The sequence below is a fragment of the Bacteroidota bacterium genome (genome assembly GCA_016721765.1).
Lineage (GTDB): Bacteria > Bacteroidota > Bacteroidia > UBA4408 > UBA4408 > UBA4408.
Genome location: JADKHO010000002.1, coordinates 922,742 through 1,038,084, shown reverse-complemented (window position 1 = coordinate 1,038,084; position 115,343 = coordinate 922,742). Strand labels below are relative to the sequence as shown.

The 115,343-nt window shown below is 36.6% G+C and carries 84 protein-coding genes and 2 tRNA genes (2 of these 86 running past the window's edge); 28 read left to right on the top strand and 58 right to left on the bottom strand.

Annotation, left to right across the window (positions count from 1 at the left end; all coding sequences use genetic code 11):
* Positions 1 to 279: the 3' portion of a hypothetical protein gene (locus IPP32_12570; GenBank protein MBL0048917.1), read on the top strand. Its footprint begins 1,878 nt before the window's first position; only the last 279 of its 2,157 coding nucleotides appear in the window; its start codon lies beyond the left edge, outside the window; the stop codon is at positions 277 to 279.
* Between the two features lie 5 nt (positions 280 to 284).
* Here the strand turns inward: IPP32_12570 and IPP32_12565 are convergent, their stop codons facing one another.
* Genes IPP32_12565 through IPP32_12555 form a run of 3 tightly spaced genes read right to left on the bottom strand, consistent with a single transcriptional unit; the run spans position 285 to position 9,096 of the window.
* Entirely contained in the window at positions 285 to 1,808 is a 1,524-nt protein-coding gene (locus IPP32_12565) for a T9SS type A sorting domain-containing protein (protein ID MBL0048916.1), read from the bottom strand.
* Positions 1,809 to 1,867: 59 nt separating this feature from the next.
* Positions 1,868 to 7,996, bottom strand: a complete 6,129-nt coding sequence (locus IPP32_12560) for a PKD domain-containing protein (protein ID MBL0048915.1) — start codon at positions 7,994 to 7,996, stop codon at positions 1,868 to 1,870.
* A 38-nt stretch (positions 7,997 to 8,034) separates the two neighbouring features.
* Entirely contained in the window at positions 8,035 to 9,096 is a 1,062-nt protein-coding gene (locus tag IPP32_12555; protein ID MBL0048914.1) for a hypothetical protein, read from the bottom strand.
* A 961-nt stretch (positions 9,097 to 10,057) separates the two neighbouring features.
* Between IPP32_12555 and IPP32_12550 the strand changes: the two genes are divergently transcribed.
* The 6 genes from IPP32_12550 to IPP32_12525 all read left to right on the top strand — a co-directional run bounded on the left by IPP32_12550 (position 10,058) and on the right by IPP32_12525 (position 17,630).
* Positions 10,058 to 11,494: a hypothetical protein gene (locus IPP32_12550; GenBank protein ID MBL0048913.1), complete on the top strand. Its 1,437-nt coding sequence runs from the start codon at positions 10,058 to 10,060 to the stop codon at positions 11,492 to 11,494.
* Between the two features lie 138 nt (positions 11,495 to 11,632).
* The gene (dut, locus tag IPP32_12545; protein MBL0048912.1) at positions 11,633 to 12,067 is read left to right on the top strand and encodes a dUTP diphosphatase; all 435 of its coding nucleotides are present in this window, start codon (positions 11,633 to 11,635) and stop codon (positions 12,065 to 12,067) included.
* Between the two features lie 445 nt (positions 12,068 to 12,512).
* Entirely contained in the window at positions 12,513 to 13,517 is a 1,005-nt protein-coding gene (locus IPP32_12540) for a nucleotidyltransferase (GenBank protein MBL0048911.1), read from the top strand.
* Between the two features lie 53 nt (positions 13,518 to 13,570).
* Positions 13,571 to 15,325: a tetratricopeptide repeat protein gene (locus tag IPP32_12535; GenBank protein MBL0048910.1), complete on the top strand. Its 1,755-nt coding sequence runs from the start codon at positions 13,571 to 13,573 to the stop codon at positions 15,323 to 15,325.
* Positions 15,326 to 15,331: 6 nt separating this feature from the next.
* Positions 15,332 to 16,198 carry a DUF4292 domain-containing protein gene (locus IPP32_12530; GenBank protein MBL0048909.1) on the top strand — a complete coding sequence of 289 codons (867 nt, stop codon included), beginning with the start codon at positions 15,332 to 15,334 and terminating at the stop codon, positions 16,196 to 16,198.
* Positions 16,182 to 17,630, top strand: coding sequence for a peptidoglycan DD-metalloendopeptidase family protein (locus IPP32_12525; GenBank protein MBL0048908.1), 1,449 nt, complete (start codon positions 16,182 to 16,184; stop codon positions 17,628 to 17,630). Before IPP32_12530 ends, IPP32_12525 begins: the two co-directional genes overlap by 17 nt.
* Positions 17,631 to 17,875: 245 nt before the next feature.
* On the opposite strand, the gene IPP32_12520 is transcribed toward IPP32_12525, so the two are convergent.
* The 10 genes from IPP32_12520 to IPP32_12475 form a co-directional block, all read right to left on the bottom strand.
* Positions 17,876 to 19,015: an acyltransferase gene (locus tag IPP32_12520; GenBank protein MBL0048907.1), complete on the bottom strand. Its 1,140-nt coding sequence runs from the start codon at positions 19,013 to 19,015 to the stop codon at positions 17,876 to 17,878.
* A 103-nt stretch (positions 19,016 to 19,118) separates the two neighbouring features.
* Positions 19,119 to 19,877, bottom strand: a complete 759-nt coding sequence (gene paaC, locus IPP32_12515; protein MBL0048906.1) for a phenylacetate-CoA oxygenase subunit PaaC — start codon at positions 19,875 to 19,877, stop codon at positions 19,119 to 19,121.
* Between the two features lie 175 nt (positions 19,878 to 20,052).
* On the bottom strand, positions 20,053 to 20,343 hold the full coding sequence (gene paaB, locus IPP32_12510; GenBank protein ID MBL0048905.1) for a 1,2-phenylacetyl-CoA epoxidase subunit B: 291 nt from the start codon (positions 20,341 to 20,343) through the stop codon (positions 20,053 to 20,055).
* Between the two features lie 258 nt (positions 20,344 to 20,601).
* Positions 20,602 to 21,540, bottom strand: coding sequence for a 1,2-phenylacetyl-CoA epoxidase subunit A (paaA, locus tag IPP32_12505; GenBank protein ID MBL0048904.1), 939 nt, complete (start codon positions 21,538 to 21,540; stop codon positions 20,602 to 20,604).
* Positions 21,541 to 21,962: 422 nt separating this feature from the next.
* Positions 21,963 to 25,067 carry a SpoIIE family protein phosphatase gene (locus IPP32_12500; GenBank protein ID MBL0048903.1) on the bottom strand — a complete coding sequence of 1,035 codons (3,105 nt, stop codon included), beginning with the start codon at positions 25,065 to 25,067 and terminating at the stop codon, positions 21,963 to 21,965.
* 1,119 nt (positions 25,068 to 26,186) lie between these two features.
* Entirely contained in the window at positions 26,187 to 28,163 is a 1,977-nt protein-coding gene (locus tag IPP32_12495) for an SBBP repeat-containing protein (protein ID MBL0048902.1), read from the bottom strand.
* A gap of 62 nt (positions 28,164 to 28,225) precedes the next feature.
* Entirely contained in the window at positions 28,226 to 32,719 is a 4,494-nt protein-coding gene (locus tag IPP32_12490) for a T9SS type A sorting domain-containing protein (GenBank protein MBL0048901.1), read from the bottom strand.
* Between the two features lie 42 nt (positions 32,720 to 32,761).
* A complete protein-coding gene (locus IPP32_12485) occupies positions 32,762 to 36,352 on the bottom strand; it encodes a T9SS type A sorting domain-containing protein (GenBank protein ID MBL0048900.1) in 3,591 nt (1,196 codons plus the stop codon).
* A gap of 61 nt (positions 36,353 to 36,413) precedes the next feature.
* A complete protein-coding gene (locus tag IPP32_12480; protein MBL0048899.1) occupies positions 36,414 to 39,056 on the bottom strand; it encodes a T9SS type A sorting domain-containing protein in 2,643 nt (880 codons plus the stop codon).
* A gap of 164 nt (positions 39,057 to 39,220) precedes the next feature.
* Positions 39,221 to 41,881 (bottom strand): T9SS type A sorting domain-containing protein, encoded by a 2,661-nt coding sequence (locus IPP32_12475; protein MBL0048898.1) that lies wholly within the window; start codon positions 41,879 to 41,881, stop codon positions 39,221 to 39,223.
* A gap of 238 nt (positions 41,882 to 42,119) precedes the next feature.
* On the opposite strand from IPP32_12475, the gene dnaB reads away from it, so the two are divergent.
* Together dnaB and IPP32_12465 are read left to right on the top strand one after the other, a co-directional pair.
* Positions 42,120 to 43,658: a replicative DNA helicase gene (dnaB, locus tag IPP32_12470; GenBank protein MBL0048897.1), complete on the top strand. Its 1,539-nt coding sequence runs from the start codon at positions 42,120 to 42,122 to the stop codon at positions 43,656 to 43,658.
* A 44-nt stretch (positions 43,659 to 43,702) separates the two neighbouring features.
* Entirely contained in the window at positions 43,703 to 44,968 is a 1,266-nt protein-coding gene (locus IPP32_12465; GenBank protein MBL0048896.1) for an asparagine synthetase B, read from the top strand.
* A gap of 17 nt (positions 44,969 to 44,985) precedes the next feature.
* On the opposite strand, the gene IPP32_12460 is transcribed toward IPP32_12465, so the two are convergent.
* From IPP32_12460 to carB, 5 genes are all read right to left on the bottom strand, one after another.
* Positions 44,986 to 46,281, bottom strand: coding sequence for a glycosyltransferase (locus tag IPP32_12460; protein ID MBL0048895.1), 1,296 nt, complete (start codon positions 46,279 to 46,281; stop codon positions 44,986 to 44,988).
* 86 nt (positions 46,282 to 46,367) lie between these two features.
* Entirely contained in the window at positions 46,368 to 48,809 is a 2,442-nt protein-coding gene (locus tag IPP32_12455) for a hypothetical protein (protein ID MBL0048894.1), read from the bottom strand.
* 42 nt (positions 48,810 to 48,851) lie between these two features.
* Positions 48,852 to 49,079, bottom strand: coding sequence for a DUF4834 family protein (locus IPP32_12450; GenBank protein MBL0048893.1), 228 nt, complete (start codon positions 49,077 to 49,079; stop codon positions 48,852 to 48,854).
* A gap of 30 nt (positions 49,080 to 49,109) precedes the next feature.
* Positions 49,110 to 49,661, bottom strand: a complete 552-nt coding sequence (locus IPP32_12445; GenBank protein ID MBL0048892.1) for a GNAT family N-acetyltransferase — start codon at positions 49,659 to 49,661, stop codon at positions 49,110 to 49,112.
* 18 nt (positions 49,662 to 49,679) lie between these two features.
* Positions 49,680 to 52,520: a carbamoyl-phosphate synthase large subunit gene (gene carB, locus IPP32_12440; GenBank protein MBL0048891.1), complete on the bottom strand. Its 2,841-nt coding sequence runs from the start codon at positions 52,518 to 52,520 to the stop codon at positions 49,680 to 49,682.
* Positions 52,521 to 52,671: 151 nt separating this feature from the next.
* Here carB and IPP32_12435 point away from each other — a divergent pair, with 151 nt between their 5' ends.
* Entirely contained in the window at positions 52,672 to 53,091 is a 420-nt protein-coding gene (locus tag IPP32_12435) for a clan AA aspartic protease (GenBank protein ID MBL0048890.1), read from the top strand.
* Between the two features lie 9 nt (positions 53,092 to 53,100).
* Here IPP32_12435 and IPP32_12430 read toward each other — a convergent pair whose 3' ends face one another.
* The 10 genes from IPP32_12430 to IPP32_12385 all read right to left on the bottom strand — a co-directional run bounded on the left by IPP32_12430 (position 53,101) and on the right by IPP32_12385 (position 64,763).
* Positions 53,101 to 55,788 carry a T9SS type A sorting domain-containing protein gene (locus tag IPP32_12430; GenBank protein MBL0048889.1) on the bottom strand — a complete coding sequence of 896 codons (2,688 nt, stop codon included), beginning with the start codon at positions 55,786 to 55,788 and terminating at the stop codon, positions 53,101 to 53,103.
* 118 nt (positions 55,789 to 55,906) lie between these two features.
* The gene (rpmH, locus tag IPP32_12425; protein MBL0048888.1) at positions 55,907 to 56,065 is read right to left on the bottom strand and encodes a 50S ribosomal protein L34; all 159 of its coding nucleotides are present in this window, start codon (positions 56,063 to 56,065) and stop codon (positions 55,907 to 55,909) included.
* 99 nt (positions 56,066 to 56,164) lie between these two features.
* The gene (locus tag IPP32_12420; GenBank protein MBL0048887.1) at positions 56,165 to 56,584 is read right to left on the bottom strand and encodes a PIN domain-containing protein; all 420 of its coding nucleotides are present in this window, start codon (positions 56,582 to 56,584) and stop codon (positions 56,165 to 56,167) included.
* Positions 56,581 to 56,838 (bottom strand): hypothetical protein, encoded by a 258-nt coding sequence (locus IPP32_12415; GenBank protein MBL0048886.1) that lies wholly within the window; start codon positions 56,836 to 56,838, stop codon positions 56,581 to 56,583. The genes IPP32_12420 and IPP32_12415 overlap by 4 nt, the downstream gene beginning before the upstream one ends.
* 132 nt (positions 56,839 to 56,970) lie before the next feature.
* Positions 56,971 to 58,611 carry an amidohydrolase gene (locus IPP32_12410; protein ID MBL0048885.1) on the bottom strand — a complete coding sequence of 547 codons (1,641 nt, stop codon included), beginning with the start codon at positions 58,609 to 58,611 and terminating at the stop codon, positions 56,971 to 56,973.
* 68 nt (positions 58,612 to 58,679) lie between these two features.
* A tRNA-Pro gene (locus IPP32_12405) sits at positions 58,680 to 58,753 on the bottom strand.
* Between the two features lie 110 nt (positions 58,754 to 58,863).
* On the bottom strand, positions 58,864 to 61,230 hold the full coding sequence (locus IPP32_12400) for a TonB-dependent receptor (GenBank protein ID MBL0048884.1): 2,367 nt from the start codon (positions 61,228 to 61,230) through the stop codon (positions 58,864 to 58,866).
* Between the two features lie 89 nt (positions 61,231 to 61,319).
* On the bottom strand, positions 61,320 to 63,158 hold the full coding sequence (locus tag IPP32_12395) for a hypothetical protein (GenBank protein MBL0048883.1): 1,839 nt from the start codon (positions 63,156 to 63,158) through the stop codon (positions 61,320 to 61,322).
* Between the two features lie 10 nt (positions 63,159 to 63,168).
* Entirely contained in the window at positions 63,169 to 64,167 is a 999-nt protein-coding gene (locus IPP32_12390; GenBank protein ID MBL0048882.1) for a FecR domain-containing protein, read from the bottom strand.
* A 17-nt stretch (positions 64,168 to 64,184) separates the two neighbouring features.
* On the bottom strand, positions 64,185 to 64,763 hold the full coding sequence (locus tag IPP32_12385) for an RNA polymerase sigma-70 factor (GenBank protein ID MBL0048881.1): 579 nt from the start codon (positions 64,761 to 64,763) through the stop codon (positions 64,185 to 64,187).
* A 658-nt stretch (positions 64,764 to 65,421) separates the two neighbouring features.
* On the opposite strand from IPP32_12385, the gene trxA reads away from it, so the two are divergent.
* The 3 genes from trxA to IPP32_12370 all read left to right on the top strand — a co-directional run bounded on the left by trxA (position 65,422) and on the right by IPP32_12370 (position 67,393).
* The gene (gene trxA / locus IPP32_12380) at positions 65,422 to 65,742 is read left to right on the top strand and encodes a thioredoxin (protein ID MBL0048880.1); all 321 of its coding nucleotides are present in this window, start codon (positions 65,422 to 65,424) and stop codon (positions 65,740 to 65,742) included.
* Between the two features lie 574 nt (positions 65,743 to 66,316).
* Positions 66,317 to 67,246 carry a DUF58 domain-containing protein gene (locus IPP32_12375; protein MBL0048879.1) on the top strand — a complete coding sequence of 310 codons (930 nt, stop codon included), beginning with the start codon at positions 66,317 to 66,319 and terminating at the stop codon, positions 67,244 to 67,246.
* A 73-nt stretch (positions 67,247 to 67,319) separates the two neighbouring features.
* A tRNA-Asp gene (locus IPP32_12370) sits at positions 67,320 to 67,393 on the top strand.
* Between the two features lie 186 nt (positions 67,394 to 67,579).
* Here the strand turns inward: IPP32_12370 and IPP32_12365 are convergent.
* The 19 genes from IPP32_12365 to IPP32_12275 all read right to left on the bottom strand — a co-directional run bounded on the left by IPP32_12365 (position 67,580) and on the right by IPP32_12275 (position 86,864).
* Positions 67,580 to 67,960 carry a hypothetical protein gene (locus IPP32_12365; GenBank protein MBL0048878.1) on the bottom strand — a complete coding sequence of 127 codons (381 nt, stop codon included), beginning with the start codon at positions 67,958 to 67,960 and terminating at the stop codon, positions 67,580 to 67,582.
* Positions 67,961 to 68,037: 77 nt separating this feature from the next.
* The gene (locus tag IPP32_12360) at positions 68,038 to 68,745 is read right to left on the bottom strand and encodes a hypothetical protein (GenBank protein ID MBL0048877.1); all 708 of its coding nucleotides are present in this window, start codon (positions 68,743 to 68,745) and stop codon (positions 68,038 to 68,040) included.
* Positions 68,746 to 68,935: 190 nt separating this feature from the next.
* A complete protein-coding gene (locus IPP32_12355; protein ID MBL0048876.1) occupies positions 68,936 to 69,112 on the bottom strand; it encodes a hypothetical protein in 177 nt (58 codons plus the stop codon).
* Complete coding sequence (locus tag IPP32_12350; protein MBL0048875.1) at positions 69,102 to 70,517, bottom strand: hypothetical protein; 1,416 nt, start codon at positions 70,515 to 70,517, stop codon at positions 69,102 to 69,104. Before IPP32_12350 ends, IPP32_12355 begins: the two co-directional genes overlap by 11 nt.
* A gap of 252 nt (positions 70,518 to 70,769) precedes the next feature.
* A complete protein-coding gene (locus IPP32_12345) occupies positions 70,770 to 70,922 on the bottom strand; it encodes a hypothetical protein (protein MBL0048874.1) in 153 nt (50 codons plus the stop codon).
* 16 nt (positions 70,923 to 70,938) lie between these two features.
* Positions 70,939 to 71,727 carry a hypothetical protein gene (locus tag IPP32_12340; protein MBL0048873.1) on the bottom strand — a complete coding sequence of 263 codons (789 nt, stop codon included), beginning with the start codon at positions 71,725 to 71,727 and terminating at the stop codon, positions 70,939 to 70,941.
* A 23-nt stretch (positions 71,728 to 71,750) separates the two neighbouring features.
* Positions 71,751 to 72,221 carry a hypothetical protein gene (locus IPP32_12335; protein ID MBL0048872.1) on the bottom strand — a complete coding sequence of 157 codons (471 nt, stop codon included), beginning with the start codon at positions 72,219 to 72,221 and terminating at the stop codon, positions 71,751 to 71,753.
* Entirely contained in the window at positions 72,218 to 73,192 is a 975-nt protein-coding gene (locus IPP32_12330; GenBank protein MBL0048871.1) for a hypothetical protein, read from the bottom strand. The genes IPP32_12335 and IPP32_12330 overlap by 4 nt, the downstream gene beginning before the upstream one ends.
* A gap of 164 nt (positions 73,193 to 73,356) precedes the next feature.
* The gene (locus IPP32_12325) at positions 73,357 to 74,613 is read right to left on the bottom strand and encodes a hypothetical protein (GenBank protein MBL0048870.1); all 1,257 of its coding nucleotides are present in this window, start codon (positions 74,611 to 74,613) and stop codon (positions 73,357 to 73,359) included.
* 364 nt (positions 74,614 to 74,977) lie between these two features.
* Positions 74,978 to 78,190 carry a type I restriction endonuclease subunit R gene (locus IPP32_12320; protein ID MBL0048869.1) on the bottom strand — a complete coding sequence of 1,071 codons (3,213 nt, stop codon included), beginning with the start codon at positions 78,188 to 78,190 and terminating at the stop codon, positions 74,978 to 74,980.
* On the bottom strand, positions 78,191 to 79,903 hold the full coding sequence (locus tag IPP32_12315) for a DUF262 domain-containing protein (GenBank protein ID MBL0048868.1): 1,713 nt from the start codon (positions 79,901 to 79,903) through the stop codon (positions 78,191 to 78,193).
* 10 nt (positions 79,904 to 79,913) lie between these two features.
* Positions 79,914 to 80,609, bottom strand: a complete 696-nt coding sequence (locus IPP32_12310) for a TIR domain-containing protein (GenBank protein MBL0048867.1) — start codon at positions 80,607 to 80,609, stop codon at positions 79,914 to 79,916.
* A 3-nt stretch (positions 80,610 to 80,612) separates the two neighbouring features.
* Positions 80,613 to 81,209, bottom strand: coding sequence for a hypothetical protein (locus IPP32_12305; protein MBL0048866.1), 597 nt, complete (start codon positions 81,207 to 81,209; stop codon positions 80,613 to 80,615).
* The gene (locus tag IPP32_12300; protein MBL0048865.1) at positions 81,191 to 82,372 is read right to left on the bottom strand and encodes a toll/interleukin-1 receptor domain-containing protein; all 1,182 of its coding nucleotides are present in this window, start codon (positions 82,370 to 82,372) and stop codon (positions 81,191 to 81,193) included. Before IPP32_12300 ends, IPP32_12305 begins: the two co-directional genes overlap by 19 nt.
* Positions 82,373 to 82,379: 7 nt before the next feature.
* Positions 82,380 to 83,546, bottom strand: coding sequence for a restriction endonuclease subunit S (locus IPP32_12295; protein MBL0048864.1), 1,167 nt, complete (start codon positions 83,544 to 83,546; stop codon positions 82,380 to 82,382).
* The gene (locus tag IPP32_12290; protein MBL0048863.1) at positions 83,530 to 85,092 is read right to left on the bottom strand and encodes an N-6 DNA methylase; all 1,563 of its coding nucleotides are present in this window, start codon (positions 85,090 to 85,092) and stop codon (positions 83,530 to 83,532) included. The genes IPP32_12295 and IPP32_12290 overlap by 17 nt, the downstream gene beginning before the upstream one ends.
* A gap of 262 nt (positions 85,093 to 85,354) precedes the next feature.
* On the bottom strand, positions 85,355 to 85,732 hold the full coding sequence (locus tag IPP32_12285; protein MBL0048862.1) for a TIR domain-containing protein: 378 nt from the start codon (positions 85,730 to 85,732) through the stop codon (positions 85,355 to 85,357).
* 17 nt (positions 85,733 to 85,749) lie between these two features.
* Positions 85,750 to 86,373: a TIR domain-containing protein gene (locus tag IPP32_12280; protein MBL0048861.1), complete on the bottom strand. Its 624-nt coding sequence runs from the start codon at positions 86,371 to 86,373 to the stop codon at positions 85,750 to 85,752.
* On the bottom strand, positions 86,373 to 86,864 hold the full coding sequence (locus tag IPP32_12275) for a TIR domain-containing protein (protein MBL0048860.1): 492 nt from the start codon (positions 86,862 to 86,864) through the stop codon (positions 86,373 to 86,375). The genes IPP32_12280 and IPP32_12275 overlap by 1 nt, the downstream gene beginning before the upstream one ends.
* A gap of 1,804 nt (positions 86,865 to 88,668) precedes the next feature.
* Between IPP32_12275 and IPP32_12270 the strand changes: the two genes are divergently transcribed.
* From IPP32_12270 to IPP32_12245, 6 genes are read left to right on the top strand one after another with little or no spacing between them, the layout of a single operon-like run.
* Positions 88,669 to 88,815: a hypothetical protein gene (locus IPP32_12270; protein MBL0048859.1), complete on the top strand. Its 147-nt coding sequence runs from the start codon at positions 88,669 to 88,671 to the stop codon at positions 88,813 to 88,815.
* An 11-nt stretch (positions 88,816 to 88,826) separates the two neighbouring features.
* A complete protein-coding gene (locus IPP32_12265; protein ID MBL0048858.1) occupies positions 88,827 to 91,904 on the top strand; it encodes a hypothetical protein in 3,078 nt (1,025 codons plus the stop codon).
* Between the two features lies 1 nt (position 91,905).
* Positions 91,906 to 92,433, top strand: coding sequence for a hypothetical protein (locus IPP32_12260; protein MBL0048857.1), 528 nt, complete (start codon positions 91,906 to 91,908; stop codon positions 92,431 to 92,433).
* Between the two features lie 5 nt (positions 92,434 to 92,438).
* Positions 92,439 to 94,424, top strand: coding sequence for a T9SS type A sorting domain-containing protein (locus tag IPP32_12255; protein ID MBL0048856.1), 1,986 nt, complete (start codon positions 92,439 to 92,441; stop codon positions 94,422 to 94,424).
* 1 nt (position 94,425) lies between these two features.
* Positions 94,426 to 94,992 carry a hypothetical protein gene (locus IPP32_12250; protein ID MBL0048855.1) on the top strand — a complete coding sequence of 189 codons (567 nt, stop codon included), beginning with the start codon at positions 94,426 to 94,428 and terminating at the stop codon, positions 94,990 to 94,992.
* Positions 94,993 to 94,996: 4 nt separating this feature from the next.
* Positions 94,997 to 95,524: a hypothetical protein gene (locus IPP32_12245; protein MBL0048854.1), complete on the top strand. Its 528-nt coding sequence runs from the start codon at positions 94,997 to 94,999 to the stop codon at positions 95,522 to 95,524.
* Positions 95,525 to 95,668: 144 nt separating this feature from the next.
* Here the strand turns inward: IPP32_12245 and IPP32_12240 are convergent, their stop codons facing one another.
* Positions 95,669 to 96,292 carry a hypothetical protein gene (locus IPP32_12240; protein MBL0048853.1) on the bottom strand — a complete coding sequence of 208 codons (624 nt, stop codon included), beginning with the start codon at positions 96,290 to 96,292 and terminating at the stop codon, positions 95,669 to 95,671.
* A gap of 44 nt (positions 96,293 to 96,336) precedes the next feature.
* Positions 96,337 to 97,710: an integrase catalytic domain-containing protein gene (locus IPP32_12235; protein ID MBL0048852.1), complete on the bottom strand. Its 1,374-nt coding sequence runs from the start codon at positions 97,708 to 97,710 to the stop codon at positions 96,337 to 96,339.
* Positions 97,711 to 98,099: 389 nt separating this feature from the next.
* On the opposite strand from IPP32_12235, the gene IPP32_12230 reads away from it, so the two are divergent.
* The 5 genes from IPP32_12230 (at position 98,100) to IPP32_12210 (ending at position 102,264) form a co-directional block, all read left to right on the top strand.
* Positions 98,100 to 98,327, top strand: a complete 228-nt coding sequence (locus IPP32_12230) for a DUF2442 domain-containing protein (GenBank protein ID MBL0048851.1) — start codon at positions 98,100 to 98,102, stop codon at positions 98,325 to 98,327.
* A 96-nt stretch (positions 98,328 to 98,423) separates the two neighbouring features.
* A complete protein-coding gene (locus tag IPP32_12225) occupies positions 98,424 to 99,281 on the top strand; it encodes an SBBP repeat-containing protein (GenBank protein MBL0048850.1) in 858 nt (285 codons plus the stop codon).
* 39 nt (positions 99,282 to 99,320) lie between these two features.
* A complete protein-coding gene (locus IPP32_12220; GenBank protein ID MBL0048849.1) occupies positions 99,321 to 100,076 on the top strand; it encodes a T9SS type A sorting domain-containing protein in 756 nt (251 codons plus the stop codon).
* A gap of 222 nt (positions 100,077 to 100,298) precedes the next feature.
* On the top strand, positions 100,299 to 101,906 hold the full coding sequence (locus IPP32_12215) for an FAD-dependent oxidoreductase (GenBank protein MBL0048848.1): 1,608 nt from the start codon (positions 100,299 to 100,301) through the stop codon (positions 101,904 to 101,906).
* Positions 101,907 to 101,943: 37 nt separating this feature from the next.
* Positions 101,944 to 102,264 (top strand): hypothetical protein, encoded by a 321-nt coding sequence (locus IPP32_12210; GenBank protein MBL0048847.1) that lies wholly within the window; start codon positions 101,944 to 101,946, stop codon positions 102,262 to 102,264.
* A gap of 79 nt (positions 102,265 to 102,343) precedes the next feature.
* On the opposite strand, the gene IPP32_12205 is transcribed toward IPP32_12210, so the two are convergent.
* Positions 102,344 to 103,375: an LLM class flavin-dependent oxidoreductase gene (locus IPP32_12205; protein ID MBL0048846.1), complete on the bottom strand. Its 1,032-nt coding sequence runs from the start codon at positions 103,373 to 103,375 to the stop codon at positions 102,344 to 102,346.
* A 10-nt stretch (positions 103,376 to 103,385) separates the two neighbouring features.
* Positions 103,386 to 103,808 carry a helix-turn-helix transcriptional regulator gene (locus IPP32_12200; protein MBL0048845.1) on the bottom strand — a complete coding sequence of 141 codons (423 nt, stop codon included), beginning with the start codon at positions 103,806 to 103,808 and terminating at the stop codon, positions 103,386 to 103,388.
* 249 nt (positions 103,809 to 104,057) lie between these two features.
* Between IPP32_12200 and IPP32_12195 the strand changes: the two genes are divergently transcribed.
* Positions 104,058 to 104,552, top strand: a complete 495-nt coding sequence (locus tag IPP32_12195; GenBank protein ID MBL0048844.1) for a DinB family protein — start codon at positions 104,058 to 104,060, stop codon at positions 104,550 to 104,552.
* Positions 104,553 to 104,587: 35 nt separating this feature from the next.
* Here IPP32_12195 and IPP32_12190 read toward each other — a convergent pair whose 3' ends face one another.
* From IPP32_12190 to IPP32_12180, 3 genes are all read right to left on the bottom strand, one after another.
* Entirely contained in the window at positions 104,588 to 105,631 is a 1,044-nt protein-coding gene (locus IPP32_12190; GenBank protein ID MBL0048843.1) for a DUF2911 domain-containing protein, read from the bottom strand.
* A 141-nt stretch (positions 105,632 to 105,772) separates the two neighbouring features.
* Positions 105,773 to 107,542 (bottom strand): VCBS repeat-containing protein, encoded by a 1,770-nt coding sequence (locus tag IPP32_12185; GenBank protein MBL0048842.1) that lies wholly within the window; start codon positions 107,540 to 107,542, stop codon positions 105,773 to 105,775.
* Positions 107,543 to 107,553: 11 nt separating this feature from the next.
* Positions 107,554 to 108,939 carry a T9SS type A sorting domain-containing protein gene (locus IPP32_12180; GenBank protein ID MBL0048841.1) on the bottom strand — a complete coding sequence of 462 codons (1,386 nt, stop codon included), beginning with the start codon at positions 108,937 to 108,939 and terminating at the stop codon, positions 107,554 to 107,556.
* 199 nt (positions 108,940 to 109,138) lie between these two features.
* Here IPP32_12180 and IPP32_12175 point away from each other — a divergent pair, with 199 nt between their 5' ends.
* Genes IPP32_12175 through IPP32_12165 form a run of 3 tightly spaced genes read left to right on the top strand, consistent with a single transcriptional unit; the run spans position 109,139 to position 111,210 of the window.
* Positions 109,139 to 110,176: a histidine kinase gene (locus IPP32_12175; protein MBL0048840.1), complete on the top strand. Its 1,038-nt coding sequence runs from the start codon at positions 109,139 to 109,141 to the stop codon at positions 110,174 to 110,176.
* On the top strand, positions 110,154 to 110,852 hold the full coding sequence (locus IPP32_12170; GenBank protein ID MBL0048839.1) for a response regulator transcription factor: 699 nt from the start codon (positions 110,154 to 110,156) through the stop codon (positions 110,850 to 110,852). Before IPP32_12175 ends, IPP32_12170 begins: the two co-directional genes overlap by 23 nt.
* 19 nt (positions 110,853 to 110,871) lie before the next feature.
* On the top strand, positions 110,872 to 111,210 hold the full coding sequence (locus IPP32_12165; protein ID MBL0048838.1) for an MmcQ/YjbR family DNA-binding protein: 339 nt from the start codon (positions 110,872 to 110,874) through the stop codon (positions 111,208 to 111,210).
* Between the two features lie 270 nt (positions 111,211 to 111,480).
* Here IPP32_12165 and IPP32_12160 read toward each other — a convergent pair whose 3' ends face one another.
* The 4 genes from IPP32_12160 to IPP32_12145 all read right to left on the bottom strand — a co-directional run.
* Positions 111,481 to 112,557, bottom strand: coding sequence for an LptF/LptG family permease (locus tag IPP32_12160; protein MBL0048837.1), 1,077 nt, complete (start codon positions 112,555 to 112,557; stop codon positions 111,481 to 111,483).
* Between the two features lie 6 nt (positions 112,558 to 112,563).
* Positions 112,564 to 113,694, bottom strand: a complete 1,131-nt coding sequence (gene tgt, locus IPP32_12155) for a tRNA guanosine(34) transglycosylase Tgt (protein ID MBL0048836.1) — start codon at positions 113,692 to 113,694, stop codon at positions 112,564 to 112,566.
* 115 nt (positions 113,695 to 113,809) lie between these two features.
* Positions 113,810 to 115,138: a DEAD/DEAH box helicase gene (locus tag IPP32_12150; GenBank protein ID MBL0048835.1), complete on the bottom strand. Its 1,329-nt coding sequence runs from the start codon at positions 115,136 to 115,138 to the stop codon at positions 113,810 to 113,812.
* A 131-nt stretch (positions 115,139 to 115,269) separates the two neighbouring features.
* Positions 115,270 to 115,343: the final stretch of a DEAD/DEAH box helicase gene (locus tag IPP32_12145; GenBank protein ID MBL0048834.1), read on the bottom strand. It continues 1,081 nt past the right edge of the window; only the last 74 of its 1,155 coding nucleotides appear in the window; its start codon lies off the right edge, out of view; it ends in the stop codon at positions 115,270 to 115,272.

Genomic DNA, 115,343 nt, shown 5'->3' with positions numbered 1-115,343 from the left:
TTAAAAATGGAACCAATTGTTCCAATTACCTTGCGCCCGGAGGAAAAAAGGAAGGTGGATATTAATTCAATTGTTACAGTCAAAAACCCAGAAGGTAATTTAATAAAGGTTAAATTCAGTCGCACGCAGTCCAATCAAAATATAAAGCCTGATAATAACGGTCTAATTACTGTTTACGAAAAATCTCCAATAGCCTTAGCAATCATGAATCGAACCGAAGGAGAAGCTTGTCAATTAGGAATGTTAGAGCTTTATTATGAAATTATGAAAGTAGAATAAAATATTTAGTTTTTCTCGACCTTATAAACTTTAAAAAAGGAATCTCCTTCAATTGTTAAGAAATAAATGCCTGAAGGATAATTTGTCAAATCAATTTTGGTATTCAAATAAGAAGTCTGAGAATATACTTTCTGTTGATAAATATATTCGCCAAGGATAGATTTTAAAATAACTAAATATTTTGAGTTTAGATTAATTTGCATATCGATATTTATTTTATCAATTGTAGGATTTGGAAAAACCTCAATCTTTGGTAATTCAGATAGATTAGTTTTTCCGTTGCCAGTAATATTAATGGAAATACAATTTGAAGTGTCAATAACGCAACCTGCCTGATTTACTATTACTGAAAAATTACCATTATTGGTAATGTAAAATTTATTTGATGATTGAATTGGGTATACTACATTGCTATCACAATTCATGAATTGAAAAAGGGTTAAAGAATCATAGATATTATTTACTTTTAAGAATGGCAAGCCGCTAATGGAATCGGTATACGGAGATAATGAAATGGGAAGATTATTGGTTAAAAGTTCAGATTGAAAATGAATTTCAGCACCAGCAACTCTCTGAAAATACTCGATTACAAGATTGGTTTTTCCATTTAGACAAATACCATTCGGGAAATTTGAATTTGTGTTCATTTCCACGTATGTATGTTCTGTGAACATGTCAATTAACCATGTATTGCCGCCATCGATACTTAACCGAGCTCCATCATCAGCACCTAATGTAAAGCGATATAATCCAATCGGGAAATTTTCAACTCTATAAAGCCGAACGCTACAAATTGAAGAATAACCTTCCAAGCATTGAAAACTAGTTCCATCAATCATTGGGCCCACAGGACCAGGAATCAATCCATTTCCATTAGGCCCGAAAAATTTAAAATCAAAGCTCAAGGAATTTTTTTGAAAATAACCCTTGTAATTGGTCGATGAAAAAAAATCCTGTTGGGCAACTAATGCGGTTGTAATTAAAGGAGCTGAAGTAGTTGGTGTCCATAAATATGTGTGTCCTAGCCATTGATTATTTCCATGAGTCGTGTCGGAAATTGAATTTAAGGAAACATATTTTGGTGAAATTGTTATACCGTTGCACCCCACCGGAAGACTTAATGAATTGCTTGTAGTAAATGGAGCAGTCGATGCTCTAAATTTAATAGTATAGTTTTTTCCAAAAATTTGCGAAATAGGAAATTGGATTTCGAAGTAAATATCTGTAACATCTGTTGAAAATGTAAAAGGTCCATTTATCCATGGACCATTTGCACCAATTAAACTATATCGAGTGCTATTTATATATGTAACACCACTAGTGAATGAACCATTTCCATTTGATAATAGAGCTTGTACAACAGTTCCTGCAGCAAGCCCTTGAATATGAAATATTTTAAATACCTGAAAGTCTCCTGCACAAACATGCAGGCATCCAAAAGGAACGGGTTCACCAATATCAATGAATGCTGCTTTCGATTTTGAGTGAATTGAGATAAAAAGTACAACTAGAATGATGGCATTTCTCATTTTGCATATTTTTTTTAAATGTCGATTAATTCTGAATAATTAAATAAATAAAATTTAACTCAATTTTTCTCAACCTTATAAACTCTTAAAAAGGAATCACTTTCAATTGTGAGGAAATAAATCCCAGCTGAGTAATTAGCCATTTCAATTTGACTTTGGAGATTACCTTTGTCAGCAGCTTGTTCTTCTTTGAATAGTTCTTGACCAACCAGATTTTTTAACGAAAGTTTGATACTTGTATTTTCAATATTTGAAACTAAAATGTTAAGCTTGTTAGTGACAGGATTTGGAAATAGCTGAATAACTATATTATCATTTGTCTTGGGTATCATTCCAGTAATCAAATAGCAGCCGGATGTATCCGAGCAACCTCCCTTAGTTATGATAACAGAATAATTACCAGCTGCGGTTGAGCTGAAACTTTGATTAGTTGAACCAGCAATTGGCATAAATGAAGAGTTACAATCAAGCCATTGATAAATTGCTCCTGCTTGCAAAGACGATAGGGTTGAGCCAATTTGATTTATTGTCAAATTTAATGTGTCAATTGTTAAGTTAAGATTTATAGTACTATCGCAACCATTGGAATTTATAAGACTTTGCATAAAATTCCCTGAAGTGTAATAGATAATTCCATTTAAGGTATATCGTTCGCAAGATGTGATATTTATTTGACTTGAAGAGGGAGAATTAACAGTTAAATTAATTGTTAACGTGCTATCGCACCCAGCAGCATTTGTAAGAGTCTGTGTGTAAATTCCGCTTGCATTGTAGGAATTACCATTTAATAAATAACTATTACAAACAGTGGGACTGATTGAATTTGAATTTGCTAAAATGGTCAAGTTGATATTTATTGTACTATCACAGCCAGATGTATTAGTAAGGTTTTGACTAAAATTTCCGGCCATTGTATAAATAATTCCATTTAATTTAAAAGTATCACAAACAATTGGAGAAATAGAGCTTATGCTTGGTTCATTTATGGTAAGGTTTAGTGTTATAGTGCTATCGCAACCAAGCGCATTCGTTAGGTTTTGAAAATATGTTCCGGATGTAAAATAATTTTGCCCATTTAATGAAAAACTTGAACAGGCAATTTGGTTTAAAAAAGAAAAGCTTGGCTGTTGCAATGTTACATGAACAGTGTTTGAAGTAGCATTTCCAATGCAGCCCCCCGGATTAGTAACGATTACTGAATAATCTCCTGATTGATTAACATTGATACTTTGACCTGTCAAACCATTACTCCACAAGTAGCCGCTTCCAGAGCTTGCAGTTAAGGTGCTTTGACTTCCTTGACAAAATGAAACGCTGCCATTAGGAGAAATGGTAGCAACTGGGAAGCTATTAACATTTATAGTTATAATGTTTGAATTAGCTGTTGTTGAATTAGCGCAAATTGCATTCGAAGTAAGCACAATATTCACTTGGTCATTATTAGCAAGATTAGATAAAGTTAGATTACTTGAATTTGAACCAATTGGGCTATTATTTAAATACCATTGAAAAATAGGTGCATTTCCAGAATCGGTCGCAATAGCAGTAAAATTAACAGATGCGCCTTGGCAAATATTTGTATTGCTCGCTATTACTGAAACCGCAGGCGTAACACTTGGAGTTAATGTTACATTGGTATTTGCGCTTGTTGCACTGCAAATTCCCGCGTTTGTAATTGTAACATGATAGTTTCCGGATTGGGTTATATTAATTGTTTGTGTCGTTGCACCATTGCTCCACAAATAAGTATCGCCAGTGTTCGCAGATAATACTAATGGACTTCCTTCACAAGTTGATAAACTTCCATTAGGGCTAATTGAAGCAATAGGAATTGCGTGAACCGTCAATGGAATACTGTTAGAAGTGGCGGCTGGGGTTGAAGAACAAAATGCACTTGATGTAACTACCACTTTTACATAATCATTATTTGAAGGGTTGGCTAGATTATATGTTGAAGTATTTGTGGACACAGGTGCATTGTTCAAATACCATTGATAAATCGGATTATTACCTGCATTAAAGGAGCTAGCTGTAAATTGTACACTTGTGCCAGCACAAATATTTGTATTACTAGCAATAAGGCCAACTGATGGGGTTTGATTAAGTGAAAAAACAAGGCTTAAAGCGGTCGAAACTCCAGTGCAGCCTTGAACATTTGTAACTGAAACGGTATAGTTACCATTGGTTGTCGCATTGTAAGTTGGGTTTGTTTCATTAGCTATTGTTATACCGTTTTTATTCCAAACATAGCTATAACCAATTCCATTGTAATTTGAAGATAATGTATTTGATTGTCCAGCACAAGCAGTGTCATTTAAAGAGGTGTTTATAATTGGCGTCAGATTAGCTGCCACAATAATGTAATCAGTTTCAGTTTTAGTATCAGATAAATTGTTTCCGGTAGCAATTAAGGTTACAGTAAATGTTCCGGATGTTGTGTATGCATGAACAGGATTTATTGCAGTACTTGTTGCGCTACCATCACCAAAATTCCAAAGGTAGCTTGTTGCGTTTTGGCTTAGATTCGTAAACTGAATACTATTGTTTATACAAACGCTCGAATCATTCACGGAAAATCCAGCAATTGGACTTGCAACTTTATTAATGGTATCAGTTAAAACAACACTCCATAGTTCACCAATATCTTTGAATTGAACATGTATTTTATGAACTCCAAAAGAGAGATTGCTTGTATTTAAATTTGCGGTTAAATTCAATAATTGGGTTGATGGCGCAACAGGAATTGAAATCATTGCGTTAGTGTTACTGTCAAACCAATACCTGTATTCAACTATTTGATTTGGAGTGATGAAATTATTTCCAACTTTAATGAAGGAAGCACTTATAACGGAACTATATAAATCGCTACTTTCTTTAAATCGCAAGTTCACTGTATGAATCCCCATCGTTAAACCTGATGAATTAAGACTACTCATTAAGATTAAATCCGTTTGCCCGCTTATTGAATTTAGTTGTGCATTCGCGTAATCTGAATCGAACCAATATTCATATTCGGTAAGTGTGTTAGGAATATCAATATCATTACCTAATTTAACAAATGGAGCTGATGCTACTATACTATATAATCCATTACTCTGTTTAAATCTGTAATTTAAAGTATGAACCCCCATATTTAATCCGGATGAATTAAAATTGCTTATAAGATTAATAGCTGAAGAATTAGCAAATGAATTTGATTGAAGAGCTCCATAATCATTGTCAAACCAGTATTCGTATGTTGTTAACTGAATAGTATCGGATGAAGGAACCTGAGGATAAGCCATAAAACTTTGCGAGAAAACTTCACTAAAGTAACCAGCATCATCCTTTGTTCTAAAATGCAAAGTATGAATACCATTGCTTGCTGTTGGTAATCCAAGGGGAGAATTTATGTTCAGAAGGGCAATTGGACTAATCGTATTTTGAATCTTATTTGCAACATCATCATCTAACCAATATTCATAATAACTTATTTTGCGAATGTTAGATGCCGGAGGAGTTGGGTGTTGAACAAAAGTTTGAGTCTGCACCACACTCCATTTTTCACTAGCATCTTTAAAGCGAATATTTAAACTATGAACACCACCTGAAAGGCTTCCTGAATTAACTGTTGGAGAAAAGTTATAATTGATTTTAGGAATAATTGTTGAGTAAACCTTGCTTGCGTAATCACTATCAAACCAATATTCATATGCAACAATAGGTTGGATAATATTTATTGTTGGAATGTATGAAGTGTAATTTACGCTCCAACCGGCTGCATTAATACTAGTATCTGAAATAAACTCAATAAGCATTGCGCCTCCTGTTGAAGTAAGAAATGGAGGAATGGTTGTACCTGAAAAAGAACCAATTAATGCGGCATTATTATCAATTCCGTCATAAATATTTACAAAGTCTTTATTCGGTTGAGTATTAAAAGCAGAAAAATTTAATGTTATGGCATAAGCACCAACTGGATTTATTAGCCAAGAACAATTTGCATTATTTCCATAATTTAAATTTCCACTTCCATCTGAAAAGCTACCAGAAGACGCTGATAAATTTGTTATACCATTACAATAAGAAGCAGCAATTGTTGCGGTGTAATTTGCAGTCCAGCCGGCAGCATTAGTAATTCCATTTGTTATAAACCTTACCAAAACTGTACCTCCTGTTATGTTTATTGATGATGGAAGCGTGTTGCCAGAATAGCTTGCAACTAATGGTGATGAGGTTGTACCTCCTTTGTAAATTTTAATAGTATCTCCGGAATTACCTAAATCGAACTCAGTAAAACTTAAAGTAATACTTGTAGCGCCACTAGGTTGTATCTTCCATTTGCAATCAGAATTGCTACTATAATCATTGTTTCCGCTACCATCATTAAATGAACCTGATGATGAATTTAGCACCGTTGTACCCGAACAAAATGAAGTTAAAGCAGGTGTATATGTTACCTTAAATCCGTATGGAAAATATCTTGAATTATTAGTTGGGAATGCTGAAAGAACTATAAAATAATTATCAGCGGAAAGGGCAGGTGTATTCACATTTACAAAGCTTTTGCCATTGCTTGAAGTGCTATATACTGAAAGGAGTGAAGAATTAAAAACGTTAACATAGAATTGTGTTAATGGAATATTAAAAAGCTGAATATTCAAGTTTCCATGTGAAGGCACATTAATTTTATAATTATCAATATCTTTAAGGGAGCTGCTAACGCTTTGGTAACTAATAATTCCATAATTAAGTTGCCCAGAATTAATTTTGTAAGCATGATTATTCGCATTATCATTTGGTTCATCGATTCCTTGGATTATTTGTGCGAATTGTTTGGTCAATTCAATATGCCAAGGGTCCCAAGGTGGCCATGAGTTTCTTGGCTCTGGTAACATAAAGATTTCAGCATTAATAGGAAGTTGATTAGTAATATTTGCACTATTCTCTGAAACGACTCCATCACCATTAATGGGAGTTGGATCACCAGTTCCAATCAAACAAGAATAAGAAATATCATTAGGTATTGACTTATTATTAATACCTGTAATCAATTCGCCAATAGTGTCATTACAATTTACATCAACATTAACAAAATTGTTAAATAATTGGTCGTTCATAAAGGCTTGGTCTTCAAATCCACCGAAGAGAAAAGCACCATTATTAATTGAATAATAATAACTTGTTCTTAAGTCTCTTATTGCTTCTGAACCCAAATCATAACCAACTCCAAAAATATTTGGAATATCAATAAATGAAATATTAGTTCCTCCGTGAGGTGTCCCGATGGAACAAAGCTTCACAACATGCTTTTTACCATCACTTGCTTGAAAAAGATTTGAGTTTTGTAAGTATTCTCTAGCAGCAAGTCCTCCCATACTATGACAAACAAGAATTACTTTATCTCTTCCTGTTTTTTGAAGCACATGACTAATTGCGTCTTGCACAGCTCTACCTTGCTTTGCAATCGCTGCTTGGTTGCTTTCATAACTGTTATTATATGGTCCTGTTCCGCTTGGATTAACAGCAAAATTAATTGTATAAAAATCACAATTAGGATTTATTATATGATTACTTGATTCATCTGTAAAATCGTGATAATCTGAATTAATTTCTGAGGTTGATAAATTTCCATCATAATTCAAACAAAAATCCATTTTACCCCCATATGACCAACCATAAAAATCTTGCAACGAATCTTTAAGATTATCCCAAGTTGTGTTATCGCTCATGTAACCATGAATGAAAATAATTGGATAAGGAATATTTTGCTCAGCCCATGCTGCAAGATTTACTTGAATAGCATTTGAAACAGCTTCATTATTAAAATAATCTGATTCAACACAAGATCCTAGGTGGTTTAATTCAATAAAAAAATAATACGGCCCACTAGTGAATGTATAGGGAATTGGATGTACAAATTGTATATTGCTTGAGGTTGCGCCTGCAGGGATTGACTCAAGAGAAATATCAGCAAAATAAATTGCATCGTTATAATTAGTTGTTGTGGAATAAAAGATACGTGTTCCGCAAATAGAAGATGCGGTGTTACCAATATTTTGAACACTCATTGTAATTGTAATTCTTTCTCCAATATGAGGGTTGCTTGGGTTAATGCTTAAACTGCCAGGTACAACCTTTAAATCAGCCTGCGCAAAAAGCAGCTGAGATATTAAAATTGCGAATAAAAGTGTAATTACTTTTTTCAATCTGATTACAATTAAGAAGTTGAATGAATCAGAAATTATTAACGGTCTTGAGCAGCAACTTTTATATTAACTGGTAAATTACCACCAGCACCTGTTGACGAATTAATATTTGAAAATCGGATGTGGGGATTATTGGGTAATGCCCCTTCTTTCCACGGATTGGTGCCACCATAAATGCCAATATCTGTGCCGTCTTCACCGGCATTGTGTGCATTGCTTGTATTTACAATGTGATAATTGTTTGAATTGACATAAGTGCCTGTATTATTTATATTCGTAAAAATTATTGAAACGTTTGCAACAACCTGATTATTTGAATAATCATTTGTAGCTCCATATTGACCTTGGCTTAAAGTTGCTAATGAAAAATTATTTTTAAATAAGCTGTAATTAATTGAATTTGAAGTAAAACAGCATGTAAAATTTGCAATGAAATTATTTTTAACTATCAAGTTTTTAACGTAGTTTCCTGAATAGGAATAAAATGTTAATCCATTAAGATAACAATTGCTTATTGTTCCATAAGAATTTCCTGGAGGACCATTGGAAGCCTGATTACCATCCACGTAAAGTGTATTATAGATAATGTTATTTGAAACATTAAAATTTGACGATGCATAAATATTGCAATTATTGTTAATTACATTATTTAATAAACATGTGCTTCTTGCTTTTGAATAGATTCCTATCTGAGTAATATAATTAAACTGAAAAGTAAGATTATCTATATAATTAGCGCAAGAATCTGCACCAACATAAATAGCTGAAAGAAATTTACAACCGCTTATAAAACAATTGTTTGCTCCACTAATGAAGTGAAATTTAGGATTTATTTGAGTAATTCCAGTTGCCATAGTTGAATCTGAAAGAGCACCGGCTCCATATATATTAAGTCTTTTATTTATCAATATGGTTTGGCTTTGTAATCCCCATGTGCCACCAGGAATATATATGTAATCCCCATCTGTTGATGCAATGATTGATGTTTGCAAATCGGTAAAAAAACTAGCAGTACTACCATGTTGCAGGGTTATTAAATTTTGTGATTGTACTGATATTCCGAACAGCAAAACAAACACAAATGCAAATACCTTTTTCATCGATTTATAGTTTAGAAAGTGAAAATAATTAAGAATGTAGATACTAATTTAGTATTTATTTGTAATCGAAGCACTTAAGTCGGTGTAATTCAGAATGCTTCTAAAGTGGAAGTTGTTTTTGAACTGCTGAATAAATAAAACTCAAGAAGTTGTACCTATGTTGTACCCATCAAAAACAAAAAGCCCCTCAATCTCTTGAAAGGCTCATCATCAGAAGTGATCCCGGCGCGATTCGAAAGCGCGACCTACTGCATAGATGGTAGTACAATATTTTTCAAAAAGTATTTCATGCATATAAAAAAAGGAAGAGCAACATTTGTTGCTCTTCCTTGTAGCGGAGACGGGAGTTGAACCCGTGACCTCAGGGTTCTTGTCTTCCTTAATTTTCATTAAGGCAAGGACTATCTCACCACCTTCAGCATTACCTGTTCAGGTGTAGGGCTTTCTAGCTGGTTATTAAGGGAACTATATCCCTCCAGTAGTCTCTGCACCTTCCGGAAGTGTACTTCCGGCTTGGCTCATGATTGCCATTTCAACTTTTATTTTAAGCTGAAGAAGGTTTCCATGAATTAACCCCATTCTCACCATCTTTTTTCAAAGATGGGGCACAATAACTGTCGTCACTATGAATCCTGCGCTCTAACCATCTGAGCTACCCCGCCATTGAATTTTGCAAATGTTTAAGCTATGTTTAACCCCTTTTGCAAAATTGGTTATAATTAACTGATAAAGAACGTATTACAATCAAATCTCGCAGGGTTATGAATCCTGCGCTCTAACCATCTGAGCTACCCCGCCATAATGAGGTCTTATTTTTTTGAGGGCGCAAAGATAGTACAATTTCATTTTTATCAAAATTTATAAGCATACCATTCACGTATTTTTTGTTGGGAAGGCTCGTGTAATGAGGCATGCGTGACTTTTTCTGCGCATTATTCGGATTAATACTATTTTTGGTTGAATGAAATACCCGCTGCAACTTCTTTTTTTGACTTGTTTCCTTATAGTTGGAGCATTCGGGCTTTTACACCACGAAATTTGGCTCGACGAGGCACATGCATTTGTGCTTTCGCGCGATTGTCAAAGCCTTAGCGATTTATTTCACAACAGCACCTACGAAGGTCATCCGTTGCTGTGGAATGTGCTCTTGTTTTATCCCCTTCAATTATGGCCTAAAATTGCTACCATGCAAGCAATACATCTCTTCATTGCGCTGCTGAATGCTGCATTCATCCTAAATTTTGCACCCTTTAAATCCTATCAAAAAGTTCTGCTTTGTTTCTCTTATTTTTTATGCTACGAATACTTGGTCATAAGCCGCGACTATGGACTGTCGCTTTTCTTTTTGATGTGTTGTTTAAAACTGGTTACCGCGCCGCATAAAAATTATGCATTGTTGTTCATTTGTTTGGCAGCACTGGCCAATACACATCTATTTTCATTAATTATTTCGGCTGTGCTAATGTTTTTGTTATTCCTTGATAAACAGGAAAGAAATGCAATATTAGCTCAAAGCAAATACAAAGTGTCACTGCTTTTTTTTGTGTTAGCAGCCTTGTTTGCCCTGTATCAACTAAAAGTTCCTTCCAACCATTTTGCATTTAGCTACGATACCACCAATTACTTATCGCTTAAGCGAATGGCTAAAGCCTTTGTGATTTGTTGGAAGGGTTTGTTTCACTTTCCGGATGTAATTGCATACAACAATTGGAATTCAAATTTTTTGGTTAATCATTCCAAATCTCTCGCCACCATTGCCTCTTTTGGGGCATGGTTAGTTCCATACTTTGTTTTAAAAGGCGATAAGTTTGCTGTAAAGTTATTTTATTTCTCAGCGCTTATTATTGCAGCAAGCATTTACCTATCGCCCATCATGGTGAGTGTGCGGCATTGCGGTTTTTTGTTTATGTTATTGATAGCAGGCTATTGGATTAAATGCTCCAATTCACATCCTGAAAAAAATGGGGGAGTGGCTTCACTAGTTTTTACCTTTTTGCTTGTGCCTTCTGTGTTAGCGGCAGGTGTGCTGTATGTGGAAGATTATAAATATTCCTTTTCAAGCGGAAAAGATGCAGCTGCTTACCTTACAAAATACTTGGATCAGGAAAAAATTCCACTTCTAGCTCAAAATACCTCTATTCCTGTGTATTCAGCTTACACCGGTAATACAGCAATCAGCGTCAATTCATTTGAGGCCGAGAGTTTTTGCCATTGGCAGGATGATCCGTTAATCATTAAACATACTGATTTTTTTGCCACGTTTGCAGTTGTATATGCACAAGAATCATTTATCTTCGTTAGTGTTGCTTTGCCAGGATGCCATTCCAATTCGATTCGGTGGTGGACCGGTAAGAACAACCTTGCTGATGGATTTCAACACAGCCATCGTCAAACCTGAATGCTATAAGGTGTATCGCATTGATTTAAAATAATTAAAAGCGGCAATTTTTTCAACCAGAAAATGCTTAAAACATTTATGTTAAGCCGCACTTTTATTGCTGATTTATTAATAGTTTTGAGCTTTACTATATAAGCTATGAATATCAAAGTAATCAATCATTCCAATCATGATTTACCCGAGTATGCCACGCTTGCTTCCGCAGGAATGGACCTCAGAGCTTGGCTCAAAGCTGAGCTTACTCTAAAACCTATGGAACGAAGTCTGGTGCCAACGGGTTTGCACATCGAATTACCTATTGGCTATGAAGCCCAAATTCGCCCGCGAAGTGGCTTGGCTTATAAACAAGGAATAACTGTGCTTAATTCTCCGGGTACAATAGATGCCGATTATCGCGGAGAAATTAAAGTTCTTTTGATAAATTTGTCAAACGATGTAGTACGTATCCAAAACGGTGAACGTATAGCTCAATTGGTAGTAGCTAAGCACGAAAGGGTAGAATGGCAAACAACTCAATCGCTCGAAGAAACCGAAAGAGGAGCCGGAGGTTTTGGCCACACCGGAAAAAATTAAACACCCGGCTATAGTTACAGGAAAAAAGAGGTTAATAAAAAATATATTTTAAACTCAATAAATATCATAATCATTTTAACAGATCAGCGTTCCTCTCCACCCCCTGCCCGCGCCAGCGGGGGATAGTAATGGTCCGCTACTGAATAAATTGAATCAAGAAACTAAATAACTAATTGAAACAACAATTCGCTAATTCATCTAAAAAATCAATAAAAAATCATAATCAACTTAATAAATCAGCGTTCCTCTCCACCCCCTGCCCCCGCCAGCGGGGGATAGTAATAGTCCGCAACTGAACAAATTGAATCTAAAAACCAAAAACCAAATAACCAAATAACTCAATAACTCTAATATCTAATATCTAATATCTAATATCTAACATCTAAAATCTCAATACTCAATACTCAATACTCAATACTCAATACTCATATCTCAAATAAAATCTATGAAAATAATAGTACCAATGGCCGGAATGGGCAAACGTATGCGCCCGCACACACTTACAGTACCTAAACCCTTGTTGCCAATTGCCGGTAAACCAACTGTGCAACGTTTAGTTGAAGACATTGCAAAAGTATGCAACGAAAAAATAGAAGAGGTGAATTTTATAATTGGCCGTTTTGGTGCAGAAGCAGAAGCGAATTTGATTAAGGTTGCCGAAAGCGTTGGTGCCAAAGGAAAAATTTCATATCAAGACGAGGCCTTGGGTACTGCTCATGCCATTTTATGTGCAAAGGAATCCTTGAAAGGAAAAGTTATTGTGGCTTTTGCCGATACTCTGTTTAAAGCAGATTTTAAGCTCGACGAAGGAAACGATGGTACCATTTGGGTGCAAAAAATTGAAGACCCACGCATGTTTGGTGTGGTGAAAGTGGATGCCAATAACATCATTACAGATTTTGTGGAGAAGCCCGAAGAATTTGTGAGCGACCTTGCCATTATTGGAATTTATTATTTCCGCGACGGCGAATATCTCCATAAGGAATTGCAATATTTAATTGATAATAACATTATGGAAAAGGGCGAGTACCAATTGACAAATGCCCTGGAAAACATGAAACAACAAGGCGCTAAATTTATTCCCGGCCGTATTAGCGAATGGTTAGATTGTGGAAACAAAGATTCATCCGTTTTCACCAATCAACGCTACCTCGAATACATCAAGGATGAAAAACTCACAGCTGCTTCTGCAAAAATCAACAATTCTATAATTATTCAACCTTGCTTTATTGGCGAAAACGTGGAGCTGAAAAATGCAGTTGTTGGACCACATGTTTCTATCGGTAACAATAGTGTCATAAGCAATTCTGTAATTAAAAACAGTATTGTTCAAACCAATGCTAAAATTTCAAATGCAGTTATTGAAAATTCTATGTTTGGAAATTTTGCCGTTTATACCGGAAAAGCACATGATTTAAGTGTGGGCGATTATAATGTTATAAAAGGTTAATCTTGGTGAGTGTAAGGCGGAATTGCCTTAAATTAGTTGCTTAAAATAATCAAATGCGTAAAATACCATTTCTCTTTTTTATATCTGTTCTAAGTTTGAGTCTGCTGTCGGCTTGCTCCGGTTCTAAAAAATCAGCAAGCAGCAATTCAAAACAAAAGACAAAATCAGAATCGCGTTTAACAGACAGTCAACGCATGGATTTTGAGCGAACATTTTACAATGCGAACAAGGAGAAAATGCTTAATAATTTTAAGGAAGCAGCAGCTCTTTTTCGTAAATGTTTGCAAATCGATCCTTCAAATGCCGCTGCTATGTATGAGTTGGCAAATTTGCTCTTTGTGGGTGGCGATTACGTAAATGCGGAATCACTAAGTCATTCTGCTTGTCTTATTCAACCTAAAAATGAGTGGTACCAAACTTTGTATGGCAATTCATTGCTGCGAAATAAAAAATATGCCGAAGCCACAAAGGTGCAGGAAAAGTTGGTTGAAAATTTTCCCAATCGAGTTGATTTTAAATACGAATTGGTAAACCGCTATTATAACTTGGAGAAATACGACGATGCCTTAAAAACACTCATTGATATTGAATCGTATATTGGAATTAATCAACAAATAACAGAGCAAAAAGCACGCATTTATCTAAAGCAAGATAAGCTGGATAAAGCGATTGCTGAATATCAAAAGTTAATTGACAGCAATCCTACCGAAGTTAATTATTATTTAAGCTTAGCCGAAATGTATGCTGCCAATAATATGGATGCAAAGGCTATGGAGGAGTACGAACTGGTAAAAAAAATTGATCCACAAAATGCTTTCGTACATCTGTATTTGAGCCATTATTACGGTAAATCAAAACAACCTGCTAAAGCATTTGAAGAAATGAAAATGGCTTTTCAAAATTCCAATTTGGATTTGGATGTGAAGATTAAGGAGCTGCTGCGCTACTACACCAACGCCGAATTTAACGATACAGTTAAATCCGAAGGCTACCAATTGCTCGATATTGTAATTCAATCGCATCCTACCGAATCCAATGCTTTTTCGATTTATGGTGATTTTTTATACCGCGATAAAAAAATTGCAGAAGCAAAAGAAAAATATACAAAAGCGGTGGAATTGGAAAAGGATCGATTAGCCGTGTGGAGCCAATTGTTGTTTATTGAATCACAACTGAGCGATTATACAAGTATGCTAAAGGATAGTAAAGCAGCTATGGAATTATTTCCAAGCGAGCCTACGCTTTTCTTTTTTAATGGAGTTGCAAATTTGCAATTGAGTGATAATAAAGCAGCCATCTCAGCGCTTAAAAAGGGAGTTGATTTGGTGGTGGAAAATAAACCTTTGGAAGGCCAATTCTACGCCAATTTGGGGGATGCATACTACCGCGATAAACAAATGGGAAAATCAGACAGTGCTTATGAAAGAGCGCTCGAAATTAATCCCAACGATACCTATGTTTTAAATAATTACAGCTATTATTTGTCCCTGCGAAATGTGGATTTAGATAAGGCCCAAGCCATGTCGCGCAAAGCAAATGATTTGGATCCCAATAATGGAAATTCGCAAGATACCTATGCTTGGATTTTGTACGCTTCGGCAAAATATGTGGATGCCAAGGAGTGGATTGAAAAGGCTATACAAAATGGAGGCGAAAAAAATGCTGTGATTTTAGAACATTACGGCGATATTTTATTTAAATTAAATGAGAAAAATAAGGCTTTGGAATACTGGATTAAAGCTAAGGAGGCCGGCAAGGGCTCTGACTTTTTAGAAAAGAAAATTAACGAAAAAACGCTTTTTGAATAGGCTTTGATGCAAATAAAAACTCGTTACACACACTCTCTTTCCCCTTTTGTTGTATTTGCTTTTCTGCTGATTGTGTCTTGTAGAGGCCCTAAACATGCTATTAATACAGCGCCTCCGGAAGTTGCGCCCGAATCGCGAACCGATTTTAAAAGTTCTAAAGTGCTTTCCGAAAAATTAATGGAGAATGAATTTAAGTATACTTGGCTCACTTCTAAATTTGATGCAGAAGCCATCGTAGATGGAAAATCAACTTCTTTTAATGTTACTGTTCGTGCTAAAAAAGATTCAGCATTGTGGATGAGCATTTCTCCAGCTTTAGGTATTGAAGTTGCGCGTTTACTTGCTACCCAGGATTCAGTAAAATTTATAGACCGACTCAACAGTAAATATTTTAAAGGTGATTACAATTACATCAGTCAGCTCTTGCATACAGAGTTAGACTTCGATATGTTGCAATCGTTATTGCTTGGCAACAGTGTTTCCTTTGATCACGAAGAAGAGAAACTAAAATCGATGATTGATAATAAGCGCTATTTGTTAAGTACCATTCGCAAACGAAAGCTAAGAAAAGTGCTGAACGATAATTCGGATTTAAGAGGAAGAAAAGAGCTAATTCAAAGCATCTGGCTGGAGCCTGAAAGCTATAAAATTTCGCGCATTTATATCGAGGATTTTAATACTAATCGTACATTTGACGCCAATTACAGCGATTTTAAATCGGTTGATTCCTTAAGTGTGCCATTTAAATTAGTGTTTGATATTAAGGCTGAAAAAAACTTGAATATTAAAATTGATTATTCTAAAATTACACCATCCGCACCTCCACAAACGTTTCCATTTTCAATTCCGGCAAAGTATGAAAAGTTACGTTAAAGAAATACAAATGTTAAAGGCAAGTATGGTTTGGATTATGAAAAATATGAGCGCTTTAAATTTGACGGTAAAATTGAGCACGATTTTAAAAGAATATATCTTCAAGCAAAGAATGATTGAGCTAAAAGTGCAATGGTTGCTAGTGTTCTTGTTTGTTTCTATACAAGTGCTGACGGCTCAAAACAAAAAGGACTTAGAAAAAAAGAAATCTCAAATTCAAAAAGAAATCAGCATCACCAATAAATTATTGGATGAAACTAAAAAGAACAAAAAACTTTCCTTGAATCAATTGGTGACTTTGAATCAAAAAATTACCATGCGCGAGGAATTAATCAACACCATAAATTCCGAAATTACATACACGGATGTGTTGATAAATAGAACTTCTTCTTCTATTCTAAAATTGCAAAACGAAATTAAATTATTGAAAGCAGAGTATGCAAAGATGATTTATTTTGCCAGCAAAAATCAAAGTAGCTATGACCGCTTAATGTTTGTTTTCTCTTCCGAGGATTTTAACCAGGCCTTTCGCAGGATGAAATATTTTCAACAATACAGCGATTACCGCAAGAAACAGGCATTGCTCATTCAAATTAAACAAGCAGAGTTAAGCGGTAAACTTACCGACCTCTCTTTGAAACGGGGCGACCAGCAAAATTTACTTCAAAATAAGGAACAGGAAAAAAAGCATTTAACTGTCGAAAAATCGGAAAAAGAAGTAGTGTTGGCAGGCTTGCAAAGCAAGGAAAAGCAGCTTAAAGAAGACTTGCGTAAAAAGCAAGACGATGCTAATAAATTGCAAGCTGCAATTCAAAAAATTATTGAAGACGAAATTCGAAAGGCACGAGAGGAAGCCATTCGAGCAGAGAAAGCGCGTGAAAAAGCACGAAAGGATAAAGAGAAGAAAAACGCATCCAATCCCAAAAATGCTACCACTAAAGAAGTTACTACTCCTGTGAAGGAAAATAAGGTTACTGAAAACGGATATTCATTGACACCGGAAGCGCAAAAATTATCCGAAAACTTTGAAGCAAATCGAGCGAGATTACCTTGGCCGGTAGGAGAGGGAGTAATAACAAGTTCTTTTGGCGAACACGAACATCCTATTTTAAAAGGTGTAAAAGTGAAAAACAATGGAATTGATATTGCCACAAAGCAAGGCGCGCAAGTGCGAAGTGTATTTGAAGGTGAAGTGTCGGGAGTTGTTTCGATACCGGGTGCCGGAAAAGCCGTAATTATTCGTCATGGAGATTACCTCTCCGTTTACTCCAACTTGTCGGATGCCTTTGTTCAAAAGGGCGATAAAATAAAAACCAAGCAATACATTGGCGCTGCCTTAACGGATGACGATAATAAAACAGAAGTACATTTCGAAATTTGGAAAGGCTCTGTTACCCAAAATCCGGCTTCTTGGATTTATCGAAACAATTAAATCTCAAAGCCATTTCAGCTGTGCATTAGAAGTGCTTTTTATAAATTGAACGCGGATAACTCGGATGATGCGGATTTTTGCTGATTTGTCTTTGGATTATTTTTAACAATCGTTTTTAAATGTAATTTGAATGCATTTCGCACAGCAAAGGACTCAGAAAAGAAGCAAAGTATAATTTAGGAAAAATCTCCGCGTTCTCCGCGCCTCCTTGGCGCTCTTTGCGGTTAAATTATTTTTACAATGAATTAATTGGAAACCGAAACTAACTTCATTGCACTAACAACCGGGTTGGCATATAATTCGAGAAATAATTTTCGAAGTACCGGGCGCTCACCTTTTAAAAAATTTAATTTCTGAGCTAGGTAGTCTTCAAATTTTTGCTTTTCGAATTTACTGTATTGATGCACATTCAGTGCACATTCGTGAAGCAAATCAAATGCAATATAATTGCTTTTAAAAAGTTTATAATTGCTGTAAATTTCTGTATCGATGTATTGATTCAGGCTTTTATAGGAATCGCCTGATTTTGCTATTTCAGCAATTACCTGATTCACCGGTTTTCCAACTGCTAAATGAATACTGCCTTTATCATTGGTCACGCCGGATAGTATACTTTTTAAATCTTCATCCGGCGCTTTAACATAGGCGCTTTGCATGGAAGAATAACGTTCGTTCACTTTAAATATATCGCAAGGTTCATATTCGTATGAAATAGCAATGGGCACAATATTGAGGGCATTAAATCCGCTTTCAAAATTATCGGGCGCGCTGGAGGCAAGCATTTTTAAGAGTCCGATTTGTGTTTCATCTTTGCCATTTTTGGTGCGGCCATTGCGTTGCGCAATCCAAGTGGATTGTTTTTTTTGGGTGATGGCATAGCGCATATAGTTTGATAAGCGTATGCTATAGTCATAGAGTTCGCGCCTATTGCCGGTGCGGTGAACGGTAAACATTTTATTCACCTTGCCGATATCCACAATAAATTGATTCAGCATTAAATTGTTTCCAAAAGTAATTTCGCTGGTATCGTGACCGTGTTCAACCAACAAAATTTGAAGAATTCCCGAATCCAAAAAAATATCACGATGGTTGGAAATGAAGGTATAACATTGCTCCGGAGAAAGGTGCTGAAAGCCGCTGCACGATAATCCATTGCTCGATTTGGCAATGATATTTCGTATGGCGCGGTGCATAATTTTTAATTGAAAGTCACGCGTTGATTCGAAGGTGGGAAACGATTCGATGAGTGCATTTTTTTCCTTTTCATCAAACAAAAATGCAAGTGCTGCATGAAAAGTTTCGTTGCATTTTATTCTGTTCCAGGCAGCATCAAATTCTTCCTGTGAATAGGGACGTATTTCTTCGAAATTGTTATAATCTATCATGTGAGCAGCGCTGCAATAAGTGAAAGTAATAATTCTTTCGGAATAAAAATAAAAAAACTCCCATTGAAATCAAGGAGAGTTTTAAAACTTTTAAATTTAATTCTTACCAAATCGCATCAGGCATGGCACGCGGAATCGACTGCATTTCGGCAAGCAAGTAGCTTAAGTATTCGGAATGCAATCCTTCTTTGCTTCCTTTTTGCATGTAAGTATTTTCAGGAAGTTGAAGTGTGGCTTCCGAGAGCACTTCAGAAATTTTTTGATGCCATTTTTTTTGAAGCGGAGTTAAATTAACGGCAATACCTTCTTTTATGAGCAGGTCATCCACCGCATTCATGTCGAATAAATCGCCGGTATACATCCATAACTCATTCACAGCTTGCTGCATTCTTTCGTGACTTTCTGCGGTACCATCGCCCAAGCGTAACATCCAATCGCTGCTATGACGCAGGTGGTAGCTAACTTCTTTTAATGATTTTTCTGCGAAAGCAGCCAGAAACGCATCTTTACTGTTTGCTAATTCACTTAAAAACAACTGATGAAATACATCATAAAAAAACTGGCGGGCAATTGTGTTAGCGAAATCACCATTAGGTTGTTCAACTAATAATGCATTTCGAAACTCATTGGCATTGCGATGGTAAGCAAGTGTGTCTTCTGTGCGTCCTTTCCCTTCCAGCTTAGCTGCTGCATCCAGCATTGAACGCGACTGTCCTACTAAATCCAAAGCAACATTTATGAGTGCAATATCTTCTTCCAAAATAGGACCATGCCCGCACCACTCACTCAAACGATGTCCAAGAATCAAGCTGTTGTCGCCCATCCGCAAGTAATATTCAAATTTCGCCGCTTCTAAATTCATGCTACTAATTATCTAACAAATATTTTGTACTAATTACCAATCTAAATATATCTTATAACACATCCAACTTTCTCAATTCCAAGCAACATGCACAAGCCCCTAAAATTAAAAAGTCCCAAGTCTTTGTACTTTGTACTTTGTACTCAAATCTCAATACTCAATACTCAAATCTCATCTACAAATACTTCACCCCATCCGGAATCTTATAAAAAGTAGGATGGCGATACGGTTTATCATTTGATGGCTCAAAAAAAGAAGCGCTGTCTTCGGGACTAGATGCGGTAATGGAATTGGCAGGAACCACCCAAATGCTCATGCCTTCGCTTCTGCGTGTGTAAACGTCACGAGCGTTCATAAGTGCAGACTCAGCGTCTGCAGCGTGTAAACTTCCTGCATGCTTATGTGGTATACCGGGATTGGCCTGTACAAAAACTTCCCAAAGTGGCCATTGCGTATCGTTACTCATGTTTTTAATCTATTTTTAATTTTATTTCGTAATCAAAATCATCAAGCACCCTTCGACTCCGCTCAGGATGACATGGGTTATCAATTTAGTGTAGTATTTAATCAACAAATCTACAATTCAAAAAATCACCCTTCGACTCCCCTCAGGATGACATGGTTTATCAAAAGAGCATATCATTTAATCGTTTAATCAACAAATCAGCAATTCAAAAAAACAGCTAATCAGCTAATCCGCTAATTGGCTAATCAATAAATCAACCTAAGCCGCAACCTTCGCTTTTTTCTTCTCTGCATAAGCCATAGCCGCTTCTCTTACCCACTTGCCTTCTTTATCAGCATTTACGCGCGCCTTAAGACGTTCGCGATTACAAGGGCCATTACCTTTAACCACATTAAAAAATTCCTCCCAATTAATTGGTCCATGCTCATAATGACCGGTAGTTTCATTAAATTTTAAATCGGCATCCGGAAAAGTTAATCCCAAAAACAAACCTTGAGGAACGGTGCGATCAATGAAGCGCTGACGGATATCATCGTTGCTTTCAAGCTTCACTTTCCATTTCATCAATTGTTCACTGTTGGGCGATTGTCCTTCACTCGGACCAAGCATCATAATTGAAGGCCACCACCAGCGGTTAAGTGCATCCTGTGCCAGCTGCTTTTGTTCAGCAGTTCCATTGGAAAGCACCGTCATAATTTCATATCCTTGTCGGTTATGGAAACTCTCTTCTTTGCAAATACGCACCATCGCGCGTGAATAAGGTCCATAAGAACCGCGTGCAAGCATGGTTTGATTCATGATAGCTGCGCCGTCAACCAACCAGCCAATCGCACCGACATCCGCCCAAGTAAGGGTGGGGTAATTAAAAATACTGGAGTATTTAGCTTTTCCGCTGTGTAATTGTTCAAGCAGTTCGGTACGATCTATACCAAGCGTTTCGGCAGCACTGTAGAGGTATAATCCATGTCCTGCTTCATCTTGCACTTTGCTAAGTAAAACGGCTTTTCTTCTAAGGCTTGGGGCTCGTGTAATCCAATTGCCTTCGGGGAGCATGCCCACTATTTCGCTGTGTGCATGTTGACTCATCATGCGGATGAGTTGTTTACGGTAAGCTTCGGGCATCCAATCTTTAGGTTCAATTTTTAAACCTTTATCAATTTTAGCCTGAAAATTATCCAGGTTTTTTATGTCTTCCATAGGGGTGATTTGGTTTACAATATTAAGCAATCTTCACAAATTAGGAAACATTTTGGAGGTGAAAATGTTTCGCGGGAATAGTTAAAATTCGTTAGCTTTTTTGCGTCTTCGATTGAAGGTTTCACAACAAAGTCACTTGAAAAAATAAACACATAGCCACATAGCTCATTCCTATGTAAACCCTATGTTGCCTATGTTCCTATGTGGTTCAAAAAAAATCCAATGTGAAAAATAAACACATAGCCACATAGCTCATTCCTATGCGAACCCTATGTTTCCTATGTTCCTATGTGTTTCAAAAAAAATGCAATATGAAAAATAAACACATAGCCACATAACTCATTCCTATGCGAACCCTATGTTTCCTATGCTCCTATGTGTTTCAAAAAAAGATAGCCTAAAAAATGAAAATCAATAAGGCATTAAACCTTAATCCCAATTACCAAAATATCATCCACCTGAAACTCCTTCCCCTTCCATATTTCCACCAGATTATCCAAATAAAATTTCTGCTTAGTCATTGGCTCATTGGCAACACTCAAAATACCCTCTTTGAATTTTTTGGCGGTAAGTTTTTTACCCAACTCCCCACCAAACTGATCGGCATATCCATCGGTAAATAAATACAAAGCTTCGCCCTTCTCCAATTGCAATTCATGCGATTCAAAAATTTGTTTGTCTTCCGTAAAGCCTCCAATGGCGCACTTGTTGGCTTTTATAACTTCTATTTCTTTCGTATTTCGCAAAACCCACAAAGGGTTGTAAGCTCCGGCATACTTCACCTTAAGTGTTGTTAAATTAATACTACACAAACAAATGTCCATTCCATCGCGTGAAGTGGTGAGATTTTGTTTAAGCGCTTTTCGAATGCCGTGGTGCAAAAGAGATAAAATTTGTCCGGGTTCCACTACTTCTTTTGCCACAATTATTTCGCTCAAAATAGTATTGCCAATCATGCTCATGAATGCTCCCGGAACACCATGACCGGTGCAATCAGCGGCAGCAATGATGTGGTGTTTTTCGCCATTTTTTTCGACTGTTCCAAACCAGTAAAAATCACCACTTACTACATCACGTGGTTTAAATAAAATAAATGAATCCGGAAATACTTCACGAATAATGGATTCCATAGGAAGAATGGCTTCCTGTATGCGTTGTGCGTAATTTATACTATCCTTGATATCCGTAAATGCTTCAGAAAGCAAATCGTTGGTGTGCTTCAGTTCGGTAGTGCGCTCTTCTACTTTTTCTTCGAGGTGTTTTTTTTCAGCTGCTAATTTTGATGTACGCCAATTGATATAAAAAAATATACCGGCAACACTAAAAATAATGGCCAGTGAAATAAACCACCAACGCTGCCAAATAGGCGCTTCGATATAAAAACGATATTCAATATTTTTGGTACTCCACACGCCATCACCGTTCACAGCGCGCACTTTAAACGTATATTCCTTACCTGATGGAATATTGGTATAAACCGCTTCAGTAGCCGAAGTCAGTGCCGACCAATCCTTATCAAAACCTTCGAGTTGATACGAGTATTTTAAATTGTCATCAATACTAATTGCTTGAAAATTAAAAGTGAGGTGATTGTTTTTATAACTTAAGTCGAGGTTCAGCGGCAAGCCGGTTTTCGCATCTACGCTGTCGGCATATTTTTTCCAATCTACGGTTTGATTAAATAAGCGAATGCTTTGCAGCACAAGGGGAGGAGGGGTGTTATTAGGAAAATCGAGTGCGGGGTTGTATTTTGATAAGCCATTAGTGGTACCAGCCCAAATAATTCCACTCTTATCAATAAATAACGAATTAGAAGAAATGAATTCACTGCCTTCCAATCCGTTTTGTTCGGTGAAAATTTTAAGGGAATCAACAGTGAAATCAGCTTTAAGTTTTAGGCGGTTTAGGCCATTGTTTGTGCCAAGCCATAATAAGTTTTGATTATCCACTTTAACAGAGTAAATCAGATTAGAGCTTAATCCATTTTTTGTAGTGAGGGTATGAAATTTCTGACCATCATAAATACTTAATCCTCCTTCTGCGGTGGCAAAAAAGAGTTCTCCTTTTTTATTCTCACAAATTCCATATACCGTATTATCCGCCAAACCTACTTTGTTTGTATAATTGGTGAATGAGGTACCATCAAATTTAAATAATCCTGCTTGATACGTGCCTATCCAAACATTTTCATGTCTATCAATAAATAAGGTATGAAGATTATCGCTTAATAGCCCATCTTTTAAGCTATAATGCACCGAACCCTTATCGTCGAATTTAAAGAGCCCTTGCCCGTAAGTGGCTACCCACATATCGCCTGATTTTGATTTTGCAATTCCGTTTATAGGAGAGGAAAGCTCTATTCCACTTGCATCAATAATATTCCGAACTTTTTTATAGGATTGGTTTTTGTCAATTAAAAAAATTCCTTGATTTGCTGTACCAATCCATAAGTCGTTCTGTTCATCGGTTGCAATTGAGCTTACAGAAATTTCTTTGAATTCAGATATTTCAACGTACTTTTTTCCATTGTAGATGCTTAGTCCAATAGCGGTGCCACAAAGTACTTTATTATCAATATCCTGACTCACACATTGCACTTCCTTAGTTGTTAATCCATCACTTTCAATAAAATTGGTAATTGCCTCATTTCTAAAAATACAAACACCTTGATCCGACCCAATCCATAAATTGAGTGAATTATCCAAATACAATGAATTAATGAATTGCGATTGAAGGCCTTCATTTTTACCATAATAGTAATTTTCAGAAATCGATTTTTTTATTAATCCATGTTCTTGAGTGGCAATCCAAATGTTTCCCAATCGGTCTTCAATCATTTGAGAAACAAAATCAGTTGCCATTTCCGGGGAAATAATTTCTTGCTGTATAGCTCCATTTTTAATTACAGAAACAGCACCATTTGTGGTCCCCATCCATATTGTATGTGCTTTATCTTCGAGCAAACAAAATATATTGTTCGAGCTCATCCCATCTTTTTTGGAAAAGGATTTACATTCAAGTTTACCACCAGTTAAACTGCTCGGATTAATTTTGCAAACTCCATAATGGTATGTACCAACCCAAAAATTATTTTGACTGTCCTGCATTATGCTAAACAACGAATCAGTTGGAAGTCCATTCTTTGTTGTATAATGCATATATGATTTTCCATTGTAACTTATAAGTCCTGAACCGTAAGTTGCAAACCACATTGTACCTCTATTATCTTTACTAATACAGTAAACTATTCGGTCTAATCCAGGCTCATGAATGGGAGTAAATTTTATGCCGTCAAAAACTGCTAACCCTTCAGCAGTGGCTACCCATAATTTACCCGCATTATCTTCTAATAAAGAAGTAATATCACTAGAGGGTAATCCATCAGACTTATGAAAATTTTTGAAATTTTTGCCATCAAACCGACTCAATCCATTTTGTGTGGCAAACCAATAATATCCCCAATGGTCTTGAATTATTTTTTGAACAATAGAATTGGCTAAACCATTTTTTGTAGTAAATTTCTTCAAATTGTAATGTTGTCCCTTTGTGGAGAAAAATAAAAAAAGGAAACCTATACTGATGATAATTTTATGAAAGCGCATGGGAAATTGTGTGCGTTTCAAAGCTATACAAATTTTTTAATTGCTTTATTTTGAAGAAAAGAAAAATAATTTGTATTAAAAAAAAGAATAAAACAACAATGATTTATTCCACTACCAACTTCTTCCTCACTTCAAACTCTTTTCCTTTGCAAACCACAGTGTAAATACCTGCTGCCAGTCTACTGATGTTTAGGTTTATATTTCGCTCGTTTGAAACTTCCCCTTTTTGACTTAATGTTTCTCGGCCCAGGTTATCTATGATGCGAATATTATCTATCGTCAGTTCGCTTTTTAGGATAACAAGTTGTGACGCAGGGTTGGGCACTAACTGAATTTTGTTTTCTAACGCCATAACTGATGCTACACTGCTAGGCGCTGTTTTGTTTTTAATATTGCTTCTGGTATTATTTATTCCTGTTGCAATGCGCGCCGTTGGTGTACAGCTGGAATTCCAAACTGCATCTACGCGCCAGCGGCCATTCGGGTAATTACTATAATTTAAATCTGTTGCTGTTAAAGCTGACGCTCCCGGCGAGTTTATAAGTTTCCAATGTCCGTCACTTATACTATCGCGATATACTTTGTGGTTAACCAATTGAACAATAGGTTGCGATTGTCCTTCGATTTCGTAGGAAGTCCAATCAAAATTGCCATTCCCTAAATCCCTAAAATGTATGGAGGTGTGATACAACGACATCGGACTTTCATTATCGCAAGTATCCACAACTGAAATTTTGTAACTCCACGAGGAGGTATTTGGATTTCCATCTCCAGCATAAAGATGACGCAAGGTATCGGCAAATTGACTTAATGAATCATAAGCCACAGTTCCAATTAAGGCATAATTATTATTTGCAGTATCTCTATATACTTTATATAATTTCAAGTTCGTTGATCCGGGTGTTTTTTCCCAGATGATTACATTGTATTCCGATGTGGTATCTACTGTAACAATACAAATGGACGGAGCTGCTGGTATTGCTAATACATGCGCTGTTTTTGTGCTTGTATTCGTGCAGGTATTTGCATTCGTATAGGTATAAACTAATGTATGCGCACCGGCACCTGCAATTGCCGGATTGTAAGTTGTGCCGCTAATTCCGCTTCCGCTGAAAGTTCCCCTGCTGGTGATCCAATTAAGGTTTGTATCGATGAATTTAAACATACACTATCCGTCAATCCCGAAAAACTTACCAAAGGTAGCGGATTCACCGTAACCGTGTATACTTTTGGTGTTCCCGGGCAAGAACCTGTAATAGAAGTGGGAGTGATGGTATAGTTTACATTATGTGGATTTGAATTGGTGCACACAATTGTATTTTGAATTGAAGACGTGGTTTGAAGTGTTAAGCTTTCGCCAGTAGTATTCGCATTATTGGCCGCAATCCATGTAAAGGTGGATGCAACGCTTGCGGTTAAGGGTATATTAATTGGAGTTCCACTGCATACGATGGTAGTACCAGTATTGCTAACCGTTGGACTTGGATTAATAGTTAGATTAAGTGTAATCACTGAATCGCATCCTGCTTGATTGGTTAAGGTTTGTGTATACACTCCGCTGTTCGTATAAGTTGTGCCATTTAAAGTGTAACTCGCACAAGCTGTTTGAGTGAGGCTCTTACTGGTGGGGCTGCATATTTTTGATAAATAGGGATTTGCACTATTGCCAATACTGTTTAAGGTAAAAGCGCCTAAAGTCACACTGCTGGAGCTAAAATAACCTTGGATATAGCAATTTCCAAGATAATCCACTCCTACTCCTGTGCATTGGTCATCATTGGTTCCACCACTTGCATAGGCCCAAACTGGGTTGCCGGTAGTATTCAATTTGGTTATAAAAATGTCGGAATATAATCCGCCAACACTATGGTATAAAGTATCGTTACCGATATATAACTCGGGGCCTCTAAAAAATCCGCCTACAAAAACATTCCCAAACCTATCAACATCAAGCGAGGCAAAATATTCGTAACTCAAACTACCAATTTGCTTCGCCCATTGTACAACTCCCGAGGTATTAAGTTTTGCAACAAAAATATCATTGGTTCCGGCATTATAATTTGCCAATGAAGTTGTGCTAAGGTTAATGGTGGGACCACCAAAATTACCACTGATAAAAACATTTCCTGTATTATCTGAAGTTATTTTTGCTCCTCCTTCGTAAGCTGGTCCGCCAAATGAGTTAAGCCATGTCACAACACCTGTGCTGCTAACTTTCATAACAAAAATATCTTCTGTGCCAATTGTGGATGCATTGTAAATTGTATTCCCTCCCATCGAAAGGGAATTACTTCCAAAGGTTCCAACTACAAAGCAATTGCCTGCTGCATCGGTGGATATATCCTCACCAAAGTCAAAATCAGCACCTAAGGACGCAAAGGCCCATTGAGCGGTACCCGCAGAATTATACTTCGCTACAAAAACTTCAGGTGATCCAAGGTAAGAATTAGTAAGCGCATAACTTCCGATATTAATGGATGAACTCTCAAAATAACCTGTTACCAATACATTTCCTGAAGTATCCACAGCAACACTCGAAGCTGTTTCACTGTAAGCTCCTCCCGCTTTTTTTGCCCAAACCACCGTTCCGGATGAATTATATTTCACCACAAAAGCATCGGCTGCTCCTGAATTACTTAAAGTAGTTGCGCCAAAAGTAATTGCGTTGTTGTAGTAGGAGCCGGCCACATACACATTGCCCGACTTATCCACCGCAACCCCATAAGCGTAATCAGATCCGGTTTGCCCTGCCCTCTTTGCCCATACAACTGTGCCACTTGTATTCACTTTCACCACATAAATATCTCCATAACCTGCATTCGCATTGGTTAAGGTGGTACCTCCAAAGGTTATGCTTGCACCATCAAATGAACCCACCATGTAGGAATTTCCATTATCATCCACAGCAACATCATAGCCATATCCGGTATTGCCATAATTTTTTGCCCATTGTATGTCTTGTGCGGCAGCCGATATTGAAAAGCCAACAAACAGTACTAAAAAATTCGAGAGTTTCTTCATTGGTTTGCGTTTAGTGGATTTAATTTTTACTGATGGTATTGCCTAAATAGTAGCTTAATTAATTATTCAACAACTAATTTTTTTCTGAATGTAAAATCTTTTCCCTTGCATAATAGGGTATAAACTCCTGGTGCAAGCGAGCTAATATTTAAATGTATGGATGTATTTTTTAATACATCGGAGCTGGGTTTTAATGCCAATTTTCCTAAACAATCGTAAACGGTAAGTTCAACTATGCTTCTTTCACATTTTAGTATTACTTCACCTCTAGCTGGGTTAGGCATTAAAATTATTTGTTGATTCACACTAGGTTCATGTATTCCGATTGCAATTCGGTTTTTAATATTGCTTCGAGTGTTATTAATACCCGTTGAAGTGCGTTGAGATGGAACGCAATTAAACCCATAATTTGTTTCCACTTTATAACTTGCATTCGGATATTGCGCATAGTCAGGAATCGAAATTTGGGTTACATTTCCGGTAGTGTTTGCAATTGGTAATCCCCAATTACCGGTCGAGCCGGTATCTCGGTATAGGAAATAATTGGTAACCGGTGTAAATTGATTTTCAATTTCATATTTGTTCCAATCAAAATTTCCATTTTGTTGATCCTGCAGGAGTATTGTATGGTGATAGGAACTTTTTGCACTTTCGTTTCCGCAAATATCAAGAACAGAAATTTTATAACGTTCTGAATTTTGATTTGGATTAGAGTTTGCTAAGTTGGTATCAATATATTGACTTAACTCAGGGTAACCCACTGAGGCAACATAGGCATACAAATTGGTAGAATATTCTCTGTAAATTCTGAAACTATCTATTAAATTACTTGGACTTTTTTCCCATGTAATTACATTGTATTTTGATAAGCTATCAACTGAAACAATGCACATATCAATAGGGCTGGGAATTGGATTAATAATTGTTTCAGGACTTGTTACAGCACAAATCCCGGCATTGGTAACCGTTACGGAATAGTGAAGTGCACTATCTGGCAAAACAACTGTATACAAAGAATAGGTTGCATTCGAAATAGCAATCCCATCTAATCGCCATTGATAACTGTATCCATTTCCGGTATTGACGTGTAATTGAAGCACGTTCCCCCCACAAGTATAAGGAATTCCAGTATACGAAATGCTTGCACTTGGATAAGGATAAACAATTACAGCAATCACATTACTAATTGAATCGCACCCATTTAAATTTGTTACACGCACTTGATAATTTCCGGTATTGCTTGCTTGATAGCTTATTGCGGTTTCATTAGGGATGTCATTGCCGTTAAACAACCATTGTCGACTTACCCCTGCCGCATTATTGGCTGTAAGTGTTACAAAACTACCTTGACATATAGAAGTGCTCGATGCAGGATTAATGTGCGCAGATGGTTTAGTGTAAACAATAACATTTACGGGCAAGCTAAGAGTAGCACACTGAAACGAATTAGTAACTTCTACTTGATAATTTCCCGCTTGGCTGGCTGCAAGTGATCCGGAGGTTTCTCCCACCAAGGGCAACATATTTAAACTCCATTGGTAAGAATAACCGCTACCTGTGTTTGCCTGAAGGCTGATTGAGGATCCTGCACAAACTGCCTGTGTGCCATTGGGCGAAATACTTGCAGTTGGTGCAGCATTCACAACTACATTAATGCTATTGCTCGTTGAATCGCAGCCTGATGCGCTAGTGCATAAGCATCGGTAATACCCGCCAATGCTGGTAACATAATTAATACCGTTTGCACCTGCAATAGAATTCCAGGTCAATCCATTGGTCGAAAATTCCCATTGGCGCAAAGCAATTATTGGACTAAGTGGTGTTTTTAAAGTAACACTTTCGTTGGAGCAAATAATGGTGTCGTTGTCGGCAGTTACATGAGCCGGTGGTTTAGGGTAAACTGTTAAAAATAGGGGATTACTCTTAGCAGTACAGGAATTTGTGTTGGTAATTTCAACTTCGTAATACCCGTTTAAAGTGGCAAAATAAGAACTCGAATTGGCGCCCGTAATTGCTGTGCCGTTGTATTTCCATTGATAATTGGAAACATTGTTTGCATTGGCTTGAAGCAGCGTACCATTGCCAGCACAAAAATTGGTTGAGGAAACAGCATTGATAAATACATTCGGTAAAGCAAAAATATTATTCATTTCTTTTTGAATCGTCACAATTGGTGTGGTGTAGCTTGGAACGATTTTTAAAAAATTGCCAAAAAATGTGGCAGGTATAGTAGAAGGGATGTAACCGTGTATAACACCACTACCTGTTGAGTCGGTACCTAAAGTTATTATTGAAGAAGTTGATTTATTTAACAAAAGCAAGGCAGAATAACTGGCTCCAGCTGGCACAAAATCATAGGTTTCATAAGGTATATCAATGCTATCGCCTTGACAAAAGCCCTGATAGGGAAAATTATCTAATTCAACAGATGCATTAAATAATTTTGCAACAAAAATATCATTCACAGCATTGGTGGTGTTGTAAGCCAGATCATTACTCAATGTATTACCCCCTAAGTAAAAATCCTCATTATTATCCGACAAGCAAATTGCAGTGCATTTTTCGTGCTGTCTTCCACCGTAATAAGACGACCAGATTATGGTTCCATTGGGATCAAATTTTCCAATAACAGCATCTCTAGTTACATTGTATCCTCCTACTGTCCAAAATCCATAGGAATCGCCGGTTCCATTTATTAAGGGTTGAAACGCATGCACCATGCCGCTGGTTAGCACGCCTCCACTTGTTGAGATGATGGCATTTCCGCCATTATCTACCACTACATTTGGGGATTCTTCATACCATTCATCCGTTCCAAAATAGCTTCCCCACAATTTTGTTCCTTGGTTGTCAAATTTCATAATAAAGGCATCCATCATATCGCCCAGTACTGTTTGATAAGCATTAGATGTGGCAATTAAGGATGATTGATCAGTCATACCAACTGTAAATACATTATCCTGTGAGTCACATGCAATTTTTACCTCCGAACCTCCCGTATACCGGCCCCACTGCTGTGCAAAATTTGAATCTAGTTTTAGAATGTAACCACCGTTCGAAAAATCCTGTTGAATTCCTGAACTTGAAATACCACTTGAACTGTTAGAATGCCCACCAAGATAAAAGTTGGAGTTGTTTTTATATTTCGCTATCGAAGTTACATCATCGTCACCTGAACCTCCTAAATAGGTAAAATTAATTGGCCCAACAGCAAAGTCTAAATCATACATCGCAACAAATGCATCGTTAAATCCGAATGGCGAATTCACGGCCGACATACCGGTTGTGCTGCTCGTAGTTCCTGCAACCATTACTCTAAATTGACTTAATGGAACCACATCATTAATACTGGTTGAATTATCACCGCCTAATAAAAAACCAAATTCCTTAGCCCCTTGTTTATAGCCTTGGCTGTGATACGAATCTAAAAATGTGTACATAAAACCATATAAAGAAACTGCACCACTTCCCTCAGTATTACCAACAACAACTAGCACAGTACCGGTATTATCTTCACTTAAGCAGGCCGAAATAGCTTCATCGTTACCTCCCCAACCTATATAGGTTGAATATTCTAATGCACCTGAACTCGTTATTTTTGAATAAAAACCGTCCCTTTGGCCTTGGGCGCTAAGCTGATAAGGATCGTAATTAAAGTTTGGATTATAGGCAAGTCCACTGGTGCTGTAAGTGCTGCCAATAATGTATAAACCGCTGTTTCGTGCGGGTAGAATTTTATTTATTTTATCGGTTGAATTTCCTCCAAAGTAACCAGCCCATTGCAAAGTAGGATCAATGATTAGCTCTTCATTTGTGTTATAATTTTCTAAATCAAATTGTAAAATATTGTCAACTAATTTAAACTTTGAGTTTACTATAATATGCTCTTTTCCTGTCCAGCAGTAGGGCATACCTTCGGCCAATTCGCCCAATCGTGTTTTCACAACCACTTCACCGGTCGCAGCAAGGTCAATAGTTTGAGCAGTAGGATAACTTATTTTTATTTTTTGGGGATCAGCACCCGGATGCACCACAAAATCGTATTTCATTTCATTCCCTTTTGAGTAAACTACCCAATCAATGCCGGGATAAATATTTTTATAGGTTAATTTTGAATAGCCATGCACATCAGTAATGCCCTGTTTAGGACAATGTGCTAAATAATAATTTTCATAGTATTCACTTTTGTTTTCAGCTATTATTTGTGGATTAGGATTTGCTCCCTTTAATTCCATATCCAAGCGGTAAAACTCTGTTTTTGATTTAGGTTGTTCGTTCTTCTTAATGGCAACCACCTGAGCAATTTCTTCCTTATTTTTTTTAAATTGATAGTGAATGCCATTGGCTGATAAAAACAGTTTTACACCTTTCGATTGCGCTGTGTACTTAATATCCTGCACAACTTCACCTTCAAGGTTAGCCACTTGCCCTTTGTTTTCCATAAACAAAAATGGTTTTTGAGTAAGGCTGTTTGATGCAATTTCCATACTTAAATCAGTAGATGCTATAAGCGGTCGAGCAAATAGCATTAACAGGGGTAGTAATTTATATTTCATAATTTTTTTAATCAGCATAATTTAGTTTATTGATTACGAGAATTAGTTCACAAGAAGCTTTTTTCTCATTTCAAAATTTTTCCCTTTACAGACAACATAATATAAACCAGATTTAAGCGTGGTTATGCTAAGATTTACTTCTTTTGAATAGTCACTTTCCATGTTTTTTTGAAGCACAATTCTTCCAAGGTTATCCATCAATAAAATACTTTCTAAAGCCAAACTACTTTTTATTTTAACCAAGTCTTTCGCAGGATTTGGCAGCAGTATAATTTGGTTTTCAAAAACGCTATTTTCTGGAATTGAGTTCGGCGCTATTTTATTTTTTATATTGCTTCTTGTATTGTTTATTCCAGTGGCAACGCGAGCAGTAGGCGTACAACCGTAACTTCCTAAATCACTTAATACCCGGTACAAAGAATATTGATGTGTAAAGTAATTTGGTGCTACCATTGAATTTTGAGTTCCTGGAGTATTGTTAATTGGAATCCAAGAAGAGCTAGTACTATCATATCGTTGCAAAATATATTGATTTACTAATGAACTTGTTTGATTTTCTACCTCATAAAAATTCCAATTAAAATTACCATTTTGCTGATCCTGAAGTAAAATAGTATTATGCCATTTACTCAAAGCACTTACTTGACCGCAATTGTCAACGATTGCCATCCTGTAACGTCTAGAGTTTAGTATCGGATCAACAGATGCTGCTGTGTCGGTATATTGGCTCAATTGGTTATAATCGACTGATGCTACATATGAATATACATTAGTTAAATCTTCTCTATAAATTCTAAAACTATCAATAAATGTAGTAACCGGTTTTTCCCAAACTATAACATTGTGCTTGGATAAGGAATCAACTGTTGCTAAACAAATAGGCACAGGAGCTGCAACTGTATTACCTACTATGGCACTACCTGCAGCGGAGCAATTTTTTGAATCATTAATCGTGATGGAATAAGTATTGGGTAGTAATCCTGTTATTAAACTGGTACTTGCACCAGTTGACCAGGTGTAAGTATAAGGTGGTGTGCCGGATGTGACAATTGCACTAGCCGCACCATTGCTTTTGCATGAATCAGGGTATGCTGTAACTGTGAGATTGGGCAGAGGGTTAATTGTTAACATAACAGTATCTGATGACGCGAATAAGGTACAATTACTTCCTAAAAGACAAGTATATTTTTTACCCGTCATTCCCATAGTTGCGCCTGTTATGGTTAAGGTAGCAGTTGTAACTCCACTATACCCCCCCGAGTTACTTAGGTTCACGCCATTAGCTCTCCATTGGTATTGTGCTGAATTATTTGCGCTTACATTAAAGGAGGTAGTTCCGCCTAAACAAACTGATTTATTTGTTGGTTGGGTATTAATGACTATTGCGTTTGGGCTATTGCTGCAAACAAAATTAATAGCATTTGTAGAAGTGCAATTCCCTAATTGGCCGTTAACGTTTAATCCCGATGCACAAAAAAGATTTCGATCTGCTTTTAAAATTAGGCTATGCCTGTAGCCGGGAGATGAAGCTATACAGTTTTGAATGGATGTAATTCTTTTTACATTTTTCACATTTACCGTTGTTCCCGTCCCTAATTGACCATACGGATTAAATCCCCAACCCCATAGTGTTCCGTTTGCTTGTGATGCGAGCACGTTTAAATACCCACTGCTAATATTTAACCAATTATTTGCTGTTCCGATTTGAACTAAATTAGCTTGTAAATTAGGCACTGTACTATCCCCTAATTGCCCAACATTGTTTGATCCGCAGGCCCAAATGGTTCCTTCAGATTTTAATGCAAGTGTGAAACCGCTTCCGGCTGCAATGTTTACCCAACTGTTAGCTGAACCAATCTGAATAGGATAAAGCGATGTAACACCAGTCATTCCATTACCCAATTGACCTTGACCTCCGCTTCCCCAGGCCCATATTGTACCGTTTGATTTTAAGCCCAGCGAATGAAATTCTCCCGCTTTTATGGACACCCAGTTACTATCAGTTCCAATCTTTACTGGTATTAATCTGTCTGTTTGAGAATTATCACCCAATTGCCCATAATTATTCGCACCCCAAGCCCATAAAGTTCCATCTGATTTTAATGCAAGAGAATGATTTTCACCTGCTGAAATGCTCACCCAATTATGTTCAATTCCAACCTGCTTTGGGCTAAGCGTATCTGTGTTAGTCCCATTGCCAAGCTGGCCATTACTATTTAATCCCCATGCCCAAAGTGTTCCATCTGACATTATTCCCAAAGTATGATATCCACCTGAGGCAACACTTACCCATTTATTAGAAATTCCAATTTGAAGTGGACTTATTCGGTTAACAGTTGTTCCAATTCCTAATTGCCCATAATTATTTTGCCCCCACGACCACAAAGTACCATTTGTTCGAAGGCCAAAGCTTTGATCTCCATAAGCGGCAGTCATCAACCATTTATTCTGAGTGGTAATTGATAAGGGTGTTTTTTCAATTGTGAAAGAAGTATTATTTCCAATTTGTCCTGAGAAATTATAACCCCAAGCCCACAATGTTCCATCTGATTTTGAAGCAAGTGTGTGATACCCGCCTGCATTTATACTTACCCACTTGTTATCCGTCCCAATTTGTGTGGGAATATTTCTGCTAATCTGATTGCCTAAGCCAAGTTGCCCTAATCCGTTATCTCCCCATCCCCAAAGGGTACCGTTAGATTTTAAAGCAATCGAATGTCCTGAATAATCACCATTAGCCTGAATACATATCCAATTATTATCATTGCCAATTTTTATTGGCGATATTGGGCTTGCTGAAGAGCCATTTCCCAATTGTCCATCCCCATTATTGCCCCATGCCCATAGGCTACCATCTGATTTTAATCCAAGTGTATGGCTATAACTTGCTGACACACTCACCCAATTACTATCAGATGTAATTTCTACTGGAGTGTTTTGTCCAAAAGAAAAATAACCAAGATTTCCATTTACACCCAATCCCCAACTCCATAATCTTCCGTTGGTTTTTAAGGCAAACGAACTTGAAGTGCTTGCTTCTATAAGAATCCAATTATTATCCAGTCCTATACGTTGTGGAAGATTTTCATTCACATTACTTCCATTGCCTAATTGACCCGAAGTATTGTCTCCCCATGCCCATAAGCTGCCATCAGCTTTCAAGGCGAGGCTATGCTTTCCACCAGCAGAAACACAAATCCAGGAATTATCACTTCCAATTTGTTGAGGAACAATTTTGTTTAAGAACGAGCCATCTCCCAGTTGCCCGGAAGAATTTAAGCCCCAAGCCCAAAGACTGCCGTCTGCTTTAATACCCAAACTGTGATAGTCACCAGCTGCTATTGTTACCCAGCTGCTATCCGTTCCAATTTGTTTAGGTGAATCAGTCGAATCGGTTGTTCCATCACCTAATTGTCCATATGCATTGCTGCCCCATGACCACAATTTTCCGTTTCTTATTTCTAAGGTGAATTTTAACCCTGCTGACATACGTTGAAAATTTCCACGATGTGGGGTATTATTCAGATAGCTTCTTCTGCTTACTTGCGCATTGGCAAACATCATAACGAAGAGAAGTACACTAATAAAAATGAATTTTAACTTTCCGAAAATATTAGATGAAGAATTTTTCATGTTAAAAAGTTTTAAGTTCTTGATATTTTCCCTAATAAATTAATTTCATTACTTTTTCTTTTCATTCCACCACCAATTTCTTCCTTACCTCAAAACCTTTTCCTTTACAAATAATGGTGTAGAGTCCGGCTTGTAAATCACTGATGTTTAATTGGCTGCTACCTGCTTTAGCATTGTCAACTTTGAGCTCATATACAAAACGTCCTAAATAATCCAACACTTTAATGCTTTGCACTTCGATGGCGTAATTCACAAAAACTTGATCCTTTGCAGGATTAGGCTGAAGTGAAATCTTAGCATCAAACGACGAAACTTCGCGTATCCCAATTGCTTTATTTTTAATATTACTTCGTGTATTATTTATTCCGGCAGCAGTCCGCATGGTAGGTGTACACGTCAATGGCCCTAAATCTCCATCAAGCCGATAGCGCGCATTCGGAAATAGTGAATAATCAGAAGCAACAATAGCTCCATTGCTTCCGGCGGTGGATTGTATCATGTGCCACACTCCGCTGGAGTTATCATCCCGCATCAACTTATTTTGAATTACCGGAAAACCGTTTGTTTGCCCTTCAATTTGGTATGGATTCCAAGTAAAATTACTATCGTTATTTTGAAGTAAAATAGTATTGTGATACGCGCTCATAGGACTTAAAGAACCATCTGTACGTTTCTCTTGAAGTTTATAGCGGCGGTTCACAAAATTAGGATTGGCTGTATTATCAGTATCGGTGTATTGGCTCAACTCGTTAAATCCTATAGATGCAAGATATTTGTAAAATCCTGTTACATCTTCTCTGTAAACTCTAAAACTATCGATATTCGTTACAGGTGCTTTTTCCCACACGATTACATTGTGTTGAGAAATATCGTCTACTGTTACAATACAAATTTGGGTTGACAATTCGAGCGTGTTTTTCCAAACCCCATAGTCGGTTCCTGCATAAATGGAAGCTGGACCTGTTGCCAATGAATTTACGAAAGTTCCCGGTGGAAATCCTGCGCTGTAGCCAGTCCAACTGGTTCCTCCATTACTGGTGCGGAATACCCCGTCATTGGTTCCTGCAAAAATATTAGAACTTACACTGGTAAGGGAGTAAACCAAATTAATACTCGGGAAACCTGTATTTATGGGCGCCCAGGACACTCCATTATTTGTGCTCAATAAAGCTCCACCATATGATAAAGCTGCATAAACATTTGTTCCATTAATTACTATATCCGTTACCGGTATAAAACTTTGATACACCTGTGTCCATGTTCCTGCACTGTTGGTTGATTTGTAAATGCCATCATCCATAGCTACATAAATACTGCTCCCTGATATGGCAATGTCATATGTGGCTAAAGATGATAAACCGGTACTCGATTGCGTCCAACTGGATCCGCCATTATTAGTAAGGTAAACTCCATCATTGGTTCCGGCATATAAATAAGTGGCATCATTGGCCAAACAATAAACACCGGCGCCGCCCAATCCATTTTCGACAGGGGTCCAACTTACCCCATTGTTTAACGATTTGTAAACGCCGATATCATAACCTGCAAAAATAGCAGAGCCTATCGCCTCAATGGTGTGAACATTATATACAGGTAAGCCCACAGTACTATTGGTCCATGTAACACCATCGTCAGTTGATTTAAATATCCCAACCCCTTCAATACCGGCAAATAATGTACTCCCAACCATTGCTATAGCGTTTATGGTTGTATTAAATAAATTGGAATTAGATTCTGACCAACTTGTTGCATTGTTGGTTGATTTGAATATGCCACAACCTTCGCTGCCGGCCAAAATAGTACTGCCCGAAATGGTCAATGCATAAATGCCACATATCTGAGAAGAAATTAATCCTGTGGTACTTACCGTCCAAGAAGTACCGTTGTTGCTCGATTTATAAATTCCATCTGAAACCGTCCCTACAATAATATCCGAACCACTCACCACAAAAGAGCGCACATAAGAACCCATGCCAAAACCATTATTGGAACTCGTAAAAGTTGTACCATTGTTGGTGGATTTTAATAAACCGCTCGTTCCAACTTCCGAGGCATACAAAGTGGTCCCATTTACACCTAAACATTTAATAAATGTATTCGCCATCGAAGCATCCGGAACCGCCGACCAAGTACTCCCATTATTTGAAGAAATTAAGATACCACCTCCATAAGTACCGGCAAATAAATTACTGCCCATCACAACCATTGAATAAACTGCTTTGTTAATTGGAAAGCCTGTATTTACTTGCGTCCAAGTTGCTCCATTATCACTTGTTTTATACACCCCACCTGTAAATAATCCCGCAAATAAATCAGTCCCCTTAGCTACCAGCGAATAAATCTCAGGAAAACTGGGCAATGAATTTCCAATCCCACCATTCGCATCCACCCAAGTGTTACCTTGATTTGTAGAGGAATACACACCTTCGCCGGTTCCTATAAAAATGGTAGTACCAATTGCTGCTATGGAATATACTGTAGTGTGATTATAATTTGCATTAAGACCGTTGTTTTTAACTGTCCAACTAGCACCCGAATTTGCCGAAACAAATACGCCATTGGGAGTGCCGGCATAAACGGTTCCGCTAACTGTAAGCAAGCAATTAATTTTTCCACCGGCAGGTCCATTTGTTTGTGTCCAATTAGCTTGCGCCGATAAAAAAAAGTTAGTAAGAACAAGAAGCACGAGTAAAGTTTTTTTCATTATTTATAGTTTAATTGTGAGAAACGAAATTAAATATTACGAATTGATTTTAAATTGGAAGAAATCAGAAGTATTAATTTTTTTATTTTGCTTTGACTTTAAGAAAACCATAAAATATTCTACCTCATTTTGATTAACAAATCACAAATTATTACCGTCATTTTTTATCCGACAATTAGTTTTTTACGTACATCAAAATTTTTGCTACTGCATAAAACAGTGTAGATTCCATCTTTTAAACCGCTTATGTCAATTGTTATTGATTTAACTGAAGATGAATCAATATTTTTTTGAATAATTAATCTCCCAAGGTTATCAAAAATGCAAATACTACTCACATTTATTGAAAAGTTTATAGTAATGTTGTCATTGGCAGGATTGGGTTGTAAACTTATTTTAGAATCTATTTCCGAACTCTCTTGAATTCCATTAACTCTGCTAATAATATTACTTTGAGAATAATTTATTAAAGGTGCTGCTGGCATAGTTGGTGCACAAGCCAGTGACCCCATATCTGCAATCAAACGGTAACGCGCATTGGGATATAAGGAATAAGCGGGTACCACCACCGTCCCATTATTTCCATTAGCGGGTTGTATACTTATTACAGTCCATACACCGCTTCCATTGTAATCGCACATAAGTTTGTATTGTATAATAGGATAATCCAATCTTTGACCTTCGACTTCATAAGAATTCCAATAAAATAAACTGTCGTTGTTTTGAAGAAATATGGAATTATGAAAAATACTCTTACCGCTCAGTGATCCATCACTTCGTTTTTCTTGAAGCTTGTAATGACTGTTCAAGAAATTGGGATTCGCCGCATTTTCAGTATCAGTGTATTGGCTTAAATCGTTAAACCCAACCGAGGCCAAGTAAGAATCAACACCCGTTATATCTTCCCTGAAAATTCTGAAGCTATCAATGTTGGTTACGAGCGCTTTTTCCCAAACTATCAAATTATGCTGTGAAGCATCATCCACAGTAACTATACATATTTCAGTACATAAATCTAAATTATTTTTCCAAACCCCGCTTTCAGTGCCAGCGAAAATAAAATTACTATCAGATGCCAGGGAAGTTACATTTGTACCAAGGTTAAAACCTGCGCTGAATGGGATCCATTTAGTATTTCCAATACTTGTTCTAAACATTCCATCATAGCATCCTACAAATACATTTGCATCTTTGCTTGAGAGTGACAATGGCACAAAATTGCTTGATAAGCCGGTATTTATGCTTGACCATGCCCCACCATTATTGGTGCTCAATAAAATGCCTCCTGCAGTTAGACCAGCATAAATATTGATTCCACTAATTGCAATCTGGGTTACTGCATTTGGTGTCCAACAAACTAAGGTCCAACTCGCGGCTTGATTAGTTGATTTGTAAATGCCAGCACCGGTTCCTATGTAAATATCATTACCGGAAATTGCTATTGTGTTTACTCTTGTAAAATTAGGTAACCCATTATTTGCAAAGTTCCAGTTGGCACCACCATTAGCAGATATGAAAAATCCGTTAGAAGTTCCTGTATACAAATTCGTTGAATCATTAGCAAAACAATAAAATTCGGAATTTGGGATTCCGAAACTGGCCGCTGTCCATATCCCACCTGTGTCAATAGTTTTGTAAATTCCAGCTAAATTTACACAGGCATAAATAACAGGACCAATTGCTTTTAATGCCTTGATATCTTCATTAATAATTCCACTGCTGGATCTAAACCAATTATTTCCATCGTCGCTCGATTTGAAAATTCCCATTTTTTTGGTCCCTGCCAATAAAACGGATCCAACTTTCACCAATGCCTGAACCTCAGTGTTGAATAGATTAATATTGGAAGCGATCCAATTAATTCCATTATTGCTTGATAAATAAACTCCTTTTCCATTTGTTCCAGCTAAAATATTACTTCCCGAAATAGCCAATGCTAAAATTCCATTATAATAACCGGAAATAGGCATAATAGTGGAAAATCCTATCCACGAATTTCCATTATTTGTTGACTTGTAAACGTTATTGTCAAGTGTACCAATATATATATCAGTTCCATTAACCAAAAAAGTATTCACCCTTGGAGTGTTAGTCCCTAGTCCACTAGAAGAAATTACAAAAGAGGCACCATTATTTCCCGATTTGAGCAACCCTATACTTGATTCGAGTGAAGCAAATAAGAAATTTCCAACTACAGCCATGCATATTATGTCAGAATTTGCTACCCCTGTATACGGAACAGGTAACCACTGACTGCCATTATTATTTGACCTCAATATTCCACCACCATAAGAACCGGCAAATAAATAACTTCCATTTGCAACAATTGATTTAACTGCATAGTTAGTTGGGATACCATTATTGGCAGCTGTCCAAGAAAATCCATTGTTGCTTGAACGGTATATTCCGTTTATGCTTAAGCCTGCGAATAAATCGGAGCCAACAACTGCCAAGGTATAAACTTGAGATGCATTAGGTAGGCTGCTGTTTGCTGCACCATTCATAGCTATCCAACTATTTCCCTGATTGCTCGATAAATAAACACCTTCACTAGTTCCAATAAAAATATTGGCAGCAATATTTACAATGGAATAAACAATAGTAGGATCATTATGTTTGTTGAGTCCTGTATTCAAGGAATTCCAACTTGCACCCGAATTGTTCGACCCAAAAACACCATTTGTAGTTCCGGCATATACTATACCATTTATAGTAATCAAACAATTTATAGTTCCTCCAACCGGCCCGTTTGTTTGCACCCAATTAGCATGAACCGATAAAAAACAGTTAACAAGGACAAAAAGTAAGAGTAGAACTTTTTTCATTATTTATAGGTTAAACTGTAAGAAACGAAACTAATTAATTTTGGTGGAAATGCCTAATCGAACTTATTAACGGTTTTGTGTTGTAATAGGTTGCATTCGTCCGCTAATCATTCAAAATTGCTCTTTTCCTTCATATAAATCAAGCTAACCTGCAATGCTCCACCATTCTAAGTTTTGTTAATAATTTTTAACCCTTGTCTATGCCACAAAATCGCATTGCATTTTTTACTTTTGAAAAATGGATTCAATACAAAATCAAGTAAAAGACGCACTGAATAAGCGGGTGCGAAAAAATATTCACTCTCCATCTGTTTTCGAACATGGTAAGCTTCCGCCTCAAGCTGTTGAGTTAGAAGAAGCTGTGTTAGGGGCGCTGATGCTCGAAAAGAATGCGCTCAATGCAGTTATTGATATTTTAAAGCCGGAAAGCTTTTACAAAGAATCGCATCAAAAAATATTTGCAGCCATTGTCAACCTCTTTCAAAAAACGGAACCGGTTGATATATTAACCGTTACAAACGAACTAAAAAAGGCGGGAGAATTAGACATCGTTGGAGGACCATACTTTATTACCCAACTCACCAATCGTATTGCATCAGCTGCCAATGTGGAGTACCACGCGCGTATCGTTTCGCAAAAACACATTCAGCGTGAATTAATTCGCATTTCTGCGGATACCATTAAAGATGCTTACGAGGATTCGACCGATGTATTTGATTTGCTCGATAAAGCCGAAAGTAATTTGTTTGCCATAGCCGAAAGCAATATCCGCAAGAATTACGACAGCATGAGTACCCTTATCGGACAAGCCATCAAGCAAATCGAAATTGCCCGAAATCAAAAAGATGGTATCAGTGGTGTACAAAGCGGATTCACTGAACTGGATAGAGTTACTTCCGGTTGGCAAAAGTCCGATTTAATTATTTTAGCTGCTCGTCCGGGTATGGGTAAAACCGCGTTCGTATTGAGTTTGGCAAGAAATACTGCTGTCGATTTTCAAAAACCGGTAGCTGTTTTTTCCTTAGAGATGTCTTCCATTCAGTTGGTAAATCGTTTGATAGCTGGTGAAACAGAACTAAGTGCAGAAAAATTAAAGAAAGGAAATTTGCAGGATCACGAGTGGCAACAACTGAATACGCAAATTACAAAACTTGCTGAGGCTCCTATATTTATTGATGATACTCCTGCCTTATCCATTTTCGAGTTACGTGCAAAGTGCCGTAGGTTAAAAGCCCAGCACGATGTGCAACTCATCATTATCGATTACTTGCAATTGATGACTGCCGGAGGTGAAGGAAAAGGAAATAGAGAACAAGAAATTTCAAATATTTCCCGCTCTTTAAAAAGTATTGCCAAAGAATTGGATGTACCAATTATTGCTCTTTCTCAACTAAGTCGTGCGGTTGAAACCCGCGGGGGTGATAAGCGTCCGCAACTTTCCGATTTACGTGAGTCCGGTGCTATCGAACAGGATGCGGATATGGTAATGTTTATTTACCGACCCGAATATTATGGAATTACTGAGGATAAAGACAATGGAAGTTCCTTAACCGGTGTGGCCGAGTTAATTATTGCGAAGCATAGAAACGGTGCTTTAAAAGATGTTCGCTTACGATTCATCAGCCAATTGGCAAAATTTGTGGATTTGGAAACAGGTAACTTTGATTCCTTATCACCTTTACCTCCTTCAGCAGATTTTGGTGATTCCGCGCCGTCCATCACTTTTTCCTCCAAAATGAATAGAGATGACGATGACACAGACGCCGCCCCCTTCTAATCTGTGTAAATCCGTGAAATCCGTGAGAAACATTAAAATTACCCATGAACTACAAAATGCGAATTAAAGTACTAATATTTCTCTTCTTTACTTCAATTTCCGCCCAAGCTTCTTACCTGTTACTCCCCATGGACAATAGCCAAAAGAACCATTTAAAGGCTTATGGAATTGCGTATTGGACTTTAAAAAATGATGTAGAAGTATTTTGGTTGCTCAATTATAGAGGAGGTAGTTTTGCCATTCGAAACGTTAAACAAATCGAAACCGAATGCACCATTCGCGGGGTAAGTTTTGAAATAATAGGAGATGGGCAGTATGCGAATATAGTGGAAGAAATTGCCAATCCGGAAGTGAACATGGACGTCGTGAAATTAGAGAAAGCACCAAAAGTGGCAGTGTATTCTCCTAAAACTAAAATGCCGTGGGACGATGCTGTAACACTGGTACTCACGTATGCCGAAATTCCCTACGATGTAATTTACGATGAAGAAATTATTGCGGGTAAATTGCCGCTCTACGATTGGTTGCATTTGCATCACGAAGATTTTACCGGGCAATATGGAAAGTTTTATGCGAGCTATCGAATGGCTCCTTGGTACCAAGAAGATGTCCGTGCTTCTGAAGCTTTAGCTGCTAAGTTGGGATTTAAAAAAGTATCGCAAGAAAAATTAGCGGTAGCTCAAAAAATTAGAGACTTTACTGCCGGAGGCGGGTTTTTATTTGCCATGTGCTCAGCAACCGATTCATACGATATTGCTTTAAGCGCCGAAGGCATCGACATTTGTGAAAATATGTTTGATGGAGACGGCACTACTCCAAGCTATACTTCAAAACTGGATTATTCGAAAAGTTTTGCTTTTAAGGATTTCACTTTAAGCACCAATCCATTAGAATATGAATTCTCGAATATTGATATTCCACAGCCTCGCAAAATTCCCGAGAATCAGGATTATTTTGCCCTATTCGAATTCTCTGCTAAATGGGATCCCGTGCCAACCATGCTTTGCCAAGACCACGAAAAAATTATTAAAGGATACATGGGTCAAACCACTGCTTTTAATAAAAACATAATCAAGTCGAATGTGCTGGTAATGGGCGATAATAAATCACTAAACGAAGCGCGTTACATTCATGGTGAATTTGGAAAAGGAACTTGGACTTTTTACGGTGGGCATGATCCCGAAGATTATCAGCATTTTGTGGGCGATCCTCCAACCGATTTAAACCTGCATCCCAATTCTCCGGGATACCGATTAATCCTGAATAATATTTTATTTCCAGCTGCGAAAAAGAAAAAGCAAAAAACCTGAGAAATGCTTGTTGCGCTTTAGTTGATTATAATCTCTGCAATTTCTTTTGCCTGTATTTGTCGGGAATATTTTTTATAAGAATCTGATTTTTCGCGAAGCAAAATTCCATTTTTCCAATTCTTGAAAGAATGCTCTAGAGCAGCATGTATTTCACTTTCGGCATCGTACTGAAAACTTTTTCCGGCCACGCAATCGCTTATAATTTGTGCAGCTTCACCGTGAACAGGGCCCAAACAAATTATAGGTTTTTGAGAGGCTAAATACTCAAATAATTTTCCGGTTAAAATTCCTTCATTGTCTTTCACATCCGGAATGGCCAGTAATAGCAGGGTAGAGGAGAGCAGGTACTTTACCGATTCGGCATGCGCCACATGCGGAATAATTTCGGAGTTAAATTTTAAAATGCGCTCCAGTAAATTTTTTATTTCGCCCGAAACACTGCCCACAAAGCGTAATTTAAATTTAGTGTCACGGTTTTTTTCAATCAAAATTTTGAAAGCTTTTAAAAAGGATTCAATTTTATAATCGCCTGTGATAGTTCCGGTGTAGGTAATGATAAATTCATTATTGGATTCCGGCGCACTCACTTTAAAATCGTTTTCATCAAAACCATTCGGCATTACATGAATTTTTTCGGACGCAATTTTATCCGATTTAGCAGCAAACATTTTTTTTATCGAATTGCTTACTACAATTACTTTATCCGCATTTTCAAGCACTTCCCGTTCATAACGCAAATCCTTTTTCTTTGAGCGTTTGGTGTGTAATAATTTATCGTAGTAGTAAATATCTGTCCAAGGGTCACGTATATCCGCAATCCATTTTAGTTGGTATTTTTTCTTTAGTTGCAGGCCAATTAATTGGGATGATTGTGGCGGGCTGGTAACCAAAATAGTGTCGATATTTTCTTTTTCAATTAATTCGCAGCATTTTTCAAAAGCATATTTATTCCATCCTTTTCGCGCGTCAGGGATAAAAAAGTTACCTCTGATAAAACGCACCGTACGTTTAAATAGCGTTAGCTTTCCTTCATTTGCAAAGCCGGCAAAGGGTATTTGCTTCTTGCGCGATAAAATGCGGTAAATTTCAAAAGGTTCAAAAGTATCGGTGGAATGCACTTTTACTTCCTTGGGAATCTCATACAGCAGTGAATTGTCAATTACCGGATAGGCTGCTTTTTGAGCATCAACAGTAACAACAATTGGTAAAATTCCACTGTTGAGCAAATAGCGCGAATATTTCAACCAACGCTGCACACCTGCACCACCGCTGGGTGGCCAATAATAAGTAATGATTAATATTTTTTTGTTCATGTGTTTCGTTCAATCCATTGAAATCCAAACTCAAGTCTCAAAACGACTTAAGCTTTCGTACTAACTGAGATTTTCTCAGCAGAATTTTAGGCTTCCGATTTTTTTGAACGGAGTTCTTGAAATAAAGCACCGGCTAATACAAGGTAAAGTAAAATAGAACTTGCCAAGGCTATTTTCTCGCCGGTCGCATAAGTTTTAGGTTCAAACTTAAATTCTATTTTATGCTCTCCTGCCGGAATGCGCATGGCACGCAAAACGTAATTGCATCCAAAATAAGGACTAAGCTTTCCATCAATATACGCATTCCATCCATCCGGATAATAAATTTCAGAAAACACTGCCAATTGTTCACTTGCTGCTTTTGATTGATAGGTCAAATAATTGGGTAAGTATGAACTGAGTTTTATAACCGCAGCAGAGTCAAAATTGGGTGTAAATCCGCTTAATTGTGATTCATATTTTTTGTCTACCAAAATAAATTCTTTCGGTTTCAACTTACTCAAGCCGGCAATTTCAGAATCCGGATTAGCTACTATTTTATAACTCGGCACAAACCATGCATTTCCGCAAGCAACAGGGTTTCGCTGGGCGATAGGCTGCTTTTGTTCGTCAGCTACAATAAAATATTTAGTATTCAACATGTTCAATACTTCCATATTGTTTTTGCTGATTTGCATTTCTATTAATTCCTGATAACGCTTCAACTTCGCACCATGGTATCCTCCAATTGATTTGTGGTAATAAGAAGTGCTTGCATCATTAAACGTGCTAACCGTAGTATTGTAAACCCTAAAGTTGGGATCTTTATCTTCCAATATTTGAAGATTAGCTTGAGTCATTTCAAAAGGCTCATCCACCAAACTTTTCGTTACAAAATTATCTTTGTTCATGTAGCGTTTATCCACCACCCACATATCTATCAAGATCAAAAATCCGAGTGCTCCAATTAAGATATTTTTATTGAAACTTTTAATGGAATAAAAGAACATCAAACCTGCACCTAGTAAAATAAAAAAGAAACTGCGCAATGCATCCGCATTAAAAATACTTCTGCGCGCTTCTTCCACACCGGCTAAAAATAGATTCACTTGGTCAGGACTAAGTTGACTCTTTTTAAGTTGTGAACTAATGTCATTGTATTCGCCTACTTTAAAGAAATCCATAAACATATCGGGCATCAAATAAAAAACAAAACACAAACCTCCAGTAAGTCCAAAGGCAATGTAAAACTGTTTGCGTTTTTCTTTTAAGATGCTAGGATTGGCAATAACTTCCATCACAGCCAATATTGCCAAAAGCGGGATGGTAAACTCTGCAATTACAAGTATCATCGATACCGCACGAAATTTATTATAGCCCGGAAAATGATCGAGGAAAAATTCGGTTAAAGGCATAAAATTTTTACCCCATCCCAACATGATCGAAAACAAAGTAGCCGCAAGCAACCACCAACGCATATTGCTTTTTACAATAAATAATCCCAACACAAAAAGAAAACAAACCAATGCTCCCGCATACACCGGCCCCGAAGTAAAAGGTTGATTTCCAAAATAGGAATCCACATTGGCGATGTATTGTTTGAATTCAGGATCTACATTTTTTAAAGCACTTTTATTATCCCCAATAGCACCAGAAGCGCCTCCATTAAAATTTGGAATCATCAGCGAAAAGCTTTCACCCTGACCGTAACTCCAAGCAGTTGCATAATCTTTATCGAGTCCCGAAGTTTTGTTGTCCTTATCGTGCGTTAAATCGGATGTACCACGTGTAGTGTATTTTCCGTAATCGGCTGTTACCCAAAGGTTGGTTAAGTTGGGTCCTACAGCCAAAAGTGCTGCTACAAGCAACAAGGCTGAGGCTTTAAAAAATGTAGGAAGTGTCTTATTTTTTACTGCATCCACCAATTCAACTAAAACTAAAATACCAATACACAGCATTAAATAATAGGTAATTTGTAAGTGGTTTGCAGATAATTCAAGCGAAAGCATGAAAGCCGTAACAGCCGCACCCAACAGTAATTTACCACGATAGGTAAGCAAAATACCTGCAACTACAGGCGCCATATATGCAATGGCGTATCCCTTAGGATTGTGACCTGCTTCAATCAAAATCAAAAAGTAAGAAGAGAGCCCAAATGCAATTGCTCCTACGCCCGCCAATAAAGGACTTGCGCCTAGAACAATCAGCAAAAAATAAAAACCAAGAAAGCACAATAAAATTATAGAAGAAGGGTGTGGTGTACCAAAAGAAAGCAATTTGGTAACACTTTTTACGAGGTTAGAAGGATACAAAACCGAAATTTGATAGGCCGGCATCCCACTAAACATAGAGTTGGTCCACAAGGGTTCTTCCCCGGGATGAGCGGCACGATAATCGGAAATTTCTTTCGACATGCCTTTAAAATTGCTCACATCCGATTGCTTTAGTTTTTTGCCTTCGAGCAGTGGGCTAAAGAAAACTAGCGTAACAAGTATAAACCCCACAATGGCAACAGCATGCGGAATTAATTTTTTAAAATTGAATGTCATACGTTAAATTGATTTTTTAGTAAAGGGTAAAAATAGAAAAACTTATTGCACTTCTTCATAATCAACATAATCACCTGATTCGTTGGTTTTAGTTTTTGTGGATTTGTTTTCAGGAATATAATCAACACTTACTTTACCATCCGGCTTTTTTTCGGAAGCATTAAAATTGTTTTGTGTAAAATGGACTGTTGATTTTGGTGCAGTTGAACTCCTACCAAAAATGCGGAAGAGCACATAAACTACCACAAGGGTGAGCAAAAAATCTTGCATTTGTTGAAGAATTAAATGACTACAAATTTATTATTTTAAATGCACCGATGCGAGTAAGGAGTAGATAGCCGAATCAATAAATTTTCCATCAAAATAATAGTTTTCTTTAAAATGTGCCTCTTTTACAAAATTATTTCGTTGTAGGAGCTGAATAGATTTTTCGTTGGCCGGATTCACATTGGCTTCCACCGAATGAAACTTGAGCTGCTTAAAACCAAAATCCAGTGCCGCTTTTATGGTTTCGTCCATAATTCCTTTTCCTTGAAAATCGGGATGAAGTGAATAACCAATTTCGGCTCGAAAATTCTCTTTTTGAATGTTCCAAAAGCAAAATGTACCAATAAGTTTGGGATTATTTTTCAAACAAATAGCCCACATATATCCCTCTTCCTTCTGCTGCAAATCTTCAATCATACGAATCCATGTAAGGGCTTCCTCTGTGCTCGTTGCGGGTTTTTTATCCAGGTATTTTAATTGCCTTTCATCTGATCGCAAAAAAAATATTTCGGCCACATCGCTTTCTGAAACTTGCCTCAGGATAAGTCGCTCGGTGTGCAATTCCGGAAATGCTAAATCTTTCATTTTTTAAAACTCTTTTAATTAGCGACTCAAATAAAGATTTCGTTCAGAATAAATCTGGTGAAAATATTCATCCGTTAAATCCTCAATAAAATAAATGGATTCACCTGTGGATTTCATTTCAGGTCCCAACTCTTTATTTACTTCCGGAAATTTTTCAAAACTAAAAACCGGAATTTTAATGGCATAACCTTGCTTGCGCGGATTAAATTTAAAATCCTTCACCTTTTTTTCGCCCAACATTATTTTTGTGGCGTAATTTACATAAGGTTCATCATATGCTTTTGCAATAAAGGGTACCGTACGAGATGCACGTGGATTGGCTTCAATCACATACACCACTTCATTTTTTATGGCAAATTGTATATTAATTAAGCCCACCGTTTTTAAGGCAATGGCTATTTTTTTGGTGTATTCTTCAATCTGTTTAATCACTCCTTCACTCAAATCAAAAGGTGGAAGCACCGCATACGAATCGCCCGAATGTATCCCGGCCGGCTCAATGTGTTCCATAATACCAATAATGTAAACATCCTCACCGTCGCAAATAGCATCGGCCTCAGCCTCCAAGGCACGCTCTAAAAAATGATCCAACAATACTTTGTTCTCGGGAATATCTTTTAAAATATTCACCACGTGTGTTTCCAACTCTTGCTCGTTTATCACGATTTTCATGCCTTGTCCGCCCAACACATACGAGGGTCGCACCAACAGCGGAAAGCCAAGCTCCCTTGCCAGTTCTATCGACTGCTCTGCATCTTCAATCACTCCAAACTTAGGATAGGGAATATTGTTCTCTTTCAGCAATGTCGAAAAACTTCCTCGGTCTTCAGCTAAATCGAGCGCATGATAGGTTGTTCCCAAAATTTTAATTCCGTATCGATTTAATTTCTCTGCCAACTTTAATGCCGTTTGTCCACCAAGTTGAACAATCACGCCATCGGGTTTTTCGTGCAGAATTATATCGTAAATATGTTCCCAAAAAACCGGCTCGAAATACAATTTATCCGCTGTGCTAAAATCCGTAGAAACTGTTTCTGGATTGCAATTTATCATGATGGTTTCATACCCGCATTCCTTCGCTGCCAAAATTCCGTGCACACAGCTGTAATCAAATTCAATTCCCTGTCCAATGCGATTTGGGCCTGAACCCAACACTATAACTTTTTTCTTTTTGCTGGCTATCGATTCGTTCGTTAGCACCTCACCTTGCAAAGGCGGATTTTCGAAAGTGGAATAGTAATAAGGTGTTTGCGCTGTAAATTCGCCGGCACAAGTATCCACTAATTTGTAAACACGTTTAATGTTTAAATCGTTTCGTTTCTTGTACACCTCACTCTCCAAGCAACGCAGTAAGTGGGCAATTTGACGATCCGCATACCCTTTTTGCTTGGCAATAAAAATTACTTCTGCCGGAATATCGGCGAGTGTATAAGACGTAATCTCTTTTTCGAGATTCACCAATTCTTCAATTTGATTGAGAAACCAAGGGTCTATCAAAGTTAATTTTTGAATGGTCTTAAAAGAGATGCCTAATTTAAGTGCATCATAAATATGGAAAAGCCTGTTCCAACTGGGTTTTGCTAAGCTGGTTAACAACTCATCCTGATTGCGAAGTTCTCTTCCATCGGCTCCCAAACCATTACGTTTAATCTCCAAACTTTGACACGCTTTTTGCAATGCTTCCTGAAAGGTACGCCCAATGGCCATTACCTCACCCACCGATTTCATTTGCAAGCCGAGTTCACGATTAGCTCCTTTAAATTTATCAAAATTCCAACGCGGAATTTTCACGATAACATAATCTAAGGTAGGTTCAAAAAATGCGGAGGTATTCCCAGTAATTGGATTTTTAAGTTCGTCTAAATTATACCCAATAGCCAATTTGGAAGCAATGCGGGCAATGGGATAACCGGTTGCTTTGCTTGCTAAGGCTGATGAACGTGAAACACGTGGGTTAATTTCGATGGCAATAATTTCTTCCTTTTCGTCCGGGCTCACCGCAAATTGAACATTACAACCACCGGCAAAATTTCCAATGCTGCGCATCATTTTTATGGCCATAGTGCGCAAACGCTGAAATGTAGTGTCGCTTAAGGTCATGGCAGGCGCAACTGTAATGGAATCGCCGGTATGGATTCCCATGGGATCAAAATTTTCGATGCTGCAAATGATGGTAACATTATCATTGTTATCGCGCAACAATTCTAACTCGTATTCTTTCCAACCCAAAACGGCTTTATCAATAAGCACTTCGTGAATAGGAGAGGCGTGTAATCCGCGATTCAATAATTCGTCAAATTCTTCGCGGGTGTGCACAAATGAAGCTCCAGTACCACCCAAGGTGTAGGAAGGTCTTATAACTAATGGAAAGCCAATGCGCTGAGCAATCTCTTTCCCTTCCAAAAAAGAGTTAGCCGTTTCGGAAGGTGCAACGCCAATTCCAATATCAATCATCAATTGGCGGAATTTCTCACGATTTTCCGTAATCTCTATTGCAGCAATATCCACCCCAATCAACTTTACACCGTATTTTTTCCAAATGCCCATTTCATCTGCTTTAATGCAGAGGTTTAGCGCAGTTTGCCCGCCCATAGTTGGAAGTACAGCATCAATTTTACGCTCTTGCAATATTTTAACAATGCTTTGCGTAGTAAGCGGAAGCAAGTACACATGGTCGGCTGTCACCTTATCGGTCATGATGGTAGCCGGATTGGAGTTGATTAAACTCACTTCAATACCTTCCTCCTTAAGCGAACGAGCCGACTGTGACCCGCTGTAATCAAATTCACAAGCTTGTCCAATAACAATGGGTCCGCTTCCGATGATTAATACTGATTTAATGGATTTATCTAATGGCATGGATTGGAAGGATAAGTGTTTTTACTGGTGCGCAAAGGTAACATTTATCCCCTTTTTGAGTCTTTTTGAGACACTGTTTTGAAGAGTTTTTATAAACAAATTATCAGCAATTTTTTTAAATTTGTAGAAGAAAAAGTTAGTAGAAGAAAAAATGGGAATTATTTACGCTGATATTGAATTGATTAATTCTGATGATTTGGGCTTAGTGCGTCGCAGCATAATTGGAGAGGAGGAGGTAAAACGTTTGAATGTTAAAATGTTAGTAGATACCGGTGCATATAATCTTTGTATTAATGAAAGCATCCAAGCACAATTAAACTTGCCTTACATTGAAAAACGAAAGGCTCAAATGGCGAATGGAAATATCGAAGAATTTGACGTTGTTGGGCCTGTGGTTGTAAAATTCAAAAATCGAAGAACCGTGTGCAATGCACTTGTCCTTTCAGGTAACAATGAGCCTTTATTGGGGGCAATTCCATTGGAAGATTTAGATGTTGTAATTCATCCTCTTCGTCAGGAACTGCTAGTAAATCCTGAACATCCTTATTTTGCACAAATGAAACTAAAGTAAGGTGTGATACTACTCCTTCACAAAAGTTTTAACCGCTGAAAATCCGTTTCCACTTACCTTTGCAAAGTATTTACCGGAAGGCAAATCGACTTGAATTTGGTTTTTAGCTTTTGCCAATTCACTGCTGTAAACCATTCTGCCCATAATGTCGATAATTTGCAGTGTTAAATGCGAGTCTATTTTGCTTTTGTGTTGCACTTCAAGTGTGAAGGCTCCACTGTTAATACTTGGATAAAGCTTAAACTCCGACAAGGAAGCTTGGGCTTGTGAAGTGCCTAATAGCGCATCTAAATCCGTTTCCCAAATTCCTCTTCCAAATGTAGAAACGTATACTTTATTTAATGAAACATTCAGTTCTATGTCCGTAACAATTACATTGGGCAATCCTGTGCTTACTTGCTGCCAAGTAGAAGAAGTATCATCAAGCATGTAGAGGCCAATATCGGTTGCGATAAGCAGTTTACTGCCTCCAGGCAAGCTCTTGATGCAATTAACAGGCAAGTTGGGCAAATTATACGAAATATTTTGCCAGCTTGCTCCGCCATCGCCGGTAATAAATACTTTTAAGCCCGCACTAAACCCGGCCATAGTAACATAAGCAATATCCGGATCGGCAACGTTTACTTCCACTGAGGTATAATATAGCGAGTCGGGCAAACCTGCAGTAACATCCGTCCAATTGGTTCCTCCATCCGTAGTGGTAAATACACTTCCGGGAATGCCATATTCATAACGTACGCGTTTAGTCGCATAAAGCACATTGCCATTGGTGTTAGCAACAGCAAGCGCCGAAATTTCATTGTTCGCAAAGCCTCCGGTAGGGAAGTTAGAAATCGCTGTCCAATTATTTCCTCCATCTGTTGATTTACTTACATTGGCAAAACCTGCATACAAGGTATTAGATTGGTTATAATCAGCAATTATAGGACTTGTCCATTCTGCTACTTCACCATTTATATTTGGATCGCACCAAAAACCATTTACTCCATTATCGTAGGATAAACTAAAATTTCCATACTGGCTGGAGGTAATAAGATTACTGTCGTTTTGTGGATTTATGTAATTATCCATCCCATCGCCACCTCCAATGTTCGTCCAGGATGTCCCATTAAAAAAGAAGGTGGAATTATCCTGAGCACCAGCCATGATTTTTCCATTGGTGTTTTTTGAACTTGAAAGTCTGTAAAATGATGTTATTTGCAAGCCATCGTTCAATTTTGCCCATTGTGTTGGCCACGGTATTCCATTATTTGCATCCAACCAGGAATGTATTATTATATTGGTGGTGCGATAAATTCCTCCGTCGTTGCATGCAAATATATTTCCCGTAAGGGGATGGCTATATAAATAGTGAATATCGGCATGTGTGGTAGGCCCGTAACTTGTTGTCCAATGGCTAACCGGATTAAAACTTTGTGCACCGTCACTCGATCCCCAAAGGTTTACACCACCAACATAAAGTAAATCCCGATTGGTACTGCTTACCAGCAATCCTAAATCGTAAGTTCCTTGCCCGCCGGGAGAACTTCCATCACCGCCTTCTAAAATATTTAATGCGGGTGGAATATACACCCAATTGTTGCCGGCATCGGTGCTTTTGTAAATACCATATAAACCTCTATCATAATCCACAGCTACAGCATAAATATAATTGGGATCAGATGGTGCAACTGCTAATTTTATACGCTGAACAAAGCCTGTTGAAGGTATTCCGGTAGTAAGCATTGTCCAGGTTACACCAAAATCAGTTGATTTGTAGATAGCTGCATTTCCGGTGTTCGAATTTTTTAACCAACCACTTGCTGCGTAAAGTAAGTTTGGGTTGGCCGGATCTTGCACCAAATCCCAAAAAAGAGAATCCATTGTCTTTGTCCAATTTTGGCCTGCATTGTTGCTGATATACATTCCGCTTGGTCCGCAAGCAACCAATTTATTTGTTGTGGAGGGATGAATAATAGTTTTGCGAATCAAAGAAGCATCGCCATTCGTTAATTGAAAACTCAATCCCGTAGGGTTCCAGGTAAGCCCACCATCTGTGGTTTTATACAATCCTAAACCATAATGCGTATTTCGTTTTCTACCATCTAATTTTAAACTCACATCCAGGTATTCAAAGTCACATACCGAAATGTAAATGGTGTTTGGATTGATGGGGTCAATAGCAATATCGCTGATGCGTAAAATGGGTAAATTATCCGTCAAGGGTATCCAGCTTTGACCGCTGTTTGTGGTTTTCCACAATCCGCCTTGTGCTACACCTACAAAATAAGTATTTGGATCAGAAGGATGAAAAGCCATGCAATTTATTCGCCCCATGCCCACTTCCAGATAACCAGTTTGATTTAACGGCAAATTAAATGGACCTGTTGGAATCCATGGGTGTGCAAAATTAGTTCGGGCGGCGCTCTGTTTGGCTTTATCGGCAGTGGCTTTAATAATTTCATTCACATATAATTCGGGATTCACTGGATTTCCCTGCGCATCGGTATGCAACTGGGTTTCCATTTCCCAACGCTTAAAGTTCTTCCAATTCTTTTGCTTTTTAAGATCAACAGTCTGCTTCCATTGATCAAATTGCAATTGCATTTCTTTAAAGCTTAGGGCTTTGTTCGCAGTGGTTTTTAAAAAGGGTTGTGCTGAAAGGTTTACGACAAAAAACAATGCCGAAAGCAGAAGAAGGGATGGAGTAGGTTTCATTTAGGGAGTTAAAATTATCTGTAATCCAAATGTAAACATTATAAAAATAAAAATGCTACTCATTATCGAAAATGAGTAGCATTTTTAGAGCATTGATTCGCCGAAGCTAAATCAATTATTATTTTTTGTGCAATTTATCGGAAGACACAGTAAGTTTTTTACGGCCTTTTGCTCTGCGTGCATTTATTACTCTTCGCCCATTTGCAGTAGCCATGCGCTCACGAAAACCGTGCTTATTTCTTCTTTTTCTCTGGGAAGGTTGAAATGTCCTTTTCATCGTATTTTATTTTTACTTTTTTAAAACGGACTGCAAAGGTAAAAAAAATACCTTTCCATCAAAATATATTTTCATTTTCCTTCAAAATACGATGAAATTTTACTTCACGAAAGTCTTTTCCAGGAAGCTTTTGGCATCTAAAACCTCCATTTCAGAAAAATAAAAATCTTCTGTGTTTTCAGTTATAAGGCAAGTGCATTTAGCCTGTAAAGCAGAATAGTATTGAATTCCATCCTCAAAATCATGGATTTTAACATTCTCGGCAGCTGATTTTACATTGGCTTCAGTAATTCCTGCAATTTTAATTTTTGAACTCAATAACCTAATTTTTTGTAAGGCAATTTTATTTCCACTCTTTTTCTCTGCAAAATAATATGCAATTGCCATGCAAAGCGGTGAAGTATACACTTCAAATTTTCGATTGTCCATCAAACTAAGCACACGTGCTGAATAAGTGAACAATGGATATTCATTATTCAATACCGAAACAAGAATATTAGCATCTAAAAAGATTTTCACTTTTTGGAGCTGTAATATTCATTTTTAAGCGCTTTACGGCTTTTGGCTTTTGTTTGATACTCCGTTTGACCTTCAGCAAGTATCGAAATCCAATCCGCAACAGGCAAACTATCCAACGATTTGTAGGTGGAACTGGTAACTTTTGCCAATAAAAATTCAGTTAAGCGGGAAAGACTGATATCGTTATCCTCAGCAAATTTTTTAGCCTTGCTGATGATTTGCTCATCAAAACTTAATGTGATTTTTGCATCCATAATTTTGTTTTATACGACAAAAATAAATATTTTATACGGAACCCCGAAATTGCCATATAATTTTTTTTAGTTCAGCGTTTATCAGCCGTTTTGGCTGTAACAAAACATTTGAATGTAAATCACCATACTCTTTTATTTTCTTTCAAAAACCAATTCTCCATTCACATAAGTGCGTTGCACTTTCAATTGCCACAGTTTTTCATCGGGTGCATTCATTAAATCCTCATTTAAAATCACAAAATCAGCAAATTTTCCGGGTTCAAGTGAACCTTTTTCTTTTTCTTCGAAATTAGCATAGGCCGCCCAATAAGTCATGGCCCGCAATGCTTCTTCGCGACTCAACGCATTTTCAGTTTGATAACCGTTTGGGGGATAATTCTTTTTGTCTTTGCGCACGGTTGCTGCATAAAATCCATACAGCGGGTTTATATCTTCCACTGGAAAATCGCTGCCGGCAGCAAGAATTCCTGTGTAGGTTAAAAGTTTTTTGTAGGCATAAGCATTTTTAATTCGTTCATTTCCCAAACGATCTCCCGCCCAATACATATCGCTTGTGGCATGCGTGGGTTGCACCGATGGGATAACATGAGCTGTTTTGAAAAGTTGAAAATCTGATTCATTCAACACTTGAGCATGTTCGATGCGCCAGCGGGCATTGAGATTGTTTTTAGTGGCTGCAGCATAAATGCCTAACAATACACGATTGGCAGAGTCTCCAATGCAATGGGTGCAAAGCTGAAAATCATGTGCAGCAATTTCTTCGGCCGATTTTTTTACTTGGTCCATTGGTGTGAGTGCAAGTCCTCTGTGGTTTGCCATATCTGCGTAGTCTTCCAAAAGCAAAGCTCCTCTCGAACCTAAGGCTCCATCCGCATAAATTTTAAACGAGCGTGCTGATAGATGATCGGTTTTGATTTTGCCTTTTTCAAAGAAATACTTTTTATTGCTTTCGGTGCAGCTAATCATGGCATAGTAGCGCATTTTTAATTGCCCAGCCTTTTGTAAGGAATCAATTAATAAGATAGTTTCCTTTTCTAATCCGGCATCATCAACAGTGGTAAGTCCAACTTCAAAGCAATTTTTTTGTGCACTTAATAAGGCTTCAATTTCGGCTGCTTTAGTTGGATTCGGTATTTTTAATTTTACTAAATCCACGGCATTATCAATTAGTAATCCGCTCAATTTCCCATTTTTAAGAACTACTTCTCCTCCGTCAATTTTACTGGTGATGCTGAGTCCACACATATCCAATCCTTTTTGATTTACAACTGCAGCATGTCCATCAATGCGCATTAAAAAAACCGGAACGTCCGGGAAGAGGCTGTCTAATTTTTCTTTTCTCGGAAATTGTTTTGTTTCCCAATCGTTTTGATCCCATCCGCGACCAAAAATCCAACCCATAAATTTTTGTTCTCTATATTTCACAAGGGTATCGAGCACAGCATTCCATGAATTGGTTCCGGTTAAATTTATTTTTTTTAAATCCACACCATACCCATAAAAATGACAATGGGCATCAATAAAGCCGGGATACACAAAGTTTCCCTTCAAATCTATTTTTTGAGCAGCTTCAAAAGATTCGATTTCGGTGTTACTTCCGCATGAAACAATTTTTCCATCATGTATGGCCATTGCTTCCACTACTTTAAAAGTACTGTCAATTGTGTATATTTTTCCATTGTAAAGTACAAGGTCAACTTGCTTTTTTGAGCAGGAGCTGAGCAGTGCTAAAGCAATAATTAAAGTCAAATAGGAAAGGCGTTGTAGTGGCATGTGGTTTAGTTTAAATTCATAAAAATAAAAAATAAGAAAGCCTGAATTTCTTCAGGCTTAAAATTAAGTCGGGATGACAGGATTTGAACCTGCGACCTCCAGCACCCCATGCTGACGCGATACCGGGCTACGCTACATCCCGAACGATTAGAAATTGTTCATTTTTCCGCGCCAAAAATAGCCATTTTTTTGAATTCCTAAATGCTTGGATAAAACCGTTTTCAGATTTTAATTGATGCGCAGGCAATTCACTTAAAATTCAATTCTATAACTCAAAATCGGTATCAAAGGTGCCTGTGACCATGTTTCTATTTTCGCGCTTTCGGGGTTATAATAACTGCCGCCGGCGTTTTTGCGATTGCTCACATTTTGCACATCAAATGAAATGGTTCCGGTGCTGCGTTTGTAATTTCGTTTTAAACTGACTTTGATGTCGGTGCGAAAATACGCTGCATTTTGTAAGGTATACGCTTTATCGTCTTCATATACTGCGCTTCCTTTTTCGATTGATTTTTCTTGGTTGATGGGCGTGTAGCGTAATCCGCCACAATACACCGTTTTTATACCGATGCCAAAAACACGTGATTTTTCATGTCGGTTTATCGGGAAATCTTTTCCGGCAGTGAATGTAACTAAGTAATTTCCATTGAAACGGGTGTTGTACCAACGATTATCTGCCGCCCGATATTTGGAATCGAAAAAGGAAGCACTTAATAAAAAGTATAAATTGTTTTTCAAAAAGCGCTCTGCTGTGAGCTCCAAACCATAATTGCGCCCAATTCCATTGCTGTTCAACGAATCGGTATAATAGCCATCTTCTAAATTAATTAATGAAACAGTATTGTTTGGATTTGTGCTTATGGCAACATTGCTGAGGTGTTGATAATAACTCTCGACTTTAAAATGATAAAATTCGGTTGCCATTAAGTCGTAGGAAAGCACAAGGTGTTGAGACTTTGCCAGTTTTAAATTTTTATTGGGTCTACTAATTATGCCTGAGTCATCGGTTCGTTCTGCAAAATAAACACCAATCGGCTGAAGCTGGCTGTGCATCCCATAACCAAGACTCACACTGTTTTTGCGATTTAATTGATAACGCATGGAGAGGCGCGGCTCTACCGACTGAGTACTGTTTTCGAAATAACGCATGTAGTGTATTCCCGGATTTAGCGTTAAGTCCTCGTTGAGTTTATAACTGAATTGCGAAAAGGCTTGCAGTGTATGTGCAGTGCCTTTTGCATCCAAACTAACCACATATTTTTTTAAATCATAATCAAAATATTTTTGCTTGAAATTGTACGATAACTGATTTAAAATAATTCCACTTTTTAAACTGCTTTTAGGGCTAAACTTATGTGTAAGCGTGCTGCTGAGCGTAAGCTTTTTTTGCACAAAATTTTGACGGCCCTGTTCTACTTTTTCATACTCTTTGTCGAGTTGTGTTTCGTGATAGCCATTGCCGGTTCCGGAATACACCAGCGCAGTTCTTAAGGCGGTTTGCGGATTTAGAATGAGTGTATGTGTGAGTCCCGACGCACCGGTGTTTGCTAAAAATTCAGAGTCGTATTTTTTAAAAGGATTTTCCTTCCATTTTGTGGAATCTTTGGTGGACCATGTTTTTTGATTGCTTAATCCACCAAAGCCAAATAATCCGAATGTTCCGGCATGTGACGTGGGTAAGGAAATGTTGTAGGATAAATCCTGAAAAAGGGTAATGGCATCGCCCAAAGGCACACCCAATTTACCCAATACCGAGAGGGTAGAATAACGGTAATTTACTAAGTACGAGCCGTTGTATCCCTTTTTAAATGGGCCTTCCATTGCGGCATCCAAACCAAGCACACCCGCTTGAAATGTGTATTCTTTTTTTTCGTCATTTCCTTTTCGGAGTTTAATGTCAAACACACCCGAAAGTGCATTGCCATATTCGGCGGGGAAAGCGCCTGTTAAAAAATCGGAATTGGCCATTAATTGAGAACTCAAAATGGAAATTCCACCACCCGACGTTCCTACATTACTGAAATGATTGGGGTTGGGAATTTCTACTCCTTCCATTCGCCACAATAATCCTTGTGGTGCGTTTCCACGGATGGAGATGCGGTTGTTGCCATCATCGGTGCAGGTAACACCGGCAAATGCTGTAGCCATACGCGCAGGATCGTTTACTGCTGCTGCATATTTTTGTGTTTCTTCTACCGAAAAAGTACGTGCACTTACAGTCGCCAATTCATTCAGCGCTTTGTTTTTTTCGACTTTTGCCGTAACCACAAATTCTTTGGATTGCATTATGTTCTCTTCCAATGCAATGGTTAAGACCACTTCCTTTCCGGCATTTACAGTTATGTTGCTGATGGTGCTCGGCTTATAGCCCATGTAATTTACCACTAAACTTTGTTTGCCCAGAGGAACATTCGTAAGTTTAAAAAATCCATCTGCATCGCTTGCGGTTCCAATAGTTGTAGCTTGGTTGAGCAAGAGTATTGTTGCGCCCGGCAAAGGACTTTGGGTTATTTTATCCACTACTTGCCCACGCACGGTTTGACTTAAGTCGCTTGCTTGTAATGTGGCTGAGTATAAGAAAAGGGAGAGAAACAAAACAACGATTTTTAATTTTTTCATAACATCAATTATTGGTTTTGATGTTAGGACAATTAAAACTGCAAGTACCCCTATGTCTTTTTGAAAAAAGTTTGCGTGAAGGATAAATTTTATAAAAATCTAATTCCGGCCTTCACACCTAGCCATCCACGCAGTTGTTGTGTGGTATTTAAATTAGAAAGATAATTGGGGCCAGGTAAATTTTTGACCACTTTGGTATAAAATTCTTTATCCGATTTATCTAAAATGGCCACATTTAAAACAGGGCCTATGAAGATTGAAAATTTCGGCACTACATAAAAGTCCGCGCTAAGTGCCAATTTTCCTACTGTTTGATAAGAACTAATATTGCTTTCGGATACAAATTGATGTGCCGTTAGATCGAGGTTAACTTGTATTTTTTTTGCGGCCTGAAAACTGGTTCCCATACCATAACCAAGTGTCCACAATTCTGATTTTCCTTGAAGGGTATTGACTTGCGTAGCGGCTGTAAAAATGTTGTACAAGCGCTTTGTTCCAGTGCGAAAGGCAGCACTATAGTAAAGTTGTTGGTCGGCAGCCAATTCAATGCGATGATAGCCGCTTTTCACATAACTAAAAATCCCGAAAGGAACACCGCCGCAACTATCCGAAATGTTTATTATTCCCAATTGAAAGTCATTCACTTTTTTTGCATAATTAATAAACCCCGCAACTTGCACACCGCTTATTTCCCCTTGCACCGAATTATAAAATCCGGCAACTTGCACTCCGTTTAAATTTCCTTTGTGATTGTTCCCAAATCCTGCGAGCTGAACACCGGTGTAGTTGCCTCGATTCACATTTGTAAATCCCGCTAATAAAATTCCGACTTCTGAATTGGAGTTTACATTGGCAAAGCCTGCGGCTTGAATGCCATTCATTTTGGCGTGATTTACATTTAAAAATCCTGCCAGCTGCACTCCGCTGCTGGAATCGTTGTTGAGATTTAAAAATCCAGCACTTTGTAAACCATAAAAGCCCTGCTTGTTAATATTGGTGCAGCCCGCCAATTGCACTCCATTTACCTTTCCGGCAACCAAATTGGCACAACCGGCCACTTGCACTTTGCCAACATCACCTCTGTCCATATTAACAACACCACCCATTTCTAAAATGCGCGTTCCTTGCGAATAGCCACCAATAACATTAAGTGAATAGTCGTTTTTTACATTTCCACTCATCATCAAATTTGTTCCAACATAAGGTACCAACGAAACTTGCCATTTCCGCGAAAGCGTGTCGCGCACATTCAAACTATTCACTTTCTGCCGGGCGCTGATAAAAAAATCGACAGTTGATTTCTTAATTCGGCTGCTGATTTTTTCCACTTTAGTGGTATCCGCTGTAGCGGGATAAATGGCCACGTTAATGAGCTCATCTGCATCTTGTTTAACAATGATAATGGTATCCGAATAATTTTGTTTATTGATGTTTAATTGCAGTTCGCGATCGTTTCTTAACTTCAGTTCATAGTAGCCGTAATCGTCGCTATTGGCGGATCCCAATGATTTTTTATCGTAAATGGTTGCAAATGGAACTTTCTCACCTGTATTGGCATTGGTCACATAGCCTTTTACCACTACGTTTTTCTTGGCTGCTTTTAATTCGGCTTCGCTTTTCTTTTGCAGGATAATATAGTTGCCGCGTGCTTTATAGTTTACCTGATTGGCAAACAGCAAGTTCAAACTTTCTCTTACCGATTTATTTTTAACCTGAAGCGAACTAATTTTTTGACTACCAATGGCGCCGGGATTGTAAGAAAATTTGCATCCGCAAGCTGTAGAAATTTTATTTAAAATTACTTCTATTGAAGCGTTCGTTACTTGCAAATTTAGCGTACGCTCCAAAGCTGGCGTGGTGCTTTGCGCATGGATACGAGCGCCTAGAAGCAAGAAAACTAGCAAAATAGCAAAATGTAATTTTGACATGAGTACTTTTTTATTTTCCACAACCATCGCCTTCCAATAAAATTCCGGTTTCGGTTTTAGTGACTTTTAAATTAAAAGTAGCTGCAATAACGTCAACCACTTTATCCAACGATTCATTTTCGAAACTAACCGTAAGTTGGCAATCGTTTAATTTAGGATTAGCAAGCACAATGGAGCTTTGATATACATCATTCAGCATGGCAATCACCGTATGCAAGGCAGTATTTTCAAATACAAAAATTTTGTCTTTATAGGCGGTTAAGTTTTTATTTTTCACTTGAGTGTGCGCAAATAGTTTGGTTCGTTTATTATAGCTCGCCGATTCTCCGGCGCTTAATGAAATTCCTATTTCATTTTCAGTAAACATTTTTACCTCTCCGCTTAGCACGCTTACTTCCACGCTTTCCTTATCGGGATAGGCATTTACGTTAAATGAAGTACCAACATCTTCAATCAGCAATTCATCCACGGCAACGGTAAAGGGCAGTTTTTCATTGTGTATCACCTCAAAAAAGGCTTCCCCGCTAAGGATAACTTTGCGATTGCTTTTGTTGAAATTTTTGCTGTACTGAATACTCGATTTTTTATTCAGATGCAACACCGAGCCATCGGCCATTCTTTTTTCCACGGCGCGTTTATCGGCTTTAAAACTGATCTCACGTGAAGTGTTATTGTTAAACACAATATTTAGGACATAGGTTAATCCAAGCAACAGAAGCAGTCCTGCTGCAGCTTTCATGAAATCGTATTTTTGAAACAAATATAGAATTCCATGCTTGTTTTTATTTTGTGAATGGATTTTAGTTTGCAAATTAAGCCAGGCGGTATCGGTATCGAAAGGGGTAATTTTTTGAGCAGTTGAAGATGCTTCAAAAAGTGTTTTTAGTTGAGCATAATACTGCGCATTTTCAGACGAAGCATTCACCCAATCACTAAGCTCTTGAATTTGCTGGAGATTGGCTTCCCCGGCAAGGTTCATGGCGATAAGTTCATCCCTGTATTCGTTCATTTCCTTCATCGTCTTGTTTAGCTATGGGTTAATAATAAGAGGGTAAGCAGGGTGGGTAAGTAGGCATTTAATTTTTCACGCATTACACGCAAGGCCTTACCCATTTGGTTTTCCACTGTTTTTACTGAGAGGTTTAATTGACCTGCAATCTCTGCGTATTTTAATTCTTCAAAGCGACTTAATTTAAAAATGAGGCGACATTGTTCCGGCAGGCTTTCAATAGCAAGAGCAATTTGTTGTTCCAGTTCTTTCATCACCAGTGCTTGCTCTGTGCTTGATTTGCTCACTGTTTCCAATTTGCTTTCGCGTTCATGATGCGCTTGTTTCATCTGATTTTGTTTTATTTTATTCAAGCAGGCATTGTGAACCGATTTGTAGAGATAGGATTTTACCGACAGCGTTACCGAAAAACGCTCGCGTCTTTCCCACAAGCCTGCAAAAAATTGTTGCACCGCTTCTTCCGATTCATCGGCATCCTTGAGTAAAGTATTTGCATAATTGCAAAGCCGCTGGTAGTAGAAACGAAACAGGGCTTCAAAAACCAGTTCGTTGCTGTTTTGCATTGCCGAAACTATTTCGCTATCTGAATATTCCACAAAAAAATGTACAAGTTGAATTCAATTTTTGCCTTCTTTTAACCTTATGACAAACAAAAGGGGATATACCCCTATGCCGGAGTAAAATATTTTTTTAAACGGATAAAAATAGAAAAATTAAGGTGCTGTTTTAGTAATATGTATTTAATATGGGAGTGCAAAAAATTCGATTTTGTTGCCACTATTCTAAGGAAAACCAAATTGATGATTGAACTTTAAAAGAAGAAAAATTAAAGGCGAAATTGTATCGCCCCGACGAGCTAGAATTTTTCAGCTCTAGTGGTCTTTAAAACGGAGTAGCAAAAATAAATAGGTCTTTTTAAAATAAAAATTTCCTTAATCGATATAAAAGAATTCCCATTGCATTAATGCTTTCGTGTATTTTTTATTAAACCCACTGAACAGAGAAACATACTCCCATTTTGGCAAGCACAATATGACACAATGACGCGGCAAGATCAAAGCTTAAAATTTGTAATAAATATGTCTTAAGTGGTTTATTAATAGTTACATAGCAAGCAGTATTTTGTAAAGCGGTATTAACATTTATTGTTTATTTCTTCTTGGCAAACAAATTGACTTTATACAAAGCGTAAGAGAAATTAAACGTACTTTTACAGAAAATAAAACAGTTCTAAATTTTTAAATCTCAAATAAAATGGCACTAGAAATAACAGATGCAAATTTCGAAGAAATGGTAATGAAATCAGACAAACCGGTGTTGGTCGATTTTTGGGCCGAATGGTGTGGTCCTTGCAGAATGGTTGGTCCGGTAGTTGAAGAAATGTCAAACGATTATGCCGGGAAAGCGGTGATTGGAAAAGTGGATGTGGATAACAATCCCATGATTTCCGCAAAATTCGGTATCCGAAATATCCCTACCATTTTATTTATTAAGAATGGTCAGGTTGTCGACAAACAAGTAGGCGCAGTTCCAAAGTCAGTATTATCAGGCAAATTGGACGCTCAGTTGGCATAATAGAACGAATTCAAAAACGGTTAATTGTTATTTTTTTAATAATGATTAGCCGTTTTTATTTTTGTACTATTGTTGATTAGCTGATTGTTTTGATTAGCCGATTAGCCGATTAGCTGATTAGCTGATTAGCCGATTAGGTGACATAGGGATTGGATGATTTGCTAGTGTTTGGATTGGTTGATTAATTGAGGTTGAAACTAACAACTACTATTTTCGAGATAAATTATAACCTTGAAACCTTGAAACCTTGAAACCAAGAAACTCGATACAAGAAAATCATATAAAAATCATAATTATCATAATAAATCAGCGTTCCATACCACCCCCTGCCCTCGCCAGCGGGGGATATTTATAAACAACAACTGCATAAATTGAATCAAGAATCTCAATAATCCAATAACCCTTCTTCGACTACGCTCAGGATGACATAAGAACTCAATAACTAAATAACTCTCCTTCGACTACGCTCAGGATGACATAACAACCCAATAACCCTCCTTCGACTACGCTCAGGATGACATAACAACCCAATAACTCAATAACTCAATAACCCAATAACTTAAAAACTAACCCCGTGTCTCTGAATCAACAACAAATTCAACAATATTCGCATTTAGAATTGCTTGCTAAGCAAGTGGTGGAGGGATTTATTACCGGCTTGCATAAAAGTCCGTTTCATGGCTTTTCGGTGGAATTTGCCGAGCATCGCTTGTATAATACAGGAGAATCGACCAAGCATATTGATTGGAAATTATATGGGCGTAGCGATAAATTGTTTGTGAAACGCTATGAGGAGGAAACCAATTTACGTTGTCAGTTGGTTATTGATGCTTCCTCTTCGATGTATTTTCCGGAAGCGGATAAAAGATATCCTGAAAAGCAAAATAAAATCAACTTTAGTACACATTGTGCAGCTGCCCTTACTTACTTGCTGCGAAACCAAAGAGATGCAGTGGGCTTGAGCGTGTTTTCGGATAAGGTTACGGTTCAAACACCTTGTAAATCGAGCATGGTGCATAGCAAGCTGATTTTTTCGGAGCTCGAAAAATTACTTTTACCTTATTCTCCAGAGCACACAAAACGCACCTTTGCAGTGAATGCCTTGCACGAAATTGCCGAAAACATCCATAAACGTTCGCTCGTCATTATTTTTAGTGACATGATGGAATCCACTAAAAGTGATGCCGATTTGTTTGCGGCTTTGCAGCATTTGCGGCATAATAAGCATGAAGTAATTTTGTTTCATGTGGTGGATAAGTCCAAGGAAATGGAATTTGAATTTGAGAACCGGCCTTACAATTTTATCGATATGGAAACAGGGGAGGAGCTCAAAGTTCATCCCCATGAAATTAAGGAAAGCTACTTAAAAGCGGTAAATGCCTACACCAAAGAATTAAAATTAAAATGCGGACAATACCACATCGATTTTGTGGAAGCTGATATTAACGCGGGTTTCAACACTATTTTATCGGCCTATTTAATTAAGCGCAGCAAGCTTATTTAATTATTTGAAAGATTATTTTGCTTGGTATTAAAATTAATCTATTTTTGCAGTCCCAAAATTCTAATACAAAAACGGTTCGGTAGTTCAGCTGGTTAGAATACATGCCTGTCACGCATGGGGTCGCGGGTTCGAGTCCCGTCCGGACCGCTCGAAAATTTCGTAAAGCCCTTAAGTATCAACTACTTAAGGGCTTTTGATTTGATGCGGATCACGTGCTGGATGACGTTTTATAAAAAACCTTGATATTATTGGCTTGTAGAAGGTGGTGGAGTGGGAGAGTAGCGCTAGTACTACTGTTGATAACTTTTTGAATTGCGACTAAAATTAGGGTGATTAAGCTGCTTTTTGCTTGGAGATAAATTTCGGTTTCCCTTTTCTTGAGGAATGATCACAAGCCTCCACATATTGTTTTTCGTTTACTGTATGGTGTCCATTCACCCACTTGCGCTCAATTTTTAAGAAACCTTCATTGAATTGCTTGCATTTATCAGTTACTGTTTTTCTGCTTACCCCATATTTTTTACTAAGTGCTTCAATGGTAATGAAACCTGAACCTGCTTCATTTATAAATTCATTGTTTTTCAAGCAATCCTTTACTATTGCTTTAACATCCTCCACATAAGATTCCCTCAGCTGCGCTGTTACCTTTTTGGTAACTATTGCAGTTATCTCCTTTTCAAGAGCTTTGAAAATTTTATTTAATTCAGGAGTCATTAATTTCTTGACTTTTACTCAGTCTAATTACTGTTATTATAATATAAAAAAAATACGAACATATTTAGTAAATTTTTTTAAGCGCCCTCTATACTTTTCAAATTTTCAGCAACGATTTTATCAATAATAGCAAGCGTTTCGGACACTTGTTTTTTGTTTTGTTTCAATTCCTTATTCAAACTCGCTTCAAATTTTGATTTAAAACTATTGTCTTTCCAATCGATTAAGGCTGCGAAGGAATATTCCCCGCTGCCAATGGGGTGGAGCTTATTCAGTAAATGAAAGGCTTCAATTTCTTTTTTAAACTCAGGAGTAATTTTTTCTTTCAAGTTGGGAAATAACAATTGTGAAGCCTTGTACAGATTATCAAAACCCGATTTAAAGCCCTCAAATTTTAAAACATGCATTAGCTCATTGTTAGTTCGCTTGATTGCCCATTTAAGCTTTTCTTTGAGGTATTCGCTTACCGCATAGTGAATAGATGTGCTGTAAGTAGTGTATTTGTTTTTAAGCCCTCTTAAATCGTATTCGCAATCGCTATTTTTTGTCTCAAATTGTATGATTTTTTGAAGGATGTTCGACTCAAAGGCAATTAGATTAAATAATCCCGGATCGTTCAGCGTTTCGTAATACATACCATACTTACTGCGAATTTGTGTGTTTTTGCGGTCGTAGGTAATTTGTATGTATAAGGGATAAAAGTTTTTTCCGCTACCATCAGTGCATTCCGGTATCAGGTTCTGATTTAGAAATGGTTTTATTGTAATCTTCTTTTGAGCTTTCATGATGCAAATATACAATGTTATTATGAAAAACAAAATATAATAACATTGTTTTTTTGCTTGAGCGGTAATTACATCGCTGTCCGACTAAAACCAACGGGTTTCATTTAGCATCAAGGCTTTCGGAGGTTGTAGTTTTTTAAAAAAACACCCTCAAAAAGGAACACTTGGGCGCAGGAGGATTTAGTACTGTTTAAATAATTTCTTCCTCACCTGAGATAAACTCAGTAAGAATTAAATCCAATTTTTTATCCCTTAATTTTTGCAATGTTCTTTCGATTAACTCCTTATTATTTGAGTTCTGTTTCAAATGATCCCTAAGTTTTTGTAAAATGTTAATTGAAAATATTAATTCTTCTTCAAGTGTCATGTCTTATAGATATTGCTACGAAAAGATCCCTGTATGGAATATACCGTTTATGTTTAAAATCCTCATGTGTCAATACACAAAATACTTTAACCAAACTTATACCGTTTCGTTGTAAAAAAGGTTGTTTCAGAAAACTATCAATTAGATAAATTCCTTCGTCTGGTATATCAATCCTACGCCCAATTAATTTGTTATACTTATTACAAAAATCTTCATATTGATTTTCTTGTAAATTGGAATGTATGTGATTTAACTCATCATTTTTTTCATCCTCGTAATCTTCAATCATATAAGGAAATTCATAAACTGACAATCGTGCTGCTTCACCAATTATGCTATCGCATAAAATTTTATCTCTATCCTCCTTTTTAATCCTCTCTTCCAAAACTTCTTTATCAATAAATTCAGTTAAATCCTTAGCTATTGATGCAAGCATCGAATTATATTCCCTTGACCTTAGCCGATCAGATAAAGCATTAATCTGAGAGTTAAAATTTAAATTTTCTACATTATCAGGCTCCTTATCGAAGTCAAGGACAATATCTTCTGTAAGTCTTTCACCTGTTAAAGCATCTTGATAATAAGAATACATCGTTTTGCTTTCATGACCATCATAAAAATTAATGTAAGCACAAACAATATTGAAGAGCTCTATGTAACAGTATAGCGATCCATTTGTATGTGTTCGAATAACTATAATATGAGATACTTCATCTGATTGACAGGTTCTAATTTCATTTGAAGCATTGCAGAATACAACATTTTTTAAAGTCCTATCCATCTTATTAACCCTGTCCGATAGTTCCTTAATCTTAGAAATATCTAAACCAGAATAAGCATAGAATTCGATTGCGATTTTATTTAATTCCAAAATAATCTCTGGAGAGATTTGAAATTTTTCCTCGACTTTAATTGGAAGTGATGTTGAATCAGTTTTCAATACACAGCTATGTAGAGGTCTATGGCCCTTCTTCAAAAGTTCATTAGCCTGTTTTTCAAAATATTTTAAGGCATTCTTGCTATCACCATTAATGCTGAGATATGTTTTCCCCCCCCTTTTATTTACCAAAATCTCAGGTTTCACTTGCGAAATATTTCCACCTTTACTAAATAAAAATATCTTTCCATCAGGGTCTTCTGAATAGACTGATTTCGCATTTTCAAACCCTAATATTATTAGGATTGTGTTGAATAGTTTTTTTATTGCTGGTTCAAGTTGCTTGCCAAATTTATCGGAATTGCATTTTTGGCATATTAAGTACTTTGAGTGCAGCCGACCATTTAAACAATCAGGAATTATATGTTCATCAGAATTATCCAATGAGTTATTACAAAATATACAGTTTTTGAGTACTTCCTTATTGGTCATCTTACCTAAGATTAATTCAATTCTTAAATCTACCAATTTAAAAAAACTGGATTTTGATCACCACTTGCCTTAAATTAGTAATGGTTAAAATGGCGCAGAATCATCGTCAATGTTCATTTTACTCGAAAACGTTATTGATGGTGAAATATCTTCATTTGATATATCTTCCTTTTCGGTTGCAGTCTCTTCATGAAACACAGAAAAGTCTTCTACATCCGCTTTTTTCTTTTTTGAATAGAATTAGCCCGTAACTTCCTTCCACTAAAATAAAAAGTCATGTAGGCTTATCTATACAATCACCTTACCGGGCACAACCAGCGGATATAATTCAATAACTATTCTCCCGTTTGTTTCAATTTCTAATAACATTGCATACTCAACTCCCTTTATTAAGGAATCTCTATTGCTTTTACTTATAGCGGTTACAACCTGTTTTAGCATTATTTTTACGTATTTGTTAGTAAGTTCCTTTCCCTTTATTTTTGTCGTAACGATCATCATTTAGATTAATATGAGGAAGGTTTCCCAAGTGATATCTTCCGCTCTTTATTTCCTCAACAACCTTTGCTCTGGGAATTCCAAATTTATCAGAAATATAATGATAGTGGGCTTGGCCATCCTTCCATGCCTCTTTTCCTCTTACACTGTTAAATGTAAAAAAGAAACAGTGCCATGTGCTGCCCTTATCTATAAACATTGCAGAGACAAAATTTCTATGTGCCATCACTTGTTTTAGTTGTCCATCAGAAAGATTAGTTTGCCCAATTTTATTAACCTCGTTACCTTTTACCTCTATAAATACCGGTAGTTCATTTGGGTCAAGTCCATTGGGTAGGTGTTCAGCAGTATAAGTGCTGAATAAAAAGTCAAATTCAGTTTTCGCTCTAAAAATAAATGCGTAAAGTTGTTCCTGGGTAATAGATAATCCTTTGAGTAATTTGACTTGATTGTTCTTTTTGGTTGCAGTTAATATCGAAAGAAGATTTTCAGGTATTGTTGCCGCAAAAAACAAATCCATTTCCTTTTTTAATGATCTCGATGCGAACTTTAATGCCTCACCTTTGAGTATTTCAGGTGAATACGGTAACCCAGAGTTCAAAAGAAGTTTTGTAGTAAGAGATGCACTCAATTCAAATATTGCATTGGCAACATGCTCAATGGGGTCAACGTATTCCACATCAGGAGAATGGAAATGCATTTGTTCTCCACTTCCATCTGGGAGTTTTATTTCGTCAAGTCTAAGCATACTATAGGTTTAATAGAAGACAATTAGTTAATAAATTCACTTTTTACAGGCTTCAAAAATGCTGTAACCCAACCTTGTTGCGGTCCAATTGTTCCAATAATTTTAAAATGTCCAGCCAACCTTCTTGAAGATGGTCTGTTGTCGAAAAAAAAATCATCATTTTCGTTTACTTCTATGTAAAAACTGTAACCACCCCATTGCGGCTCTGGTTTTTCATAAAAAGAAAAATGGAATCTATTATTTTCATCTATCCCATAATTCTGATCATTTTCAAAAAAAATATCTAAATAAATAATCTCTCCTGCTTCTTTATTAAAAATAAAACTCACAAAATTTCCTGTATTAATATCTATATCTACGCTGCCCTTACCAATGCCTCCTTTAAAACGTGCAGGTGGTTTTTTCTTACTTGAATCTCTTATTTGAAGAATAAAAGCTGCAGCTGCTATTAACAATGCTAATATTCCAACAATAGATTCTATGCTGAAATTCATACTTTAACCTTTTGAGATTGACTTGCCAATTGTTTAGTCAATACATCTGCCATATAATCGCGAGAGATACCTTCTCTGATAAAAAGCGCGATAATTTCAGAATAAATCAAGCGATCCTTTTCAGATGGTAATTTATATTGAAACGGAATGACGTTTGTGTCTTCACAAACCGACACTGCTCCAAAAGTTGCATGGTTTTTAAATTTGAAATACTCACCAATAACTACATGATTTAATGCAAAATATTTAACAAAATCATGTGGATTCATAACAACATTTAAGCCCTTGTGATCCGACTGTACCGAGGTATATATCATCCCTGGAATAAAGTCTAAAAGTGTCTCTGAGATTAATGATGATATCATATACTTTTCATTTTCATCAGGTCCTACTTTTTGTACCATGTGTTTTCCATATAATTCAAGAAATTCTATGAGATCATCTGAAAGATTATCATTCTTAAATGTCTCATTATAAGCATTACGAATTTCTGTAACAATTAAACTTTCGGAAGAAATTGTAGATGGTGGTTTCAAGACAGACAATTTAAAATCTTCTATAGCCTCCCAGACTCCAACTGCATAAACTTCGGAACCGTCTTTATCATTTCGTGCAAGATCACTGATTTCTGCAATTGCTGTCACGTCCCCAGGTATATACTTTTTCTCCTTATTGTTTTCATCTTCATTTCCACTTTTAATGGAACCATAGAATTTTGAAGACTCCAACCAGTTGCATCTGCCTATTGTTTTAATTTCTTTTTCATCAGGTCTATAAGAAATTTCGCTTTCAGAATGTGGAATATCTGAAACTTTGCGAATCGGACGGCATCTAAATATTTTTTGTCCTTTTGCAATAGTGGTTGTAATTAGAGGCAACATCCTGAGCTCTCCACTTAAACTTGACAGCAATTCTTCAGTTTGATTTACTGAGTAATCAAATGATTTAATAATTTCGTTTGTTCTCTTCATAATGGTTTGATTTATAGTCATTATGAAGGCAAAATTAATGAATTCGAAACGTCTATTTATAACGAGTTATTCACATTTATTTAAGAAATTATAGGACTCAGGAGCTCAAAAATCTTGGTCTAACTGCGATGTAATTACCGCTTGAGCAAAACAAGAAGTAACTCTTATTCAATTTCCATCCTTATTTGATTCAAAGCTTCATATTGCATTTTTACTTTATACCATATTTTTGTGGATTCAGTGCCTGTTTTTATAGAATAACTTATAGCTAATTGATGCTCATCAAAAAATGTTTTTTTTTCTTCAACACTGTTAGGTACAAAGCGATTAGGATAAAGTTCATTTGCAATTGATGCAATAGGTAACTTTATATAAAACATTCCTCCTCCATTACACTTATCAAAATCTATTTTAAGTTTTTTGCGCTCAGGGAAAAGTAAAACTATTTCTTCAAATTCGAATGAAACATTTTCTCCGTAGATTGAATGTTCAATAGAATTTATTTCTTGATTTTCCCCCATTTCGATAAGTTTTAAATCTGACTTAACATCGTTAGCAGTGAGGACAAATTCCCTTGAAGGACCATTTCTTTCGGATGTGTAAAAACCAAGTGATTGGTTCAGGCTAAACTTTACACTCCGCATCATTTCTTGCTCTAAGAAATAGTCGTTAAAGTTTTTAAAGAAAAAATTTGATTTTCCGGTTTCCCAAAAACTTCTTGCAATGTAAAAATATACCTCACTCTCATTTAAAGAAGTAAATAATATTCTAGCATAAAGCTCTTTTGCATCTTTATCGATTTGTTTTGAGCTCAAAATATAGTCAAGTATCAACTGAATGTTTGAAGCAGATTTTATAATAATTGCTTTATCAATATTTTCATCAGCTAGTGGATAAAAGTTGATTGTTTGGTAATTTGAATATTGCGAAGAAATTTGATAATCTGCGACTTTGTAGAATTTTATTCTGAACCTTCTGAAGCAATCATTTAGCTGATTATAGCCACTCTTGTCTTTGGAACTATTTCTATTTAAATCAAAAAATTCTTCATCAAAACTTTTAATTATTCTAAAATGGTTTTCTATTAAATTAAAAAAAGTTGTTTCAAATTGCTGTTGATTAAAAAGTTTAGTTTGCCGATTTTGTTTATCATCTTGCGCCTTATTTGAGTCTTGCTGTTCTTTAAAGGTTGCGTATATTAAAATGATGCCTGCAAATGAGAGCAATGTTCCAATTACTCCGGCAATTAATTGAGCATAATTACCTGTTGCTTGTTCGAAAAATTTGTATGGGATTATTTCGCTATGGAAGAAAAAAAAAGTAATAAAAAGAAATGCTACCAATGCAATAAATGCAATAGCAATAGCCATTGTGGCGCTTAAAATCCTAAATCCGTTCTTGGGCTCAGTTTTTTCTTCCATTTAATTTTATTCTTAGAAAACGTCAACTCACTTCAATAACAAATCTGTAGTCAGTATCATCCTCAATATAATTGCCAATTAATAAATTCCGATTGCCGTTTTTATAATGACAAAAACTTATGTCATGCGCTTCATATCCCTGAATTTGAATAGTACCCTTGTAATTAAAATCATTATTTGTAGTTGCATTTATGCGATAAACATAAATATCCCAATTGAATGAAAATTCGCAAATGTTATTGCCAATTTTAAAGTTATCAATGCTTGAATACCAGAGATGTGTTTTTTCATAAGTCTCTTAATTGCCCAAATTTTCACTTTCAATTCCTTGAATGTTGCCTTTCATATAATGTCTATTTTTAATTTAAATTTTATTTTTCTTAAAATTCTCCGCCTGTTCAAAAATCTCTACATACACTTCATCCCTTTCCACCGGTGGATAACCAAACTCATCCAATAATAAAATCAAACCAACTTTCAAAGCTGATTTAATATCATCACGTTTATTCCAATCAGGAAATTTGGCTTGTCCATCAACCAAGTCTTTCACAGCTTTTGCAAGGTCAATCATTTTGTCATCAGGATACTTGAAGTCGTATTTTACACACAGTTCTTTAAGAATGTCGTAAAATGCTTTTTCTTCAAAGTCAATTCCTAAAGCGTCTCCTGCTGCAAATTCTTTGTGAACTTCCCAAATCAAGTCTGTCAAAGCGTTTGCCATTTCCTCATACACTTCACTTCTCAAAATATCATTTACATCACGGTTGTTGTAGCGTTCAACAAGAGCTTGCATCTTTTTAGTAAAGTCAATTCCTTTTACACGATTTACTTTTTTAATTTCTGCAATCACTTTAGCCAATAACTGTTGAAGCAATTTGATTTTAGTATTCGGCAATTTGATTTTATCAATTTTCGCTAAATAATCTTCATCAAATATGTCTTGTTCGGTTTCTGCTTCATCACCGAGCTTGAAAATTTCTTCTACACCTTCACTTTGCAACGCTTCTTTTATCATTTCCCGAACTTTAGCGTTCATCTGTGCTGTGTCGGGTGCATTACCTTTGGTGAGTTTGAAAACAATAGAACGAACTGCCAAATAAAAATGTGTGTAATCTCTTTCTAACTGAGTTAATTGTTCGCTTCCTGCACAAATATCATAAGCGGCTTTTAGTCGCTTTACCAAGCCCATAAAACGGGTTTCAAAGTCTTTGCTTTGTTGCACATATTCAGCAGCCAAATTCAACGTATTTAATTGCTGAATAGTAGTGCCTTTAAAATATTTTGAATTGTCAAAGGTGTGAAACAGTTTAGCCAAAAGGTCTAAATGATTTCTTACAATGATTATAGATTCAGCAATGTCTTCAAAATTATCTTTGTCGCCTTCGCTGTATTGCTTCAAGGCCAGATTCATTTGTGTTTTGATGCCGATATAATCCACAACCAAACCTTTGTTCTTTCCTTCAAACTTGCGGTTTACTCTTGAAATAGTTTGAATTAAATTATGTCGTTGAATAGGTTTGTCAATGTAAATGCTATCCAAGAACGGCACATCAAAACCTGTGAGCCACATATCAACTACTATTGCGATTTTGAAATTCGATTTTTCATTTTTGAATTGTCTGTCAAGTTCTTTGCGATAATCTTTTGTGCCTAACAAATCATACATATCTTTTTCATCGTCCTTTCCTTGGGTGGCAATCAACTTTATTCGTTCAATGGGTTTTAGTTCTCGTTTGTCTTTGTCGGTGAGTTCTGCTCCTTCTTCTGCTGCAAGTATTTCATTCCATTCGGGTTTTAGGGCAATAATGTTTTTATACAACTCATAAGCAATTTCACGAGTGCTACACACAAACATTGCTTTGCCTTTCACGGTTGAACCTTCCGAAACTCTGTTTTCATAATGGTTTACAAAGTCTTCGGCAACTGCTTTTAAACGGTCAGGGTCGCCAATGATGGCATACATGTGTGCCATTTCCTTTTTGCTCTGTTCAATCTGATTTTCGTTGCTGCCTATTTCAGCACACTTGGCGTAATAATCTTCAATCTCTTTGAGTTTGGAATTGTTCAACAACACTTTTGCTGCTCTGCCTTCATAAACAATCCGCACAGTGATTTCATCTTTCACCGATTCGGTCATTGTGTAAGCATCCACCACTTTCCCAAATACATCCAACGTTGCATCTATGGGAGTTCCTGTGAAACCAACAAATGTGGCATTGGGCAATGAATCGTGCAAGTATTTGGCGAAGCCATAAGTTTTGGTAACGCCTTTCTCGGTAACTTTTACTTTTTGGTCAAGGTTTACTTGGCTTCTGTGAGCTTCGTCAGAAATACAAATCACGTTTGGTCTATCGGTAAGAAGTTGTGTGTCCTCCGTAAACTTGTGAATCGTGGTTAAGAAAACGCCTCCGCTTTGTCTGCCTTGAATTAATTCTCTCAAATTGGCCCTGCTCTCCACACTTACAACAGTATTGTCGCCTATGAAATTTTTAGCATTGGTAAATTGTCCCGAAAGTTGGTCATCTAAATCGGTACGGTCAGTTATTAAAACAATAGTCGGACTTTCAAAGTATTCGCTCTTCATCAACAATCTTGTGAGATAAAGCATAGTAAAACTTTTTCCGCATCCTGTGGCACCAAAATAAGTTCCACCTTTTCCGTTTCCTTCGGGCTTTTGGGCTTTTTTGATATTGTCATATAATGCTCTTGCTGCATAGTATTGCGGATAGCGACAAACAATTTTTTCATTTTTCTTTGAGCTATCAGGAATGTAAATGAAGTTGCGAATAATATCTCGTAATCGGTTTTTGTGAAACATTCCCTGTATGAGTGTAAACATACTGTCAATGCCGTCCACATCTTTTGCCAAACCTGCCACTCTGCGCCAGCCATAGAAAAACTCATACGGGGCAAAGAATGAACCTGACTTGTTATTTACGCCATCGCTAATAACACAAAAAGCATTGTATTTAAACAGTTCAGGAATATCTCTGCGGTAACGAACCGTTAATTGCTTGAAAGCATCGAAAATAGTGGCTTCTTCACGAATGGCAGATTTGAATTCAAATACCACCAAAGGCAAACCGTTGATATAAACAATACCATCAGGAATACGTTTTTCTGAACCAATAATTTCTAATTGGTTTACAAACTTGTAAATGTTATTGTCTGGTGGATAAACTTCTTCGGGTTCGGCAGCAATAGAAATTAACTGGGCTGCATCAGGTTGGCGGTGTTTGTTTAGTCCTGCGTAATTGATAAGCTGAATGTAAATATCTTTTTGGCTGCGGTCTTCTCGTTTGAGAATAAAACCGTCTGAAAGCATTTTTAAAAATGTTTTGTTGCTTTCATAAAGGTCGGAAGCGGAAAGCGATTTGAGTTGAAGAATAATAGATTTGATTTCATTGACTGTAATGCCTTGCCCAGCGTATTGTGTTAAAAGAAAGTTTTGTAAATCTTCTTCTATCAATACTTCTTCAGACTTACGAGTTAAAGTATTGCCTAATCGGTAGGGAAATCCTTCTTGCCCTAACAATTCGATAAATGCTCTCTCTAATTTTTCTTCCGTGAATTTCATTTATTTAGAGCCAACATTTATAAAACTATTGAAAAAATCAATCAATCTATCTTTTAAAATTGCTTCACGCTTTTCAATATCATCTTTTGTCCAATCATTATTTTGATAGTTTGCCAAATCTCTAACAACTGAAATTTCCGAAGACCTATATTTATCTTGCTTCCGCTTAAAATAACCATTACCGGCCTGAATATTTAGTTTCTTCTCAAAAACAATTTTATTTCCGAATTTGTCTAAGTAATCCCTTGCATCTTCTTCTTTCCATCCAAAGTAATTTGTAGATTGCCATTTCCTAGGAAATATATGTTCAATTTCAACTTCTTTTTTTATGTAGTCTTTTTGATCAGGATGTAAATAAGCGTCAAGTAGCAATAAGCCTTTGCTGATTTTAGAACTAGAAAATGTTTCATATCGATTAGCTAAATAGGCTTGAGAAAAATTGTAGTAAAGACCTAAGCCGTTTCCATAACTAATTGAAATGCAAGCGCTATAAATATCATCTTTAATTGCGTTTACAGTAGGCTGTTCAATAAATTTTGCAAATAAAAATGCAATAAGTTGTTTCAGGAATATCTCAAAATCATCTTTAAAATTTTCATTTACTCTGTTTGTATAGTAATAAACACTGGTAACATATTTCCAATATTCATTTGGGTAGTTCATAAGAACGTGAATATATCTGAATGCTGAAGTACTGATTTGGTAGGGTTCATTTTCTTCAAGGTAATCAGCAGGATTTTCATAATTATTAATATACCACCAAAAATTAGAGAGTTTAATAATTTCTGAAAGACAGTTCTCCTCTTTTAATCTGGAATAGAAATCTTGAGCATAAAACTTTCTTAAGCCCACCTCTTTTGTTTTATCATTCGCTTTAGCTCTTAAAATATGAGTATAATACCTAAAGACATCATCTATTGAAATATTAGCTTCAGTGCAAACTTCAGTAAGCTGCTTCCATTGCTCAGTAAATTCCTTTCTTTCAGCCGAAGACTTATAGTTCTTATAAATTTGAGCTTTAAAAATATCAGAGTCTGCCAAAGGAAGCCCTCTATCATTTAATGTTGAAAAAATTGTAAGGGCAGTTTCCTGCTTATCACATTCAATTGGTAATATAATGCATCTATTTAGTATTGCCACACATAAGCTATACCATTTTGTCGGTTTAGATTTTGCGTATTCATCACAAGAGCTTTTGAAAAATTGATAATTAATTGAATAATTATCTTCATGAGCCTTCTCTACTTCACCTTTAACTAGTATGTTATGAAATACCTGATTATCGCTATCGGTTGCAACATCAGAATATATATGTATTTTACTGAAATCACTTACTTTTTTAGATATTGAATGTACATCCCAAAGACATGGACCTACTTGCATTTTAAGACCTAATACATCATCATCATCTTTCATTGATTCCAACTTCTTGTAAAAAGCTCTTAACATTAAAAAAAGCGAAGTAAGTCGTTGCTGTCCATCAATTACTTCTGGATTTTTTTCTTCATTTTCAGCAGTAACAATGGTTCCTAAAAAATATTCCGTGTCTTCTGGATCATTTTCAAAAAAATTAATAATATCGTTCCAAAGAGTTTCACATTTTTCTATGTCCCATCTATAAGGGCGTTGAAAATCTGGAATAATAAACCTTCTTCCTTGCATTTCACTTAGTAATTTGCTGATCGTTTTTCTACTTACATGTAATTCCGCCATATTATTTTTGTTACAAATTTTTTCTTAATTCAAAATCTTCCTTTCTGTCTCTTAGTTCTATTGCCTTATCAATGTATGTTGAAGGTTTAATAATAAAATCCTCCCATTTAATTGACGGGATATATGAAGCATCACCTGTGTAAACATAGCTACCATTGCAAAGTCGTCTGTTAGGGACTTTTACATTGAACATATTTTCTCTTAGTATTTCAAAGAGAATAGGCGTATTTAATGACCGGCAATTACATTCTTCATCTCTTGTAATATAGTAGTCATAACTGCCTAGTTCATCAGGTAACACAACTGCTATAACTCCATTGGTTTTGCTTTTTTGATCTTGCCTATCTTGTTGTTTTAATGAATAAGATATTTCCCAAGGAATCCATTGGTCTTTATCTGCCTTGAAAGGTTCTTTCATTCCTTTAGAGATTAACACTATTGTTACGCTACTGTAAAATATCTTATCACCTAACTTTGAACCAATGGTTGAATCAGCAAGTGTCTCCATGCTTTCATTATCATCTTCTCCTTTAAAGATGTGGTCTTCCTTTTCCAGCTTTTCAGCTACTTTGTCTACATAGTGCCGAGCAGTAGTAGTGATTTTACGTCTCATATTAGAACCAAAATAATTAACTATCTCAAAAAGCTCTAAGTCTTGAACTTTTGAGTCAGAATATTTGTATGAAACAAAAACATTTCTTGCCATAAACTAAATTTTATCGATTAACAAATTTTGAAATAAAGACATATAAGCATAATTCTTAACCAGCATTTCATTTTTAAATTCTGCAGGCAGAAGATTTTCATAAACAACTTTAGAAGCTGCTCCTGCACTTGAAATTGGCAATAAAATAGCATCCGGATGATATTCTCGAAACATATTAAATTCAACTTCAATTCCATCCATACCACCTATAAAAACTGCAGCAACAAATTTATTCTCAGAAAATATTATTTCACGCATTCTTTTAACACTTGAAGGAATGTCACCTAGGTTTTCAGTAAGTATTACATTTTCAAATTTATTATTGTCTTCATGAAACTTTTCTTTAAAGAACTCTGATTGATAAAGAGTAACATGATTTTGTACATTTAATTTCAATTTATCCATTACATAATAAATTAAAGGAGTAATTGATGGATGACCACCCCAAATAATTCTATGATATGGTAGCACAACTGTTGTTAGAGCTATAACAGCATCTCGGATAGCAATAATATCAGCAGTCTCTATATATTTTGGATCTCTGTCCGGCAAAGGAATACTTGCAGATAGAAAAATATTTTTTAATTCTTGCTTAGCCATGATTCAAATTCTTGTTTTTTTAATGTCTTGATATCTACATTTAAATTTTTATTTAACCAATCTAGATGATTAATCCATTTTTCTCTTATCCGTATATCATCATAAATTAACCTAATGCTGATATTACCATAGTTTAATAATTCATTTCTTATTTCAGCAGATTGACAACTTGTTGACTGTGGTATACCAATCGTTGGTATATATATTCTTCTTTCACCGTTTGACAAATCTTCTGTCAAAAATCTTTCTGGTTGTAAAGTGATTTTTTTTCCAATTCTATCAGCAATATTTCTAAATTCTGTAATTAAATTATCTTGCCGTGCGGCTAAATTCCTCGCTCTAACTGATTCAACCTCTTTGATTATCTCTTCAACTATATCATCTTTTAATTTTGATTTATCCCTGTCATCAAATAAATCGGCAATGAAATTTTCTTTAATTAATTGCTTTGGAAAACTGATATGAGATGTATCATCCATTTTTACATTATGATTTGGCCAAACCAATTGAACAATACCAATTTGTTTAGCACCAGCTTCTGCAAATTCTTCTTTACACCAATGACTATTCAGAAAATTTGGTGTATTCAGTAGTAGAATTACATCACAATCCGTCATTTTGTGCCATAATTCTTCTTGAAACGCTTCAGCTTTACCTATTGAATGAGTATCTAAAAAAACATCAAAATTATGCGCTTCTAAAGCTTCAAATAATTGAATGGCAACTGATGTTGATTCATTTCTTTTATAACTAATAAATATTTTTCTTGTATTGTTTAATAGTTCAAAAGATTCTAATGCAATATTTACTATTCTGTCTTCTTCAATTTTTTTGTACTGAATACCATTTTGGTTTTCTAAAATGCATGGTATTTCCTTTGAGAAGGAATCATTATTAAAATAAATAGGCAATATCATAGTGCCTTCATTCAATAACCTCTGAGTAATATCCAAATCCTTAAAATTTCCAACCACATCACCAAAATAAAATACAAATGCCGGCTGATTACCTAGGTATTCAGCTTCAAAATTACCTGAATTAATAATTTTAACAGAACTATCTGGCAATTTCAAATCTTCTAATTTTTTAGAAAACAATTCTATCACATCATCAATTATTGAAACTTTACTGCCTAATATTATTAGCTGATATTTATATCTCATATTTTTTTTAATTTTCTATTGTCGCTAATTTCGAAAGAAGCAAATCTTTCAGTTCCTTTAGCATTTGGTTTTGTTTCATTTTATTCTCAATTATTTCAAAAAAAGGAGAAACGGTCTTGTGAAACTTTAGCATAATGTCATTTAGTGGCACTATCGTTGACAACCCTTTAATGTCATTTGAATTGATGCTACCTCTGATACTTTGAGCATCAGAATCATTTCTTAATTCCTCGTATCTTGAATTAATGTTCAGGAAAATGAAATATGAATATTCAGTACTTATTGGTTCTACAGAGATAACAGATTGGTTAATATAAACATCATTAAAAATTAGAGCAGATTGACCTCTAGTTTTACCCTGACCCGCAGTTGCAATTACAGTACTTAATCTTTGTGTTTTTTTTGTGGTAGAGTTCTTTATACCTTCCTTAGTGATTTTTTTTTCTGTACTAAGAATATATTTATAGCCAGTCTCACCAGAAGAAAACCAGTAATAATCACCATTCCAATATTCATCAACTTCAGTTGACGGAGTACCACCGCTAAATATTTTTTTGGAAATCATACTTAAATCACCAATTGTCCACCCCTCTGGCAAATTCTGTAAATCAATACCTTCCACAAACCACTGCCTATAAATAGCTTGTGCGGTTTCTTCGAGTTTTTGTATCAGTTGCTGGTTGAGTGCTATGCGGTTTTGTATGGTGTTGTATTCTTTTACTATTTCTCGTTGTTTGTCGGGGTGGGGAACTGGCAGAAGTGTATTACACATTTCTTCCCAATCAAAAATTTCTCTTGCACTGCCGTGACTTTTAAATCTTGCGTAACGGTCAAACTCAGGTCTGCGAAACCACATCATCAAATATTCGGGTTCAAGTTCGTTGCTGTCTTTTACTTCAAAAGGAATATATGCTTGTGAAATCAACGCTTTGTCATAATCATTAAACAAAGCAATTGTAAATTTATCTCCGTTTCTTGATGTTACAGGACCATAAGCGAACTGATTTTTATAAATGGTTCTGTATGTTGACATATCAGTTCCTATTGTATTCGCAATAGAAGGAATAAATTTTTTTGAAATACTCAAGCCCATTAATGGTAAATCTCCCAACTCATTGTTGCGACCTACAACAAGTTGTATGTATTTACCCAATGGTTTATAATGTGATTTCATAACCCAATTCTTTAAACACGGTTAGTAAATCATTTTTTGAATTAGCTTCTGCTTTTAGTAATCCTGCAAATTCGTTTTGCAGGATTTGCATTTTTTTGTCAAAGTCAATATTCTCGTCACGGTTTACAAACTCAATGTATTTGCTCGGAACGAGTGAAAAATCTTTTTTGGCTACTTCATCAAACGTTGCCGAATAGCAGAATTCAGGAACGTTTTCAATATTTTTAGTTTGCCATTGGTGGTATGTACTTGTTACTTTTTGAATATCAGTCTCAGAAAACTGTGTGTATTTCTTTTCAAATGGTTCGCCCATTTGTCGCAAATCCATAAATAAGATTTCCTTTTCACGGTCACGGTTGTTGCGGGTTTCGACTCCCACTTTTTTATTTTGTGCTTTTTTGTTTTTGTTCACAATCCAAAGCGTAACGCTGATGTCGGTGGTATAAAACAAATTACGTGGCAATACCAAAATGGCTTCCACCAATTTATTTTCAATCAGTTTTCTGCGTATTTTATATTCTTCGCCACCGCCACTCAATGCACCGTTTGCCAATATAAAACCTGCAATACCATTGTCGGAAAGTTTAGAAACCATATTTAATATCCAACCATAATTGGCGTTGCTTTTGGGAGGCACATCATAGCCTCTCCAACGTGGGTCGTCTTTCAATTCGTTCTCGGCACGCCAATCTTTTTGGTTAAAAGGTGGATTAGCCATTATGTAATCTGCTTTAAGGTCTTTGTGTTGATCGTCTGCAAAAGTGTCGGCAGCTTTTTCACCAAGATTGCCACTAATGCCTCTAATGGCCAAATTCATTTTCGCCAGTTTGTAAGTCGTGTTGGTGTATTCCTGTCCGTAAATGCTAATTTCTTTTTTGTTGCCGTGGTGTGCTTCAATAAACTTAATACTCTGCACAAACATTCCACCCGAACCACAAGCTGGGTCATAGATAATTCCCTTGTAAGGTTCAATCATTTCGGCAATCAGGTTTACAATGCTTTTGGGGGTGTAAAATTCTCCTTTGCCTTTTCCTTCTGCCAATGCAAATTTTGAAAGAAAGTATTCATACACTTTCCCAACAACATCTTGCTTCGGGTCTTTGATGGTGTCAATGTCGTTAATGGTATCAAGCAAAGAAGCTAGTTTGGTTACATCCAAACCCAAACGAGAAAAGTAATTGTCGGGCAATGCACCTTTCAGTGCTTTGTTGTTTTTTTCAATAGTATGCAATGCTGTGTCAATGAGCAATGCAATGTCGTTTTGTTTTGACTTTTTTATAAGGAGACTCCACCGGCTTGTTTCTTCCAAAAAGAATACGTTGCTCATATTGTAGAAGTCAGCCAGTTCAAGGTATTTGTCTTTGCCTTCTGCAATCAATTTGGCTCGATGTTCTTCAAACTTGTCACTGGCAAACTTTAAGAAAATCAGGCCTAATACTACGTGTTTGTATTCGGCAGGCTCTACGCTACCTCTCAATTTATTAGCTGCTTCCCAAAGGGTAACTTCAATGCTTTTTTCTTTTACTTCTTTTTTTTGTTTTGCCATTTTTGGGTATAAGTATTTTAAGTCTAGGAATTTGCTAAGTTATAAATACTTAAAGTTATTGTTGTTGCGTGGACAATAAATGTTTACAAAGGTTTTGCTTATGACTTAGGCAAAACCAAATTTATTATTTGTGAGATGGCAATAAAATTGAATTAAAAAAGACGTACGTTGTAAAAATAATCTACGGAACTTGATATCTATCTTTTTTCAAATGATCCATTTGCTCTGTGCTTTTTGTCTCTTTATTCTGTTTAAGTATAGTCTATGAAATTAGCTTTTTAATAGCGTCAGGGTCAAAACTAATTAAACGTTTATTTGCCAGCAAAATTGGAGCTGCACCTTTGGTTTGAGGAACTCTAACGCAAATAATTTCTTTATGAAAACTGTTTGCAAGCTCAACTTCTGCTTCAATCCATTCATGATTATGTGTGTCTTGTCCAATCAATACTAATATTATGGCAGCGCCTTCAATTTTGCTTTGAATATGTTTCTTGATTGCATCTTTACCAAGTGGGCGTTTATCTTCCGTTTCATGGGTAATTATTACATCCCCAAGTCGGTTGTTCATAGCCCATTTTTTTATTGACTCAATTCTATGACTGTCTTCAAAAACGCAACTAATAAAAATTGATTTACTCATGAAAATATATTTTATGTTTATCGTCCTGCTTCATTTGCCGCTTCTTCAACCCAAGATGAAAAGTTTTTGTGTCCATCATCATTTATCCAACAAAAAGTATTGAACATTTCAGAAAAGCGAAATGATTTTCCAAAATCATTACCCTTCCAAAAGCTATCTTCAAAGTAAAGTGTATTTGACTTCTTATTATTTATTTCAGGTAAGTCAGAGTAAACGACCCATTTGCGATTTATCAATTCATAAAACCGAATTTTCCTTCCATCCTCTGAAATTTGAAATGCAAGACGGTCAAGTGGATTAAGGCCTCTTGCTGAAATTGCTTGTTGTTTGCCTCTGATTCTATTAATATAAACTCCTAAAATTCCGTTTCCTCGGTCAAAACTTTTTATTAGTTCATAATTAACCCAACGCCTATTTGCCGTTTCTTCTCCAATTAGAATTGCCGTTACCGATGTTTTGTTTAAACCATTCTCAATAAGCTTCATTATTGCTATTGAACCTTTGGTTTTATCCTTTTCCCAAATTGAACCATCAATAAAAGTTTCTTCATTTTTATTGATTAGCCAACTGTGCCGAACAACGTTTACTTTGAAGTTCTTTACATCGTCATAAGCGAAACTAAAAAAAACATATCTTGCCATTATCTACCTGCTTTTTTTGCTGCTAATTCAATCCATTTTCCCATGTTATTATAACCGTCATCATCAACCCAGTCATAAGTTTCAAATCGTTCCCAAAAATATTGCTTGTCATCAGAACTCTTTTTAAAGAGAGGGCCAAATGAATTACTTCCCTTTTTATCAATTTTCCCGTCTTTATTCTTTTGTTGATGAATATAAATACCCAAAATGCCATTGCCCTTTTCCCAGCTTTTTTCTAACTCATATTTTACATACGGACGATTGTTGGTGTCTGAACCAATCAATACAACAGTTACAGAAGTTCCTTCAAGCTGTTTATCTATCCATTGCTTTATTGCAGTCTCTCCTTCTTTCTCTACTTTCTCAAAATCTGCAAAATCAATAAAGCCAGCCGCTTCGTTATTGTCCTTGGTTACCCAACTATTTCTAACTTGATTTGCTCTCCATACATCATTTTCATAATGGAAGCTAAAGAATGTTTTTCTTGCCATGACCTATTTATTTATTTATTGTTTGAATAATTGTGATTACTTTTTTAATTATTTCTTTTGCTGATAATTTATCAGACACTAAATCTGTAATTATTGGAATTATCCACTCTATTCCATCATAATATTTTTCAGGTGCTTTCAAAAAGAATATTTTATATTTTCAATCCCTATTTACCCAAAATAAAGTGCATTATTAGGTCTTAAAAAATTTATCAAGATAGTTTATCCACTTTTATTATTGCTTTCAGCTTGTTTTAATGTTATTTATCAAAATAATTCAAAGAACTCAAATTTATCCCTAGCCACTTTAATAAATTAAATCCCGCTAAAGCAATAAAAAAATAATCGAATTATCAATCCGTAGAAATACGGAAAATGCAACTATCTTAAAAATAGCTGTAGCTCAACGCTGGTAAATGATTGCTAACTATTTTTGCGATTTCTGCAAAAAACGGGACCGGAAAATTCCGTCAGATTTTGGAAAATGGGGGAGAAAAATATTCGAAAATTGTAAAACACAAAAAGCAAAATTTGGCTTGAGTTTTTTTGTTTTCTGAAATGGAAATGCGCAAGTCAGGAAACGGTGAAAATGATATCTTTTAGCAATTGCCTAATTCAAATGTGAGCGACACTAAGCTAAAATGCGTGGAATTTATCATCCCATTTCATAAAACCGTGTAAATTCAGTAGTTTACAGCACTTATTTGTTACGGCTAAGTCTGTAATTGATTCGAAAAAATGAATTATTGTTACGGATAAATGAGTTATTAATGTGATAAACCGTGTTATTGTTACGGATAAGTCTGTAATTCTTGTATAAAACTGTGTTATTGTTACGGATAAGCCTGTAAATAACATTAAAATCTATGTAAATGGTATGTAAAAGGCATAAAAATGCCATCTAAATAACATTAAAATACTATGCAAACAGGTTACACTTTAGAAAAACTCTTGTAATATGCTCCAAAAAGCTTCAAATTATCAGAAATACATTGGCAACAATCCATTATTTTAAGTGAGAAGTCTAGAATTGCTTGGATAAAGTCCGTTATTTTTAATTCACATCGAGTTAAACTGTGTTTGAATTGAGTAATCGTTTGGGAGCTATTCGAAATTTCTTCGAAAAGCCAGCAATTATTTTTGTTTGATTAGGAATAGCTTAGTTAAAGCTTGAAATAAAAGTATAAAAGCAGCTATTTGATTTTTCGAAAATAAAATGCCTAGAAATCTTTAGCAGTTATCTTGCTACAACAAGTTATAACATCAAAATCGCTCTAATTCAGAATCCAGAAAAATGAAATTGGGTTTAGCCATTATAAAAGCTTGCAGGCAACAATGCAAAAAACAATTTGCGACAGGAGTATTTTGCCTTAAATCTATTTCATGCTTAGATAAATAATTAGCCGCTCAAAGAAAATTATTAAATGAATTGGAAGTAAAAAATGGCATGTTTTATTTCTAAAAAAAAGGGAGTTTTTTTCTTGCTTTTCGTTCCCGCTAAAATCGCCAATATTTTGCTCCTGTTTTATCAAATCTGCCGAAAAAAATTTAAACAAAAATTTGCGATATTCGCAAATAAATTGTTTGATTCCTTTCTATCATTGGTTTGTAGCTATCCAAAAAATAATTGAATTTTCCGTAGAAATACGGATTGACATTTCAATTTATTTTTCTTTAATTGACCCCATCAAATAATTCATCGCCCAAATGCATTTTATTTAGGCTTTTTACTTAGAAGGATTTTCACTTAAAAAATTGAGTGAAAAATGTAAGGTTGGAGTTTTAATTTTTAAAACCGAACTACATGATAAGAACTACCCATTCTCTTTCTAAGCAATTTCCAAGCGCCTTTTTTGTAATCACTCAAATATCATCCTTTTTGAGTATTGACAATCCAAAATCCTTTGTTCAACCTTGTATCGCCAATCCTTTTATCCCAATTTATAACTAAAACGCTACCTCATGAAAAAATTATCCTTTCTTTTTAGAACTGCATTTTTAATGCTTTTATTTAGTTCAGCAGTAAGCGCTCAGGAATTTGATGTGCAGTTAACACCTTCTTTGTATGTCGGTGGTTATAATATAAGTTGCCACGGTGCAAACACCGGCTCAATTAATTTGTTTATAACAGGTGGAGTCGCCCCATACACCTATGTTTGGAATGACGGAATTACAACAAGGAATCGTTCAAATTTGATTGCAGGCGACTATAGTGTTACAGTAACTGCATCAAATGGGGCAAGTGTAGTTAGGGCTATTGGTTTGGTTGAACCTGAGCCATTTAATGCAGCTTTAATTCCAACTGAAAAAAATGGTGGGTATCATATTTCCGAAAATGGTGGGAGTGATGGTGAAGTTAAAGTTGAAGTTTCAGGAGGTGTGCCACCTTATACTTATTTATGGAGCAATGGAAGTACTTCTAGTGATAATATAACTGATGTAAGTGCCGGAACTTATTCAATTACCGTGCATGATGCTACTAATTGTACAGCATTTGGTAGCGTAACTTTAATTGAACCAACTGTCTTACATATTGTAAGTATTACTAGTCCTAAAGTTGTTGGAAATTACAATATAGGGTGTGGAATAGCCGGCTCTATTAACTTACAAGTTTCAGGTGGGACTAATTCCTACTCTTTTGTTTGGGAGCATGGACCAAGTACACAAAATGTAACTGATGTATTAGAGGAAGGAGTTTATGGCGTCTTGGTTATGGATGCAAATGGTGCTGAAGATAGGGCTTATATATCAATGACACGATCGCCTGAAATTTCAGCAACAGCAACTCCATTTGTATATTCTAATAACAAAAACACATCATGTAATACATGTAACAACGGTAGTATTAATTTATCTATAACAAGTGGTACAGCCCCTTATACTTATACGTGGAATAATGGTTCGCATGTTCAAAACCCGAATAATCTTGCGGCAGGTGTTTATTCCGTTGCGATAGTGGATGCAGCAGGATGTACCACCGAAAAAACAGCTTTTATTATAGCACCCGAGCGTGAGGATTGGTCAATGTCCGGTAACACAGGTATTGACCCCACCACCCAATATATTGGTACAGCTGATAATAAAGATTTGGTGTTTAAGCGTTTTAATTCCGAAACAATGCGTTTTACTTCGAGCGGAACAAAATTTAGTAAATTAATAAGTGCCGAAGCAGGGATAGCTTTAAATCCATCAAAAACTTTAAAAATTATAAGTGACTCAATAGCTGGCGAAAAAACAGTGTATTTTGGAAGAGTCAATGCCAATGCGCCTACCTGTATTAGCCCAAATTTGGGTGGGACAAATACCAAATTTTTATTTGAAGGATTTATGACTTCACTTCCATCCAACCCTATAGGAAGCACCAATTCAGCGCTAATAATGGGTTCGGCACCTTGGGATGGAAGTGGATTAATTGATGTGCAAGGCACCGATAATAATGGGGGCACAAACAACGGGCTTTTAATAAATTATTTTTGTGGAAGAGACGTTTCCATTTGCACAAATACAGATCCTGGTTATAACTCTGGGGTAGTTAGAGTTGGAAAACATTTTGAAATAGGTGGCCCTTATGTGCCAAGCGGTTCACCGGAAGTAACAGCAAACATTAATTCAGTTGCAAATACCGGCTTAAAAGTTTTAACAACTACGCCAAATGGAGGATTATATCCTCAAAAAAACACCCAACTCTCGGTATATGATATACGCACTAAAATAATAAGCGGCACCTCATTTAACGGAAGTTGGGATCAAGAACTTTTTTCAATTAAAGGAGATGGTGAAACAAGAATTGGTAGTGATGTTACAACAACCGAACCTTCATTATTTATAAAACCTTTTTTTGATGGAAGTATTTTAACCACAAGTTATGTGGGAATTGGAACCGATGACCCGCAAGAACAATTAGATGTACAAGGGGAGGTGCGAATTTCGGGATTAGCAAATGGACCAAATGCATATAATTTAGTTCAATCGGATGCGAATGGGAAACTGAGTTATGTTTCCACCAATACGCTCAATGGAATTGGCTTATGGGAAACGAATGGTGTTAATGTTTACAGGCCATCCGGTAGAGTGGGTATTGGAACAAGCATCCCATCCACTTATTTAGATGTAATTGCTCCTATGGGAGAAGAAGGGCTGCGAGTTGAAACCTCTAGTGATCCAGCATACACTGCCCAATTAATATCTAGTTCTACTGTAACAAAATTAATAGGAGGCTTTCTAAAAGCCAATAATTTAAATAATGAAGTTTTTTCGATTAATGCCAATGGAAAAACATTATTTGGTGATCCGAATCAACCTTCCATTTTTATTAAACCTTTTTTGGATAATGCAAATAATTATAGTTTTGGTAATGTTGGAATTGGTAATAATGCCCCAAATGCTCAATTTCAGGTAGGACAAGGGGTTGGTAGCATTTCGATGGGTGGATTTTGGAGCTATGGAAATGAGTGGATAACCAATTATTTAGGTTTTAATGCCGCACGCCAAAAGGCAGCAAATTCAGAAGCTGGAACTTGGACCTTTAAAGACAATTCAGGAAATGGGGCATCAGTAATAATGGGGTCACTTGCAGGTGACTTAAGATTTGCAACAATACCGGGTGACAATTCCGGTGAAGTTACTACTACAGATGCCTCAGTTTTACAAAATGTTAAAATGATTATTACTGCTACCGGTAAAGTTGGTATAGGTAAGGATATTAAAATAGGTGGATTTTCAGCAGATTATGATTTGTACGTTACACACGGAATACGAACAGAAAGAGTGAAGGTAGATATCGGTGCAACTGCAGGTTGGGCAGATTATGTGTTTGACAAAAATTATAAAAGGATGCCACTAAATGAACTTGAAGCTTTCATTGCAAAAAACAAACATTTACCCGATATGCCAACAGAATGTGAAGCACAAGAAAATGGTGTAGATTTGTTAGAAATGCAAGTGAAACTATTAAAAAGTGTTGAGGAACTTACCTTGCATATGATTGAGCTTAAAAAGGAAAATGACTTGTTGAAAATTGAGATTGAAAAATTAAGATAACATGAATTTTAAAGTTAGAATTAAATTTTTTTTTCTTCTAGGAATGGCATTTGCAGTATTGGCATCCTGTAAAAGAAAATATGAAGAAGGTCCCTTAATTAGTTTTACTTCTAAATGTAAAAGGCTAGAAAGGACATGGACGCTTTCTTATATCTATATTGATGGCATTGATTCTACAGAGGCGGTTTATAAAGCTTTAGGCATAATTGATAATAAATTTAGAGCAAAATTTATTGAGCCAAGTGATGGAACTTGTTTTAATTACGCACCAATTGATGTGCGAGTTAATATTACAGGGTCTATCTATTATTCTCATCTGCCAGGTTCTTATAAGCTGAGCGAAAATGGAAAATATTTAATTATGAATATTATTCGAACTTCAGACATTGTAAACTTAAAGTATAAGGAAGTTGGGCCATTTTTTACGGATGATTATGTTGAATATAGAATTAAGCGACTAACTAAAAGTGAACTTTGGCTTGAACTAACTTATAATGGAAAATATATTTGGATACATTTTAAAAGTTAATGAATATGAAACGAAATTTATTATTGATTTTTATTTTTTTCTTGTTTTTGCAACACTTTGCAGTTGCACAAATATCCGATGACCAGCAAAGGCAATTAAAATACTGGTATTACAGAGAGAGGCTTAGGACAAAATTTATGCTTGATATTGGCGCTGGACATGGCGAGAGCATACCGGCAAGTTTTAGAACAGATTTCCATCCTACTCCAGGAGGCACATGGGAAGAAGGTGCTGATGGAACTATAACATTATCTTACTATATAATAGCTTTAGTTACAGAATATGATTTATTAACACAAAACGGTCAAAATACTGATGCTACATTAAATGAATTATATTACGCTGTTGAGGCAATAAATAGACTCGATCATTATTGCGAGTCATGGTGGGGATTTACTACATCTTTGAATGGATTTTTAATGAGGGAGGATTTGTGTTTTAATTGTTGGGATGATGCGCTTCACCAAAAAAATAATACATCATATCAATCGGTTATAGATCATTTGAATAATAAATCACAAAATTCTCGTATTGATAATTTAGGTGCTATGTGGATAGCATCCAAGGAGCATATGCTTCCTGAATTTGAAATGAGTATTGATCAAGTACTTCATTTATATATGGCATTAAATGTATTAATAAATAAAATGCCCTCTTCTGTTAGCCCGAGTTTAAATTTTATGGATGGTCCATATAGTTTTTCTAATGAAGCAAAAGAAATAATGAAACGAATAATTGATTATATCCACCATTCTGGTACATTAGTTAATACACCATGGAATTGGCGTATATATGATCCAACTGGCACGCCTACCCTTAACGGTACAGCAAGTGCGTATTTACAAGCTCCCGCACTTTCGTTTGCCAATCTAAATTTCGCGAACCATAATAATCCTACCAAGATTATTAAAACCGCTGATCAAGCTTGGAAAAAACTAGAAAAGGTTTATAAATATATGGTTGGTGCGCCCTTTGTATTCTGGTCAAGTCAAGGGCTGAAATTTTTAGAGTGTTTGACATTTTCAGGACCTTATTATGTAAATAATAATCATGTCCTTCCATTTGGAGCTAAAATAAACCTTTATAGTACAGATTTAAGCCATAAGCATCCAAGAGTAGACCTACCACTTCTTAATCAGTATTTATACGGAATAGCGGATTGGCATGGTAATCCATATTACCGAAATTTATTGGATGAAGCTCCGTGTTATGGTCCTTATAACTTTAGTGAAGATTGTAATACTGTATTATACCAAAGTTACAATTGGTCTTCATCAACTTTATTAGTTGAACCTGAAAGAAGAGGTGAATGTGACCCTGATTTTCCTGGAGAGTATCATGGATTAGATTATATGGTATTGTATAATTTAGTATGCCTAACTAAGAATGAGCCAACAAAGAAGTATTTTTACGATTTATACAATAATACCATGATAACTGATTTTCCAACTTTATCAAATTATGGGAGTTCAAGTGACCCAGCTGATATCATAAGTCATAATACAATAACTGCAAGCAACCATATTTCAAATTCTGGAGATGTTGAATATAGAGCGGGAAAAAGCATTGATTTAACTACGAATTTTACCGTTGATGCACAAGCAAATTTTTATGCCCACATTGATGATGTAGAATGTGTTGATGACGGTGATGTTTTTGAAAGAAAACTTTCGGCAAAATCCATTTCAAATTCGGTTTTGTCAAATTTAAAGCAGCAAAAGAATGTAAATATTAATTTTGAAGCTACAGCCTTTCCAGTACCATTTAATGAAAACATAAATTTAAATCTTTCTATTGAAATGCCTTGTTGGGCTACCATTGAACTTAGGTCGATTGAAGGAAAATTAATTAAGATACTTTCCTCTGGCTTGGTGAGTGAATCAAATTCACTTTTGAGTTTTTCAACAGAGGCACTAGACAAGGGCTTCTACCTTGTAACAGTTGAGATTAATGGGAAAACCAAATCATTAAAACTTATTAAGTCTAAATAAAATGAAAAAATATTTCCTTTTTGTTGCACTACTTATTTGCGAATCATCGTTTCCTCAATCTACTTTTCAAATTCGAAATACTAATCCTGTATTTGGATTTGACATTTCAATTCCTCCATCTAAAGAACTCGACACTTTAGGGTTATTATTATTCGTTGCTGAATCAGATGTTGATAGTACTCAGTATTTTATTCAGTTTGTAAAATCTGATTCATCCTTTAGAGCGTCTATGAATCAAGGCATTTCGACAGATGACTCAAACTATATGCAAGCTAACGATTCATTAGCCGACCCACTTTATTTGAATCGTATTATGTTCCAAAGCTTACACGATAGCACAACAGAACTTTATTTCAACCTTATTGAACAAGCTGATACAAACTTAAAATGTGCTGAAATTGGTGTGGCATATATTGATGAGGAAGACCAAACAGAAAAGGAACTTCATACAAGAATTTACTACAACGGACATGACATTTATACTTTTATTTTAATAGGTTTAAAACGAAGAGAAACCGATTTGAGTATTTTAAAAAATAATTTCTTTAACTCGATTTTTATAAATTAATAAGATGCAAATAACAAAAATAATTATAATTTCTTTTATTCTGATATTTTGCGCATGCAAAAAAGACGAACAAAATCCTGCTTCATCGGAAGATGCTAAAATTCCACCAAGCACAGCAGCATTAAAAAAATTTTCCTGCAATTTAAATGGGACGCTTTTTAATACTGATTCAGCCGATAACAATCCATTTTACATTGATACTTTATCAAATTTCAAAATTTTAGTTTGTGGGGGAATAATTGATTCAAACTTCGTTGGATTTGGTTTTACTTTTCCGGGAATAAATTTAAGTCTACCAGCAACACAAATGAGTTATCCAACAGCATCCGTTGAATTGTCGCGCACGGTAGCAGGTGTTTACTATGATAATTACGTAGCTTTTGCAGCTTCAGTACAGATAACTGCCAATGACAGCATAAGCCATAAAGTGAGTGGAACATTTTCAGGTACTTTAGTAGAGCCTACCATACACGATACAGTTATTATTACTAACGGAAAATTTGTAGGCCTTAGTTATTTTTTGGTCTATTGATAACCCCCAAAATGTTTATAAATTTCAATAATAGTTTTTTTGACAAGATTGGGAATTCCGCTAAAACAAACCCTATTTGATCACTCTCAATTATTGAATTAGTTGGTAAAAACTTTAATAAATCAAAAGAATTCTAAATCTGCATTATCCCAATTGGCTCAATATTTCTATAATTTGTTTTTCAAGAAATTCGTGTAATTCCATTTTTACATATCGCTCGTTTGAATTATTAAGTACATCCCTTAAATTCATTACCTTTGGTAATAAGGTATCATTAATAAAGCAGGTGTATTTGTATCCAATAGGCAACGAAAAAATTCTTGTTCCGAGCTTTCTTTCAACGGAATTACAAAGTGAAATAAGTCTCCATCGAGAAATTTCTTCTTGTTGCGAATATTCCAAAATTTCATTCAGGCATTCTTTCAAGCGCTGATTGGCGTCTTTGACTTTTCTGTTTTCATCATCCTGCTTCATTTTAGCGAAAAACGCTTCCATTGATTTTGAAATATCTTCGGTGGCTGGGGTAGGGGCTATGCTACTTTCCTTTAGTTTCTGTTCTAACCTTATTTCAATGGCATTTATTCTGTCAATCCGCTGCCTTTCTGGGGCTGAACAATTATTCCCGTATTTTAAAATGTTTTGTTTCACTCTTCGGTTGTAAGCTTTTTGTTTGCAAGCACCGGAACAGAATTTTGCATCCATTCGGGTTGGAATAAATTCTCGATCGCAGCATTTACAAATGAGCGTTATTGTTTTAATTGTATTCATGGTTATGGTAATTGTTTAGTTGATTTTTTGTTGATTTGAGTTAGTTATACAGTTGCACCCGCAGCTAAGAAACTTGCAAATTTGGTTTCCACTCTTTTCTTTACATATTTTCGAAATGCCTTTTCGGTTGTATGTCCTGTAATTGCCATCAATTCATTTAAGGCTACTCCCATTGCTTCAAAATTGGTGGCAAATGTTCTTCTTCCAGTATGACTGCTTACCATTTTATAGCGGGGAATGGAGAAGATTAATTTCCTTCCACCTCTTGTTTCACGCTTGGTTTCCAATTCTGTGATACCGGCTTTCAAACAGATTTTTTTAATCTTTTCGCAAAATATTTGCACACAAACGTTGGGTAGTCGGTAATTATAAATTCTCATTATTTCTTCGGCAGCCGGTAGAATTGGAAATCCAATGGATGTATCTGTCTTTTTCATGCGAATGCTTAGAAACAGTTGATTGCCTTCTCTTGAGAATCGGCTATTGTCGAGGCGCACTAAATCACTCCATCGTAAGCCGCAATAGCAATTAAAAACAAATAGGTTTCTTACCTTACCTTCTGTAGTATTCGGGTCAAGTTCTAATGCTTTAAGTTTTGCAATTTCTTGCCATGATAGGGCAATTGTATCTGCTTCTTCCCATTGCGCTTTTACACTTCTATAACTTAAATTACTTATGTACCCTTCATCGGCAGCTGCATTCGCAAATTGCTTTGCAATTTTTATTTCCTTCGCAATGTAATTTTTCGAATAGGGCATATTCTCCATGATTCCGGTCTCTTTGTTCTTATCTCTATAATTAGCATTTATCAACCAAGTATTATAAGCCATCATCCATGATTTGTTAATTTCAGAAAAGTCAAGTTGTTTTTCAGCTTCCAAGAAATCAGGGTTTAATTTTCGCTCAAAATTGTTCATTGCTTTCCATTTTTTTACCAGTTTAGCTGGCGCAAGATTGAATGCCAAAACAATATTTTTCCTCGCGCCACGAAGTGTTTGATGTGTGCCTTCACATAGTTCCATTCGATTGGAAATGTATTTATCAATAAAGCTGATGAAGTCATATACTTCACCTTTTTCTTCCGGCTTATTTTCACCAAACTTGAAGTAGTAGTCGAATTTTTCCTTCAACTCTTTTTCAAATTCATCTTTGTAAAAACGCTTTTTGTTTTTCATCAAGTGACTGAGCAATTCCTCTGCATAAATTTCAATTTGCTTTTTTTGCTCTTTAAGAATTTTATTAAGCTTTTCGGAGTTGGCATTTGTGCTTAAATAACACTTCTTTTTTCTGCTCCAATCTTTGGGTGAAACAAACAGATTAGTGTCAATTGCGATTCTGTTTTTTTCGGCATAAAATATAGCCCAAATACGCTGAGGTGTTTTTTTTGTAAGGTTTCTTGGATGGAAATTAATATTCATTATCTTTGATTTTTAAGGCGCTAACTTTGACGCTTCATTAGCTAAGGTACCATAGAACATAGGCTTTGCCAAGTATATTTATTAACTCAGGAGCCAAAAAACGGATTACGTGTGGGATTACGAAAAATCTAAAAAGCGTATGTAACCCATTTGGGTATAAAAAATAGAAAGCCTTTAGAATCAGGCAATTCAGGAAGCATTAAAGAAGCAAAAAGGTAGCTAAAGTGCTGAATATCAAGCCGTCCGGACCGCTCGAAAAAAGCCTTGTAAGATTCACTCTTGCAAGGCTTTTCTTTTTGTGCTTAGTTTATAGCTAATTAAGAGTTTTTCAAGAATCTTTATATTTGTGATAGAAGCCTGCTTGGAATATCTACTTTAATAAATAAATCATGATAGTTAAACGCAGTATTCAAGTAGTGAGCTTTTCAAGCAACGCTCTCATCCTCAAAATAGATGGAAAGATTATTACAATAAGTCTTGATATGTTATCTCCAAGACTTATGGCAACCGGTGATATGCAACGTAATTTTTATAAAGTCTCCCCTTCCGGTTATGGAATTCATTGGCCGCTGATTGATGAAGATTTGTCTGTTGAAGCAATATTAAAATACAATTAAAGTAGAGAATTTCTAACCCGAGCAAAGCTCTACAGATTAGAAAACGCACGAAGCAAAACTTCGTGGGGACTGGGGTGTTAAAATAAATATTTTCACATGAAAAATATCTATAAAAATATAAATGGCATAATTCTATTTTGTGTTTTTTTAAATACGATAGAAATTTATGCGCAAAATTGGCAATGGGCTAAACAAGCCGGAGGCAGCTCATCTGATAAAATTTCCAATATTTGTACTGACTTTAGCGGCAATGTTTATGTTACTGGAACTTATAGCTTTATTTTTATGAATACTCCAGCCTCAAGCATAAGTTTTGATACAATTACCTTACTTCCAGTTGGAGATAATCAAATTTATATTGCGAAGTATTCCTCCACCGGAGATGTACTTTGGGCAAAAAGTATAGGCGGTAACAATATTATTGGAAACTCTAATATTTATGAATCATCTGGAAGTTTAAGCTTTGATCCGTTCAATCAATGTATATATTTAACCGGAAATATATATGGCTTTGCAGCATTCGGGAGCACAACTTTGTCAGGTTATGGAGTGAGTTTTTATACTAAAATGGATTTGAATGGAAATTTCATTTGGGCAAAACAATTTCCATATGCATTCTCAAGTTTTATTTCAATCGATTCTGATATACATGGAAATCAGATTATTTATGGTTATACATCTGATACAATGCAGGTTGGTCCCAATATACTTTTACCTGGGAATTTTTTCGCTTTATTCGATATTAATGGAAATATTGTATTTAGTAAAAAAATATCATCAAAAACTTTAGAATTTAAAACAGTAAGAAAGGATGATAATATTTATTCAATTTTTAGTGTAAGCAGTAATTCCATAAAAATTGATACAACCCAAATTACTTCATCCACTGCACATAACTTTATTTTGGCATGTTTTGATACACTTGGTTCACTAAAATGGCATAAATTAGTATAGAGCAATTTTTATGCTGGTGCTTTTGATTTATGCTGTGATTTGAATGATAATGTTTATATAACTGGTGACTTTCAATCAAATTTGGATTTTGGGAATTTCCAATTATTTAATTCTAATTTGGCTGATATGTTTATTTGTAAAGCCGATTCAATGGGAATCTGGAAATGGTGCAAACAAGGAAATGCCTCAAATGGAATGGATGGATTGCAACTTTCGCTTGGTTCTGATGGGACAATTTATCAAATGGGCTATCTTGATGGCAATGCTAGTTTTGATACATTTTCTTTAACTAGTTCGGGAAATGGTGAGCATTTTATTCATACACTCAATGATAGTGGTAATAGCCTATCAGCTAGGCTTATAGCTATTAATAGTTTGGCTAAAATGACATTAGATATATCAAATAATATATATATTTCAGGAAGTTTTTACCAAGCAATTTCTTTAGACTTATTCCTATTATCAAGCACTGGCTATGATGATGTTTTCATAGGTAAATATGATTTAACTTTAGATACAAAGGAATTAGAAAAATCTAATTCAAGAAATCAACTGTTTATCCACGCCAACCCCAATGAAGGCAAGTGCAACATTTCAGTGCCCAATGAATTTTTGCACGAGAGAATTCTTGTGCTGAGCATTTACAACAGCTTAGGCAAACTCATCCAACAGAAGAACTTAGAAATGAGCGATGGCAAAGTAAAACTTAGTTTGGAAGCGGAAGCCAAGGGCTTATATAATGCGGTACTAAGCAATGGGACAAAAAGTTATAGTGGTAAGATTGTTTTTGAATGATAAGATAATTAGTTGATGTATAGATTAACTAATGTGGGCTTAGTTTAGAATAATTGAGAATATATGTGGGGCTACCCCTTCTCGCGAAAGTCTACCAACTTGTGCATTACAATAATTCAATAACTCTTCCCTAAATTATATAAGCATTCCAAAGAATTATATAAGTACTTTGTGATTAAGAATAGGAAATTGCATGCTGAAATCCTATCTAAAAATTAAATCATGCATGCAAATGATAATCCCCAAGATCCTGAACTTACTTCCGGGAAAAATATTAGTTTTTGGACGGATTCTGTTCCTAATCCGGCATTAAATCCTTTAAAAGAAAATCTCGAAACAGATGTGGTAATTGTGGGTGCCGGTTTGGCCGGAATGAGTGTGGCGTATTGCCTGATGCAGTCGGGAAAAAAAGTAATTGTGGTGGAAGATGGCGCCATTGGAAGTGGCGAAACAGGAAGAACTACCGCGCATTTGGTTACTGCTTTGGATGATCGCTATTATCATTTAGAAAAAGTTTTTGGTGCCGATAAAACAAAACTCATAGCATCTAGTCACCAAACCGCAATTGACTTTGTGGAAGCAACGGTTAAAGCGGAAAACATCGATTGCGAATTTGAACGTGTTAGTGGATATCTTTTTAAACATCCTTCTGATAAAGCGGATGCGCTGGAAAATGAATTGAAGGCAGCCTTAACAGCCGGTGTTGAAATTGAAGCAATAGCAGAAGTGCCCGGATTACTTGATAAAATCGACGGATTACGTTTTATGAATCAAGCGCAATTTCATCCTATGAAATATTTGCAAGGATTGAAAAAAGCAATTGAACAAAAGGGTGGTAAAATTTTTACAGGAACTCATGCAGCTGAAATTAATCAGGAAGGAATTACCAGTAGCGAAGGTTTTAAAATAAGTGCAAAGCATATTGTAGTGGCCACCAATAGTCCTGTAAATAATTTGTTTATGCTTATCGAAAGGCAATATGCTTTCCGCACGTATGTGATTGCAGCATTGGTGAAAAAAAATTTATTACCAAAAGCACTGTGGTGGGATAGTGGCGATTTTACTGCCAACCGCAAAGTTCCTCCGTATCATTATGTGCGTGTGCAAGTGTATAACGAAAATTATGACTTACTCATCAGTGGTGGCGAAGACCATCCGATTGGAGATACCGGAAAAACCGATGTTCGAGAAGAAGACCGTTATGACTTGGTGGAAGCATGGACGCGACAAAATTTTCCGATTGAAGATATCGTATACAAATGGTCGGGCCAAGTATTGGAACCTATGGATGGCCTTGCCTTTATCGGGCACAACCCTCACGACAAAGAGAATGTGTATATCGTAACAGGCGATTCAGGAAATGGAATGACGCATTGCTCTTTTGCCGGTTTACTGATCAGCGATTTGATTCACGGTAAAGAAAATAAATGGAAGGAACTCTACAGCCCATCACGTTTTACGGTAAAAGAAAGTGGTCCGGCAGTGAAACAATTTATTAACGAAACGATTTCATTTTTAAAGCAACTACCCAATTTTAAGGATGCAAGTGAATTGTCGTCAATAAAAAATGGTGAAGGAAAAATTGTGGATATGCTCGAAGAAAAATTCGGCGTTTTTCGCGACGATTTCGGAAAGCTAAGTATTGTCTCCGCGCAATGCACACACTTAAAATGCAGTGTGGTGTGGAATGCCGATGAACGCAGTTGGGATTGCCCCTGCCATGGAAGTCGCTTTACCTGTGATGGAAAGGTTATCAATGGTCCCGCTAATTTTAACCTTCCGACCTATACATTTAATGCAGTTGAAAATAAAGTAGAAAAAAACGAATAGCATGGAAACGATATATGCTGCAATTGCCATTTTGGGGATGACAGCCCTTTTAGGAATGTATTTATTCACCCTGCTTTTACGCAACAAATCCACCCCAAAAGGTGTAACTATTATACATGGTTTATTGGCTGTTGTGGCTTTAATCCTATTATTCATTTATTGTATTAGACAAGATGGCGGACCATGGACCAGCATCGTTGTATTTATAGTAGCAGCATCAGGAGGACTAATTTTAAATTACAGAGATATCACCGGCAAGTCAGTCCCTAAATGGCTAGGGATCGTGCATGGATTGCTTGCTATTGTAGGATTTTTGATGTTGATTTATTTTGCCTTTTGGGATAAAGGCTCAATATAACTTTAGCTTATGATGTACGTTATGCTTCCTATTTCAATAAATAAGAAGTTGTGATTTATGGAACATTCGGTTTCATAAATCAAATGCTCCCATTCACTAAAGGCGCCACCTTTTCCCCGATCAAACGAATCGAGTTCAATAATTTACTATGTGGCAATGCCGCATTATCCATTTGAAACGTAAAGCGTGAAATGCCACCCAATGCTTCACTGTGACGAATTATTTTTTCGGCAATTTCATCCGGGGCGCCAACTAATAGCGCGCCCAATGGACCATTTTGCGCATCAAAACGTGCACGACTCACCGGTGGCCAGCCTCTTTCTTTACCAATGCGAGTAAACGTTTCGGCATAGCCTGGATAATAATCGGCGATGGCTTCTTCCTTGCTGCTGGCAACATAGCCGAGGGAATGCAAGCCTACCGTTAATTGTTCCGCAGCAAATCCGGCACGTTTTCCGGCAGCTCGATACAAATCTATATAGGGTCGAAAGCGTTGTGTTTCTCCACCTATAATTGCAACCATGAGCGGCAAGCCAAGTGTTCCCGCACGAACAAATGATTCGGGAGTACCGCCCACTCCCAGCCAAATGGGTAATTTTTTTTGAAGCGGACGCGGATAAATGGCTGGTTGTTGCAAGGGTGCTCTGAAATTTCCGTTCCAAGTTATCACTTCATTGTCGCGTATTTTTAAAAGCAAATCTAAGTTCTCGGCAAACAATTCATCGTAATCATTTAAATCTAATCCAAACAAAGGAAAGGCTTCTGTGAAAGAACCTCTGCCCACCACCATTTCGGCCCTGCCTTGAGAAACTAAATCGAGTGTGGCAAAGTTTTGAAATGCGCGCACCGGGTCAATGGCACTCAATACAGTTACTGCACTGGTAAGTATAATGCGTTTGGTTTTAGCGGCGGCGGCTGCAAGAATAACCGTTGGTGCCGAATCTAAAAATTCTTTGCGGTGGTGTTCACCTATTCCAAATACATCCAAGCCTGCAGCATCGGCGGCTTCAATGCGCTCCAACAAATCGGCAATGGATTGTGCCGGGTGTAATGCTTTTGTTTTATCTTCACTTAAAGTAGCCGCTGCAAAACTGTCGATTCCTATTTCCATAAATTTTTTGTTATTTCTTTTTATTCAAGTGCTCTTTTATCAAATAATGTTTTACTTCTTTCTGCATTTCCTTGCCGCCCTTTACTAATTTTTTGGCATGCTGAAATTTTTCTTCATCAAAAGCTAAATGTTTCATGCCCCAGGCACCAATTTCGGTGAGGATGGGCAGTAAATCGATACCCTTTTTAGTAAGGCTGTATATGAACTTGAGTTTGTGTGCCGGGTCTTTTGCTTTAGTGATGATGCCTTCACGTTCGAGCATCAGTAGCCTGTCGCTTAATATATTGGTAGCAATTTTCTCGTGCGAATCTATCAATTCTCTGAAAGAGCGCTTGTTGCCAAACATCATGTCGCGGATAATTACCAAGCTCCATTTATCGCCAAATATTTCGAGCGAAAGGTTGATGGGACAATGTGATTTATGCGATTCCATATTTATTATAAAACATTGATCAATTTTTTAAACACTTGTAACACTGATTTGACTTAGGTTTCGAATCGGGGTCAAATAATTATTCAAACTATTTTTAAATAATGCTTGCAAAATGCAAGTAATAAACTACATTTGCATTCACTTGCGTTTTGCAAGTGTACAAAAGTAGGATATTCTTTTTATTCTACTCGGTTTATTTTCAAGCATTGGAGTGCAATTCAATTAAATTAAAACCTAATTAAAAACAACATGGAAACAGTAATCGATCAAAATCAACTTCTGGTTAAAATGGCCTTGGATGCATGGAATGCCCAGGTAAACCATACCAGCAAATTACTCAGTTCGCTGAGTGATGAACAATTGCAAAATGAAGTAGCTCCCGGGCGTAACAGAGGAATTTATTTAGTGGGCCACTTGGCCGCGGTGAATGATAAAATGCTGCCTTTATTAAACTTTGGTGCACAAAAATTTCCACAATGGTCTGAGGCTTTTTTGAATAAGGCGGATAGGGAATTGGAAGTGTTGCCGACTATTGCAGAGATAAGGAATTTTTGGTCTGACTCCTGCGCTGAGTTGAGTAAGCATTTTGCAAGCTTGACTGCTAATGATTGGTTTGAGCGGCACACTTCGGTTTCTGCAGAAGACTTTGTGAAGGAGCCACATCGCAACAAATTAAATGTGGTTATAGGTCGAACCGGGCACTTAGCCTATCATTTAGGGCAACTAAATTTTTTAAAGAAATAAATTTAAAAGGCGCGTTTTCGAAACGCGCCTTTTTTTTAGGATTTTCCTTCCAGCTTTTTAAGAATATCACCTATTCTTTTTTTCTGTGCGTCAGGCGCTTTTGACAAGGCAGTTTTATAATTGTTAATTGCCCCTTTTTTATCACCGGCCATATCCAGCGCTTCTCCCAAGCTGTCATATACATTCCAAGACGCCGGATAACGTTTTACATTAAGTCGAAATAGCTCTGTTGCATCCGCAAGTTTGCTTTGTGCAATTAGTGCATAACCATAAGCATTAATTTGTGCTTCATCGGCCATTGTGAGGGCTTCTTTGCGCAAAGCATCTGCCTCTTGTGATTTCCCTTGAACTTCCAATAGTTTAGCTTTGGTTGTGAGGTTTGTAAAATTCTTTTGGATGGAAATGGATTTTTCAATCCAAGCAGAAGCATCATCTAAGTGAATGTTATTTTGTATGCAATAGGCTGCTGCCTGATTATGACCCTGCCAAAAGAAACCATTCACATTACTTAATTCGCGGCGCATACTTTCATAAACCGTTTCGGGTACATTTATATCTACCTGAATAGGAATAATTAATTGTTCCCAATGTAAAGCAATAGTTACCGCTTTTGCTTTGGGATATAGGAAGGAATAGCTTAGCCAGTCTTGCATGGGAGCTGTTTTGGGATTAACTTGAACCCTCAAAGCGTCGTCCTTTTCGTTGTAGAAAAAACTTCCCCAGGCGTAATAGTTTTTAGAAAAAATAATCGTCCATTCTTTTTCGCCGGGTATCATGTGAAGTCCATAAGTGCCGGCTGATAAGCCTTTCCCTTCAATTTCAACATCGGTAGAAAAGCTGATGGAAGTATTTTCATTCGCACCGGCACGCCATACTTCCTTATAAGGAACAAGCTCGCCCCAAATTTTGCGGCCATTGGCTAAGGGACTGTGATAGCTAATACGAATATCCGTTAAGCCAATGCGCTGGCTCACTTCAGCAGCTTGACTGGCTTCAGGTTTTTTTAATTCGGATTGTGCTTCTATTTTACAAGTAAGAAAAAGCAAAAATGACGATAGAATAAGCGCTTTTATTTTCATGTTTTTTTATGTGGATTATTTATTTTTATTTTAGAAAATGCTTCCCCTTTTTACACAAAGAAAAGCACAAAGCTAGCTGCAAAGCTTTGTGTTCTCCTCGTGCTCCCTTTTGTTAACCAAACTTAAAACAATTTAATGGGTTCATAGCTTTACAATTTTTTTAGTGATAGAACCATTTTTACTTTGTACCGTTATATAATAGTTTCCACCGGATTTACATTCTTGTTTTTTGAGATCAATTTCGAAGCGAGAGACAGCTGATTTTATGTCTATTTTGCTTAACGTATCGCCTTTGTTATTGGAGATTAAAATCACATCTCCTTCGCTTAGGCGGATATTGCTTAGCGTTATAATTCCTTTACTGGGATTCGGAAATAGAATCATATCGGAAGCTTTTTCCTTTTCAGAAATTCCAAGGGAGACTTGCCCTTCGGTAATCGTAATAAATTCATTTAATGGAACTGAATCAAAAACCTGGACGAGTCCCGAAAGCCATTCAATTTTTAAACTATCCACTAAAGTGGCATTGCCTAAACCAAAATGTGCTCGCATATCATTTTGTCCACAATAGGAAGACTGTGAAGAAATTTCGCGCATTTGCCAAACAGGTGTTCCATTTATTTGAGACTTAATTCTAACTTTTGTTCCAAGTGCGGATTTATTAGTAGTAGTTCCAATAAGTTTTAGTGTAAGCCAATTGTTTGAGTTGGCATCGTTGTGATAAAGCCAATCAGGCTTATCTTGACTTTGATATCGCACCGTGGCAACCGCTAAATCTTCAAAGCCATCGTTATCGTAATCGCCAAATGCACAGCCATAAGTCCAACCCGAATCGGCTGTTAGCGTATGATTAGTGATGCGGGTAAACGTTGCATTGCCATTATTAAGGTAAAAGTGACAAGGCATTTTTGTATTTGTTTTAAAGGAGTTGGTAACAAATAAATCAACATCCCCATCATTGTCCACATCGCTCCAAGCTGAACTAAATGAGTTTGCAATGCCTTTAGAAACCGTATCTGCAATGAGTTTGGTGAAATTAAAATTTCCGTCATTTCTAAAGAGTGCATTTGTAGCATCTTCATTCGCAAGAAAAACATCCAAGTCGCCATCGTTGTCAAAATCAGCCCAGGAACTGCTCATGGTTTTTTTGCCGTCATTGAGTAAATCGCCACTGCTGAGTTTCGTAAATACACCATTTCCGTCGTTTCGATAAAAATTTTCATCGTTATTGGTAACATCTTCATTACTCACAAATAAATCTAAATCGCCATCGTTATCTGCATCCGTCCAATTCACACTTCTAGAAACAAGGGCATCGGTTACTAAGCTACCAGTGGTTATTTTGGTAAAGGTGTTATTTCCATTATTATGAAATAAAAAGTTGCGGTTGGTCGCAACAGTGCCGCCGCTGCGCGCTACATATAAATCTACAAATCCATCTTTATCATAATCGCCCCAGGAAGCTGTCTCTGAATAGCTGATTCCATTGGTTAAACCGGCAGCTGCATTGTAAGTAAATGTTCCGTTGCCATTATTGTTGTAATACAGTCCAATAAAATTGTACCAATTGGCAACAAAACAATCTAAGTCTCCATCGTTATCCGTATCGGCCCAAGTGGCGCCATCCGATGGCTTTCCATCTTTCACAATGGTGTCGTTAATTACAGCAGTAAAGCCGCCTACTCCATCATTCAAGTATAAAAAATTATTTTGCCCTCCGGCTGGGCCATTGGTAATCATGAGGTCGAGCAAATCATCGTTATTTACATCTATCCAGTTTACGCTTCTGGAATCGCCGATGGTATTTACAACAGGTCCGCTTGTAATTTTGGTAAAGGATTGTGCGAATAAGCAAGTAGAAGCACAAGTTGTAAAAACTAAAATTAAAGGAAGTACTGCTTTTTTTACCATGGCACAAATTTTTAGTTGATTACTATTTTTTGGTAACACACATGATCACTGAAAATTAGTTTCAAGACATATATTCCAGTGGAGAATTGTTGGGTGTCTAACTTATATTGGGACTGATTTACTTGAATTTGTTTAACAAGTATACCGTTAGCATTAATTATTTCAATACCAAAAATGGCTTGGTTGAAAGATTCAATTTGAATATATTCAACTGCCGGATTTGGATAAATTTTTAAGTCAGTAATAATGGATTCGGATTTTATTCCGACAGATAAAAGTGCACATGGAGGAATTAGCTGAGCTAGCTTACCACCATAAGCACCTATATCGTTACGATTGGTTCCAAGCGAAGGGTAGAGCGCTGCAGAGGCTCCCATCGTTAAATCATCATATCCTGAAAGAGAATCACCTTTATCAATGCAAGGCGAGTTTTGACTGAGCGAAAAAATGGCTGTGTCGATAAAGAGTGGATCGATATTGATGTTTCCAATTCCGGGTGCTGCATAATCCACATCGGTGTAGCTTACTGTGAGCGTTCCTGAAAAATTACGGATTGAATTTCCACCACTTTGAGAATTGCCCCACACAATGTTATTTTTTACATTTACAGTATTGGAGCGAACACATATACCTCCGGCTTTTCCGCCAAAGGTGCCGGTTCCACTAACGTGATTATAAGCAATAGTATTATTCTCGATGCGCAGTAGCCCGCCATAATTGGTCCATACGCCACCGCCACCATAATCTTGTCCACCAGAATTGTGAGCGATTACATTATTTTTAAGTAAGGCGTTGGTGCAATGATTAAATACAATGCCTGCTCCATATCTTGCTTTGTTATAAGCAATCACATTGTTGTAAATGTGTGGGTGCCCGTCTCCACAGCGCACTCCACCGCCTCCTGTGGACGCAACAGTTAAGGTATTTGTAACCCAATTGTTTATTATATGATTGTTGCGAATTGTAGGAGAGGCGTAAGCAATGAGTATTCCTCCTCCTTCGCGGTAATTCCCGGCACCATGCTCATCCGTCCATTTAGTCCCTGCGCCGCCGGTAATGGTAAATCCTTGAATAATGGTGGTGGAATCTTCGGCCGTATTAATAGTAATACAACTAGCTGAATCGGGGTAAGTGGGTTGACTTCCGTTAATAATGGTGGAACATATAAATCCGGTATCTTTTAATTCGTAAAAACGGCTGGTGAGCAATATTTTTTTTCCTCTTAAATTTATATTTTCAAAATAAGTACCCGGTTCCACCAACACTGTATCTCCATCTGCGGAAGCAATAATGGCAAGCTGGATGTTGGCGAAATTAGCCGGAACATTTAGTATGTTTGCCTTTGCATTAGAGCCAAACAGAAGAGCAAGTAAGAAATAAAGTATCTTTTTTGGCATTTACTTATTTTTTGTTGTAAGACTACATCGTTTTAAGGATAGAAAATTAATTAGTATACAATCAACCGTTTGAAGCCTACGTATAGCACTAAATGCATAGAATTTCCGTTCGTTGGCAAATGCCTGTTGTTTGTAGGCTGATGCGTGAATTTTAACTTCATCGCAACAGAAAGCGAGGATAAATCATCAATTTTGTAACATGACCAAACGCGTACTGTATCACATCTTATTTTGGCTCACCTATATTGTGTGGGGCGTTTATGTGATGGGCTCCTACGATGGAAATTTTATCCGTTCGTTTTGGGCGGATGCAGTGCAATTGCCGCTAAAGATTGTAACCACTTATTTTATCCTCTATTTTATTTTACCTCGTTATGTGATTACCCGACAGTATGCTCAATTTTTTTTGATACTCCTATTTTTGATCATTGTCTCTTCGCTGATTTTCAGGTTTACGATTTATAAAATTGTTCAGCCTTATTATTATCCCGATAGCGAATTTCATTTCTGGAATTTTGCAAAAATGTTGTGGGGAACATTTGAAGTGTTTTCGGTAGCAGCCATTGCGGTGAGCATTAAATTGTTTAAGCAAAAGTATGCTAGTGTGGAGCGGGAGCAGGAGTTACAAAAGGAAAAATTGCAAACCGAATTGAGTTTTTTGAAAGCACAAATAAATCCACATTTCTTATTCAACACCTTAAATAATATTTATGGATTGTCGCTAAAAAATTCACCTCAAACATCGGATGCCATTTTAAAATTAAGCGAACTGCTACAATTTATGGTGCACGATGGAGCAGCCGAAAAAATAAAATTGGCAGATGAAATAAAAACACTGAATGATTATATTGAGTTGGAGCAATTGCGCTATGGCGACAGGCTTACCGTTAATTTGGATATTGAGGTGGACAATGAGGAAGAGCTAATTGCTCCGTTGTTGCTGATACCATTTGTAGAAAATAGTTTTAAGCATGGTGCCAGCGAATCTCGTTTTGATGCAACGATCTCGATTTCTTTGCAGCTGAAACAAGGTACACTAAGTTTTACGGTCACCAACAGCAAAGAAGGAACAAATGAAAATTCAGTTGGAATTGGATTAAAGAATATAAGTCGACAATTGGAATTAATTTATGGTAAGCACCATCACTTAGAAATAAAAGATTTGAAAGACACATTTGTAATTCACCTAGTAATCCATCTTAAAGCACACGAAAATGCTCAATTGCCTCATCATTGAAGACGAACCGCTTGCAGCCGAAATTACGCAATCATACATCGGGCAAGTTTCTTTTTTAAAGCTCGAACAAATTTGTTTCGATGCTATTTCTGCTTTTGAAGTGTTGAAACAAAAGCACATCGATGTGATTTTTTTGGACATTCATTTGCCCAAGTTAAAAGGGATTGATTTTTTGAAAGCCTTGCACCATCCACCCAAGGTGATTATTACTAGTGCCTACAAGCAATACGCAATTGAAGGTTTTGAGTTGGAGATAGTTGATTATTTGCTAAAACCATTTTCGTTTGCGCGTTTCTTAAAAGCAGTGAACCGCTTGCAGCCGGCTGCCGAAATGGTAGTGGCAGCGACACCGCAACAGCAAGAGCGTGCACATCGATTTTTTAATGTAAACAAGAAGAAGTTTAAAATATACTTGGATGAAATCTTGTTTGTGGAAAGTTTGAAAGATTATGTAAAGATTGTAACAAAGGATAAGAGCATAGTAACCAAGTTTCAGCTGGGTGAATTGGAAGAATTTTTAAACGATAAAAATTTTGTTCGGGTGCATCGTTCGTTTTTGGTTTCTAAGAGTAAAATTGATGCAGTGTCATCTACAGAAGTGGAAGTGGGTGGCAAGGCAATACCGGTGGGCAGAAGTTATCAAGATTTGGTAAAAAAGGAATTAGAAGAATTTTAAACAAGAAGCGGCTTTCCTTATGATTAGCATTGGAACAGCGAAAGAAATGGCATTATCACTTCCCAAAGTGGTAGAATTGCCGCATTTTGAGAAAACTTCTTTTCGCGTAAATAAAAAAATATTTGCCACGCTTGATGTGAAGCAACATTTGGTATGCGTGAAACTCTCAGATATTGGACAGTCTGTTTTTTGTGCTTATGATTTAGAAATAATTTTTCCGGTTCCCAATAAATGGGGAAAGCAAGGCTGGACATTAATTAATCTTAAGAAAGTAAAATTAGAGTTGTTTCAGGATGTATTAACAACCGCCTATTGTCACGTAGCACCCATCAAACTTGCAAATCAAGTAATGAAATAATTGTTGCAATAAATCCTTACCTATGTGTAAACTATGTTTCTATGTTCCTATGTGGTTCAAAAAAAAATCAACAAATAGGCATATTAGAAAGCATAGGCAAATAGCCTCGTTTATATAGAATCCTATGTTTCCTATGATCCTATGTGTTTCAAAAAAAATGACATGAAGAAACGCAACACATAAAGACATTGCTAAATTCTTTTTGAAACATTATGCTTGCCAGAATGAAATGGGAAGGACAAATGCAGCGATTGCATTTTGAACGCTAAATTATTTCGGTGCAGCCCGCAATAAATACAGCCCTAATGCTAGGTAAGTGATATTGGGCAACCATACAGCAATTATAGGAGAGAGGTTGCCACTGGTTGCAAAAGTGGTAGAAATTTGAAGAAAGAGTATAAATGAAAAACTAATCAATAATCCCAACCCAATGTGTAATCCAATTCCTCCACGTACTTTTCGGCTGGCGAGCGATACCCCAATTAAAGTGAGAATAAAAGTGGCAAATGGATTAGAAATGCGGTGGTATTTTTCAATTAAATAATAAGGGACTTCATCAGAGCCTTTGAGTTGTTCTTCCTCTATAAAATTATTTAACTCCCGCCAATTCATGGTTTCCACATCTTTGTTGCGTTTCACAAACTCTTCCGGACCGAAGGTGAAGGTGGTATCCATGCGTGCCCCTTTTGAAAGAGTTTCGTGCATTCCATTAATTTTACGCACATAGTAATTTTCGATTATCCAATGTTTTTGCACCGTATCCCAACGCAATACATCCGACATTAATTTATAATTGAGTTTATTGTCTTTAAATTTTTCAAGCGCAAATTTGTATCCGATGTTGTCGAGGTTATTATAACTCTCAAAATACACAAATACACCGGGTTTAATTTGAAAGTGAATATTGGTTTCACGGTTTCGAAATACATTGCGTATGTAACGATTTTCGAATGCAACACGCTTTTGATTAGAATGTGGAATCACAAAATTGGTAAGGTAAAATGAAAACATTGCAAGCACTGCAGCCGATACAAAGTAGGGAAGCATCAATCTGCGGAAGCTCACCCCATTGCTGAGTATAGCTACAATTTCAGTATCGGCAGCCATTTTCGCAGTAAAAAAAACTACTGCAATAAATGTAAATAACGGGCTAAATAAATTAACGAAATACGGAATGAAGTTGAAATAGTAGGTAAAGACAATTTCACGAAGCGGAGCTTTTTTCTCTAAAAAATCGTCAATCTTTTCAGAAATATCAAAAATAATGGTAATCAAAATAATCAGCGCAATCGCATATACGAAGGTTCCTAGAAACTTACGAATGATGTATAAATCGAGCTTTTTCATGCCGGGTTATAAACGCACATTAAGTTGTTTCACCATTTTGTTTTTCCATTCAGAAAAAGTACCATCCAAAATTCTTTTACGCGCTTCACCAACCAGCCAAAGATAGAAACTGAGATTATGCAAAGTTGCAATTTGTGCAGCAAGTCTTTCTTGTGCCGCAAATAAGTGGCGCACGTAAGCTTTTGTATAGTAAGTATCCACGTAAGATGTGCCGTCTTCATCTAAAGGAGAAAAATCGGCTTTCCACTTTTCATTTTTCATGTTAAGTGTTCCCTTAGCGGTGAATAGCATTCCGTTGCGTGCATTGCGTGTGGGCATTACACAATCAAACATGTCGATACCTAAAGCGATGCATTCCAAAATATTAGTAGGAGTACCCACACCCATTAAATAACGCGGTTTATCTTGGGGCAAAATGTTGCACACCAAATCCGTCATCTCATACATCTCTTCAGCAGGTTCACCCACCGACAATCCGCCAATGGCATTTGCTTCGCGATTAAAGGAAGCAATTGTCTCGGCTGATTTGGTGCGTAAATCTTTATAAACGCTTCCTTGCACTATGGGAAGTAAGGTTTGCGAATAGCCATATTTATCAGGCGTTGCATCAAAACGGTCGCAGCATCTTTTTAGCCAACGATGCGTCATTTCCATCGACTTGCGCGCATAGTTGTATTCACAGGGATAAGGAGTGCATTCATCAAAAGCCATGATAAAATCAGCTCCGATGGTACGCTGAATATCCATGATGTTTTCGGGAGTAAAAAAGTGTTTGGAGCCATCGATGTGGGATGAAAACTTTACACCTTCTTCTTTTATTTTTCGTTGGGCTGCGAGCGAGTATACCTGATATCCGCCACTGTCGGTAAGAATGGGTTTATCCCAATGTATGAATTTATGCAAGCCACCTGCTTTTTCCAAAATATCGATGCCCGGACGTAAGTAAAGGTGGTAGGTATTCCCTAAAATTACTTGCGCTTTCACATCCGAATCCAAATCAGTTTGCGAAACAGCTTTTACTGTGCCCACCGTTCCCACCGGCATAAATATGGGGGTAAGAATTTTGCCGTGGTCGGTGGTGATTTCTCCGGCGCGGGCCTTTGTTAGCGAATCCTTTTTGTGTATGTCAAATTTCATATATGCGCTTTATCCGGAATAAGGCAAATGCGATTTATCTTTGCAAATTCCGCCAAATATAATGAATGTGTGTGGATTGAATGGTGTATACCTCGCAAGCTTAAAGCGAATTAACTTACTTTCGGTATTCCTTTTTATAACGTTTGCCGTACTTCTTTTTCTTGGCATCTTCGCGGCTTACCTTAATATTCACTTTTTTGTTTTTATCTAATTTTTCGTGGTGTGATTTTCCTTTGGGAATTACTTTCGGTTTTTTTACCTCAATAATTTTCATGCTGATTTGAGGCATTTCTTCGGGGGTGAGAAATGTCGAAACTTCAACTTCAGAAGGCATTTCCTGCATAGGGATTTCTATCCCCATAAGGGCTTCCACTTTGGCTTTGTTTTCTAAATCCTTAGCGGTGATAAAAGTGATAGAGATTCCTTTTTTATCGGCTCTTCCGGTGCGGCCAATTCGATGAATGTAATTTTCAGCCACCGCAGGTACATCCATATTTATAACATGTGAGACTTCGGAAACATCCAATCCACGGGCAATTAAGTCGGTGGCAATTAAAATGCTGCACTTTCCGCTTTCGAAATCGGCCACTGTTTTGAATCGTGTATTTTGCGCTTTGTTCGAGTGAATCACTGCTAATTGATCCGGAAATTTACTTTCGATTCGGGTATGGATATCGTCGGCCAATCGCTTGCTGGAAGCGAATATCAACACCTTAGTCATGCTTTTATCGCTGGCAAGCAGGTGTTCCAGAAAGTTGATTTTAGTGGTGTAATTCGGAACCGTGTAGCCAATTTGTTCAATGTTTACAAGCGGTGTGCCGGTTGGTGCGGCTTCAATGCGCACGGGAGTATTGAAATTGTAATCAATTAAAACTTGCACATCTTCGGTGATAGTTGCTGAAAACATCAGCATTTGACGTCTTTCCGGCAATAAATCGAAAATGGTTTTTATTTGTGTGCGAAAGCCTTGATTAAGCATTTCGTCCACTTCATCAATTACAATTTTTTTGATGTATTTGGCTTGGATAGTGGCATTGAGTAATAAGTCCATTAAGCGACCCGGAGTAGCTATAATAATGTCCACTCCCGGAGTGATGGCCATAATTTGTGTTTTGATATTGGTTCCGCCATACGCACCTGTTACAATAACATCGGTGTATTTGCACAGCTTTTCAACTTCTTCCACTACTTGAACCACTAGCTCGCGGGTTGGAACCAACACAATAATCTCAGGATTTCTTTTTTTCGCAAATTTCCATTGGCGTAAAAGCGGAAGTAAGTAAGCAATTGTTTTACCGGTGCCGGTTTGCGCAATTCCTAAAACATCGTTACCTGCCATAATGGGTGCAAATGCACGCTGTTGAATGGTGGTAGGTTTTGTGAAACCTAAATCATCCAAGGCATTCAAAAGGGCTGTATTTAAATTGAGGTCTCTAAAAGTCATTTATAATGTGATATCTATGATGTAAGATTTGAGTTTGTGCTAATTGCTAATCATTAATAGTCACAAAGGTCGCAATTGTTTGCATCAAATCTAAGCTGTGTTTTATTCGAATTAATTTTGCAGCAAACAAATTAAGGATTGCTCACTTTTTTAATTTCATTTAAAATATTCCCGTCTATCCGTTCAACTTGTTTGCCCATTTTTT

Bases quoted from the DNA above. Each gene is read 5' to 3' on its own strand.
- IPP32_12295 (MBL0048864.1), bottom strand. From the start codon at position 83,546: ATGAAATCACATTATAAACCATTGGGTAAATACATACAACTTGTTGTA.
- IPP32_12455 (MBL0048894.1), bottom strand. From the start codon at position 48,809: ATGACATTCAATTTTAAAAAATTAATTCCGCATGCTGTTGCCATTGTG.
- IPP32_12205 (MBL0048846.1), bottom strand. From the start codon at position 103,375: ATGGAAATAGGAATCGACAGTTTTGCAGCGGCTACTTTAAGTGAAGAT.
- IPP32_12320 (MBL0048869.1), bottom strand. From the start codon at position 78,190: ATGAAATTCACGGAAGAAAAATTAGAGAGAGCATTTATCGAATTGTTA.
- IPP32_12310 (MBL0048867.1), bottom strand. From the start codon at position 80,609: ATGGCAAGAAATGTTTTTGTTTCATACAAATATTCTGACTCAAAAGTT.
- IPP32_12215 (MBL0048848.1), top strand. From the start codon at position 100,299: ATGCATGCAAATGATAATCCCCAAGATCCTGAACTTACTTCCGGGAAA.
- IPP32_12170 (MBL0048839.1), top strand. From the start codon at position 110,154: ATGCTCAATTGCCTCATCATTGAAGACGAACCGCTTGCAGCCGAAATT.
- IPP32_12460 (MBL0048895.1), bottom strand. From the start codon at position 46,281: ATGAACAAAAAAATATTAATCATTACTTATTATTGGCCACCCAGCGGT.
- IPP32_12365 (MBL0048878.1), bottom strand. From the start codon at position 67,960: ATGACTCCTGAATTAAATAAAATTTTCAAAGCTCTTGAAAAGGAGATA.
- IPP32_12210 (MBL0048847.1), top strand. From the start codon at position 101,944: ATGACAGCCCTTTTAGGAATGTATTTATTCACCCTGCTTTTACGCAAC.
- IPP32_12535 (MBL0048910.1), top strand. From the start codon at position 13,571: ATGCGTAAAATACCATTTCTCTTTTTTATATCTGTTCTAAGTTTGAGT.
- IPP32_12330 (MBL0048871.1), bottom strand. From the start codon at position 73,192: ATGAAGAGAACAAACGAAATTATTAAATCATTTGATTACTCAGTAAAT.
- IPP32_12390 (MBL0048882.1), bottom strand. From the start codon at position 64,167: ATGAACGAATACAGGGATGAACTTATCGCCATGAACCTTGCCGGGGAA.
- IPP32_12185 (MBL0048842.1), bottom strand. From the start codon at position 107,542: ATGGTAAAAAAAGCAGTACTTCCTTTAATTTTAGTTTTTACAACTTGT.
- IPP32_12485 (MBL0048900.1), bottom strand. From the start codon at position 36,352: ATGAAAAATTCTTCATCTAATATTTTCGGAAAGTTAAAATTCATTTTT.
- IPP32_12200 (MBL0048845.1), bottom strand. From the start codon at position 103,808: ATGGAATCGCATAAATCACATTGTCCCATCAACCTTTCGCTCGAAATA.
- IPP32_12250 (MBL0048855.1), top strand. From the start codon at position 94,426: ATGAAAAAATATTTCCTTTTTGTTGCACTACTTATTTGCGAATCATCG.
- IPP32_12225 (MBL0048850.1), top strand. From the start codon at position 98,424: ATGAAAAATATCTATAAAAATATAAATGGCATAATTCTATTTTGTGTT.
- IPP32_12430 (MBL0048889.1), bottom strand. From the start codon at position 55,788: ATGAAACCTACTCCATCCCTTCTTCTGCTTTCGGCATTGTTTTTTGTC.
- IPP32_12495 (MBL0048902.1), bottom strand. From the start codon at position 28,163: ATGAAGAAACTCTCGAATTTTTTAGTACTGTTTGTTGGCTTTTCAATA.
- IPP32_12315 (MBL0048868.1), bottom strand. From the start codon at position 79,903: ATGGCGGAATTACATGTAAGTAGAAAAACGATCAGCAAATTACTAAGT.
- IPP32_12525 (MBL0048908.1), top strand. From the start codon at position 16,182: ATGAAAAGTTACGTTAAAGAAATACAAATGTTAAAGGCAAGTATGGTT.
- IPP32_12305 (MBL0048866.1), bottom strand. From the start codon at position 81,209: ATGGCTAAGCAAGAATTAAAAAATATTTTTCTATCTGCAAGTATTCCT.
- IPP32_12285 (MBL0048862.1), bottom strand. From the start codon at position 85,732: ATGAGTAAATCAATTTTTATTAGTTGCGTTTTTGAAGACAGTCATAGA.
- paaB (MBL0048905.1), bottom strand. From the start codon at position 20,343: ATGAGTAACGATACGCAATGGCCACTTTGGGAAGTTTTTGTACAGGCC.
- IPP32_12300 (MBL0048865.1), bottom strand. From the start codon at position 82,372: ATGAGATATAAATATCAGCTAATAATATTAGGCAGTAAAGTTTCAATA.
- IPP32_12290 (MBL0048863.1), bottom strand. From the start codon at position 85,092: ATGGCAAAACAAAAAAAAGAAGTAAAAGAAAAAAGCATTGAAGTTACC.
- IPP32_12445 (MBL0048892.1), bottom strand. From the start codon at position 49,661: ATGAAAGATTTAGCATTTCCGGAATTGCACACCGAGCGACTTATCCTG.
- IPP32_12180 (MBL0048841.1), bottom strand. From the start codon at position 108,939: ATGCCAAAAAAGATACTTTATTTCTTACTTGCTCTTCTGTTTGGCTCT.
- IPP32_12260 (MBL0048857.1), top strand. From the start codon at position 91,906: ATGAATTTTAAAGTTAGAATTAAATTTTTTTTTCTTCTAGGAATGGCA.
- trxA (MBL0048880.1), top strand. From the start codon at position 65,422: ATGGCACTAGAAATAACAGATGCAAATTTCGAAGAAATGGTAATGAAA.
- IPP32_12275 (MBL0048860.1), bottom strand. From the start codon at position 86,864: ATGGCAAGAAAAACATTCTTTAGCTTCCATTATGAAAATGATGTATGG.
- IPP32_12160 (MBL0048837.1), bottom strand. From the start codon at position 112,557: ATGAAAAAGCTCGATTTATACATCATTCGTAAGTTTCTAGGAACCTTC.
- IPP32_12415 (MBL0048886.1), bottom strand. From the start codon at position 56,838: ATGGATGCAAAAATCACATTAAGTTTTGATGAGCAAATCATCAGCAAG.
- paaC (MBL0048906.1), bottom strand. From the start codon at position 19,877: ATGAATTTAGAAGCGGCGAAATTTGAATATTACTTGCGGATGGGCGAC.
- dnaB (MBL0048897.1), top strand. From the start codon at position 42,120: ATGGATTCAATACAAAATCAAGTAAAAGACGCACTGAATAAGCGGGTG.
- IPP32_12150 (MBL0048835.1), bottom strand. From the start codon at position 115,138: ATGACTTTTAGAGACCTCAATTTAAATACAGCCCTTTTGAATGCCTTG.
- IPP32_12340 (MBL0048873.1), bottom strand. From the start codon at position 71,727: ATGCTTAGACTTGACGAAATAAAACTCCCAGATGGAAGTGGAGAACAA.
- IPP32_12325 (MBL0048870.1), bottom strand. From the start codon at position 74,613: ATGGAAGAAAAAACTGAGCCCAAGAACGGATTTAGGATTTTAAGCGCC.
- IPP32_12450 (MBL0048893.1), bottom strand. From the start codon at position 49,079: ATGCAAGATTTTTTGCTCACCCTTGTGGTAGTTTATGTGCTCTTCCGC.
- IPP32_12345 (MBL0048874.1), bottom strand. From the start codon at position 70,922: ATGCTAAAACAGGTTGTAACCGCTATAAGTAAAAGCAATAGAGATTCC.
- IPP32_12565 (MBL0048916.1), bottom strand. From the start codon at position 1,808: ATGAGAAATGCCATCATTCTAGTTGTACTTTTTATCTCAATTCACTCA.
- IPP32_12165 (MBL0048838.1), top strand. From the start codon at position 110,872: ATGATTAGCATTGGAACAGCGAAAGAAATGGCATTATCACTTCCCAAA.
- IPP32_12355 (MBL0048876.1), bottom strand. From the start codon at position 69,112: ATGACACTTGAAGAAGAATTAATATTTTCAATTAACATTTTACAAAAA.
- IPP32_12175 (MBL0048840.1), top strand. From the start codon at position 109,139: ATGACCAAACGCGTACTGTATCACATCTTATTTTGGCTCACCTATATT.
- IPP32_12335 (MBL0048872.1), bottom strand. From the start codon at position 72,221: ATGAATTTCAGCATAGAATCTATTGTTGGAATATTAGCATTGTTAATA.
- dut (MBL0048912.1), top strand. From the start codon at position 11,633: ATGAATATCAAAGTAATCAATCATTCCAATCATGATTTACCCGAGTAT.
- IPP32_12550 (MBL0048913.1), top strand. From the start codon at position 10,058: ATGAAATACCCGCTGCAACTTCTTTTTTTGACTTGTTTCCTTATAGTT.
- IPP32_12540 (MBL0048911.1), top strand. From the start codon at position 12,513: ATGAAAATAATAGTACCAATGGCCGGAATGGGCAAACGTATGCGCCCG.
- IPP32_12475 (MBL0048898.1), bottom strand. From the start codon at position 41,881: ATGAAAAAAGTTCTACTCTTACTTTTTGTCCTTGTTAACTGTTTTTTA.
- paaA (MBL0048904.1), bottom strand. From the start codon at position 21,540: ATGGAAGACATAAAAAACCTGGATAATTTTCAGGCTAAAATTGATAAA.
- IPP32_12270 (MBL0048859.1), top strand. From the start codon at position 88,669: ATGATAAGAACTACCCATTCTCTTTCTAAGCAATTTCCAAGCGCCTTT.
- tgt (MBL0048836.1), bottom strand. From the start codon at position 113,694: ATGAAATTTGACATACACAAAAAGGATTCGCTAACAAAGGCCCGCGCC.
- IPP32_12400 (MBL0048884.1), bottom strand. From the start codon at position 61,230: ATGAAAAAATTAAAAATCGTTGTTTTGTTTCTCTCCCTTTTCTTATAC.
- IPP32_12520 (MBL0048907.1), bottom strand. From the start codon at position 19,015: ATGATAGATTATAACAATTTCGAAGAAATACGTCCCTATTCACAGGAA.
- IPP32_12235 (MBL0048852.1), bottom strand. From the start codon at position 97,710: ATGAATATTAATTTCCATCCAAGAAACCTTACAAAAAAAACACCTCAG.
- IPP32_12555 (MBL0048914.1), bottom strand. From the start codon at position 9,096: ATGAAAAAGGTATTTGCATTTGTGTTTGTTTTGCTGTTCGGAATATCA.
- rpmH (MBL0048888.1), bottom strand. From the start codon at position 56,065: ATGAAAAGGACATTTCAACCTTCCCAGAGAAAAAGAAGAAATAAGCAC.
- IPP32_12190 (MBL0048843.1), bottom strand. From the start codon at position 105,631: ATGAAAATAAAAGCGCTTATTCTATCGTCATTTTTGCTTTTTCTTACT.
- carB (MBL0048891.1), bottom strand. From the start codon at position 52,520: ATGCCATTAGATAAATCCATTAAATCAGTATTAATCATCGGAAGCGGA.
- IPP32_12195 (MBL0048844.1), top strand. From the start codon at position 104,058: ATGGAAACAGTAATCGATCAAAATCAACTTCTGGTTAAAATGGCCTTG.
- IPP32_12255 (MBL0048856.1), top strand. From the start codon at position 92,439: ATGAAACGAAATTTATTATTGATTTTTATTTTTTTCTTGTTTTTGCAA.
- IPP32_12230 (MBL0048851.1), top strand. From the start codon at position 98,100: ATGATAGTTAAACGCAGTATTCAAGTAGTGAGCTTTTCAAGCAACGCT.
- IPP32_12395 (MBL0048883.1), bottom strand. From the start codon at position 63,158: ATGTCAAAATTACATTTTGCTATTTTGCTAGTTTTCTTGCTTCTAGGC.
- IPP32_12435 (MBL0048890.1), top strand. From the start codon at position 52,672: ATGGGAATTATTTACGCTGATATTGAATTGATTAATTCTGATGATTTG.
- IPP32_12465 (MBL0048896.1), top strand. From the start codon at position 43,703: ATGAACTACAAAATGCGAATTAAAGTACTAATATTTCTCTTCTTTACT.
- IPP32_12530 (MBL0048909.1), top strand. From the start codon at position 15,332: ATGCAAATAAAAACTCGTTACACACACTCTCTTTCCCCTTTTGTTGTA.
- IPP32_12360 (MBL0048877.1), bottom strand. From the start codon at position 68,745: ATGAAAGCTCAAAAGAAGATTACAATAAAACCATTTCTAAATCAGAAC.
- IPP32_12280 (MBL0048861.1), bottom strand. From the start codon at position 86,373: ATGGCAAGATATGTTTTTTTTAGTTTCGCTTATGACGATGTAAAGAAC.
- IPP32_12240 (MBL0048853.1), bottom strand. From the start codon at position 96,292: ATGAATACAATTAAAACAATAACGCTCATTTGTAAATGCTGCGATCGA.
- IPP32_12480 (MBL0048899.1), bottom strand. From the start codon at position 39,056: ATGAAAAAAACTTTACTCGTGCTTCTTGTTCTTACTAACTTTTTTTTA.
- IPP32_12265 (MBL0048858.1), top strand. From the start codon at position 88,827: ATGAAAAAATTATCCTTTCTTTTTAGAACTGCATTTTTAATGCTTTTA.
- IPP32_12410 (MBL0048885.1), bottom strand. From the start codon at position 58,611: ATGCCACTACAACGCCTTTCCTATTTGACTTTAATTATTGCTTTAGCA.
- IPP32_12245 (MBL0048854.1), top strand. From the start codon at position 94,997: ATGCAAATAACAAAAATAATTATAATTTCTTTTATTCTGATATTTTGC.
- IPP32_12490 (MBL0048901.1), bottom strand. From the start codon at position 32,719: ATGAAATATAAATTACTACCCCTGTTAATGCTATTTGCTCGACCGCTT.